General features: G+C 59.4%; 88 protein-coding genes and 29 pseudogenes (2 of these 117 running past the window's edge). 70 read left to right on the forward strand and 47 right to left on the reverse strand.

What is annotated here, in order from left to right; translation table 11 throughout:
• The 5 genes and pseudogenes from HAP41_RS04585 to HAP41_RS04600 form a co-directional block, all read right to left on the reverse strand.
• Positions 1–54: the beginning of an IS1380 family transposase gene (locus HAP41_RS04585; protein WP_166091063.1), read on the reverse strand. 1,290 nt of this gene lie to the left of the window's left edge; only the first 54 of its 1,344 coding nucleotides appear in the window; its start codon is at positions 52–54; the stop codon falls past the left edge of the window.
• A gap of 958 nt (positions 55–1,012) precedes the next feature.
• The gene (locus tag HAP41_RS04590; RefSeq protein ID WP_166104952.1) at positions 1,013–2,932 is read right to left on the reverse strand and encodes a pentapeptide repeat-containing protein; all 1,920 of its coding nucleotides are present in this window, start codon (positions 2,930–2,932) and stop codon (positions 1,013–1,015) included.
• Entirely contained in the window at positions 2,932–3,480 is a 549-nt protein-coding gene (locus HAP41_RS04595) for a hypothetical protein (protein WP_166104900.1), read from the reverse strand. The genes HAP41_RS04590 and HAP41_RS04595 overlap by 1 nt, the downstream gene beginning before the upstream one ends.
• 559 nt (positions 3,481–4,039) lie before the next feature.
• A pseudogene (locus tag HAP41_RS50605) lies at positions 4,040–4,246 on the reverse strand (effector-associated domain EAD1-containing protein); the annotation flags it as partial.
• Between the two features lie 71 nt (positions 4,247–4,317).
• Positions 4,318–5,325 (reverse strand): DNA/RNA non-specific endonuclease, encoded by a 1,008-nt coding sequence (locus HAP41_RS04600; RefSeq protein ID WP_166104897.1) that lies wholly within the window; start codon positions 5,323–5,325, stop codon positions 4,318–4,320.
• A gap of 111 nt (positions 5,326–5,436) precedes the next feature.
• Between HAP41_RS04600 and HAP41_RS04605 the strand changes: the two are divergent.
• Positions 5,437–6,272 (forward strand): annotated as a pseudogene (locus tag HAP41_RS04605) (IS5 family transposase).
• On the opposite strand, the gene HAP41_RS04610 reads toward HAP41_RS04605, so the two are convergent.
• The gene (locus tag HAP41_RS04610; RefSeq protein WP_166104895.1) at positions 6,241–7,185 is read right to left on the reverse strand and encodes a trypsin-like serine peptidase; all 945 of its coding nucleotides are present in this window, start codon (positions 7,183–7,185) and stop codon (positions 6,241–6,243) included. The pseudogene HAP41_RS04605 and the gene HAP41_RS04610 overlap by 32 nt on opposite strands.
• 114 nt (positions 7,186–7,299) lie before the next feature.
• Here HAP41_RS04610 and HAP41_RS04615 point away from each other — a divergent pair, with 114 nt between their 5' ends.
• The gene (locus HAP41_RS04615; RefSeq protein ID WP_166104893.1) at positions 7,300–8,424 is read left to right on the forward strand and encodes a trypsin-like serine peptidase; all 1,125 of its coding nucleotides are present in this window, start codon (positions 7,300–7,302) and stop codon (positions 8,422–8,424) included.
• A 434-nt stretch (positions 8,425–8,858) separates the two neighbouring features.
• On the opposite strand, the gene HAP41_RS04620 is transcribed toward HAP41_RS04615, so the two are convergent.
• A complete protein-coding gene (locus HAP41_RS04620) occupies positions 8,859–11,813 on the reverse strand; it encodes a phosphoribosyltransferase-like protein (protein WP_166104891.1) in 2,955 nt (984 codons plus the stop codon).
• Positions 11,814–11,919: 106 nt separating this feature from the next.
• Between HAP41_RS04620 and HAP41_RS04625 the strand changes: the two are divergent.
• The 14 genes and pseudogenes from HAP41_RS04625 (at position 11,920) to HAP41_RS50250 (ending at position 25,718) form a co-directional block, all read left to right on the forward strand.
• Positions 11,920–12,755: pseudogene (locus tag HAP41_RS04625) on the forward strand (IS5 family transposase).
• Between the two features lie 314 nt (positions 12,756–13,069).
• Positions 13,070–13,492, forward strand: coding sequence for an IS66-like element accessory protein TnpA (gene tnpA, locus HAP41_RS04630; RefSeq protein WP_166055731.1), 423 nt, complete (start codon positions 13,070–13,072; stop codon positions 13,490–13,492).
• The gene (gene tnpB / locus HAP41_RS04635; RefSeq protein ID WP_166065968.1) at positions 13,486–13,839 is read left to right on the forward strand and encodes an IS66 family insertion sequence element accessory protein TnpB; all 354 of its coding nucleotides are present in this window, start codon (positions 13,486–13,488) and stop codon (positions 13,837–13,839) included. Before tnpA (HAP41_RS04630) ends, tnpB (HAP41_RS04635) begins: the two co-directional genes overlap by 7 nt.
• A gap of 51 nt (positions 13,840–13,890) precedes the next feature.
• Complete coding sequence (gene tnpC / locus HAP41_RS04640; RefSeq protein ID WP_166055670.1) at positions 13,891–15,456, forward strand: IS66 family transposase; 1,566 nt, start codon at positions 13,891–13,893, stop codon at positions 15,454–15,456.
• Entirely contained in the window at positions 15,453–16,055 is a 603-nt protein-coding gene (locus tag HAP41_RS04645) for a plasmid pRiA4b ORF-3 family protein (protein ID WP_166055583.1), read from the forward strand. The genes tnpC (HAP41_RS04640) and HAP41_RS04645 overlap by 4 nt, the downstream gene beginning before the upstream one ends.
• A gap of 51 nt (positions 16,056–16,106) precedes the next feature.
• Positions 16,107–16,559: a hypothetical protein gene (locus HAP41_RS04650; protein WP_166104889.1), complete on the forward strand. Its 453-nt coding sequence runs from the start codon at positions 16,107–16,109 to the stop codon at positions 16,557–16,559.
• 15 nt (positions 16,560–16,574) lie between these two features.
• The gene (locus tag HAP41_RS04655) at positions 16,575–17,000 is read left to right on the forward strand and encodes a hypothetical protein (protein WP_166104887.1); all 426 of its coding nucleotides are present in this window, start codon (positions 16,575–16,577) and stop codon (positions 16,998–17,000) included.
• 542 nt (positions 17,001–17,542) lie between these two features.
• On the forward strand, positions 17,543–19,849 hold the full coding sequence (locus HAP41_RS04660; RefSeq protein ID WP_166104885.1) for a TM0106 family RecB-like putative nuclease: 2,307 nt from the start codon (positions 17,543–17,545) through the stop codon (positions 19,847–19,849).
• A gap of 68 nt (positions 19,850–19,917) precedes the next feature.
• On the forward strand, positions 19,918–21,192 hold the full coding sequence (locus HAP41_RS04665) for an IS256 family transposase (RefSeq protein ID WP_166064748.1): 1,275 nt from the start codon (positions 19,918–19,920) through the stop codon (positions 21,190–21,192).
• A gap of 256 nt (positions 21,193–21,448) precedes the next feature.
• Positions 21,449–21,709, forward strand: a complete 261-nt coding sequence (locus HAP41_RS50610; RefSeq protein ID WP_414643400.1) for an IS66 family transposase — start codon at positions 21,449–21,451, stop codon at positions 21,707–21,709.
• Positions 21,710–22,327: 618 nt separating this feature from the next.
• Positions 22,328–22,729, forward strand: coding sequence for a hypothetical protein (locus HAP41_RS04670; protein WP_166104883.1), 402 nt, complete (start codon positions 22,328–22,330; stop codon positions 22,727–22,729).
• A 156-nt stretch (positions 22,730–22,885) separates the two neighbouring features.
• A pseudogene (gene istA, locus HAP41_RS04675) lies at positions 22,886–24,396 on the forward strand (IS21 family transposase).
• 14 nt (positions 24,397–24,410) lie between these two features.
• The gene (gene istB / locus HAP41_RS04680; protein ID WP_166057122.1) at positions 24,411–25,163 is read left to right on the forward strand and encodes an IS21-like element helper ATPase IstB; all 753 of its coding nucleotides are present in this window, start codon (positions 24,411–24,413) and stop codon (positions 25,161–25,163) included.
• A gap of 102 nt (positions 25,164–25,265) precedes the next feature.
• The gene (locus tag HAP41_RS50250) at positions 25,266–25,718 is read left to right on the forward strand and encodes a hypothetical protein (RefSeq protein WP_166104881.1); all 453 of its coding nucleotides are present in this window, start codon (positions 25,266–25,268) and stop codon (positions 25,716–25,718) included.
• Here the strand turns inward: HAP41_RS50250 and HAP41_RS04690 are convergent.
• From HAP41_RS04690 to HAP41_RS50515, 3 genes and pseudogenes are all read right to left on the reverse strand, one after another.
• Positions 25,690–26,115, reverse strand: a pseudogene (locus tag HAP41_RS04690) (transposase); the annotation flags it as partial. The gene HAP41_RS50250 and the pseudogene HAP41_RS04690 overlap by 29 nt on opposite strands.
• Before the next feature lie 428 nt (positions 26,116–26,543).
• Positions 26,544–28,778: a T3SS effector XopP-like protein gene (locus tag HAP41_RS04695; RefSeq protein WP_166104878.1), complete on the reverse strand. Its 2,235-nt coding sequence runs from the start codon at positions 28,776–28,778 to the stop codon at positions 26,544–26,546.
• A 269-nt stretch (positions 28,779–29,047) separates the two neighbouring features.
• Positions 29,048–29,311 (reverse strand): hypothetical protein, encoded by a 264-nt coding sequence (locus HAP41_RS50515; protein ID WP_349770482.1) that lies wholly within the window; start codon positions 29,309–29,311, stop codon positions 29,048–29,050.
• Positions 29,312–29,486: 175 nt separating this feature from the next.
• Between HAP41_RS50515 and HAP41_RS50520 the strand changes: the two genes are divergently transcribed.
• On the forward strand, positions 29,487–29,735 hold the full coding sequence (locus HAP41_RS50520; protein WP_224581065.1) for a hypothetical protein: 249 nt from the start codon (positions 29,487–29,489) through the stop codon (positions 29,733–29,735).
• Positions 29,736–30,610: 875 nt separating this feature from the next.
• On the opposite strand, the gene HAP41_RS04705 is transcribed toward HAP41_RS50520, so the two are convergent.
• The 3 genes and pseudogenes from HAP41_RS04705 to HAP41_RS04715 all read right to left on the reverse strand — a co-directional run.
• The gene (locus HAP41_RS04705; protein ID WP_166104873.1) at positions 30,611–30,985 is read right to left on the reverse strand and encodes a NolY; all 375 of its coding nucleotides are present in this window, start codon (positions 30,983–30,985) and stop codon (positions 30,611–30,613) included.
• A gap of 1,417 nt (positions 30,986–32,402) precedes the next feature.
• Positions 32,403–32,931 (reverse strand): annotated as a pseudogene (locus tag HAP41_RS04710) (LLM class flavin-dependent oxidoreductase); the annotation flags it as partial.
• An 85-nt stretch (positions 32,932–33,016) separates the two neighbouring features.
• Positions 33,017–33,274: pseudogene (locus HAP41_RS04715) on the reverse strand (transposase); the annotation flags it as partial.
• 176 nt (positions 33,275–33,450) lie between these two features.
• Here HAP41_RS04715 and HAP41_RS04720 point away from each other — a divergent pair.
• On the forward strand, positions 33,451–33,663 hold the full coding sequence (locus HAP41_RS04720; protein WP_166104865.1) for a hypothetical protein: 213 nt from the start codon (positions 33,451–33,453) through the stop codon (positions 33,661–33,663).
• Positions 33,664–34,163: 500 nt separating this feature from the next.
• On the opposite strand, the gene HAP41_RS04725 is transcribed toward HAP41_RS04720, so the two are convergent.
• The 5 genes and pseudogenes from HAP41_RS04725 to HAP41_RS04745 form a co-directional block, all read right to left on the reverse strand.
• Complete coding sequence (locus tag HAP41_RS04725) at positions 34,164–34,328, reverse strand: hypothetical protein (RefSeq protein WP_166051984.1); 165 nt, start codon at positions 34,326–34,328, stop codon at positions 34,164–34,166.
• Positions 34,295–34,588: an ABC transporter substrate-binding protein gene (locus HAP41_RS04730; protein WP_224580965.1), complete on the reverse strand. Its 294-nt coding sequence runs from the start codon at positions 34,586–34,588 to the stop codon at positions 34,295–34,297. The genes HAP41_RS04725 and HAP41_RS04730 overlap by 34 nt, the downstream gene beginning before the upstream one ends.
• A 453-nt stretch (positions 34,589–35,041) precedes the next feature.
• A complete protein-coding gene (locus HAP41_RS04735; RefSeq protein WP_175618585.1) occupies positions 35,042–35,755 on the reverse strand; it encodes a MerR family transcriptional regulator in 714 nt (237 codons plus the stop codon).
• A 122-nt stretch (positions 35,756–35,877) separates the two neighbouring features.
• On the reverse strand, positions 35,878–36,087 hold the full coding sequence (locus HAP41_RS04740) for a hypothetical protein (protein WP_166104862.1): 210 nt from the start codon (positions 36,085–36,087) through the stop codon (positions 35,878–35,880).
• Between the two features lie 610 nt (positions 36,088–36,697).
• Positions 36,698–37,601 (reverse strand): annotated as a pseudogene (locus HAP41_RS04745) (LysR substrate-binding domain-containing protein); the annotation flags it as partial.
• 87 nt (positions 37,602–37,688) lie between these two features.
• Between HAP41_RS04745 and tnpA (HAP41_RS04750) the strand changes: the two are divergent.
• The 9 genes and pseudogenes from tnpA (HAP41_RS04750) to HAP41_RS04790 form a co-directional block, all read left to right on the forward strand.
• Positions 37,689–38,084, forward strand: a complete 396-nt coding sequence (gene tnpA / locus HAP41_RS04750; RefSeq protein WP_166104859.1) for an IS66-like element accessory protein TnpA — start codon at positions 37,689–37,691, stop codon at positions 38,082–38,084.
• The gene (gene tnpB / locus HAP41_RS04755; protein WP_166104854.1) at positions 38,081–38,299 is read left to right on the forward strand and encodes an IS66 family insertion sequence element accessory protein TnpB; all 219 of its coding nucleotides are present in this window, start codon (positions 38,081–38,083) and stop codon (positions 38,297–38,299) included. Before tnpA (HAP41_RS04750) ends, tnpB (HAP41_RS04755) begins: the two co-directional genes overlap by 4 nt.
• A 560-nt stretch (positions 38,300–38,859) precedes the next feature.
• Positions 38,860–40,086, forward strand: a pseudogene (gene ltrA, locus HAP41_RS04760) (group II intron reverse transcriptase/maturase).
• Positions 40,083–40,640 (forward strand): annotated as a pseudogene (locus HAP41_RS04765) (IS66 family transposase); the annotation flags it as partial. The pseudogenes ltrA and HAP41_RS04765, both read left to right, overlap by 4 nt.
• 71 nt (positions 40,641–40,711) lie before the next feature.
• On the forward strand, positions 40,712–41,134 hold the full coding sequence (gene tnpA, locus HAP41_RS04770) for an IS66-like element accessory protein TnpA (protein ID WP_166055731.1): 423 nt from the start codon (positions 40,712–40,714) through the stop codon (positions 41,132–41,134).
• Entirely contained in the window at positions 41,128–41,481 is a 354-nt protein-coding gene (tnpB, locus tag HAP41_RS04775) for an IS66 family insertion sequence element accessory protein TnpB (RefSeq protein ID WP_166065968.1), read from the forward strand. Before tnpA (HAP41_RS04770) ends, tnpB (HAP41_RS04775) begins: the two co-directional genes overlap by 7 nt.
• 51 nt (positions 41,482–41,532) lie before the next feature.
• A complete protein-coding gene (gene tnpC, locus HAP41_RS04780) occupies positions 41,533–43,098 on the forward strand; it encodes an IS66 family transposase (RefSeq protein WP_166055670.1) in 1,566 nt (521 codons plus the stop codon).
• On the forward strand, positions 43,095–43,697 hold the full coding sequence (locus tag HAP41_RS04785) for a plasmid pRiA4b ORF-3 family protein (RefSeq protein WP_166055583.1): 603 nt from the start codon (positions 43,095–43,097) through the stop codon (positions 43,695–43,697). The genes tnpC (HAP41_RS04780) and HAP41_RS04785 overlap by 4 nt, the downstream gene beginning before the upstream one ends.
• 30 nt (positions 43,698–43,727) lie before the next feature.
• A pseudogene (locus HAP41_RS04790) lies at positions 43,728–44,210 on the forward strand (IS66 family transposase); the annotation flags it as partial.
• Between the two features lie 52 nt (positions 44,211–44,262).
• Here the strand turns inward: HAP41_RS04790 and HAP41_RS04795 are convergent.
• Both HAP41_RS04795 and nodD1 read right to left on the reverse strand, forming a co-directional pair.
• Positions 44,263–44,358 (reverse strand): annotated as a pseudogene (locus HAP41_RS04795) (LysR family transcriptional regulator); the annotation flags it as partial.
• Between the two features lie 620 nt (positions 44,359–44,978).
• Positions 44,979–45,923, reverse strand: coding sequence for a transcriptional regulator NodD1 (nodD1, locus tag HAP41_RS04800; protein WP_166104848.1), 945 nt, complete (start codon positions 45,921–45,923; stop codon positions 44,979–44,981).
• Positions 45,924–46,760: 837 nt separating this feature from the next.
• On the opposite strand from nodD1, the gene HAP41_RS04805 reads away from it, so the two are divergent.
• The 13 genes and pseudogenes from HAP41_RS04805 to HAP41_RS51005 all read left to right on the forward strand — a co-directional run bounded on the left by HAP41_RS04805 (position 46,761) and on the right by HAP41_RS51005 (position 59,785).
• On the forward strand, positions 46,761–47,393 hold the full coding sequence (locus HAP41_RS04805; protein WP_166104846.1) for a NodA family N-acyltransferase: 633 nt from the start codon (positions 46,761–46,763) through the stop codon (positions 47,391–47,393).
• On the forward strand, positions 47,390–48,049 hold the full coding sequence (nodB, locus tag HAP41_RS04810; protein WP_166104841.1) for a chitooligosaccharide deacetylase NodB: 660 nt from the start codon (positions 47,390–47,392) through the stop codon (positions 48,047–48,049). Before HAP41_RS04805 ends, nodB begins: the two co-directional genes overlap by 4 nt.
• Before the next feature lie 15 nt (positions 48,050–48,064).
• Positions 48,065–49,420, forward strand: coding sequence for a chitooligosaccharide synthase NodC (nodC, locus tag HAP41_RS04815; protein WP_166104837.1), 1,356 nt, complete (start codon positions 48,065–48,067; stop codon positions 49,418–49,420).
• 30 nt (positions 49,421–49,450) lie between these two features.
• Positions 49,451–49,687 (forward strand): SAM-dependent methyltransferase, encoded by a 237-nt coding sequence (locus HAP41_RS50255; protein WP_321576394.1) that lies wholly within the window; start codon positions 49,451–49,453, stop codon positions 49,685–49,687.
• 39 nt (positions 49,688–49,726) lie between these two features.
• Entirely contained in the window at positions 49,727–49,978 is a 252-nt protein-coding gene (locus HAP41_RS50260; protein ID WP_321576691.1) for an SAM-dependent methyltransferase, read from the forward strand.
• Positions 49,954–51,663: a nodulation protein NodU gene (nodU, locus tag HAP41_RS04825; protein ID WP_166106212.1), complete on the forward strand. Its 1,710-nt coding sequence runs from the start codon at positions 49,954–49,956 to the stop codon at positions 51,661–51,663. Before HAP41_RS50260 ends, nodU begins: the two co-directional genes overlap by 25 nt.
• A 1-nt stretch (position 51,664) precedes the next feature.
• On the forward strand, positions 51,665–52,585 hold the full coding sequence (nodI, locus tag HAP41_RS04830) for a nodulation factor ABC transporter ATP-binding protein NodI (protein WP_224580964.1): 921 nt from the start codon (positions 51,665–51,667) through the stop codon (positions 52,583–52,585).
• 3 nt (positions 52,586–52,588) lie between these two features.
• Complete coding sequence (locus tag HAP41_RS04835) at positions 52,589–53,377, forward strand: ABC transporter permease (protein ID WP_166104829.1); 789 nt, start codon at positions 52,589–52,591, stop codon at positions 53,375–53,377.
• 314 nt (positions 53,378–53,691) lie between these two features.
• Complete coding sequence (locus HAP41_RS04840) at positions 53,692–55,770, forward strand: carbamoyltransferase family protein (protein WP_166104826.1); 2,079 nt, start codon at positions 53,692–53,694, stop codon at positions 55,768–55,770.
• Positions 55,771–55,876: 106 nt separating this feature from the next.
• Positions 55,877–56,989 carry a nodulation protein NodZ gene (locus HAP41_RS04845; RefSeq protein ID WP_166104821.1) on the forward strand — a complete coding sequence of 371 codons (1,113 nt, stop codon included), beginning with the start codon at positions 55,877–55,879 and terminating at the stop codon, positions 56,987–56,989.
• Between the two features lie 542 nt (positions 56,990–57,531).
• Positions 57,532–58,002, forward strand: a pseudogene (locus tag HAP41_RS04850) (transposase); the annotation flags it as partial.
• A gap of 526 nt (positions 58,003–58,528) precedes the next feature.
• A complete protein-coding gene (locus HAP41_RS51000) occupies positions 58,529–58,972 on the forward strand; it encodes an RNA-dependent RNA polymerase family protein (RefSeq protein WP_479686366.1) in 444 nt (147 codons plus the stop codon).
• Between the two features lie 93 nt (positions 58,973–59,065).
• Positions 59,066–59,785 (forward strand): reverse transcriptase domain-containing protein, encoded by a 720-nt coding sequence (locus tag HAP41_RS51005; RefSeq protein ID WP_224581062.1) that lies wholly within the window; start codon positions 59,066–59,068, stop codon positions 59,783–59,785.
• Here HAP41_RS51005 and tnpC (HAP41_RS04865) read toward each other — a convergent pair.
• From tnpC (HAP41_RS04865) to tnpA (HAP41_RS04875), 3 genes are read right to left on the reverse strand one after another with little or no spacing between them, the layout of a single operon-like run.
• The gene (gene tnpC / locus HAP41_RS04865; RefSeq protein WP_166103369.1) at positions 59,716–61,287 is read right to left on the reverse strand and encodes an IS66 family transposase; all 1,572 of its coding nucleotides are present in this window, start codon (positions 61,285–61,287) and stop codon (positions 59,716–59,718) included. The genes HAP41_RS51005 and tnpC (HAP41_RS04865) overlap by 70 nt on opposite strands.
• Positions 61,288–61,339: 52 nt before the next feature.
• Positions 61,340–61,693: an IS66 family insertion sequence element accessory protein TnpB gene (gene tnpB, locus HAP41_RS04870; protein ID WP_166073804.1), complete on the reverse strand. Its 354-nt coding sequence runs from the start codon at positions 61,691–61,693 to the stop codon at positions 61,340–61,342.
• Entirely contained in the window at positions 61,686–62,144 is a 459-nt protein-coding gene (gene tnpA, locus HAP41_RS04875) for an IS66-like element accessory protein TnpA (protein WP_166073826.1), read from the reverse strand. The genes tnpB (HAP41_RS04870) and tnpA (HAP41_RS04875) overlap by 8 nt, the downstream gene beginning before the upstream one ends.
• A gap of 107 nt (positions 62,145–62,251) precedes the next feature.
• Here tnpA (HAP41_RS04875) and HAP41_RS49955 point away from each other — a divergent pair, with 107 nt between their 5' ends.
• The 5 genes and pseudogenes from HAP41_RS49955 to HAP41_RS04895 all read left to right on the forward strand — a co-directional run bounded on the left by HAP41_RS49955 (position 62,252) and on the right by HAP41_RS04895 (position 66,736).
• Positions 62,252–62,377 (forward strand): hypothetical protein, encoded by a 126-nt coding sequence (locus tag HAP41_RS49955; protein ID WP_256478575.1) that lies wholly within the window; start codon positions 62,252–62,254, stop codon positions 62,375–62,377.
• A gap of 79 nt (positions 62,378–62,456) precedes the next feature.
• Positions 62,457–62,951: pseudogene (locus HAP41_RS04880) on the forward strand (IS630 family transposase); the annotation flags it as partial.
• Positions 62,952–63,136: 185 nt separating this feature from the next.
• A pseudogene (locus HAP41_RS04885) lies at positions 63,137–63,831 on the forward strand (IS5 family transposase).
• Between the two features lie 139 nt (positions 63,832–63,970).
• Positions 63,971–65,282: pseudogene (locus tag HAP41_RS04890) on the forward strand (IS1380 family transposase).
• 602 nt (positions 65,283–65,884) lie between these two features.
• A complete protein-coding gene (locus HAP41_RS04895; protein ID WP_166104817.1) occupies positions 65,885–66,736 on the forward strand; it encodes a nodulate formation efficiency C protein in 852 nt (283 codons plus the stop codon).
• 56 nt (positions 66,737–66,792) lie between these two features.
• Here HAP41_RS04895 and HAP41_RS50525 read toward each other — a convergent pair.
• The 3 pseudogenes from HAP41_RS50525 to HAP41_RS04910 form a co-directional block, all read right to left on the reverse strand.
• A pseudogene (locus HAP41_RS50525) lies at positions 66,793–66,909 on the reverse strand (IS66 family transposase); the annotation flags it as partial.
• A 38-nt stretch (positions 66,910–66,947) separates the two neighbouring features.
• Positions 66,948–68,230, reverse strand: a pseudogene (locus HAP41_RS04905) (IS256 family transposase).
• 104 nt (positions 68,231–68,334) lie between these two features.
• Positions 68,335–68,821: pseudogene (locus HAP41_RS04910) on the reverse strand (IS66 family transposase); the annotation flags it as partial.
• Positions 68,822–68,841: 20 nt separating this feature from the next.
• On the opposite strand from HAP41_RS04910, the gene HAP41_RS04915 reads away from it, so the two are divergent.
• From HAP41_RS04915 to tnpC (HAP41_RS04925), 3 genes and pseudogenes are all read left to right on the forward strand, one after another.
• Positions 68,842–69,030 (forward strand): transposase, encoded by a 189-nt coding sequence (locus tag HAP41_RS04915; RefSeq protein ID WP_224580963.1) that lies wholly within the window; start codon positions 68,842–68,844, stop codon positions 69,028–69,030.
• 225 nt (positions 69,031–69,255) lie between these two features.
• The gene (gene tnpB, locus HAP41_RS04920) at positions 69,256–69,555 is read left to right on the forward strand and encodes an IS66 family insertion sequence element accessory protein TnpB (RefSeq protein ID WP_166104814.1); all 300 of its coding nucleotides are present in this window, start codon (positions 69,256–69,258) and stop codon (positions 69,553–69,555) included.
• Positions 69,556–69,659: 104 nt separating this feature from the next.
• Positions 69,660–70,589, forward strand: a pseudogene (gene tnpC / locus HAP41_RS04925) (IS66 family transposase); the annotation flags it as partial.
• 19 nt (positions 70,590–70,608) lie between these two features.
• On the opposite strand, the pseudogene HAP41_RS04930 reads toward tnpC (HAP41_RS04925), so the two are convergent.
• Positions 70,609–71,444 (reverse strand): annotated as a pseudogene (locus HAP41_RS04930) (IS5 family transposase).
• Between the two features lie 81 nt (positions 71,445–71,525).
• Between HAP41_RS04930 and HAP41_RS04935 the strand changes: the two are divergent.
• Both HAP41_RS04935 and HAP41_RS04940 read left to right on the forward strand, forming a co-directional pair.
• Positions 71,526–72,164, forward strand: a pseudogene (locus HAP41_RS04935) (IS66 family transposase); the annotation flags it as partial.
• 59 nt (positions 72,165–72,223) lie between these two features.
• Positions 72,224–72,809: pseudogene (locus tag HAP41_RS04940) on the forward strand (plasmid pRiA4b ORF-3 family protein).
• Here the strand turns inward: HAP41_RS04940 and HAP41_RS50615 are convergent.
• Positions 72,801–73,106 (reverse strand): hypothetical protein, encoded by a 306-nt coding sequence (locus HAP41_RS50615; RefSeq protein ID WP_414643361.1) that lies wholly within the window; start codon positions 73,104–73,106, stop codon positions 72,801–72,803. The pseudogene HAP41_RS04940 and the gene HAP41_RS50615 sit on opposite strands and share 9 nt — an antisense overlap.
• 25 nt (positions 73,107–73,131) lie before the next feature.
• Entirely contained in the window at positions 73,132–73,452 is a 321-nt protein-coding gene (locus HAP41_RS50620) for an alcohol dehydrogenase catalytic domain-containing protein (RefSeq protein WP_414643362.1), read from the reverse strand.
• Positions 73,453–73,524: 72 nt separating this feature from the next.
• Here HAP41_RS50620 and HAP41_RS50625 point away from each other — a divergent pair, with 72 nt between their 5' ends.
• Positions 73,525–74,109, forward strand: coding sequence for a hypothetical protein (locus HAP41_RS50625; RefSeq protein ID WP_166104809.1), 585 nt, complete (start codon positions 73,525–73,527; stop codon positions 74,107–74,109).
• Positions 74,110–74,143: 34 nt separating this feature from the next.
• On the opposite strand, the gene HAP41_RS04955 is transcribed toward HAP41_RS50625, so the two are convergent.
• Entirely contained in the window at positions 74,144–74,644 is a 501-nt protein-coding gene (locus tag HAP41_RS04955) for a hypothetical protein (RefSeq protein WP_166104806.1), read from the reverse strand.
• A gap of 481 nt (positions 74,645–75,125) precedes the next feature.
• Positions 75,126–76,408: pseudogene (locus tag HAP41_RS04960) on the reverse strand (IS256 family transposase).
• Between the two features lie 694 nt (positions 76,409–77,102).
• Between HAP41_RS04960 and HAP41_RS04965 the strand changes: the two are divergent.
• The 7 genes from HAP41_RS04965 (at position 77,103) to HAP41_RS04995 (ending at position 85,189) form a co-directional block, all read left to right on the forward strand.
• Positions 77,103–77,963: a tyrosine-type recombinase/integrase gene (locus HAP41_RS04965; RefSeq protein ID WP_029085027.1), complete on the forward strand. Its 861-nt coding sequence runs from the start codon at positions 77,103–77,105 to the stop codon at positions 77,961–77,963.
• A 20-nt stretch (positions 77,964–77,983) separates the two neighbouring features.
• Positions 77,984–79,210, forward strand: a complete 1,227-nt coding sequence (locus tag HAP41_RS04970; protein ID WP_166061603.1) for an IS91 family transposase — start codon at positions 77,984–77,986, stop codon at positions 79,208–79,210.
• A 407-nt stretch (positions 79,211–79,617) separates the two neighbouring features.
• Positions 79,618–80,964, forward strand: coding sequence for an IS5 family transposase (locus tag HAP41_RS04975; protein WP_166053956.1), 1,347 nt, complete (start codon positions 79,618–79,620; stop codon positions 80,962–80,964).
• A gap of 1,515 nt (positions 80,965–82,479) precedes the next feature.
• The gene (locus tag HAP41_RS04980) at positions 82,480–82,695 is read left to right on the forward strand and encodes a cold-shock protein (RefSeq protein ID WP_166104801.1); all 216 of its coding nucleotides are present in this window, start codon (positions 82,480–82,482) and stop codon (positions 82,693–82,695) included.
• Positions 82,696–83,210: 515 nt separating this feature from the next.
• Positions 83,211–84,380, forward strand: coding sequence for a type IV secretory system conjugative DNA transfer family protein (locus HAP41_RS04985; RefSeq protein WP_166104798.1), 1,170 nt, complete (start codon positions 83,211–83,213; stop codon positions 84,378–84,380).
• Between the two features lie 207 nt (positions 84,381–84,587).
• Positions 84,588–84,830 carry a hypothetical protein gene (locus HAP41_RS04990; RefSeq protein ID WP_126262085.1) on the forward strand — a complete coding sequence of 81 codons (243 nt, stop codon included), beginning with the start codon at positions 84,588–84,590 and terminating at the stop codon, positions 84,828–84,830.
• A gap of 14 nt (positions 84,831–84,844) precedes the next feature.
• The gene (locus HAP41_RS04995) at positions 84,845–85,189 is read left to right on the forward strand and encodes a DUF3768 domain-containing protein (protein WP_175618170.1); all 345 of its coding nucleotides are present in this window, start codon (positions 84,845–84,847) and stop codon (positions 85,187–85,189) included.
• A 187-nt stretch (positions 85,190–85,376) separates the two neighbouring features.
• Here HAP41_RS04995 and HAP41_RS05000 read toward each other — a convergent pair whose 3' ends face one another.
• Positions 85,377–85,679 (reverse strand): hypothetical protein, encoded by a 303-nt coding sequence (locus tag HAP41_RS05000; protein ID WP_166104795.1) that lies wholly within the window; start codon positions 85,677–85,679, stop codon positions 85,377–85,379.
• Positions 85,680–85,795: 116 nt separating this feature from the next.
• Here HAP41_RS05000 and HAP41_RS05005 point away from each other — a divergent pair.
• From HAP41_RS05005 to istB (HAP41_RS05020), 4 genes and pseudogenes are all read left to right on the forward strand, one after another.
• Positions 85,796–86,221, forward strand: a pseudogene (locus HAP41_RS05005) (IS5 family transposase); the annotation flags it as partial.
• 82 nt (positions 86,222–86,303) lie between these two features.
• Positions 86,304–86,561: pseudogene (locus HAP41_RS05010) on the forward strand (transposase); the annotation flags it as partial.
• A gap of 273 nt (positions 86,562–86,834) precedes the next feature.
• Positions 86,835–88,376: an IS21 family transposase gene (gene istA, locus HAP41_RS05015; protein ID WP_166063394.1), complete on the forward strand. Its 1,542-nt coding sequence runs from the start codon at positions 86,835–86,837 to the stop codon at positions 88,374–88,376.
• A gap of 16 nt (positions 88,377–88,392) precedes the next feature.
• Positions 88,393–89,154, forward strand: a complete 762-nt coding sequence (istB, locus tag HAP41_RS05020; protein WP_166063422.1) for an IS21-like element helper ATPase IstB — start codon at positions 88,393–88,395, stop codon at positions 89,152–89,154.
• Between the two features lie 84 nt (positions 89,155–89,238).
• On the opposite strand, the gene HAP41_RS05025 is transcribed toward istB (HAP41_RS05020), so the two are convergent.
• Positions 89,239–90,546, reverse strand: a complete 1,308-nt coding sequence (locus tag HAP41_RS05025) for an IS110 family RNA-guided transposase (RefSeq protein WP_166104792.1) — start codon at positions 90,544–90,546, stop codon at positions 89,239–89,241.
• A gap of 222 nt (positions 90,547–90,768) precedes the next feature.
• Between HAP41_RS05025 and HAP41_RS05030 the strand changes: the two are divergent.
• Positions 90,769–91,613, forward strand: a pseudogene (locus HAP41_RS05030) (IS3 family transposase); the annotation flags it as partial.
• On the opposite strand, the gene HAP41_RS05035 reads toward HAP41_RS05030, so the two are convergent.
• Together HAP41_RS05035 and HAP41_RS05040 are read right to left on the reverse strand one after the other, a co-directional pair.
• On the reverse strand, positions 91,583–93,652 hold the full coding sequence (locus HAP41_RS05035; RefSeq protein ID WP_166065785.1) for a recombinase family protein: 2,070 nt from the start codon (positions 93,650–93,652) through the stop codon (positions 91,583–91,585). The pseudogene HAP41_RS05030 and the gene HAP41_RS05035 sit on opposite strands and share 31 nt — an antisense overlap.
• Entirely contained in the window at positions 93,642–93,812 is a 171-nt protein-coding gene (locus tag HAP41_RS05040) for a hypothetical protein (RefSeq protein WP_206706209.1), read from the reverse strand. Before HAP41_RS05040 ends, HAP41_RS05035 begins: the two co-directional genes overlap by 11 nt.
• Positions 93,813–94,537: 725 nt before the next feature.
• On the opposite strand from HAP41_RS05040, the gene HAP41_RS05050 reads away from it, so the two are divergent.
• From HAP41_RS05050 to HAP41_RS05070, 5 genes and pseudogenes are all read left to right on the forward strand, one after another.
• Positions 94,538–94,726 carry a hypothetical protein gene (locus HAP41_RS05050; protein WP_126262079.1) on the forward strand — a complete coding sequence of 63 codons (189 nt, stop codon included), beginning with the start codon at positions 94,538–94,540 and terminating at the stop codon, positions 94,724–94,726.
• A 1,008-nt stretch (positions 94,727–95,734) separates the two neighbouring features.
• Positions 95,735–96,157 carry an IS66-like element accessory protein TnpA gene (tnpA, locus tag HAP41_RS05055; protein WP_166055731.1) on the forward strand — a complete coding sequence of 141 codons (423 nt, stop codon included), beginning with the start codon at positions 95,735–95,737 and terminating at the stop codon, positions 96,155–96,157.
• Positions 96,151–96,504, forward strand: a complete 354-nt coding sequence (gene tnpB, locus HAP41_RS05060; protein ID WP_166065968.1) for an IS66 family insertion sequence element accessory protein TnpB — start codon at positions 96,151–96,153, stop codon at positions 96,502–96,504. Before tnpA (HAP41_RS05055) ends, tnpB (HAP41_RS05060) begins: the two co-directional genes overlap by 7 nt.
• Positions 96,505–96,555: 51 nt before the next feature.
• Entirely contained in the window at positions 96,556–98,121 is a 1,566-nt protein-coding gene (tnpC, locus tag HAP41_RS05065; protein ID WP_166055670.1) for an IS66 family transposase, read from the forward strand.
• Positions 98,118–98,721 (forward strand): annotated as a pseudogene (locus HAP41_RS05070) (plasmid pRiA4b ORF-3 family protein). Before tnpC (HAP41_RS05065) ends, HAP41_RS05070 begins: the two are co-directional and overlap by 4 nt.
• Positions 98,722–98,760: 39 nt before the next feature.
• Here HAP41_RS05070 and HAP41_RS05075 read toward each other — a convergent pair.
• From HAP41_RS05075 to HAP41_RS05085, 3 genes and pseudogenes are all read right to left on the reverse strand, one after another.
• A pseudogene (locus HAP41_RS05075) lies at positions 98,761–99,138 on the reverse strand (IS630 family transposase); the annotation flags it as partial.
• Positions 99,139–99,375: 237 nt separating this feature from the next.
• Complete coding sequence (locus HAP41_RS05080; protein ID WP_166106206.1) at positions 99,376–100,095, reverse strand: hypothetical protein; 720 nt, start codon at positions 100,093–100,095, stop codon at positions 99,376–99,378.
• 59 nt (positions 100,096–100,154) lie between these two features.
• Complete coding sequence (locus tag HAP41_RS05085; protein ID WP_166104787.1) at positions 100,155–100,904, reverse strand: P-loop NTPase family protein; 750 nt, start codon at positions 100,902–100,904, stop codon at positions 100,155–100,157.
• Positions 100,905–102,154: 1,250 nt separating this feature from the next.
• Here HAP41_RS05085 and HAP41_RS05090 point away from each other — a divergent pair.
• Complete coding sequence (locus HAP41_RS05090) at positions 102,155–102,586, forward strand: hypothetical protein (protein ID WP_166104784.1); 432 nt, start codon at positions 102,155–102,157, stop codon at positions 102,584–102,586.
• Positions 102,587–104,472: 1,886 nt separating this feature from the next.
• Here the strand turns inward: HAP41_RS05090 and HAP41_RS05095 are convergent.
• The 7 genes from HAP41_RS05095 to HAP41_RS05125 all read right to left on the reverse strand — a co-directional run bounded on the left by HAP41_RS05095 (position 104,473) and on the right by HAP41_RS05125 (position 109,755).
• Positions 104,473–104,877 (reverse strand): tetratricopeptide repeat protein, encoded by a 405-nt coding sequence (locus HAP41_RS05095; protein ID WP_224580962.1) that lies wholly within the window; start codon positions 104,875–104,877, stop codon positions 104,473–104,475.
• 208 nt (positions 104,878–105,085) lie between these two features.
• The gene (gene sctV, locus HAP41_RS05100; protein ID WP_166104774.1) at positions 105,086–107,203 is read right to left on the reverse strand and encodes a type III secretion system export apparatus subunit SctV; all 2,118 of its coding nucleotides are present in this window, start codon (positions 107,201–107,203) and stop codon (positions 105,086–105,088) included.
• A gap of 8 nt (positions 107,204–107,211) precedes the next feature.
• Complete coding sequence (sctY, locus tag HAP41_RS05105; protein ID WP_166106204.1) at positions 107,212–107,637, reverse strand: type III secretion apparatus assembly chaperone SctY; 426 nt, start codon at positions 107,635–107,637, stop codon at positions 107,212–107,214.
• Between the two features lie 2 nt (positions 107,638–107,639).
• On the reverse strand, positions 107,640–108,176 hold the full coding sequence (locus tag HAP41_RS05110; RefSeq protein ID WP_176396263.1) for a hypothetical protein: 537 nt from the start codon (positions 108,174–108,176) through the stop codon (positions 107,640–107,642).
• 33 nt (positions 108,177–108,209) lie between these two features.
• On the reverse strand, positions 108,210–109,103 hold the full coding sequence (locus HAP41_RS05115; RefSeq protein ID WP_166104769.1) for a SctD/MshK family protein: 894 nt from the start codon (positions 109,101–109,103) through the stop codon (positions 108,210–108,212).
• A 118-nt stretch (positions 109,104–109,221) separates the two neighbouring features.
• Positions 109,222–109,413: a hypothetical protein gene (locus HAP41_RS05120; protein ID WP_014498042.1), complete on the reverse strand. Its 192-nt coding sequence runs from the start codon at positions 109,411–109,413 to the stop codon at positions 109,222–109,224.
• A gap of 42 nt (positions 109,414–109,455) precedes the next feature.
• Positions 109,456–109,755 carry a hypothetical protein gene (locus HAP41_RS05125; RefSeq protein ID WP_166104766.1) on the reverse strand — a complete coding sequence of 100 codons (300 nt, stop codon included), beginning with the start codon at positions 109,753–109,755 and terminating at the stop codon, positions 109,456–109,458.
• 938 nt (positions 109,756–110,693) lie between these two features.
• Here HAP41_RS05125 and HAP41_RS05130 point away from each other — a divergent pair.
• A complete protein-coding gene (locus HAP41_RS05130; protein WP_166104763.1) occupies positions 110,694–112,190 on the forward strand; it encodes a DUF1521 domain-containing protein in 1,497 nt (498 codons plus the stop codon).
• Between the two features lie 1,344 nt (positions 112,191–113,534).
• Here the strand turns inward: HAP41_RS05130 and istB (HAP41_RS05135) are convergent.
• Both istB (HAP41_RS05135) and istA (HAP41_RS05140) read right to left on the reverse strand, forming a co-directional pair.
• Positions 113,535–114,287, reverse strand: a complete 753-nt coding sequence (gene istB, locus HAP41_RS05135) for an IS21-like element helper ATPase IstB (protein WP_166057122.1) — start codon at positions 114,285–114,287, stop codon at positions 113,535–113,537.
• Between the two features lie 14 nt (positions 114,288–114,301).
• Positions 114,302–115,343 carry the 3' portion of an IS21 family transposase gene (gene istA, locus HAP41_RS05140; protein ID WP_166105319.1) on the reverse strand. Its footprint extends 470 nt past the window's final position, so the window shows 1,042 of its 1,512 coding nt (coding positions 471–1,512); its start codon lies off the right edge, out of view; it ends in the stop codon at positions 114,302–114,304.

Genomic DNA, 115,343 nt, shown 5'->3' on the forward strand with positions numbered 1-115,343 from the left:
TTTCTTGGCGTGAACGGCTGGAAACGAGAAGGGTAGACTCGTATCATCGGTCATGGCGGGCGTGGCGTTCGCGGTGGAAGGTGATGGGGTTGGCTTCGCAACCGAATCCTACGCTTCATCAGCGCTTTACACCACGCTCGCCAGCCTCTCAGGCGCCCTCTGACGAATAAGACGGGCTAGATATAGGGAGTCGAGTGAGAATGAAAAAGATCGGATGCGCTAAAGCTAGTATCAGGTCCGTCTCGAGAGTTTGCTTAAAAGCGCCTTAAACACGCAATTGCAGCCGCCGAGGTCACTCAAGACCGTAAGCAGAAAAAGCGGAGAGTTCTGAAAAAAGAAGGCTGCGAAAGTTCTGAGTTCACGAAATCAAGCACGATGGCTTCCGGCTGATGGCGCACCCTGCCGCGCGTTCGATGGATGAAATCAGCGTGTCTCGCCGCGGCTGCCGATCGCCGGCGATATGGGCGAATTGACGGCCAGGGGGATTCTTCGCGCCAGATTTTCGGCCACCCGGCCAGCCTTCGGCTGAGTCCTTTCTCGTGAGAAGGACCTCAACGCCCTTAGCAATTAGATTCGCGATACTTGAGATTCTATCATCCGCATCAAGCCACCTCAAAGCTGCTCAGCACCCATTGCAGCCCGCCAAGAGCAATTGTGGGTTTTGAAGCAAGGAAACAGCTATTCCACCGCCTATTAGGGCGAGGGCAATGGCGGCCCCAAAAATGACTTTACGCATGGCACGCTCCTTAGTTGACTGGTTACTCTAGTGCGATTGTGCAACCAAGTTTGTTAGATAGATCACAAATCTGGATCCTAATATTGATCCAAAAGAGCAGTCGATAACTTTGCTAACCACTGCCCGACTGCGGACGTTGCGAAATGGCTGTCGGATGCCCCCCTGAATTCACACAAGAGTGTAATCCGGTGAGGAAGGGGACAACCCACCCAGAAACACGGAGCCTTTTGTCATTACTAGACCAACGCTTGCGGTCGCGACCTGCAAAACCTGTCTTTAATCATTGAGGACGAGCGGGGGCGGACATTCGCGCTTCTGAGGCGACTGTGGCGGACGAGGCCTGCGCGCCACCAGTTGAGCCTTCAGTTCGTCCTCGAATTTTCCGGAAATGTGATTCCGCAGTCGTGCCAGTTCATGATTGGGAACGAAATCAGTTCCGGTCATTGCCTTTTGCAACTGCGAGATACCATCGGCCTCTTGGCCGGATGCAAACTGTGCGACTGCGTAGCGAAAGAGATATTCTGGACTGCGATCGAGATCTACGGCAATCTTAAGTTGTTCAAGCGCCCCCGCCTTATCAGCTTTTTGGAGCAAGATATACCCAAGCGTATCTCTAACCTCTGCCTCCTGCGAGGAGCCCTTGGCCACCGTGGTCATAATTTTCAGAGCATCCCGTGCGGCACTCTCGGCCTGATCAAGCTGGAGACCGAAGATCGCCAAATACCAAGCCTTCAGATTAAGGGCGCGAGCACGGATGTGGGTGTCGGCGGGGCTCGTTTGCACAGTCCGTTCGGCCGCGGTCTTTATGTCTTGGAACGCGGAAGATTCTTCCAACTCACTCTGATCCTGCGTTCGCAGGATTTCCATTTGCTCCCAGCTCCATCCATTGGCGAGCCACCAGGCGGTATTTTTCACAACCGGCGCAGTGCCCTTTTCGAACTCGACATTCACAAACGTAGTTTCACGTAGGTCGGTATTCGAGAAATCAACTCCTCGACAAAGGAGCGCTGAATCGAAAGACGAGCCGTGGATGCTAGCGTTCACGAATGTCGTACGTGCTAGGTTGGCTTCATCGAACCTCCCAAAATCGATTCGCGCGTTGTCAAACTTGGTGCCAATTAGTACCGCTTGCCCAAATTTTGGGCGCTGTAGTGCTGCATTGCTTAAATCAACACCGGACAGGCGAATGCCGGAAAACTGTAGCGGCTGGTCATAACGGGCCAACCATCGGATATCCTCGGATTTGGTTTGAGCGCTGGATTGCTCGGATTTCACTTCTTTTGTGACAGAGTCGACCCGGAACGGAACCCACCATTCGCGATAGAGCCGGTCGGAAAGCCGAGGACCAGTTAAGAGTATCACGACTACGCCCGTTGCCACGGCCAGCAACACGCGATTGTTCTTTTTGCTTTCGTGAAGAAACTCTAGCTCGAGCTCATTCAAGTCACTGTATGCGTCGGCCTCTTTCGCTACACCGAAGCCCCGCAGTGCGCCTCTCTTTCGTCCGCGTCGGTCCCAGAACAGCGCCGCCTCACGAAATTTCTTCCGTTCCTCGATCCAACGAGAAAGACGGTCCCACTTACGTGTGAGCGCCTCGTACTGCAACTCGACGACCCCACCATAGTCAGAGGAAGTCTGCTTCAGCACCCCAACCTCGATTAATCGCCCGAGGATGGTGCTCGCAGCCGCCAGCTTGCCCTGAGCAAGCAAGACGTGGCGCTCCGTCGGCACGGCGACGCAAGCGCCAGTTCGCTCCGACAAGCGGAGAAGATGCATGAGCATTCGACGCGCAAGCTCGATATCCTTCGAACTGAGCCCTGCAAGTATTTGCTCGCCCTGCCGTACGGCGTCTTCTACTGAACGCGCATCGAAAGGAGCCAACCGCGTCAGGCGCGAGTAACGGTTCGGCGAGTGCATGTCGGCTTCAGCGGCTTGTGGGCGCGCCGAAGTGTAGTGACTTGCCGCCCAATAATCGATGAATCCCTGCGCCATCTTACGATCCGCGGGCGCATCCAGTATCGTCCCAGTCGCGGCGGCACGGCTGATAAAGTCGGCCATCATTTCTTCCCGAAATGTCGCGTCCGTGGGAGACGACCCCCCACTGGCTGCGGCCGTCTCCAGCAACTCTTCGTGCGCAGCCCGCAACGCATCGAGCGACTGAAATGGTGCAACGGTCGCATCCACTGCGTGGGTCATTATCGTTTGATCACTGACAAGAGACTGTTCAGCGGCATCGCCAACTCCGTGAGCCGACTGCATAGCGCGTTGAGTTCATCATCGACCTCGAAGAAACGCATTTCGCTAGCGCTATGGAATTCGTCGAACGCGCTTTCACTTGCTTCGACTTCATCACTCGTTGGGGGCGAGGAAAGTGTAGTTTGTTCCCACAGAAGCAGACGGTCTTTCAACTCTTTAGACCACCCATCCTGGGGATGCTTGTCACAAAGCTGGATGAACCTCGCCTTGAATTGCGGCCATTTTTTCTTTGGCATTTTTGCTGCGGGCCCCTGCTTATCATAAAAAAGATTTGCAGCGCCTGCTAGCTCTTTGTCGACCCACTGCCATTCGAAATGCTGGTCGACGAGGTCGACGAGTTGCGGCTGCAGCATGCTGAAAGCGGTCAGGTCTCCCGTAACTTGCTGAGACGTCACATCCGCGGGATCGGCATTGTCCTGGATGTACCTGGCCATATTGGACATTGCCCGGACGAGATTGTCGAAGGGCAGGCCGGACAACGTTGGCAAGGAGCGAGTTTATCCTAGGTCCTTCTGGGAGCAACTGATTAAGACCGCTGGCTAGGTCTTCCAAGTCACCCGTCGACATTGTCTGCTTCGACGCGCGATTCATGGTAGCAATGTGATCGTCGAACTCGTCGATCCATCCGATCTCGTTCTGCGCACCGGGAAGGCCCTGCGCCTGTTGCCGCGCCTTTTTCGCTAACGGTGCAAGCTCGATCGCATGCAGTGTAAGGCTGCGAGCGGCGCGCTGGTCGGTCTTCGCGGCCTCGATCACCTCCTCAATCGTCCGAATCTTTAGCTGCAGACGATGCAACCCGTCGTGCAAAGACTTGTACTTCTTGAGGATCTGGATCTGTTTGCTGGACGCTTCGAAGTCAGCACGAAACTGCCCCACCGTCTGCTGAACGATGGGTAGGTCCTTCAAGGCAACCAGTGCTTCGATCCCTCGGTTGACCCTGTCGACAAGCACACGGCTGTCGAGCCGTTGTATCTCGTCCTTGAAGACCTCGTCGCAAAACGTCCAAATGCCCGCGTCGTCCGGCCGAACCGTGACCATGCCCCGAAGCAATTTGACCAGTGCGGACCGGCCCTGTCTGTCAGCCCAGTTCACGAGATCGAACGCGATACGTTCAAAAGGCTGGTCTTCGTTGACGATAGCGTCGAGGCGTGTTCCGAGCGAAACCAGGACCACGGGTCTGATTCCGGGCTTGTCGAACCTCTTGACCAGTAGTCTGGCCAACTCCTCAATTTGGGCGCCGCTTAATACGGGCATTTCAATGTCCGCTTCGTTACAGGGCCTTCAGAGGCGAGGTGAACCGTGCCACCGCCTGCCGCGAATATGGGTCAAAGCACAAGGTCCCGCGGTCCTCGGATCACAAGCGCGCGGGGCCGTGGGATTTCCTCCGGCCGTTGCCGGACCAAGCTATCGTGATCGCGCAGCTTGCCGAAACTCAGGCCTGTCTCCTCCTCGATCCTGGAAATGAGAATCTGGTAAGTCCGGAACTCGCCGAAAACGAACGCCGCTTCGCTAATGTCTTTTAGCATCTCGCCTTGGCTCAGGACGTAGCCGGCAGAGCAAAGCTCGTTGTTGTCGGCGTTGACGAGCACCGCAATCTTCCAGAACTCCTGCGGCAACTTAACCAGGCCGCGATAATCCTGGTCGGTCTCACGCATGACCGGGCCTGTAAACACCGACACCTTCAGGTCCTTGGCCTTGGCGCTATCGAGAATATATTCCTCGAGATCTTTCCATTCCTTCTGATTGAGATCTTTGTGCTGCGGAGCCGCGTTGACGTAGTGGAAGGTGTCGTCATTGGCCTGGGCGGCGTGTTCCTTGCCTCCCCAAACCGGATCCAACCGCCGGACGATATGACCGCGATCAAGTTCGTTGCTGCGATAGATCTCGTTGCCGAGCTGCAGATCCTCTGAGATGCGCAGATCGATGAACCATTTGTCGTTTTTCCTGAACGCGCGGCGACTTTCCTTTCCGTCGATGTTGACGGCGGTGAAGATTGGTAGTTTGCGGCTGGCGCTGTGCGTCACCGAAAAATGGCGGTACTTAAGCTCATGTTGTTTCTTTTTGCCTTTGGCATTCACCGCGACGGCGTCCTTGGCCCAGCGGCCGAGCTTGGGAAGCGGAACATCGGGCCCTAGAAACCTGCTGACGTAACCGTCCCGGTCGGCGAAGAACTCCGGCTTGTGGCGGCCGTCTGCAAGCGCCTCTTCTTCTACAGGCTTTGGAACTTTGACTGCAATGCTGGGGGAGAGGTTGCGTAGTGCGTCCTTGATCGCCCTCGCCTTGACAGCAAAGTTGCCGGACAAGAACACGCCGGAGAAATGCAGGCCAACCACTTTCCCGCTCTCGAGATCAATGACCTTAGTGTCTGTTCCAAAACATGTTGAGTCGAATGAATCGGTTGTGATTCAAGGTGAGCGGCCTGATTCGATGGGGACGCGCCGCCAATGTGGACTACCGAGAACCGTGCACGCTACGACCGCAGCCGCCTGCGCTATCCGAGCGACTTGACCGACGAGGAGTGGGCGCTGATCGCGCCTCGCATCCCGCCGGCCAAGCGCGGCGGCAACAAGCGTACGGTGGACCTGCGCGAGATTGCCAACGGGCTGATGTACATCCTGAGCACAGGTTGCCAGTGGCGCGCGATCCCCAAGGACCTGCCGCCGCGCTCGACGCTGTATGGCTACTTCGATCTGTGGAGCTGGAACGGCACGCTCGATAAAATTCATCACGCCCTCTATGTCGAATGTCGCGAAAGGGCCGAGCGCGAGGCTTCTCCCACCGCCGCCATCATCGATAGCCAGAGCGTGAAAAGCGCTGAAAAAGGGGGCCTCATGATCTCCATGGCTACGACGCGGGCAAGAAGATCAAGGGCAAGAAGCGGCACATTCTCGTCGACACGCAAGGCCTCTTGATGCACGCCATCGTGCATGCGGCGGACATCCAGGATCGCGACGGCGGCGTGCTCCTGATGGCAACGTTGTTCGGCCTCTATCCCTTTCTTCTGAAGCTCTACGCCGACGGCGGATATCAAGGGCCACATTTCCAGAAGGGGCTGCGTAGCGCTCTGAAGCGCGTGAACCTCGAAATCGTCAAACGCTCCGATCAGGCTCACCGTTTCGTCGTCTTGCCCAAACGCTGGATCGTCGAGCGTACCTTTGCCTGGCTCGGGCGATGCCGAAGACTGTCCAAAGATTGGGAATGCTTCAATCACAGGGCGCTCGCCTTTCTCAAGCTGGCCTCCATCCGACTCATGCTGCGAAAGCTATGCAATCCAAGGTAATCTTTCCGGACAGACTCTTAGAGCCCGAGTTGCCGCCAAGCGTGGTACAATCGTGAACGAAGTAGTGTTCGTCCGGAGTGGGAAAACTTACCTTGCCGGGCGCGAAGCGCTTGACGTCGAAGATCTCGCCGAAATACCGGCGCATGGCGTCGAGGCCGTTGCGGCTGTCAAACGCGGGATAGCCGATGACGCCTATGGTTTGGCGTTGCTCCACCTCCTTGTCAGCAAGCGCAATCGGCGAGGGTAGCGCTTTGTCGGACGCAATCCGCAGGAGGGCAATGTCCGGTTCGTTCTTGCCGGCTACGTACAGGATCTTGTCAACGCTGACTTCGATCGCGAGGTCGATTTCGTACTCCTCACGGAAATCTACGCTGGCCTCAATTTCCTTGCCGATTAGGTTGGTTGCGAAGGCGAAACCGGCACCCCGGCCCACCGCAAACTCCTCGGCTACGTGGCGGTTGGTTACGACGATGTTTTCCGCGATCAACCAGCCGGTGCCGACCCACTGATAGGTCATGTGATTGTGCAACTCGACGCGGCCAACCCGGGCGATCGCTTGCTCAATATTGCCACGCGTCCGTTGCAGGACGGTCCGCCAAACCTTGCTGTCTGGAATGACGAACGTGCCGTTCTGCACGATGAGCGAAGGCCGGCCTTGCTCGAGCACGATCGCTTCCAGCGCAGCGCTACCCTCCGTGGATGGAGGGGGGGTCAGCGGCTGCGCCGCGCCTTCCAAACCACGCAATCGCGACCGCGCAACCCGCGGGCGCGTCAAGGCGCGCTCGATCCATTCGGGCGCCACCCCGAGCTTCTGTGCCAATGGGAGCTTGCCGGCGGCGGCACGCTCCCGGACTTCTTCGAGCAGATCCTCGTCTTCCAGAAACGACTGGAATTGCATGCCCGCGTGCTGCATCTTTCCCTCCCCCTGGGTGGGTCTCGCTACACGCGTTGCAGGCACATTATTGCTTAGTCTAGATTGCATCACCTTTCATGAACACGCAAGTAGCAGTGCGCGGGAGAGACAACGATGTTGGAGGTGGATCTTAAGCCGGCTCGCACCTTCAGCCCGGGAGAATTGGAGCAGGTTACCGAGGCGATCGTGGAGAGCTTTGACCTCGGCGAGCTAACTCGGGCGCTGCGATTCAAATGGGGAATGGTGCTGGCGAACTTCGTCAACACCCAGCAAGGCTTTTACGGAGCGGTTGGCGAGCTTGTCGCCTGGACCGAGCGCCGGAAGAAGACCGTCGAACTGGTGGCCTTGGCGTGTGCGGAGAGACCTGACCACGCCACGTTATGCCAACTCGCTCAAGCTTGCGGTCTGTCGGTGCCGGCGATCGAGCAAAAATACGACTTGAGCAAACCTCTGCCACCGAAGCCTGCGGGCCTCGAGGCGATGGTCGCGCGGCACTCGCGCCTTGTCGATTATGCCCGCTTTCTCAGCCGTTTCATGAGTTTCGGCGACCGGGTTTGTCGAATCGAAACGCCCTACATGCTGGGAACCGGTTTCCTGGTAGCCTCGGATCTCGTGTTGACCAATTTTCACGTGGTCGAAGAAGTGATCCATACGCCAAGTCAGGGTGAACAGGTTGTTTGCAGTTTCGACTATCGCTCAGGAAGCAACCTTGAAGAGAGCGCGCCTAAGAAAAAGTCGGGCAAGCACAAGAAAGCGCGCCCGACTGTCTGCCAGCTGGCGTCGCAATGGCTCGTCGCAAAAAGCTCGTACGCCAAGAGCGATATCGGTGAGCCGGGAGAAGCCGGCGCCGGGGAGCTCGATTACGCCCTTCTTCGATTGGCCGAACCCATCGGCAAGACGCCTGGCATGAATGCCGAGGAGCGCGGCTGGTTCAGTCTGGCACCTGAAGGCGCACTGCTCGCAGTACGCGACTTCGTCGTAGTCCCGCAGCATCCGGACGGAGAGACGCTCTCGGTGGCGTGGGGCAACGTGTTGGCCTTCAATTCCACGGCGACGCGGGTCAGGTATGATGCGATTACGGACAACGGCTCTTCCGGATCCCCGTGCTTCACCGCGGACCTGGACATTTTCGGTCTCCACCACGCGACCGATACTGCTAACAGGCCGACATTCAATCAAGCCGTACCTCTCAATCTGATCGCCGCGGACCTCAAGGCGAAGAATATCGCGATCCACTGAGGTCGCGAACGTCTGCGCCGAGATGTGTTGGCTTGCGGCGACTATGAGGCCGCGTCAAACATAAACGCTGGTTTACGTTTTAAGCGCATGCGCCGGTGCGTGAGCCCGTGAGCCGGTCGATCGCGCCAGCATAGTCGGTCCTCAAGGCCTTACGGAGCTCAACCTCCGCAGGATTAGCCTCCGATTCCATAAGCCACACATAAAGCATCAGGATTTGACCATGTATATTCGGAGGGGGCGCCGACGGGTATTCATATTCAGCTCGAGCGATCCGCCCAACACGCAATTGCTTCATTGCCTCTCAGCTAATCGAGGTTGCTGTCGTCTTCCGCGGCTTTCAGCCACCAAATCTCAAAGTTGCGCAATGCCGTGCAGGGCCCCAGAGCGGCACCGGCAGATGTATTCACAAACTCCGGATCGAACGTCTGGCCTTTTCAGGCCCGCGGAAATAGCGGCCTCCATGGCCGATCCGAGCGACCATTGCTCCAAAAAATAGGAAGTGTGTTATTCGGTACCGCATTGTGAAACGCAACGAGCGCACCGATATCGCCGAAGCCCAGCGGAGCGTCTGGATAAAGCTCACGGCCGATTTGAAGGAGCATATCGCGCGCAAAGCGGATATCAGACTCTTTCTCGAAGATTGATGCATCGGTTGAGAGCGCTCGCACGTCATCTCCCAAAGTGTTGGCAGCAACAACGTGTAGCGAGGGATACGCTGCTCGGACGCTCTCGATAGCCTCGGGAAAAGCGAACATGACGAAGATCGAAATCCTTCCATGTTCGATGAATGACCGCCACACCTGCGGGTCGACCGACTTGCGGAATGTCGCGATTCCTTTCGCCAGGCTCGAACCGCTCGCGGCGAAGTCATCGAGGATTACGACCATCGGGTCGTTGTCGGCATGACTTTGCATCCATTGAGATATCTCCTTCGCCGCCCCGCTCTTACCCGGGCGCATCATGTTTCTAAGTTCGCGTACGAGGGTGGCTCCGCTTTTCAAATCGGAATCCACAAAAGCCAGGCAAAGGTTATCAATGCGACCTCGTTCTACTTTCCAAGCTTTGTCGCCGACTTCAAGGCGCCTTGCTCGAATCATCTCTTCAAGTTTTGCGGTGGCCAACCCTCGTGCGCCTTCATTAAAAAATCCACGCTCCGCGAGGCGTTTCAGAAGAAGAAATGCGACCTCTATCCTGGTATCGTCATCGAACTGGCGCAGCCATGAGCGAATGTCCGCTACATCCTTTTGCCTACCGCAAAATACGAGTCTCTGCGAAACGGCTATTAAATCGTCTTCAGGTATCACGAATGGCGACAGCTCAAGCGGGATCTCTGAAACGGATGAGCTCGCCTGCACTCCGACTTCGCTCCGCTTTTGATCGGAGTGAGCGATCCATATCGGTAAAAGCTTCGAAACAGCGTTTTGCATCAGCCATTCGCGGAAGATCGGAAGCGATAAGACAAATCTGCCCTCGTCTTTAAGCGTTAGTATCCGACGAGACATTAGCCTGTTGCACGCTTCGCGAAGATCGTCACGGGTCGAGCGTTGTGCCGATGAAAGCTGCAGCGAGTCTTGAACGTCATATAACTCTTCCAAATCCTCGTAGGATCCGCCTAGGACGGCTATGCACGTCAAGGCGACGCAGTTCTGCGCTACTGCGTCTGTCCGATCCTTGGGATCGAGGAGAGGGTTGTCCTCCCAAAAGTGAGAGAAATTGGTCGGGCCCAACGCCCGCAGTAGCTGAGTTTGAGCCGCAATCGTATCGTTGTCGTCTACGAAAGTCCGGTGTTCCTGCAGGCAACGTTCGAAAACCTGATAGCAAAAATTGTTGATGTAGAAGGGATTTCCACCACAAAAGTCGATGATTAAATCAACGGCCTCACGGGAAAATTCGATCACGTCAATAACAGGGTTGACGATAAGAGACCTGCATTCGCTGCGGATGTCGATCCGATCGAGATGAACGTTCGTCCACTTGTTGAGGTCAGCCTGATGGTGTTGGTAGATGGCCTCCATTCTCTCGCTTCCGACGAAGAAAAAGGTAAGGCCGACCTCGGAGAGGGAGCGGAGTGCCTTTACGAACTGTTTGCCGCGCTCACCCGTGTAAAAGGAGGAATCAAGGTCATCGAATTCGTCGATGATCACAATGAACTTTTGGCGGGGATACCGAGCACCCAATTGCTCGATAAACGGCACCAGGCGCCCGATGCTTGCACCAAACTCCGCCTCGTTCGGAACTTTGAAATCGAGGCCGGATTGATTGATTAGACGACAGGCGATCAAGTAACCCATTTCGCCTTCATGAAGTGAAGTCAGCTCTCCCATTCGGAGAACAAGGCAGGTTGTATCCGATCGCTCAGTTAATTTAGCCGCGACGACCTGCAGCAGCGACGTTTTGCCGACTCTCTTTTGTCCCCAGACGAACTTCGAGGCGCCTGACATGGCCGCCAGGTTCAATGTTTGCAAGGCCGTATCTCTGCCGTAGAGACGGTCGGCGCGACGGATCGGATTGAGACTATAGGGCGGGTCGGAAACGAGAGCCTCCCAGTTTGGCTCTGTGACCTGCTGAGTAACTACTATTTCGTCCTCGAACGAGGCCTCGGTACCCATCGGCGTTTGGCAAATCCACCGAACAGGTATCTTCAGGATATCGGTGGGTTCGCCGACGAGAACCTGAAGCCGAATCAACTGCTCGCCCCCGGGCGGGATATCGAACGGCCCGACAGGCTCTGCTAGAGCAGTGAATTGAGCAACATCGTCCAAGGATCGAAGCGAAATATCGGTAGCATGCCCCATTCCTCGGTTCTGCAGTGAAAATGATAAGACGATGTCCCGGTTGATTTGACGAAGATTTGCTTTTGTCGCTGAGTTTCGCAGTTGGAGAAGAGGAGCAAGGACAACTGCTCCTCTTGACGTCGCATCTTCCAATAGCGCCAATAGGTGTGACGTAACGGGAGAGATGATTTCTTTCCATACGCTACTGGAGGTACGAACATCGCCCGGGGCCACCGAGTGGCGCTTTATATTGTCGAGCAATTCTGGGGCGCGCCTTAGCACTTCGGCGTGGTCGGCTCGTTCGTAAGCCTCACAGAACTTTCTGAACGCGGGCCCTATGAGGACCTCCAGGTCGCGCAAAAGTCCCCTCTCGAAGGAGATCAGCAAAGGCTGGATGTTGTGGGACAATTTCAATAGCTCAATGGAAGCCGCTTTTGCCGTCCCCGGCGTTGTCTTCAGAAAGCGATCAACCGCGGCGCTCGTCTCAAAGAGTTTTCCGTCCAGCTTCGCGATGGCAGAAATGCACGTGTCGTTCGGGGACCTCTTCTCTTCGATGCCGAAGGCCGAAGCGATGGCTTTCTGTAGCCTGAAAGTTAGATCGCTTGCTGTCTCCATGGCCCGGACTTCACTTCCTCTGAGTGTCTGTTCCAAAACATGTTGAGTCGAATGAATCGGTTGTGATTCAAGGTGAGCGGCCTGATTCGATGGGGACGCGCCGCCAATGTGGACTACCGAGAACCGTGCACGCTACGACCGCAGCCGCCTGCGCTATCCGAGCGACTTGACCGACGAGGAGTGGGCGCTGATCGCGCCTCGCATCCCGCCGGCCAAGCGCGGCGGCAACAAGCGTACGGTGGACCTGCGCGAGATTGCCAACGGGCTGATGTACATCCTGAGCACAGGTTGCCAGTGGCGCGCGATCCCCAAGGACCTGCCGCCGCGCTCGACGCTGTATGGCTACTTCGATCTGTGGAGCTGGAACGGCACGCTCGATAAAATTCATCACGCCCTCTATGTCGAATGTCGCGAAAGGGCCGAGCGCGAGGCTTCTCCCACCGCCGCCATCATCGATAGCCAGAGCGTGAAAAGCGCTGAAAAAGGGGGCCTCATGATCTCCATGGCTACGACGCGGGCAAGAAGATCAAGGGCAAGAAGCGGCACATTCTCGTCGACACGCAAGGCCTCTTGATGCACGCCATCGTGCATGCGGCGGACATCCAGGATCGCGACGGCGGCGTGCTCCTGATGGCAACGTTGTTCGGCCTCTATCCCTTTCTTCTGAAGCTCTACGCCGACGGCGGATATCAAGGGCCACATTTCCAGAAGGGGCTGCGTAGCGCTCTGAAGCGCGTGAACCTCGAAATCGTCAAACGCTCCGATCAGGCTCACCGTTTCGTCGTCTTGCCCAAACGCTGGATCGTCGAGCGTACCTTTGCCTGGCTCGGGCGATGCCGAAGACTGTCCAAAGATTGGGAATGCTTCAATCACAGGGCGCTCGCCTTTCTCAAGCTGGCCTCCATCCGACTCATGCTGCGAAAGCTATGCAATCCAAGGTAATCTTTCCGGACAGACTCTAAGAGGCGCAGCCGCCGCGCGTACAGTGATTTTTTGACCGATTGGGGTGTCGAGGTCGCGACGGACCTGACGGCTACCGAAAATTCAACGATAAACCCTACAGGGCTCTGGACGCCTGTGTCGCCATTGACAACGGTCTTCACGTTGGGAGGCGGCATCAGCGGCGGCGCCGTTTCGACAAATGAAAACAAGTATAACGTATTCTATCGTAAGCGTAGCGCCGAGGCCCGTCTGATTGTTTGTGCGGAGTCTTGAGAGCACCGTTAGAAGAGTCATCTTCTGGAAGGGTGCTCACAATGGACGACCATTCTGACGACATAAGACGACCGTTGTCACCGCGTATTGAAGTGTTCGCTGGCGCAGGTCGAAAGCGCTGGCCGGATGATTTGAAGGCGCAGATTGCGGCGGAAAGCCTCGAACCGGGGGCGGTTGTAACAGACGTCGCTCGTCGCCATGGCTGCCGGCCCCAGCAGGTGCATGATTGGCGGCGCCGGGCGCGTTTGGGCCAGTTGGTATTGCCGGCGTCGGCGGACACGCTGTCGTTCGTGCCGGTGGTGTCGGAATTAGCGTTGCCTGCGGCCGCAGAGCCCTCCGGTTCGCCGGAAGCAGCCATTGTTACGGTTGAGTTCCAGGGCGCGCGCGTGGAGGTGCGCGGGGCGCCTGGCCTTGCTGCGTTGAGCGATGTGTTCATTGCGCTGCGACGGACACGTTCATGCTGACGATGCCGGCGAGCCTCATGATCTACGTGGCGACGCAACCTGTGGACTTCAGGAAGGGTGCAGAGGGCTTGGCGCTGCTGGCGAAGGATACGCTGGGCCATGACCCGATGAAGGGCGTGGCGGTGGTGTTCCGTGCGAAGCGCGCCGATCGGGTGAAGATCGTCGTCTGGGATGGCAGCGGCCTTGTGATGTACTGGAAGCGGCTCGATGGCAGCGGCTTCAAATGGCCACCCATCGTGGCCGGTGTGATGCGGATGAATGGGGCCCAGCTGTCAGCACTGCTGGCCGGCATGGATTGGACGCGCATGCACGCGCCTCGGATCCCGCAGCCGAAAGCGCTTGCGTAAAAATGCAAATCATCGCTGCATCGTGACGCGAAGCATGGCAAGCTCGGGCCAATGAGTGATTTGCCTGATGAGCTACCGAGCGATCCAGCCGAGTTGCGTGCCTTTGCCGCGGCTCTGCTGGATCGCTGCGCCCGGCTCGAGCGGTTGCTCAAGCTTGCGAAAGATGCGCAGTTCGGTCGGTCCTCGGAAAAGCTGGACGCTGATCAGCTGCAGCTTGTTCTGGAGGATATCGATCAGGCCGTTGCGGCTCTCGAAGCCGCCGAGAATCGTGCCAATCCCAAAACAGGCGAGAAGAGAGCTGCCGCGCGCAGAGCCAACCGTGGTCAGCTGCCGGAGCATTTGCCGCGCGTCATCGAGACTATGATGCCGGCCGAGAGCTGCTGCCCGTCTTGTAAGGGCAACCTCTTCGAGATTGGTCAGGATGAGAGCCAGAGGCTCGACGTCGTTCCGGCGCAGTATCGCGTCATCATCACCCGCCGTCCCAAGCTGGCCTGCCGCGCCTGTCATGGCGTCGTCCTGCAGCACGCGGCTCCCGAGCGATTGATCAGGGGAGGATTGCCCACCGAGCGGCTGGTCGCGCATGTGATCGATGCCAAGTATCACTGGCATTTGCCGCTTTACCGCCAGGCGCAGATGCTGGCGACGCACGGAATAGCGCTGGATCGTTCCACGCTCGCCTTCTGGGTCGGCTATGCCGCCCAGGAATTGAAGCCCGTGTGGCATCGTCTGCGCCAGCTTCTGCTCGCCTCCTCGAAGCTCTGTGTCGATGAGACCCCGGCGCCGGTGCTGGATCCGGGGCGCGGCAGAACAAAAACCGGCTACTTCTGGGCGCTGTCACGCGATGACAGGCCTTGGGCCGGACCTGATCCGCCTGGGGTAGTCTATGCCTATGCACCGGGCCGCGGCGCCGTTCATGGCTTGCGGCTGCTGGAGGGCTATCGCGGCATCATCCACTGCGACGGCTATCAGGCTTACAAGACCATGACCCGAGAGACGCGTGCGGACGCCCTGTCCGGGACGCTCGCCTTCTGCTGGTCGCATCTGCGGCGCCAGTTTGTGAAGATCGAGCGGGAGGCTGCGCCTGCGCCAGCTCCGGTTGCCCGCGAGGCTCTTGAGCGCATCGCCCAGCTTTACGCGGTCGAGAAGGCCCTCCGCGGCCGATCTGCGGACGAGCGCCGTGCTGGCCGACAAGCGCATACCCGGCCTCTGGTTGCAGCCTTGAAGCAGTGGTTTGAGGCCAAGCTCGATCACCTTGCGCAGAAGAGCGACACGGCGAAGGCTTTGCGCTATGCACTACGTCATTGGGACGGCCTGACGCTCTATCTTGATGATGGGCGCATCGAAATGGACACGAATGCTGTCGAGCGTGCGATGCGACCGATCAAGCTCAACGCCAAGAACTCTCTTTTTGCCGGTTGCGACGAAGGCGCCGGGAATTGGGCATTGCTGGCTTCGCTCATTGAGACCTGTAAGCTCAATGGCGTCAGTGCCGAGCACTGGCTCGCTGACGTTCTCGCCAAGCTCGTCAATGGTTGGCCTGCAGCGCGACTGGACGAACTGCTTCCCTGGGCGTCGACCTATACGATGCATACACGCGATCCGAGGCTGGCGGCATGAGCCTGAACACGACCGCGGTCCGGATCAAGGTGACCCTCAAGGATGTGAAGCCGGAGGTGATGCGTCGCCTTGTCGTACCCGTCACCCTGCGCCTTGATCGGCTGCATCTGACGCTTCAGGAGGCATTCGGCTGGACGAACAGTCACCTCTTCGAGTTCTTTGCTGGTGAGGCACATTGGGGGATTCCCGACCCCGACAATGATTACGGTCACCAGCCCATGGATGCCCGCAAAGCGCGGCTGTGCGATATCGTTCGCGAGACCGGCGCCAAGACGATCCACTATCTCTATGACTTCGGCGACAGCTGGGACCATGTGATCAAGCTCGAAAAATGGTTCGAGAACACCACGACGGAGGGGCTTCCCTTCCTGCTCGAGGCCGCCGGTCGTTGTCCTCCGGAAGACGTCGGCGGTGCGCCAGGCTATGCCGAATACCTCGCCGCCATCAGCGACCCCGCCCATCCCGAGCACGGACACATGCGCCTCTGGGGCCCGGAGCGGTTCGATCCCAACGTCGTCGACCGGAAGGCACTCGAAGCCGCCGTCAACGCGTTGTCCGACACAAGGAAGCCGCGGCGACGCGCCACGCGAACAAAATAGGCGTCAAGCGCCATTCAAAAGGGCCGCAGAGCTACGCTTACATTCTATCCCTTGTGGGCACTTTACAAGCCAAACCTGTTTCCCGTGGACAGCGAGGTTCGGCCGTGCCGCGATCCTAGCGGTAACAAAGAAGGCTCACCGCTCGTCGACATCGATTTGAGGATCCTGCCGCTGCTCGAGTCGCGAATGCAGATCGTGGCACTGCATCTCGCGGATGAGCCGCAGAAGAAAGTAATCATTGAGGGCGAGCAGAACGTGCTGACGCAGACCGTCTCGATCAAGGAAACCCTGTCCGGCGATATCAATCCCACGTGGAAATTCACGACAGGTGCCATCAATCCGTCCGGGACATTCATACGCGCCGCCCGGGAACGTACTCATCAGGTCGTATTCACTTTCGGTCCGTTGGCTGCGGGCGGTCGGGGCCTGTCGTTCTTGGCCGAGCAAACGCATCTTAATGAGCAACTGCAGGCCGGACTGCGCAATTCTCGATTTGCACCATAAGAAAAGGGTTCGCTGATGGCATTACACAAGAAAGCTAAGACCACGAAATCCAAGGCTAGAAAGGCCAAGGCCACGAAGGCGAAGGTTGGCAAATCCAACGTCAAAAGGGCCAAGGCCAAAAAAGTGAAGCGAGCCGCCGGCCCTGCGGCGGCGCCGCCGGCCAAGCGCGATGCCAAAGTGCTGCTCGAGCATCTCGATCTGCTGCATTCGCTCAATGAGGGCGATATCAAAACCATACGCGACTGCTGTACAGCCACGCTGGAGTATCGGAATCTATTCCGGACGGAAAGCGTCGATGCCACCCTAACTCGGATAGCATCGGAGTATTGTTATACTAAGTCTGGCGCCAGCTCAAACGTGAGCATCTGGAAAGACAATATCAAAGTCGAGGTGACTACCCAGGCAGACGCGGAGGCACGGGGAATACGGCCATGCGGATGACTAAAAGGCGCCCGTCGAATCGCGGTCGAGCGTGCAAAGTAAGGGCGAAGTGAGCGTTACCCGGCTGTCTTTGAGGAATCAATGCGGGAGCTTCGCGGCACCTTTAGCAGAACGCGATCCCCTACCGCTCCCCGGTCGATCACTTTGTAATCAGAATGGCCATCACTGCTGAGAGCCGTTGATCGCGAGCTTAACCCTGCATAGGTTGAGCTCTTGGAGCAGAGATGCGGGCTTAACTGTCGTTTCAGGGTAAGTAAGCTGACGAAATCCCCCTTTTATCACCAGTCACGGCAATGCCCCTTAACGCCGACGCTTCTTTCCGGACGGCCACTCCTTCGCCGAGTGATTGCAGTTTTGCGTTCGCAGTGTCAATCCCGCTGTCGTAAGCGGACGCTGCTCACAAGCATAATCAGCTGCGCTCATGAAGCGAAAGCGTTCGCTGGGGACGTCGGTACACCCGCGCGTCGTAACTGGTCAGACGCATTGGTTGTGCTAAGATCAATGTTCCCGTAGCGGCGACCAGAAATGTTTCGGCTCGAATCATGGAATCGCGGCACGTAGTCACGGCAGCCACCTTTGCTGCCTACCTAAAATGCCCAACGAAGGCTCTTCTCTTAGCTCGAGGGGAGAAGCCGTTTGATGAGTTCTTCGCCGACATTGAACGAAAAATTTCGACGGCCCACTCGAAAACAATCAGAACTTTCTCGCCAGTCAAGTTTTGCTCCCTGACTCGTGGGCGTACTAAGACAACCAACGCCTTTGTCGACTCGGAAACTTCATATTACACCACATGCTCATCAGGGGTGATTGAGGGTATCGATCGGCCCAAGAAACCCGAGCCTGGGTACCGCTATGTACCGATCCTCCATTCGCCTTGGGACAAGGTGCGGCGTTCCGACTCGCTTATCGTCTCCTTCTGCGCCCTGGCAATCGAGCAGGCGACGGGAACAGAAGTACCACCGCTCGGTAAAATCATCTTTGGAGACCCGGAGCGCGCCAGAACTATAAAAATCACTGACTTACTTCCGAAAACGAGGCAGATCATTGCGGCTATCGAACAAGCCATTAACATCAATGAGCCCCCGCCGATCTTGTTGAATAAGCACTGCCCGGTCTGTGATTTCCAGTCGCGCTGTCGAGGGATCGCCATCGACCGGGACGACTTGAGCCTACTCGGAACCATGTCGGAAAAAGAGCGCACAAAATGCGCTGAGACAGGCATCACCACAATAACGCAGCTTTCGTATAGGTATCGGCCTCGGCGCCGAAAGCGCGTCAAGTCAACCCACTCACGAACCAATTCTTCCCTCAAGCACGACCACAGGCTCAAAGCTCTCGCTATAAAAAAATCCCAGATCCACGTCGTCGGTTCGCCAGCGTTATCAATAGAGGGCACGCCCGTATTCATTGATGTCGAAGGTGCGCCCGACCGCGATTTCTATTACCTGATCGGCCTCCGATATCAGATGGACAGTAAGGCCGTCGAACGATCTCTCTGGGCCGATGGACCGGAAGATGAATTTGGCATTTGGGACGAATTTTTGCACACTCTCAAGAAGATCGACAACCCGCGACTGATCCATTATGGCGCCTACGAAAGCCGCTTCCTGAAGCTTATGCAAGAGCGGTGGAAACCGCGGGACGAAGATTCCGAGTTCGTGGAACAGATCGTCGATAGATCAACGAATCTCATATCGAGCATCTATGGAAAGATCTATTTTCCGACTTACACTAATGGTCTGAAGGAAATCGCGCGTTGGCTTGGTTTTGACTGGACATGGCCGCAGGCAACGGGCGGCGGCGCCCTTCTCCTGAGGCGCTTGTGGGAGCTTTCTCGCGAGAGCCGACTGCAACGGCAATTAGTCGGTTACAACATCGAGGATTGCCGCGCCGTAGAAATAGTCGCCGATGCAATCGGACTTATCTGCGGTAACGACGACCAACACGACGCATCCAAATTGAAAGCCGTGAACGTCAGCGTCCTTGAAGTCGGGTTTCAACGGACCTTTGGAAAATTTTCGAGCGTCCTCCCAGAGTTCGAGAAGATCAATGCCGCAGCCTACTGGGATTATCAAAGATCCAAAGTTTATGTGAGAACCGATAAGCTTATTCCGCAAAGCATAAGAAAAGCGAGCAAACCAATAAACACGGTTGCCGTCGAAAAGGCCATTCTTGTCGACGACAGACCGGCGCTTTGTCCAAAATGCGGTTCATCCAAGGTTTGGATTGCCGTCGGTGCGTCTAACGTCATTTACGATCTAAAGTTTACGCGGCGAGGCATAAAGCGATGGGCCGTCAGATACCATTACAACAATTTTAAATGTGGAGCGTGCAAGGCGCAGATGACGCCCTATGCGGCAGGGTCGAAATACGGCGACAACTTGCGGGCCTATATCGCCTACCTCCTGATCGAGATGCGTTTGTCGCACGAGAAGATAAGTGATCACCTTGCCACGGTGTTCGACATTCCCATACTCGGCACAATGGTAAACACTGTCAAACAGCAGATAGCTCAGAAGTACGAGCCAGCCTACCGGGCTATCCTAGCGCAGATCGCAAGCGGTCCGGTGGTACATGCTGATGAGACCAAAGGTGTCGTCTATGGTGGCGGCCATTACGTTTGGATATTCGCCAGTTTTTCTTCGGTCGCCTACGTCTATTCTCCAACCCGCGATGCATCAACGTTGAATGGGGCACTGGCAGGATTTGACGGCGTTCTGGTGAGCGACTTCTATAGTGGATACGAGTCCGTACCTTGCCGGCAACAGAAATGTCTCATTCATTTGATGCGCGACATAAATGAGGATCTTCTCAAGCAGGGGATGTCCCGGGTTCTGTTGAATTTCTGAAGAGGTCGGCGTTGCCCACCTTGAGCCGGTAGGCTCGGGGTGCTGATTCCACAAAGGAGAGCAACGCCATGACGAGAGATATCACACCGGCTGGTTGGCCGGCGACCGGGGCTGTGGAGAAATCATTTGCGGAAGTGCGAGCGAGCTTCGATCGGTTCTGCCTTGCGGCAGGAATCGAGGCGCTCGGCACGATGATGGAGGCGGATGTGACAGCGGCCTGCGGGCCGCGCCACGGTCGTGATGCGGCGCGGCGGGCGCACCGTTGGGGCCGAACGCGGGGGCGGATCGGTTTCCACGGCGGCAAGATCGAGGTCGATCGCCCGCGGGTCCGGGGCATGGACGGCCGCGAGGTCACGATCCCGAGCTGGGAAACGGCGGCGCAGGAGGACTGGCTCGGTCGCTGGGCGATGAACCTGATGCTGATCAATGTGTCGACGCGCCGGTTCGGCCGCGCCGTCCGGCTGCCCGAGGGTGACGTGCCGGCACCGCCCGGATCGGGGATTTCGAAGTCGGCGGCCTCGCGGAGGTTCGTGGCTCTGTCGGCGGCGCGGCTGGCCGACTTCATGGCTGCCGATCTGTCCGCGCTCGACCTTCTGGTGGTCCAAATCGACGGGCTGCATCTCGACGACGATCTCGTGCTGGTGGCCGCGATCGGGGTTGACGGCGAAGGCAACAAGCATCCGCTGGCGCTGGTGGAAGGGGCGACCGAGAATGCAGCAACGGTTCAGGCCCTGCTGGACAACCTGGTCTCGCGCGGGCTCGACCCGACGGTGCCAAGACTGTTCATCGCCGACGGCGCGAAGGCGTTGTCGAAGGCGATCCGCCGCACCTTCGGTTCGGCCGCTGCGATCCAGCGCTGCCAGATCCACAAGGCGCGCAACATCATGGAACGCCTGCCGAAAGAGCATCATGCGGCCACCCGCCGGGTGCTGCGCCAGGCCTGGGAGCTCGATGACGCCGACAAGGCTGAAAAATTGATCCGCAATCTCGCGCGTCGACTCGACCAGCAATGGCCCGGCGTTGCGGCCAGTATCCTCGAAGGCCTCGACGAAATCCTGACTGTCGTCCGGTTGAAGTTGCCGAAGGAGCTTCGCCGATCGCTCGCCTGTACCAATATCGCCGAGAACATGATGGGCACCATTCGCCGCGTCACGCGCAACGTTAAACGCTGGCGGGATGCCGGTATGGCCTTGCGATGGGTCGCGGCCGGTATGATCGAGGCCAACAAGGGCTTCCGACGATTGAAGGCGCATAAGCAATTGTCGGTTCTGCGTGCGGCCCTTCAAGCTCACCACGATCGCATGACAATCAAGTCCGTTGCCCACGTCACGAGGGCTGCGTAATATTCATTCCGGCAACGTCGACCCGACGTAGTTCAACAGCGATCGGGACATCCCCCTCAAGCATCCATTCAACGATGAGCTGGCGTTTGTTGCCAAAAGGTTCGGCATACTACTGCGCGACATCGTCGCGACCGTCGATCAATACGGACTCAAGAAGTATTATCTTAGAAAACACAAACGGGCGGCTGAGCAGTTTCTGATTGATGTAAGCTCGTTTGAGTGCTCTTCGGAGGTCGGCTCTGCCCTAAAGAAAAGAATTGAAAGAAACAAGGACAAGCTTTTCGCGTTTTTGGATCACGATGGTGTTCCTTGGAATAACAATAATGCGGAACATGCTGTGAGGGCCTTCACCCGTCTCCGGAATGGGATGTCTACCAGCACGGCAAGGGGCACGACTGATTATTGCATACTCCTGAGTTTGCAACAGACATTGCATTACCGAGGATTTGGGTTTCTAGATTTTCTTCGGTCCGGTCAGTTGGAAATTAACAAATATTCGGGGAGGGTCAGTTCGTAGAGCATTGGCAAACGACTCTTTGCCGTACGAACCATTAAGCGGTGATGGTCATGTCAGCCCCGAGCCGGACATTCGCCAGTTCGAATTTCTCTGCGTGCCAGCATTGGAATGAGCGAAAGCGGGTCTGTGCGCGCCTGGTAGAATAACTCTTCTATAATCAGTTCGCCCGAAGCTGGCTCGCTTCCCCTGGGCTCCCCGGCTAAGCTGCAAAACGCGAGAGTCCTTTGGAGCAAGGGCAACTCTTGCCCAAGTTCTAACCTTGAGAGGAGTAGGGTCTCCGGTTTTCCGAAGCTTGTCTTCAACCCCACGAAACCGCAAGTCATCGAAGCGTCCTTATACAGTCAGGTCCTGCTTCTCACGCCGCAATTGGAGAGAGCTCCACCCGACAGTCCCAACACATTGCGAAGGCATGCGAATTGGTAATTCCGACGATCTCGATCGTTATCAATAGTGAGCTCATTATGGGGTAGTGCGTTCAATTTGTTTACACAACCGAAGCTGAAGGCTAATATTGGGACAACCAGACGTAATTGCCGATGTGTGAAGCCGTTCACTGTCAAACGCGCTTCAGTGGTGGTTTTCTACAGTAAATAATTCTGGCGCCTCGGGAGGGCAGTCGTGTCGGCTCCCTTTTTTGACCAGCGGCTCGAAGGCTTTGCCTCGAAATTGCTGTACCAGGAACTTGCGGAGGGCGAGGACGTCGAGGGATCTCGCTTTCGCGGCATCGACGGGATCGTGCTCTTCGTTGACATCGTCGACTCCACCTCCATGACCGATGCGGTTGCCGCGACTGGTCCTGATGGGGCCGAGCGGCTCGGGGGCGTGCTCAACGACTATTTCCGCGGTGTGATCGACGTTGTGTTGGCGCATGGCGGCGACGTAGTGGGCATCGACGGCGATGCCGCTATCGCGCTTTGGGCCACCGACGGATGGACGTCCGCCCCTGCGCTCGCAGCGTGCGGATTCCGATTTATTCCGGCCGGGTATTCCGACTTGAAGCCGGCCATCGTTCCGATTTGAAGCCGGCCACGATTCCGAAATGAAACCGGCCGGCATTCCGATTTGAAGCCGGCCGGGTTTTGGAAGTCGGCGTTTTCGTTTGGGTCAGTCCTTCAGGCATCAAGTCCCTCGTTGATCCACGAGGGGAAGCGGATGCCGGCCAAGAGAGAACTGACCATGCGACAGATACGACAGATGCTGCGGCTTGCCCGTGATGGGGTGAGCGCCCGGGAGATCGGGCGCACGCTCGGGGTGGCGCGCAGCACGATCCAGGACAATCTCAAGCGTGCCTCGACTGCCGGGCTGGCGTGGCCTTTGGCGGGCGATCTGACCGACGCCGTTCTTGAACAACGTCTGTTTGCCCATGCCGGCGTCAGGCGCGGCTTCCGCCGGCGCCGGGAGCCGGATTGGGCCTCGCTGGCCTGTGAGCTGAAGCGGCCTGGCGTCAATCTGATGGTGCTGTGGGAGGAGTACCGGGCGGTCCATCCGGAAGGTTATGGCTACAGCCGGTTCTGCGATTTATTCCGGGAATTCGAGCGGCGGCTGTCTCCGACGATGCGGCAGGACCATCCGGCCGGCGACAAGGTCTTTGTCGATTACTCCGGCAAGAAGATCATGATCGTTGATCGCGCAACCGGGGTTGTGCGCGACGCGGAGATCTTCGTCGCCGTGCTTGGCGCCTCGAATTACACCTACGCCGAGGCGACCTGGCGCAGACACTTCCGGACTGGATCGAGGCTCATGTCCGAATGTTCCGGTTCTTTGGCGGGGTGCCACGCCTCGTCGTCCCTGACAATCTGAAGTCCGGCGTGCACCGGGCGTCGTTCTACGACCCCGAAATCAATCGCAGCTACGGGATGATGGCGTCCCATTACGGCGTTGGCATCCTTCCGGCACGGCCAAGAAAGCCCCGGGATAAGGCAAAAGTGGAAGCCGGAGTGCGTTTTGCCCAGACCTATATCCTCGGGCGGCTTCGCCGGCAGACCTTCTTCTCGCTGGCTGAGGCGAATGCGGCAATCGCCGCCGCGCTGGAGCGCATCAACGCCCACGTCATGCGCCGGATCGGCGTCAGCCGCCGACAATTGTTCGAGACCGTCGAGATGCCTGTCCTGGCGCCGTTGCCGGATGCCGACTATCAGTTCGCGGAATGGCTCCTGGCCCGCGTCTCGCTCGATTATCACGTCGAGGTCGACGGCTTCTTCTACTCAGTTCCACACGGCCTGATCCGGGAGCAGGTCGACGTTCGCGCCACCACCCGGACCATCGAGTTGTTCCATCGGGGTTTGCGTGTTGCTGCTCACCAGCGCCGTTATGGCGGCCGCCGGCACGGCACTGATCCCGATCACATGCCCAGTGCGCATCGGCGTTACGCCGAGTGGACTCCCGATCGATTCCGGCGCTGGGGGCGGTCGATCGGGCCCAACACCGAGGGGCTCGTTCTCGCCATCCTGGCCAATCGGCCTCATCCCGAACAGGGATTCCGGACCTGTCTCGGCGTGCTTCGGCTGTTCAAGGATATTGATCCCGAACGCGCCGAGCTGATCGCGGCCCGCGCGGTCGCGGTCAGCGCACTGACCTACAAGAGCATCGCCTCCATCATCGCCAACAAGCTCGAACGCAGTTCTCGCGATACCGAGGACGCGATCATCGAACATCCCAATCTGCGCGGCCCCGGTTACTTCCATTGAAAGGATTATCCAGCATGCTCACCCATCCCACCCTCGACCTGCTGCATAGCCTTGGTCTCCACGGTATGGCCAAAGGCTTCAAGGACCTCGATGCCCAGTCCGAAGCGCGCAGCCTCGAACACGCCGAATGGCTGGCGTTGCTCCTGGAACACGAGAAAACGCTGCGCCAGCAAAAGCGGTTCGAAAGCAGAGCTCGAGCCGCCAAGCTGCGTCATGCCGCCTGCGTCGAGGATGTCGATTACCGCGCTATCCGCGGCCTCGACCGCACGCTCTTTCTAAAACTCGCCGCTGGCGACTGGATCCGGGCACGACATAATCTCCTTGTTACCGGGCCGTGCGGCGTCGGCAAGAGCTGGCTCGCTTGTGCCCTCGGCAACAAGGCTTGCCGAGACGACTTCTCAGTTGCCTACCATCGTGTGCCGCGTCTCTTCGCCGCTCTCGCACTCGGCCGCGCCGATGGCCGCTATACCAAGATGCTGCGGGCGATCGCACGACTTGATCTGCTGATCCTGGACGACTGGGGACCAGAACCTCTCGACGCCGACCAGCGCCGTGATTTGCTCGAAATCGTCGAGGATCGATACGAAGCCCGCTCGATTATCGTCACCAGCCAGCTGCCCGTCGATCGCTGGTACGAAATCATCGGCAACCCCACCATCGCCGACGCGATTCTCGATCGCCTCGTCCACAATGCCTACCGCATCGAACTCAAAGGAGAGAGCCTCAGGAAGCAGAAGCAACCCGCTCAAGATCAACCGGTCTCTTGACCTTCCCAGCCCTCGACGACATCATGAAATTGACCCATGCGAACGACGCCACGGGTGGCCGGCTTCAGATCGGAATACCCGGCCGGCTTCGAATTGGAATGCATGGCCGGCTTCGTCGGAATCCGCAGCATGGCGGAGCGCCGCTGCCCCATGACGTCGGAGAACGCGATGATTGAGCCATCTTTTGCCATCAATCATATTCTGGCGCCATCGCTGCGGCAGGATGCCTTTTTTGAGCTGTGCCGCAGAGTTGGCGCGTCCGGAGCTGAAATCCGCAACGACCTCGACGGGAACGCGATTCTGGACGGAACGCCGGCTGAGGAGGTGAAAGCTGCGGCCGAAGCAGCGGGTATCCGCATCCTCACCATCAATAGCTTGCAGCCCGGAGGTTCAGACGCTCGCCGATCCGGCAGGGCCGCTGTCTACCAGCATTGCATTTGTTCGATCCAGCCTTTAAATGAGAGCCATATGTCTGCCTTTCGCGGTGAGGTGGTTCGCCTCCCAGAAAATCCCATCAGTAGCGTTCCTAAGACCGGTGATGTAGTCGTCGGTTAAGAAGCCGATTTGAGTGGTGTGCGGTGGCTGAGAAGAAGGCAGCCAGGAAGAGGTACCAAAGAGCCCTTAGCCAAGCGAGGATGCGGCGGAAGTTGTAACCGACGGCGGAGAGGATGACGTTGGCGGTATCGTCGGCGCGGCCTTTGAGGTAGCAGCGGCCGAGGTGTCCTTCAGCCTTCAAATAGCCGATCACGGGCTCGATAGCGGAGCGGCGCCGCAGCTGGCGCTTGATAGTGCCGAAGACGCCGCGCTTCTGGCCGGAGATGAAGACGCGGCGCGGGTTCTGTGCGTCATGGCCGCGGTATCCCTTGTCGACAAAGGCGCGCTCGATCGCGCAGCCGGTGAGTGTCTCGGTTCGGTCGATGACGTCCCGCAGGGGGTGACCGTCGTATCCGCTTGATGGGCGCGGACCTGCATGAGCACGGGAGAGGACGGGACAGCGACCTCGCTCAGCTGCCGGTGAAAGGCCGCCGCCTCTGCCGACGAGTCGGCCGGAGAGGCATCTTGCGCGTCCACGCTATCCGTTTGTTGACGCACGCGATTCATTAAGACGAAGTTCATCTGTACTCACTTTCGAAGATGAAGGGCCAGGAGCGCTGATCGTATGCGTCTGGACTTGAGCGCCGGCATTTGACGGTTCAGCCGCCAAGCGAAAGGAAGTCCGTGGTCACGACGCTCCCGATCGAATTTCAATCGGACCCCGCTGTCGATCTGTTCGAGGAGTTCGTGCCGACTTCGAGCTCATCGAGGATTTCCTCTCGGTGATAACGGCCACTTGATCGTGTCACCACAGCGGCGCTCCGGCGCGAGACAAACCACCTGTAGCTACATCCCCAGGCGCGCCATCTGGGTCGACATGTGCTCCGTCTCGGGAAGGGGATGCCACGGATGGCCACCAACTGCGGTGCTCATCAAGGACCTACAGAACGCCGGCGTGAGCTTCCCGCGGTGGATCACGACGTTCTCGCGCCCCGTCGCAGCTCGAGCGCTCTGCCAGTCCTGATTGTAGCCGCGTTGGTCATTGGACTTCACGTGGCAAGCGGCGAACTCGGCATCGCTCAGCGTTGCCAACTGCCAGGCATGTACCGGCCGCTTGGTATGGATGTGCACCCACATCGGGCTTGGCATCGCGCCATTGCGCAGGGCCTTGGGCTGCAGCTTGATCTCGAACAGTGTCCCCGGATCATCCTTCAAGGCGCGCGGTGGATTCACAGACGCCAGCTCCCCGGCCGCCCGCAACTGTTCAAGATACTTCTGGGACGGAAACGCGTAGGTCTTCATGCAATCGATCGTGATCGCCACCTTTCGCGCCTTCAAAGAGCTCGCCTGTCCCTGCACCTCGGACAACATCGCCTTGAGCCGGGTTATTTTGTCATGCACTTCCGGCACTTGCGCAGGCGTGAGTAGGACACGTCGGCGAGGCTCCTCCAGCGCGACTACACTGGCCTCAATCTCGGAGGCCTGCGTCTGCAGTCGCTTAACGACGAGATCCACGACGTGATCGGCGTCCTCGGGCTTCATCTGGCGCGCTTGCGAGACGGTGCTTTGCTGAGCGGGCAGATCGAACTGCAAAAGTTCGTCCAATCGCTCGATTAATCCGGTCAGTGCTTTCCTGGAGGGCGGAGCCTGCAATATCTCCAGGTGCCCAGTCGCCGACGATGACACCCTCGCGTCTGCCTCCTCCGCGCTCGCGAGTTTCTTTGTACCCAAATCCGAGAGTACGATCACCTTGCCTGTTGGGGCCGTGGCAGCGTCGGGCGTGGCGAGCTGCGGCTCGCGCAGCCCGGCCGCCGAACTTCGCTCGCCTGCGGCCGGGGCGCGCTTGCCTTTCCCCTTCCTCCGCGCCGCGCCCCCTTCAACCACTACGGCAGTCCGGGCCAGCGGCTCAATCATGGCGGGCGTCTTTGGCTGCACGACCAAAAGACGCGTGACGTCGTCCGCGGTGACCCATGCACCTTCCGCGATCTGGCCCAACAGTTCCAACGGAAGGTCGGCATCCGTTCCGGCGCCCCTTAGTCGGGTAACGATGCCGTGCACCCCTGAGGCAAATTCCGAAAGCCTTTCCATGACTCCTTCCAGAACGGTGCAGTGGTCTGCGTCGAGCGCCGCTCCCTCCAGAACGGCGTGGGAAGTCGAGTTGAATGCCGGAAAAAAATCCGCGATAAAGGTCCCAAGCAGTCGCACCCGCCCATCCTCACCCATGAGGGCGTCGTTCACGGCTGGGCCGAACGTGGCCGCCTTCGACTCGATCAAGAGTCGCGCGAGAGCGATGCGCGATTCCAGGTACATGCACTTCGTATACAGTGCCCAGCCGGTATGCTGGCGTAGCGCGGCCTCTTCTTCCTCCCGCATCTTGGACGTGGTGCTGGGCAAGTTGGCGGTGTCCGTATAAACGGACCGCATCCGCTCCGAGCGCAACACCTTCTTTCCCCACCAATCCAAGCAGGCTTCGTAATGCTTCGCCACGCTGGATACCGCCCGGCCCAGCTGGTCGGACGGAGCGCCGGCATCTCGCATCCGCTCGAACACGGCTGCTGCTTTGCTCCTGTTCTTATCCAGCTTGTCGCCAATCTGGATGGCCACAGCGTTGCCGTTGTTCCCCGAGGCGAGAGTCTCGTCGCGGAGTTGACGAACCTGACTGTCGGAAAGAAGCCTGCGCGCCATGTCCGAGGGGAGGCTCGCGTAATACTCCAGAACTTCCGAGCCCGCCTTGACGCCTTGATCAATCAGGTCTTGCGTCTCCGATAGGCTCCGAGCTTGCATAACCGCAGCTTGGGCAGCAATAAAGTTCCCAAGCAGACTGCGCATTTTTTTCTGCGCTGATTTTCCGTCGCCACTTGAGGAACTCGGGATTGGCGCACCCGAAGCTGGTGGTAGGCCTGCGAGCGGCGCCGTTCCATCCTGAGGCCCGAGGCGCATCCCCACCACGACGGAGTCGAAAGCTTGCCTGCCTTCGCCGAGGGCGGCCCCGGGCTCCGGGCTCGAACTGCTCGATCCCCATGTGCTGCGGGCTTCCGCAGGCCCAATGTGCGAATTGCCAGTTCGGCCAATGCCCGTCATATCTCCCCCATCAAGTCGAGAATGCGCAGCCTGTCCGGTAGACCAGCTGGCTGACGAGTAGCTGACGCAGGGCGTTTTTCCGAGGTGCACGGTAACGCCCGGATCGCCGCGGGCATCAATTCCCGGAAGCTGGCGTGCTGCTGGAGGCAGCGGGTAACCTCCGCGACCTCTGCGCACGAGTCCACACTGGTCGTTATCGGCCACAGCCGGTGCGACGAGTCTACATCCCCAAAGCCGACGGCGGTAAGCGGCCTCTCGGTGTGCCGGCGCTAGAGGACAAGATTGTCCAAAGCGCGGTAGCCGAGGTGCTGAGCGCCGTCTACGAGGCCGACTTCCTCGGGTTCTCCTACGGCTTTCGGCCGGGGCGGAATCCTCATATGGCGCTTGACGCCTTGCACACGGCGATCATGAGCCAGCGGCGTCAACTGGGTGCTCGATGCCGACATACGCAGCTTCTTCGACTCGGTCGACCACGAGTGGCTGTTGCGGATGGTGGCGCACAGGATCACCGATCCTCGCATCTTACGGCTCATCGAGCTGTGGCTGCGAACTGGCGTTCTTGAGAGCGGCGAGAAGCAAGATACAGACAGGGGTACGCCGTAAGGCGGCGGGCATTAGCCCGCTCCTTGCCAACATCTTCCTGCACTACATCCTCGATCTCTGGTCCACCAATGGCGTCGTCGCCATGCACGCGGTCGCGTCGTGACTGTGCGTTATGCGGACGACTTCGTCATGGGCTTCGAGAACAAGGCAGATGCGCAGGAAATGCTCTTTGCCCTCAAGACGCGGCTGACCGGCTTCGGCCTAACGCTCCATGAGGACAAGACGCGGCTGATCGAGTTTGGCCGGTTCGCGGCCCTCTCGCGTCAGCGGCGCGGCGAGCGGCGGCCAGAAACCTTCGCCTCCTCGGCTTCACCCACTACTGCGGGCGGACCAGGGACGGCGGGTTTATCGTGAAGCACAAGACGGAAGGGAAACGCCTGACGCGCAAGCTGACGGCGTTGCGCCAGGAGGCCTGGCGGCTCATGCACGCGCCACTGCCTCGCAGCACGAGTGGTTCGCCGCTGTGCTGCGTGGACACTACGGCTACTACGGCAGGCCGCACAATTATCCAGCGCTCAACGGCTTCTACCGCGAAGTGCGTCGGACCTGGATGCGCTGTCTGAGACGGCGCAGCCAGAAAAGTCGGCGCATGGGCTGGTCCGAGTTCGAGACCCTGACGGCACGCTTCCGTCTGCCCGTTCCACGCATCACTCGCACTTGGGCACAGGCGCGGATATGACGCGGGTTACCCTCGGGAAGAGCCGGGTGCGGGAAAGCCGCCTGCCCGGATCTGTGAGGGCAAAGCCAAATGGCCGAGCTACTCGACCACGACCGTGCGCCGCCGCCCCCAGAAGGGTTCGAGTGAAGTTCGTCGTCAGCAAATAAGGGGATATTGCCGCAACAACGGCCTAACCACTATACACGAAACGAAGGTTAGGCCGAGTTGGCAGTCATTGTGAGTGTCTCGTACCCGGGCGGCCTGTGCCTTCTCGTTATCCGGCTTCCGCACGGCGGTAGCAGAGCCATGAGGTCCCGAAGCAAGAGCAAAAGTTGAACTAAGGGGCGAAATCAAACTGGGTTGTTGCAGTGCAAATGCGTGATTGTCCGACGTACCCGACCCGACCGCGATAGCTAACGAATCAGTCGCAGACGGCGTAATGGAGGCGGCGCCCGCATGCCAGGTTAGCTCGTTGGATGCTGCGCTTCGCTATGATACTCTGTTCGTACCATCGCAGCCGGCGTTGTTCGGCCAGGAAAAGCGCTCTCCACATCAAACCGTCAACGAAATCTCACTCCGCGGCACGCGAGAAAATGAGTTTCGCGATCTTCATCCGGTTGGCCGGAGTTCGTAGGTTTGCCGGCAAGGCATCGACGGCTTGATCGAACAGGCGTCCCAAAACGAGAAGGTCTTCCGGGTAATAAGCGCCGCCGTCCCCGGACATGTGCGTGGTGCGAACGCCGCCGTCATGATTGCTTGTTCTTGTCTCGCCGAGCTGGCCGAGCTCCAGCTCCGCCGTGATCATTTCATTTGTGAGTGCGTTGAGCAGTCGGATCGCGTCAAGCGCGTCACCATCCTCGCCTACGAGAGTGGCGAGGATGGTCAGTTGCAGGTCGATCCGATCCTTAAGATTCTGTACGCGGGAATTGGAGGGGGCAAGTTCCACGATGTGCTCCTGGTGGTGAAGTGAATGTAAAGTACCTGATGGTTTGTGTTGCGTTTCGCGGTCCGCGAGAGCCGGCAGGTGCGGCGCGACAAGGAATGTCTCCGTCCCAGCTGCGTGTTCATTGAGGCGATCGTCGCGCTCGCTCGACGCCGTACAATGGCAGGGCCTGCGGGCCATGACTGCGACTGACGACTGAAGCCGAGCAGCCCGCGGATGTGCGTGAGACGCCGCCCGGCATAGCCGCCGAGAGCCAATTGGGGCTCATCGGGGATTGCAGAGCGATCTTCCGCCACAATCGTCTGGGCTGCCACGCTCAGATCGTTAAATGCTCGGCACAGTGAGCGTGCGGCCAGGCGGGGAAAAGGAGCCCGCGAACAGATGGGAGCTCGGCAGCTCGCCCAGCTGCGCCAATTGCTTAGATGATGGTGTGATGCTTGCCGGAAACTCAAAGAGCGCTCGCCCCCGTCGAAAGTTGATCGACAACAGCGGATAAAGCCGGATGAGCATCGTGCAGGTTTGTAGAGCGTAGATCTGGCCTTCGCCGACCGAGCTGGGCTCAGCAAGCGAGCGCAGTGAGGATTTACGGTCACACGACGTTGCAGAGTGGACGGCAAGTTGGCGAAGTTGATCTGTCCATGTCGTCGCAGATCGGGTCCTCGTCCGGGCCGTCGGACACGTATCTTGCAATCGGGGCAGGTACAGACCTGCCAGCACGGCCTCGCTTGCAGCCGCCAGATTGACGGCGCTGCCGACCTGGTCAGGGCGAAAAGTCCAAGCTCCGGCGAGGAGGACGGTTCACCTGGCCGAATCCTAAACGACGTATGCATTTACCGAGGCCACTGGAAGTGCGCTAACGCCGATCGTCTGAAACGCCTTTGGGGGAATGGCCATGGTATCAGCGAGGACGCGGTTGATGACTACGCGCCGCACGCGGCGATCAGGGGACAGACTAAAAATGGTCCGCACGTGCGTCGATTTGGACGAATCGAACGTATCTTTGTGGATCCAGGTCGGGGTGGCTTGTACTGACCTGCGACTGTGCTGAATGCAAAAGGGATCCATGGCCACACGACATTCGTGAAAGGTGCTTTCCGGAAATCGCGATCGACTTATGGGGTATTTGGCTAAATCCGGTAAAATCGAAAGTTTTGATGGGATCCATCCAGTTCGCGGATAGCCCGGGCGAGGAGTCATTGACCTTTCTGGATGGCGCTGGATTCTCGCGCGGTCCACGAGCCGATGAGACGGGCCGCGGGGCTGACCCGGTGCTGCTCCAGGTGCTCGAGCATGCTCTATTGGTCCGGGGCAAGGCAGCGAGCGTGATGGCAGGCGGATATCGGCGTTGTCGGCAGGGCGGTCGATCATGGCACATAGCGTTGCGGCGCTGAACGCAGGTAGCAAAATCGGATCGAACGTTTCAGCCAAAGCCAGGCATGATCTCGGATTGGATTGTGGTTGCTGTGTACAGCGAAACCTCCAACGGAAGGTTCCCGAATGCAAGCTGGCATAGTAGATATTAGTTGGCGCCCGCCTCCTCGCTCTGGTTAAGGAGGAGCTGTCGGATGGAAGCTGGCGTTCCGACAACGCACAGTTCGCTTCAAGCGCTGCATCGAAGGTCAGCTGCAAGTCAGGCGGTGTCGGAGTGGCACTCAATTCGTGAGGGAATCTAAAGCTCCTTAGCCATCGTTGATAAGCGGCTTCCGCGGCCGCGCGGGCATCTTTGTCAGACTGCGCAACTACGACCATGCGCAGCAAGCCGAGAAATGGCATCCGATCGTCCGCGGCGGTCTTATGCGCCAGATGAGAGCGGAACGCATCTGTCATGTTTCGGACAGCAGAGGAGTGGCCTGCGCACGCCAGATTGGCGCGCCGTTTGCAGCAGCCCACGCCGCTGGCTCCGGGCGATTGCTCGCGATCCAGGTTTGATGTGGGCGCTGATGAGGCCTCTGTTCACAGTGTCCCTTTTTGATTTTGCCTCTCTGGCGCGCGAGGCGCCTGACACCAAGCGGCCGGGAGATGGTCGCTTCGCTACTTTGAAAGCAGTTCGCGAAGCTCCGCGACATCGAGCATGTGCTTGACCAGAAGCATCTTTAGCATCGCGTTCTCCTGCTCCAAGACCTTCAATCGCTTGGCCGCAGGAACGTCCATGCCGCCAAACCTGGCGTTCCAATTCTGGATGGCCGCTTCTGAGGTCCCGTGTTTGCGAGCCAGGTCAGTTGCCTTCGCCCCAGCCTGATGCTCCCTCAAGATCGCGACGATCTGCTCTTCCGTGAATCGTGGCCGCTTCATTTGACAGCCCCTGTTAGGGGGGAGCTTGCATTCCAGCCGGAGGAAGCGCGGAATGATTGGTCATCTGCCGAGCGCGGGTTGGAGGGGGCCGCAGACGATCCGACTGGGGCCAAATGGGCTTCATCGATCTGCCCTAGAGGCCCGTTAGGCGAACCCTTGTCGTCGATAGCTGAAGGATGCGTCAGGATCCCGTCGCCGACGTTGAAGGTATTCCGGATCTTGCCAAAGCACTCGATTGGCGCGTCAACATGCTCGGCTTGATGAGTGCGTGCCACATGGTGAAGTCTTGGTCTGTATGTGTGCCTTGCGATTTGAGCGCAGCGCTGGGTGAGTTGTGCGTTGCGGCGCTCGGCAGCGAGAAGGGGTTTCCATTGACGTCGAAGTTGTAATTCGCGCAGAAAACTGTCTGGCGGAAGGGCATAACGAGAAACTTGCGCAGCTCGAATTAGCGCGAGAGGACGTAAACGACGCAGCGTCTGGCGCCCTGGAAGCTGTGCAGGGCAGGGGCACTTGTCAGCACGGGAACTCCATAGGCTGGAATGTTGCCGAAAATCGATTTTCGCGGCTACGGCGGTTGAAAGGATAACGGCCAGCACCTCCCGACAGCGCCAATCAAATGCTGCAGGGTGAATGGAGGGCTCATATGGCCAACAAGCCCATCGATCAGGGTAGCCAACCATTAAGCGATCAGGCCGTTGCTTAAAAGACTCGCAAACAATGAGGGTTGGCACGGTACTACTTGTCTATCATCGGACGTAGCTCGTTATCGAGCGTGTCGACATCGGGGAGCTCTGCGAGCGCTGCAGCAAACGCAAGAAGTGCTCCGAGAGCCGCCAGTACAAGGGCGGACGCAACTATTGCAGCTGCCAGGTCTTGAGAACGTCTCATGTCATTCGCTGTTTAGGGAAACGATGCGTTCGCGCCGGTCAGTTCTGCTCGACGGCTTCAACACACCCGTCGCGTAGCGATAGACCAGAAGGGCGGGAGCCGCGTTGTTGCCATCGAACCGGAGCGGCCCGATCAGGTTATCGATCGCCCCTGAACGAAGTGCCACGACAACTCGCGAGGCGTTGAAGGAACCGGCCCGCCCCACCGCCTGTCCGCTTCGGCTTGGACTTCGGAGCCTGGGATCGACGAGAGGGAACAAAAGTGGCCGACGACTGAGTGGACTCGGTCCATTGTGAGCCTATTGGCAACTGCGGCCGCTTGCTTCGGATCGCTGGCGTCGTCTGCGACGCTCAACATCACTTTGGTATCTGGCATTGGGCCCGAGGCGTTCAATGCCTCGACGGAGGCCGCCGCACCATCGCGCATTTGCGCGCCAAAACGCAGCGCTGTTCCCGCTCATCGGGCCAGCCACGGCAATATTGACGTCGGAAGCGTGCGCAGTCGAGGCGATGGCGCAGAAGACGAGCGCTGCTCTTGCAGCCGAAGCGTAGCGCCCATTTAGCATTGTAGAACTCCCAATCTCAAATGAAGTGAACGGCCAGCGCCGCGGTCAGCCAGCTGCAGCCCGATGCGGTTGCTTCCGGCAAGCGAATCCATGCGCGGCAGTTCGCCAGACCTCAATCTCGCTAGAGCCTACAATTTGACGTTACGTGCGGTTCAAGCCCCATTCGGGGTTCATGCCGCCAGTTGCAGCAAGTGGCCGTGCGTTAGTGAGGCCGCAGAACGGCAGGCACGAATCAGAACCAGCAGATCAACCGGCGCTTCAACGCGCTTTGATGTTGACCGGGCCGTCCGACAATCCGCCCGTCGGCGCCGCAATCAGTACGGCTGATCTTCCAATCCAGCAAGGGCGAGATCGAGATACTGCATGAGGTGGGGATCCCAACCTGCCAGAGTGCGAGGTGCGCTTAACCGTGCAAGCACCTTCAGGATCGTCGAAACGCGCGAATCGGCGCCGGCTATTTCGCCGATCAGCGAGCGTGCTGCGATCGCGACGGCCTTTGCCCGCTCGCCGCAGGGATGCTCAGCCCTATCCATGCATTCGCGCAGCTCATCGCGGATCCGCCGCCACCGCTCCTCGTGATCTGCAGCCAGCTTGCAAGTGCATCGGGAGGGCTGGCTACGCGTCTCGACCCGCGACATGGCATCCAAGGTGGCGGGTAGCTCATCAACACTTACCTGGATTTCACTGTCCGTCGTCATGTTGCGTAAGCGATCTCGCAACAGGGTTGCACGAGCGACTTGAAGCTCTATCCGCTCCAAATGCTTGCGCATGAGGTCCGTAAGTGAAGTCGTACGCTCCATAGCCTTACCGATCTCGAAAAGGGAGAAACCAAGCTCACGCAGCGCTCGAATCTGATGAACCCGTTGAACGCTTTCGCGCTCGTACATCCTGTGGCCGCCGTCGGTGCGTTCGGAGGCAGCTAAGAGCCCCGTGTGTTCATAGTGATGCAGCGTGCGTACCGTCACTCCGGTCGCCTCTGCAAGTTCGCCAATGCGCCATCGACGCCTTCGTGGTGTAGCTTTGCTCATGTTGTTCAATTTCAAAGCCTACAACCTGACGTCACGTATGATTCAAGCTATTTCAAAGCTCTAGCTGGATCGTCTTCCATTCCAGCGCAAGAGATGGTGACTATCCTTAGAATGGCGGGCAATCAACCCTGAGGGGAAATGGTAACCAGTAAGTTCATCAGGTATGCCAGTCGAGCCTCGCTCGCTGCTGTCCGCTCCAAAATGAGTTTTGCGATCGCCGTTCGATTATCGGCAGTTCGCATCGATGGCGGCGACGCGGTGATTGCACTATCAAAAAGACTTCCCAAGCTGGAAAGTTCTTCCGGATCAAATACGCCGCTGTATTGCTCCACGCTCAGCTCCTGTTTGTCATCGTGCTAGGGTCGCGCACGTCGTCGAGACGTTTGGCCGCGGTAGGGCCAAAAGAAGTCGGACCGGCGGCGCGGAGCGACGAAGATGCGATGCGCTTGAAGGTGATGCGATACGGCAACAGGGCTGCGCGATACTGCGTCGAAATTGCGGGGATGTACCTCATCTGCACAATCGATCAGCACAGCGCTCACTGTGGGTGATGATGTGACGCCGGCTAATCCGAATCGAGCTCGCGCCTGGGAGCTACTGATTCTGAGAGTGGACGGCGCGTGGTCCGAAGCTGATTCCAAGTTGTGCATCGAGCCTGGTGCGCCAAAGAGAGAGGCCGGGTGCAGCGTAAGACCCCAGCTGGAGCGGCGGCGGGCGCGTCGTGCTTCGTCTTGGAGGGGTAAGTTGCAAACAACGCAATCGACCGCGTTGCGTCGCAGTTCGCGCGCCGGTCGGATGATAGAATGCGAGCGGCACAGCGGCTGAAGCCATCGGCCGAAACTGACCGAAGTTTATCTGCCAATAACCGGTGTCATTGGAACAAGCGTGAATTGGCCGCGTCGAGACATGCGTCCGGATAGAGGTTACGCACTGCGGACGTCCTTACGACAACGGCGAGCCAGACTCTGCGAAGTCTGCGCCAGTGTCCGCTTGGTCCGAAGCGTTGATGATGAAGCGCTCTTCACGTGTAGATGCCATGCGGGCCGCCTCCTGCAGCAGTATTTCTCGCATCCAGACGCTTTCCGGATCGCTGTTGTGACGGACAGTCCATTGGACCGCCTCGGTAAATGTGGGGAATGGCTGCGGGGATTCGGCAATCCGAAGGGGTATCATTCTTTGGAAATGCTTAACGAGCCTTGATGGCATGGTCCCTATGCGAGTCGTGCCTGCCAGCAGGGGCGGAATCATGCTGAAGCTCTGCACGAGAATGTCGATGCGCCGGTTGAGGCCAAGGTCGAGTAAAGCATTCCTCGGTGGGGGTCTTGCGCGCACCTCCGAGTTTCACCGAAACGTGCCCCATGGACATATATCGATCAAATGTTAGCCGTCGGAGCAACTGGCTGTTCGTGCCGCAGCCTACGCAAACGAGGCTCTCCTCAAACAGGCTCATCTTAGGATGCGCGCACGACATGAATAATTCCGGCAAGATGATGAAATCGGCCTCACCGCGCCGGAGAATCTCATCGTGATCATCAGCAAGCGCCGCCAGTTCGAAGCTGACGGCGGGAGCTTCTCGCGCAACGCGCTCTACGACGTTTCGGAGGAATACGACTGTTATGAAATCGGAAAGGCCGATCCTGAATCGGCGCTTTGATTGAGCGGGATCGAACACGTTCCGAGCGATAATGGAGAGCTGAATGTGCGTCAGCGCCTCGCGAACGGGAGCTGCCAGCGCTTCGGCGCGTGAGGTCGGGACAAGTTCCCGGCCTCTCATTGCAAACAGATCATCGTGGAAATAGGAGCGGCGCCGGGCAATGGCCGCGCTCATGGCTGGCTGACTAAGGTTGTACGCATCCGGCGGGCGCCGTCTTGTCTGACACGCTGTAATTCGCCAAGCGTGTGACCTTAAGTCCAGCTTTAAGGTCATCAGGCGATGCGGGTCGAGATTTTGGGCGGGCTGGAGCGTCGGCGGCGTTGGTCGCAGGATGACAAGGCACGGATTGTCGAGGAGACGTTGGCGCCGGGCGCAAAGGTGACAGCGGTTGCACGTCGCAACAGAGTAGCGGCCAGCCTTGTGTTCACCTGGCGTCGTCAAGCGCGGACATCCGAGCAGGTCGCACCGTCTTTTGCGCCGGTGCAGATCGCCGCCGCGGAGGCGGAGGAAACTCCGAAGCTCTTACCTGCGGGTGATAGCCGAGGGCGGTCTGTAGTGGCCGCGCGTATTGGATTGATCGAGATCGACCTCGGTAACCGGCGACGGATCCGAGTGGATTCGCACGTCGATCCAGAAGCGCTGGCGCGGGTCCTCAAGGTACTTGAGCGCCGATGATTGCCATATCAGGTAATGTGCAGGTGTGGCTTGCGACCGGCCACACCGATATGCGCCGCGGCTTCCCGAGCCTCGCGCGTCTGGTCCAGGAGAGTTTGAAGCGTGATCCGCATGCCGGTGATCTCTATGTTTTTAGAGGCCGCCGCGGCGACCTGATCAAGATCATCTGGCATGGTGTGCTGCGGAGCATGAAGGAGGTGAATAACCGAATTTAATGCGTACAGCTTTATGAGAGATGGAGGATGGCCCTCCTGCATCGGCGTTTCAGGCGCAGATGCAAAACCACGACACTGTGGCTTCGCTTAAAAGGCGCGGTCATGAGCAAGTGTTGCAAAAGTCCCGGGTTTACGGGGCAGGTAAGTATCCAGAAGGCGAGCGAAAGCGAATCTTCCGATGACGCGTCGAAATTATTTAGACGTCGCCAAAATCAGGGGCGCGTGCCATCCCTGAGATCAATCCGTGAGACGCCTGGATTACTGCGCGGATGGCGACCGGCGTTTAGGGGACGCGATCTGGATACAGGCTCTTGTAGAGAACTGCAGGAACCAGTCGTTGTGATGCCAAGGGAGAAGTTCAAGCGGCGCACACCGCGAGACGAGAGTACCGAAGCACAACACTGGGGCGGATCGGCTCGTAGTAGTGATGAAGGTGCTGTAGTGGAACTGGAGCGAAGGGGCCGAAACAAGTGGGTTGCGCCCATATGCAACTGTGATGAGCAGGAGGACATGTGAGTGTAACCGGACGCAAGCAGTACGATATCGACAAGCAGACAGTGATGAAGGCCTACAAACTGGTCAAAGCCAATGCGGGCGCGGCCGGCGTGGATAACGTGTCGCTCGAAGCGTTTGAGAAGGACTTGAAGGGCAACCTTTACAAGGTCTGGAATCGAATGTCTTCTGGCAGCTACTTTCCACCTGCCGTTCGGGCTGTCCTCATTCCCAAGAAGAACGGCGGACAACGCATTCTAGGTGTGCCGACAGTAGCAGATCGCGTGGCGCAGACGGTCGTCAAGCTGCAGATTGAACAAGCACTCGAGGAAATCTTCCTTCCCGATTCCTACGGCTACCGGCCCGGAAAATCCGCGCTGGACGCCGTCGGCGTCACCCGGCAACGGTGCTGGAAGATGAACTGGGTGCTGGAGTTCGACATCAAAGGCCTGTTCGACAATATCAGCCACAAGTTGCTTATGAAGGCCGTCAGGAAGCATGTGCAAGACGAATGGGCTCTGCTCTACATCGAACGCTGGCTAACAGCGCCGATGCAAGACAGAGACGGAGCGATCACCGCTCGCGACCGGGGCACACCCCATGGCGGCGTGATCAGTCCCGTCCTTGCCAATTAGTTCTTGCATTATGCGTTCGATACATGGATGGCGCGGAACTTCCCGCAGTCGCCGTGGTGTCGATACGCGGACGACGGGCTCGTTCATTGCCGAACCAAGGCTGAAGCGGAAGCCATCAAGGCGGCGCTGCAAGCAAGGTTTAAGGAATGCGAACTCGAAATGCATCCCGACAAGACCAAGATCGTCTACTGCAAAGACAGCAATCGCCCGGGTAGCCATGCCAGTCAGTCATTTGATTTTCTGGGATTTACCTTTCGACCGCGCAGGGCAAGAAACCATCAGAAGAAAGAAAACTTCTGTACGTTCTCGCCAGCGGTCAGCAGGGCGGCGATGAAGTCTATGCGTATGACGATCCGGCAGCTCCGGCTCAGGCTTCGCTCGCAGACGGAAGTCGACGCAATTGCCTTGGAACTGAATCCCGTCCTTCGTGGATGGATGCAGTACTACGGCAGATATGGGCGGTCAGAAATGCACAACCTGTATCGATACGTCGATGAATCTCTTAACCGCTGGGCGCGACGCAAATACAAAGGGCTGAAGAATGGAACAGTCAGAGCCTCCACATGGCTCAGATTGATCCGCTGCCGCAGGCCGAAGCTGTTCGCTCATTGGGCGATGTTGAGTTCTGCTTCGTTACTTGTTGAGAGCCGTATGACGTGATCAACAAGTTCCTGCTGCACCAGCCGTTGAACCGACAGAGCAAGACCTATGCCCGCGAAGGGATCGAGATCGACGTCTCGACCCTGGCGGATCGGATCGGCGCCTGCGTGGTGGCACTCGATCCCATCATTGAGGCGATCCGGATCCACGTCATGAGCGCGGAACGCATCCACGCCGACGATACGACGGTGCCGGTGCTGGCCAAGCTCAAGACGGTTACCGGCCGGATCTGGACCTACGTTCGCGATGACCGGCCGTTTGGCGGCACGGATCCGCCGGCGGCCCTGTTCTACTACTCACGCAACCGGGCTGGAGAACACCCGCAAAGCCATCTTGCCGGCTATGTCGGCCTCATGCAGGCCGATGCCTTCGATGGGTATAACCAGCTCTACAAGGCCCAAAGGAAGCCAGCTCCGATCCTTGAAGCGGCCTGTTGGAGCCACGGCCGCAGAAAGTTCTTCGACCTGGCGAAATCTGGAGAGGCGCCGATTGCCAGCGAGGCCGTGCGACGCATCGATATCCTGTTCGAGATCGAGCGTAAGCGTAGCGCCGAGGCCCGTCTGATTGTTTGTGCGGAGTCTTGAGAGCACCGTTAGAAGAGTCATCTTCTGGAAGGGTGCTCACAATGGACGACCATTCTGACGACATAAGACGACCGTTGTCACCGCGTATTGAAGTGTTCGCTGGCGCAGGTCGAAAGCGCTGGCCGGATGATTTGAAGGCGCAGATTGCGGCGGAAAGCCTCGAACCGGGGGCGGTTGTAACAGACGTCGCTCGTCGCCATGGCTGCCGGCCCCAGCAGGTGCATGATTGGCGGCGCCGGGCGCGTTTGGGCCAGTTGGTATTGCCGGCGTCGGCGGACACGCTGTCGTTCGTGCCGGTGGTGTCGGAATTAGCGTTGCCTGCGGCCGCAGAGCCCTCCGGTTCGCCGGAAGCAGCCATTGTTACGGTTGAGTTCCAGGGCGCGCGCGTGGAGGTGCGCGGGGCGCCTGGCCTTGCTGCGTTGAGCGATGTGTTCATTGCGCTGCGACGGACACGTTCATGCTGACGATGCCGGCGAGCCTCATGATCTACGTGGCGACGCAACCTGTGGACTTCAGGAAGGGTGCAGAGGGCTTGGCGCTGCTGGCGAAGGATACGCTGGGCCATGACCCGATGAAGGGCGTGGCGGTGGTGTTCCGTGCGAAGCGCGCCGATCGGGTGAAGATCGTCGTCTGGGATGGCAGCGGCCTTGTGATGTACTGGAAGCGGCTCGATGGCAGCGGCTTCAAATGGCCACCCATCGTGGCCGGTGTGATGCGGATGAATGGGGCCCAGCTGTCAGCACTGCTGGCCGGCATGGATTGGACGCGCATGCACGCGCCTCGGATCCCGCAGCCGAAAGCGCTTGCGTAAAAATGCAAATCATCGCTGCATCGTGACGCGAAGCATGGCAAGCTCGGGCCAATGAGTGATTTGCCTGATGAGCTACCGAGCGATCCAGCCGAGTTGCGTGCCTTTGCCGCGGCTCTGCTGGATCGCTGCGCCCGGCTCGAGCGGTTGCTCAAGCTTGCGAAAGATGCGCAGTTCGGTCGGTCCTCGGAAAAGCTGGACGCTGATCAGCTGCAGCTTGTTCTGGAGGATATCGATCAGGCCGTTGCGGCTCTCGAAGCCGCCGAGAATCGTGCCAATCCCAAAACAGGCGAGAAGAGAGCTGCCGCGCGCAGAGCCAACCGTGGTCAGCTGCCGGAGCATTTGCCGCGCGTCATCGAGACTATGATGCCGGCCGAGAGCTGCTGCCCGTCTTGTAAGGGCAACCTCTTCGAGATTGGTCAGGATGAGAGCCAGAGGCTCGACGTCGTTCCGGCGCAGTATCGCGTCATCATCACCCGCCGTCCCAAGCTGGCCTGCCGCGCCTGTCATGGCGTCGTCCTGCAGCACGCGGCTCCCGAGCGATTGATCAGGGGAGGATTGCCCACCGAGCGGCTGGTCGCGCATGTGATCGATGCCAAGTATCACTGGCATTTGCCGCTTTACCGCCAGGCGCAGATGCTGGCGACGCACGGAATAGCGCTGGATCGTTCCACGCTCGCCTTCTGGGTCGGCTATGCCGCCCAGGAATTGAAGCCCGTGTGGCATCGTCTGCGCCAGCTTCTGCTCGCCTCCTCGAAGCTCTGTGTCGATGAGACCCCGGCGCCGGTGCTGGATCCGGGGCGCGGCAGAACAAAAACCGGCTACTTCTGGGCGCTGTCACGCGATGACAGGCCTTGGGCCGGACCTGATCCGCCTGGGGTAGTCTATGCCTATGCACCGGGCCGCGGCGCCGTTCATGGCTTGCGGCTGCTGGAGGGCTATCGCGGCATCATCCACTGCGACGGCTATCAGGCTTACAAGACCATGACCCGAGAGACGCGTGCGGACGCCCTGTCCGGGACGCTCGCCTTCTGCTGGTCGCATCTGCGGCGCCAGTTTGTGAAGATCGAGCGGGAGGCTGCGCCTGCGCCAGCTCCGGTTGCCCGCGAGGCTCTTGAGCGCATCGCCCAGCTTTACGCGGTCGAGAAGGCCCTCCGCGGCCGATCTGCGGACGAGCGCCGTGCTGGCCGACAAGCGCATACCCGGCCTCTGGTTGCAGCCTTGAAGCAGTGGTTTGAGGCCAAGCTCGATCACCTTGCGCAGAAGAGCGACACGGCGAAGGCTTTGCGCTATGCACTACGTCATTGGGACGGCCTGACGCTCTATCTTGATGATGGGCGCATCGAAATGGACACGAATGCTGTCGAGCGTGCGATGCGACCGATCAAGCTCAACGCCAAGAACTCTCTTTTTGCCGGTTGCGACGAAGGCGCCGGGAATTGGGCATTGCTGGCTTCGCTCATTGAGACCTGTAAGCTCAATGGCGTCAGTGCCGAGCACTGGCTCGCTGACGTTCTCGCCAAGCTCGTCAATGGTTGGCCTGCAGCGCGACTGGACGAACTGCTTCCCTGGGCGTCGACCTATACGATGCATACACGCGATCCGAGGCTGGCGGCATGAGCCTGAACACGACCGCGGTCCGGATCAAGGTGACCCTCAAGGATGTGAAGCCGGAGGTGATGCGTCGCCTTGTCGTACCCGTCACCCTGCGCCTTGATCGGCTGCATCTGACGCTTCAGGAGGCATTCGGCTGGACGAACAGTCACCTCTTCGAGTTCTTTGCTGGTGAGGCACATTGGGGGATTCCCGACCCCGACAATGATTACGGTCACCAGCCCATGGATGCCCGCAAAGCGCGGCTGTGCGATATCGTTCGCGAGACCGGCGCCAAGACGATCCACTATCTCTATGACTTCGGCGACAGCTGGGACCATGTGATCAAGCTCGAAAAATGGTTCGAGAACACCACGACGGAGGGGCTTCCCTTCCTGCTCGAGGCCGCCGGTCGTTGTCCTCCGGAAGACGTCGGCGGTGCGCCAGGCTATGCCGAATACCTCGCCGCCATCAGCGACCCCGCCCATCCCGAGCACGGACACATGCGCCTCTGGGGCCCGGAGCGGTTCGATCCCAACGTCGTCGACCGGAAGGCACTCGAAGCCGCCGTCAACGCGTTGTCCGACACAAGGAAGCCGCGGCGACGCGCCACGCGAACAAAATAGGCGTCAAGCGCCATTCAAAAGGGCCGCAGAGCTACGCTTACGATCGAGCGCACCATCAACGGCAAAACGCCGGAACAGCGGCTTGCGGTACGTCGTGATAAGTCGAGGCCGATCGTCGCCGATCTCGAAATCTGGATGCGTCAGCAGCGAACCTTGCTCTCATCAGGCAACGATACTGCAAAGGCGATCAACTACCTGCTCAACCGTTGGGCGGCGTTCACCCGCTTCCTGGACGATGGTCGCGTCTGCCTCTCGAACAACGCTGCCGAATGAGCCTTACGCGGTGTGGCTGTCGGAAGACGAAATTGGACCTTCGCCGGTTCAGATGCCGGCGGCCATCGCGCCGCCGCCGTCTATACCCTGATCGAAACCTGCAAGATGAACGACGTTGATCCGCAAGCTTGGCTCGCGGATGTGTTGGCCAGGTTTAGAGATCACCCCGTCAACAAAGTCGCCGACCTGCTCCCGTGGAATTGGAAGGCGACCCAACAGTCCAGAGCGGCTGCCGCCTGAGCGCCACGGCTGACCGTCGCGCCTGCCCGGGGGGCTGACCGGATGCGTACCTAAGGTTGATCCTGCGTGCTGCTGCCGTGAGGTTGCGCTCAGTCATCAGAGCGTCAAGCGCGACGAGAAGATTTAGATCCAAGCCCTTGAAGCGCATATCGTCTTATCCTGCGCGAGTGTCGTTGCGGTACATTAGAGTAGCGAAAGCGGCTCTGAAGCGCTCTCATCGGATCGCCTGAAACGAATCCGTTCCCATCCTGCGATCGCGAAAGAAGCTCGCGGAAGCCATCGTAAGGAGGGCGCGGAGGGCGGTCGGCGAACGACCGGCGACTGGAGTGTATCGGGAGCCGCGGAGCTGATCGATTTCGACACTCCGGCAACCCCGCAACACGACCTGGTCAATTTACGGCTGGCGCTGGCCCTGGTGCTATGGCCAGAGCCGTAAGTTCGCCGATGCCCCTGTCGATGGCCGCGCAACGCGTCCCAGCAGCGTGCCTACAACCTGACGCGGCGTGGGGTTCAAGACATTGATTGGACGAATCAAACATTATTGAGAAGTTGCCGCGATGGTGAGCGCTGTGCTTTCACGCAAGCTCACCGAGTCACATTTTGCGGCATCTACGGTCAGCGCCTGCCAGGCGTTTGCGACTGACCGACGGCTTGAGTGGCCTCTTAAGGAGGGCGCCGCCCGACACGGCGAAATGAGAAAGCGGCCGAATACGACCAAAGGCCGAACACGGTATTTGCAGCGTGCGGAGAGCGGCTCGTGGCCCCGACCTAGCAGCGCCTGCGAGCTGGGCTCTTCTGATTCGCAGACGTCATGTGGGATCCCTCCTCCAACAGTATCCGCCGCATCCAAATGCTTGCCGGGTCCGTGTTGTGGAAGGCTGGCCACTGAACGGCCTCGGTGAACTGGGGCAGCGGCAGCGGTGGCTCGACGATCCGCAGAGGCGTCCGCTTTTCGAAGTGTCTGGCGAGCCGTAAGGGCATTGTCCCTATGCGGCTCGTGTCGAACAGTATAGGCGGAATGAGGCTGAAGCCCTGCACAACGACCTCAATGCGTCTCTTAAGGCCGTGCTCAAGCAAAAACCATTCCTCGAGGTTGGGCCTTAGCGCCCGCCCGAACTTGGCCGCAACATGTCCCATCGAATTGTATTTATCAAACGTAAGCTGCCCTGACAGCTGCGTGTTCGAGCGGCATCCCACGCATACGAGAGTCTCTTCAAATAACGTCGCCTTCGGATGCGCGCTCGACATGAACAATTCCGGCAGAATGAGAAAATCGACCTCGCCGCGGCGGAGTAGCTCATCGGGCTCATCGGAATATGGTAGCAATTCGAAGCGTACTGCCGGAGCTTCCTGTGCGATGCGATCCACAATCCGCCGAAAAAAGACGATTGTCATGAAGTCGGAGAGAATGATCCTGAACCGTCGGTTCGACTGACTTGGGTCAAACGCGTCCCTTGAGATGATCGAGAGTTGAATATGCAGCAGGGCCTCGCGGACAGGGCTCGCAAGCGCCTCCGCGCCGGGCGTTGGGACGAGCTCGCGACCTCTCATCGTGAACAATTCATCGCGAAAATAGATGCGCAGCCGCGCGATCGCAGCACTCATCGCGGGCTGGCTCAGATTGATTTTCCGTGCCGCCGCAGTGAGGTTTCGCTCGGTCATCAGAGCATCGAGCGCAACCAGAAGGTTTAGATCAAGTCCCTTGAACCGCATGTTGTGAGTCTATCCATCGTGTGGATGAGTTCTATCGAAACAACGGAATGTTGGATAGCAAACATCAGTTTGGAAACTGATTAGGCGTACCACGATGGCTGCTTGCCATTACGCGAGTTCCGAAACGGACTGCTGGGGTGTGCGAGCACCTGCCGAATCCGTTTAGGGGCGGGTGTCGGCGCGCTATCCGAGCAACGTCTGTTCTTCTCGGTGCGACGAGCGGCCTGACACGGCGCTCGCTCGTACTGCCGATAAACGTTCGTATGTGTCTTCCATCCCTTTCCATATTTGTGGTGTACCCGCGTACACTAGAGATGGCTTACGCCTCACCCTAGTGTCGGAACCGAGAGGCAGGCGCACATTGCGGATGCCAAACGTCACCCGCGACCGGCCAAATAGTTGCTTGTCCATCACATTCAGAGTGTGTCGAAGATGCATATGACCCAAGTTGATCTGGGGCCGATCGGGAGCGCTTGCGGTGAGATCTCGTTCATCGATGGGGCGCCATCAGACCGCACAGCATCGATAGCAATCCTGGACCGGACCGAACCTCTTGATAATGCGGGTAGGTGCCGGACAATCCAAGCGCCACGTCGGCATGTCTGGCAGATCTCGGACATGACATTGACTGGGATGACCAGCGCCGACTGCACGATCGCCTCTTCTCTGGCCAAGGCGCCACTCCAAGGGGGCCGTTCTGCCGCGCCGCTGGCGAACTGAGCCGGGCGCCGGCGCCCCACGTCAGTGCATTCGAGTATTGATCAGCGATTCAGCCGATAGTGAGTTGTTCACGTGACCACCTCCGCTCTTAACGTCACTGGTGCAGGGAAGCCCGTCATGAATATTCCCGGATCTCGGTCGGCGGAAAGTCGTTCCGCGCGCCCTCAAGTGCAGTGGAGCCTGCATTGGGAAAGCGAGCTGCGGCTGGGCGACCATACCGAGCTCGCTGAGTTTTTCCGCGAAAGCTATGGGCCGACCGGTGCTTTTAATGCGCAGCCATTTGAGGGGAGTCGAAGTTGGGCCGGTGCAAGGCCGGAGGTCCGCGTAATTGGTTACGACGCGCACGGCGTAGCTGCTCACATCGGCGCCCTACGCCGCTTCATCAAGATTGACGGGGGCGATCTACTCGTGGCCGAACTGGGACTATATGCGGTGCGTCCGGATCTCGAGGGGCTTGGAATCAGCCACTCAATGCGCGTGATGTATCCTGCGCTGCAGGAGCTCGGGGTTCCGTTCGGCTTTGGTACGGTTCGGCCCGCGCTTGAGAGGCACCTTACCAGACTGATTGGAAGGCAGGGGCTGGCAACCCTCATGTCCGGCATTCGCGTCCGGTCCACCCACGCAGATGTGTATCCCAATTTGCTGCCGGTCCGGATCGAGGACGTTCTCGTGGTGGTGTTCCCGCTCGGACGCCCGATCAGCGAGTGGCCGGCCGGGACGATCATCGACCGGAACGGGCCTGAGCTGTGAAAGGGCTCGTCCCCCTGTCTGCGGTGCGTCGCGACTACGCCGACGTCAGCGCAAGTCGCTGTGTCTATTTGACCTTTGATGATGGGCCAAATCCATTTTGCACGCCCGACGTGCTCGATGTGCTGACGCAACATCGGGTGCCGGCGACGTTCTTCGTTATCGGCACGTACGTGACCGATCAGCCTGAACTCATTCGACGAATGATTGCGCAAGGACACGAGGTTGCAAACCACACGATGACGCATCCGGATCTCTCCAGATGTGAACCAGCGGTGGTTCACGATGAAGTGCTAACGACGAGCAAGGCGATCCGTTCGGCATGCCCGCAGGCTTCGCCCAGGCACATGCGAGCACCCTACGGCTTATGGACCCAAGCGGTCCTCGCTACGACAGCGAGCGCTGGCCTCACAGCTCTGCACTGGTCGGTCGATCCGAGAGATTGGTCGCGCCCAGGCGTCGATAGGATTGTGAATTCAGTGCTGGCGGCCGTTCGTCCAGGCGCAATTGTACTTCTGCACGACGGGTATCCTCCTGGTGAGGAAAGACTCTGCAGCGATGCCACTCTGCGTGATCAGACGGTGATGGCGCTGTCACATCTGATACCGGTTCTGCAACAGCGCGGGTTTGCAATCCGTCCGCTTCCTCAACTTCACTAAACAAAACTGGCCCCAATGGACCTGCTCGCTACAACCAGCGCTGTCGCCGTTTCGTCTTATGCGCTGCTCTCAACTGTCTACAAGAGCGCGCAAGCGCTCTATGCTCAGCCGGCGAATACCTCGTCGCTGCAGACCGATCTGGGCCAATCCGAGGTAGCTCTGCCCAGCGTGGACGTCATCGTGCCTTGCTTCAACGAGGACCCGAACACGCTCTCCAAATGTCTCGAGTCGATTGCAGGTCAAGACTACGGTGGAAGACTGCAGGTCTATGTGGTCGACGACGGATCTGCAAATCGCGATGTCGTGGGGCCTGTACACGACCTCTATGCGAACGATCCGAGATTCAGCATCATCCTGCTGGCCAAGAACGTTGGAAAGCGCAAGGCGCAGATCGCCGCTATACGTAGCTCGTCCGGGAACCTGGTGCTCAACGTCGACTCGGATACGATACTAGCCGCTGACGTGGTCAAGAAGCTTGCATTGAAGATGCAGGAGCCGGAAGTCGGCGCCGCCATGGGCCAGTTGATAGCGAGCAACCGCAGCCAAACCTGGCTAACCAAGCTAATCGATATGGAATACTGGCTAGCGTGCAACGAAGAGCGCGCGGCACAGGCTCGCTTCGGTGCAGTCATGTGCTGCTGCGGCCCCTGCGCGATGTATCGTCGCTCCGTCCTCGCTTTGCTGCTTGATCAATACGAAACGCAATTCTTTCGCGGAAAGCCGAGCGATTTTGGCGAGGATCGCCACCTAACTATCCTCATGCTCAAAGCGGGATTTCGAACCGAGTATGTCCCGGATGCCATCGCGGCAACAGTCGTACCCGACAGCCTTGGGCCGTATTTGCGTCAGCAACTCCGTTGGGCACGGAGTACCTTTAGGGACACGTTTCTTGCATTGCGCCTGCTGCCCGAACTCGATGGCTATCTCACGCTAGACGTTGTCGGACAAAATCTCGGCCCTTTACTCCTCGTATTGTCATCACTGGCTGCGCTTGCACAGCTCGCAATCGGCGGTTCGGTGCCCTGGTGGACGGGATTGACAATTGCTGCAATGACAATAATCCGGTGCAGTGTCGCGGCGTTTCGTGCCCGCGAATTGCGCTTTATCGGCTTCTCGCTCCATACGCCTATCAATATATTTATCCTACTTCCTTTGAAGGCTTATGCGCTTTGTACATTGAGCAATAGCGATTGGCTGTCGCGCAAGCTCGTCAATGTGCCGAGCGCAGGGGACAAGAAGGCCACTATCCCGGCTACTAACACTGGATCGAGCGCTGCAGCTACTGCAGAAATTGTTGAAGCAATTCGCAAGCGGAGGTCGCGCGGTTCCTCGGGCGAGCCGGCGACTGACAATATGTGCGGTGGCGATTGATCGAGCCAATAACAACAGGTTAATCAACCCATGAGACTGGACAAGAACTATCATCTGTTCGAGCGTGATCTTGCTGTTGGTGATCAGTGGCGCCTCGACAGTAACCCGTTGGAACAGGAGCGTTACGCGCAAATGTTTCGGATGTCGCGTTCCAATGGGGATGTTACGCGTGCCCTTGAGGTCGGAGGTGCAGCCTTCGCATTCACGGAAATGCTGGGACCCCACTGCCAGCGAATTACCGTGCAGGATGTCATGCCGCAGGATTAAGCGCGCACGGCAAAGAACGGAGAGGCGGTCATGGTGAGCATGCTTGCGCCAAATGGCGCTCTGGTCTTCGGATTCGCGCGTGATGCTTGTCGACGCTGGGGCCATGCTGCTGAGACGGCGATTGCTCTCTTGAATGAGAGTTTATCCGAATCGAGCGTCAGCACTGCCAGACTGGTTCGGTCGACCAAGATTGCCTGCTCATTCTGTTCCGGAAGTCGAATAGCTCGTCGAAACAATCAAATTGCGGTCGTTGGGCCGAGGGGCGTATGCGCATCTGCGGCATCAAGTTGACACATGACGGGGCAATTGCTGTCGTCGAGGATGGGCGGCTTGTCTTTTGCACCGAGCAAGAGAAGCGCGGCAATAATCCTCGCTATCAATCCATCGATAATCTCGATGCAGTTGTACTTGCATTGGCGGAGCATGGCCTGGATCCGCGTGATATTGATCAGTTCGTCATCGACGGCGGGGATGGCGAGCGCGAGTCGCAATTCCTGGTCCTCAGTGGGGCCGTGCCGATCGCGCTGAAAGGGGCGCCATATGTCGAGCGCCGTGCTGAGGGCCTTCTTGATTGTGTCGACGGTTTTGGCTTGATCCTTGCCAGCAAGGTGTTTCCCTACAAGAGTTACCCGCACGTCACCGGCCACGTTGCCTCAGCATATAGCACCAGCCCCTTTGCCGTCTCGGGTAGACCCGCGTTCTGTCTGGTATGGGACGGCTGGATCTCTCCACGTCTTTACTATGTTGAACCACAGGGGGGGCGGCTCGTTGGATGCCTGTTTCCGATGATTGGCCACGCCTATGCTGTCGCCGGCCTTCACTTCGGGCCTTACAGTCGGCCGAATCGCACCAATTCGGACTTGGGCATCGCCGGCAAATTGATGGCCTACGTCGCGCTTGGTTCTGCCAACGAAAGCATTGTGGCGGTGTTTCAGGAGCTCTACGACAGGCGCTTCGCGGCGGACACGCAGCAGGCTCGTCGCTATCGCGCGGACATCAACAATGCCGAAGCGTCACTCGCAGCTATGCACGACTTTTTCGAGGCGAGCAGACTGCGCCTCATGGCCGAGCGAGCGGAGGACGTCCTTGCGTCGTTTCATGTGTTCCTGGAACGTCTCCTTATCCGGGAAATCGCAATGGTGTTGCTGCGGCATTCGTCGCTTCCGGGAGCGCGGAATCTATGTATAGCCGGCGGCTGCGGTCTTAACATCAAGTGGAATAGTGCGCTTCGCGCGACGGGACTGTTCGATGACGTCTGGGTGCCGCCATTTCCGAATGACAGCGGCTCGGCAATCGGTGCAGCTTGCAGTGCGCTGGCGGCGCAAGATGGGTTCGTGCCACTGGAATGGTCAGTCTACAGTGGTCCTGCCCTGCAAGCCAGCGAGGTTCCGCCAGAATGGGAGGCCGCGCCGTGCAGTTTGCGCGATCTTGCGGCCATTCTCGCCGACAACGAGCCGGTGATCTTCCTTTCCGGGTGCGCGGAGCTTGGGCCGCGGGCGTTGGGCGGCAGAAGCATTCTTGCGGCCGCGACCTCGCCGGCAATGAAGGATCGTCTCAACGACATCAAGCGCCGCGAATACTTCCGACCGGTGGCGCCGATTTGCCTAGAGGATCGGGCGCCAGAGATATTCAACCCAGGTACGCCGGATCCGTACATGCTGTTCGATCACCAGACTAGGACGGAATGGCGCGACAAGGTCGCCGCCGTCGTCCATTTGGACGGCTCTGCGCGACTGCAGACAATCTCCCGCAACTCTTCACACAAGATTGCCGAGCTCCTCGTCGAATTTGAGAAGCTCACCGGCATTCCGCTGCTCTGCAATACGAGCGCCAATGTTCACGGCCGTGGCGTCTTCCCGGATGTTGCCGCGGCTTGCCAATGGGGACGCGTTGAACATGTGTGGTGTGACGGCCTGCTCTGGACCAAGACGGTCGTAGGGACGCCATCGTCGGCTCAACGGCTTCTGCCAACCTAAGGTGAACATGTCCACCGTAGCCATCGACATTGCCGGCGTAAAAAAGTCCTTTGGCGGCAAGATCATCGTCAATGAACTGTCGTTCTCGGTTGCACGCGGAGAGTGCTTTGGCCTGCTCGGGCCTAATGGAGCTGGCAAGAGCACCATTGCGCGTATGCTTCTCGGCATGATTGCGCCGGATGAAGGCAAGGTTACCGTCCTTGATGAGCCCGTGCCTGCACGCGCTCGAGTGGCACGTGTGCGCATCGGCGTGGTGCCGCAGTTCGACAACCTTGAACTCGGGTTTACCGTACGAGAAAACCTGGTGGTATTTGGCAGATACTTCGGCATGAGCGCTCGAAAGATCGAGGCGCTCCTGCCATCGTTGCTAGAGTTTGCGCGGCTCGAAAGCAAGGTGGATGTGCGCGTCGCCGAGCTGTCAGGTGGCATGAAGCGGCGGCTGACGCTGGCGCGTGCATTGATCAATGACCCGCATCTGCTGGTAATGGACGAGCCGACGACGGGTCTGGATCCGCACGCGCGCCACCTGATCTGGGAACGTCTGCGAGTTTTGTTGGCCCGTGGCAAGACGATCCTACTGACCACTCACTTCATGGAAGAGGCCGAACGTCTATGCGATCGGCTGTGTGTGCTGGAGGATGGACGCAAGATCGCCGAAGGCAAACCGCAAGCGTTGATCGACGAAAAGGTCGGATGCAACGTGATTGAGATCTATGGCGGTCATCCGCAAGAGCTGCGTGAGATACTGAAGCCCTATGTACGTCACCTGGAAGTGAGCGGAGAGACGCTGTTTTGCTATGCGCAATATCCCGAGCAGGTGCGCATCCAGCTGCGCGGGCGAGCGGGCCTGCGCATTCTGCAGCGTCCGGCAAATCTCGAGGACGTGTTCATGCGCCTGACCGGACGCGAGATGGAGAAATGAGTGATGAGTGAAGGTTATGCGGGGGTCCTGCCCGCCAACGCCTACAACTGGGTCGCGGTATGGCGTCGAAATTGCCTGGCATGGAGGAAAGTTGCGCTTGCGTCGGTTCTCGGCAACCTCGCAGATCCTATAACCCATCTTTTTGGCCTTGGCTTCGGCCTTGGTCTCATCGTGGGGCCCGTTGAGGGAACTTCCTACATCGCATTTTTGGCTGCGGGCATGGTTGCGACCAGCGCCATGACTGCCGCAACGTTTGAAACCATGTATGCAACCTTTGCTCGCATGGATGCCAATCGTACCTGGGAAGCAATCCTGTCCACACAGCTTACGCTTGGCGATATCGTTTTAGGCGAATTGGTTTGGGCGGCCAGCAAATCCGTTCTTGCCGGGACGGCAATCGGGCTTGTCGCTGCCACGCTTGGCTATGCGTCTTGGCTTTCCATTTTCTATGCGATGCCGACCGTCGCGCTTACTGGGCTTGTATTCGCCAGCCTGGCAATGGTCGTCATATCTCTTGCGCCAAGTTACGACTACTTCGTGTTTTACCAGACGCTTGTCCTTACCCCTATGGTGTTTCTGTGTGGCGCGGTGTTTCCGATGAGCCAACTGCCTGGCTCATTTCAGCACTTCGCCGACTTGTTGCCGCTAGCGCATTCGGTCGACCTCATTCGCCCCGCGATGCTAGAGCGCGAGGCTGGCGGCGCTTTGTTTCATGTAGGTGCGCTTTGCATATACGCGGTGTTGCCCTTCTTCGTATCGACCGCACTGTTGCGGCGCCGGCTGCTGCGTTGAGGGAAAGAACTAAGATAACCGGGAGAATCCAGCTGATGCAGTCGCACCGTGCTCTCTGGTGAGTCGGACAAGGCCCGACCTGCGATGGCAGCAGTTGCAATGCCTGTAAGAGGACGCGATCAAGCCAGGTCCACATCAGCCTGTTCAGTTGATCGATGCGGGGCTCCGGCACTTCAACGGGCTGAGCGCCGTGTCTGGGCGGCGCTGGGAGAGCCTTGGGTTGTGCTACGGCCCCGCGCGGCCGACGGAGCGCGATAATACGAAGCAGCTGGAACGGCCATTGGTCGTCCCGTCATGATCAAATGGAGAACGAGATGTTGTGTCTGGGAATATGTGGCGGTCTGGACAGAATTCATGAAAGCTCGCCCGAGCTGCCGAATACCTTCTTGCACGATGGCGCTGCGGTTCTTGTACAGGATGGCCGCGTGATCGCTGCCGTCGAAGAGGAGCGCCTCAATCGAGTTAAGCACTCCAACAAGTTCCCAAGCAACGCGATGCGATACTGTCTTTCGGCTGCGGGAGTCGAGCTTCACCAGATCGATCGCATTGCGTTCTACGCGACTGAAGCGTACTGCAACACTATGCTCGAGCGCCTAGCTGTTTCTCAGCCGCTTCCGCTGGACGCCAAACTGTTGCTGCGACAGCTACTGGCACGGGAGTTCGGTACCGAGGTCGATGCGTCGCGGGTTTCATTCGTAAATCACCATGAAGCGCATGCGGTCAGCGCGTTTGCCATGTCTGGATTCGAGCAAAGCCTCATTTTTTCGGTTGACGGCGGTGGCGATTTTCTCTCGGGCCTATTGGCGGTAGGGTCGGGCACCGGAATGACGCAACTTGCACGTTTCCCAGAAAGCAACTCTCTGGGATTGTTCTATCTCGAAACGATCCGTTACCTCGGCTACGGGTTGTTCGACGAGTACAAGGTGATGGGGCTTGCTCCTTACGGGGACCCCACTCCTTATCGCGAGCTGTTCGGACAGCTCTACGAGTTGTTGGACAATGGAGACTATCGCGTCCACCTTGACCGCATCGGTCCGGCGCTGCTCCGAAACATCCAGGTCCGACGAAAGGGAATGCCGTTTACCCAGCAGCATCGGGATGTCAGCGCATCGCTGCAGGAAGCTCTGGAGCGGATCGTGTTTCACGTCCTGCTACACTATCGCGAAACGACAGGCATCACGCGTTTGTGCCTAGCTGGAGGGGTAGCCCATAACTGCACCGTCAACGGTAAGCTACTCTATTCCGGCCTTTTCGAAGACATCTTCGTCCAACCCGCGGCCCACGACGCCGGATGCGCGCTTGGCGCCGCATTGATGATGTCGAGCGAGCTGGGCAGGCCAACGCCGCGCGAGCGGCTGTCAGACGTATATTGGGGGCCCGGCCTCGGAAACGAGCAAGCCGTAGAACAGGAGCTCAATGCATGGTCCGGTCATCTCGACATTCAACGATGTGACGACATAGCAGCAAGTGCGGCCGACTGGATGGCAGATGGCGCCGTGATCGGCTGGGTTCAGGGCCGCTCTGAGTTCGGGCCGCGTGCGCTCGGCAACCGGAGCATTCTTGCGGACCCGCGGCCGCCGGAAAACAAGGACCGGATCAACGCAATGGTCAAAAAACGCGAGGGCTATCGTCCGTTTGCGCCATCTGTGCTGGAGGAGAATGCGAACGAGTTCTTCGAGCTCCCTGACGGCAAGCAGGCCTTTCCCTTCATGAATTTCGTGGTCCGGGTGCGCGAAGCCCAGCGTAAGGTGCTCGGCGCAATCACGCACGTCGATGGTACCGCTCGGCTGCAAACAGTATCGCGCAAGACAAACCCCGCCTATTGGGATGTTATCAATGCGTTTAAAAAGCGTACTGGCATCCCAGTGCTTCTGAATACGTCATTCAACAACAATGCCGAGCCGATCGTGGATTCGGTTGCAGACGCTATCACGACATTTTTGACGACCGACCTAGACGGACTTGTTGCGGGGCCGTTCCTCGTCAAGAAGCGAGCGGCAAGGCTGCAGGATTGGGGTGCGCTAAGCGTTTCATTGCCGCCTTATGCGTCCCTTCATCGCGTTCGCTCCTACACCGCGGCAGATCGCCAGGAAACGGTCTGCGAGATCCGTACGGGACCTTCGGGCCGCGACAGCATACGCATTTCACATGAGTTATTCGAGCTGCTGATGCGGATCGAGGGCGAGGCGCCGCTTGGCTGGCTTCTAGACACGACCATGGCCGATCACGACAAGCGTGAAGATATCGTGAAGGAACTGCGGCTCGCGTGGGAGCAGCGCTGTGTTCGGCTGCGTCCACCGCGTGCGGCCTGCGACTGCAATAAAAGGAAAAGTGAAGCGCAGGCTGAGCGCACGAATGACCCTGGCAATGCATGCGTGGCGGGACCGGGATAGGGCGAAACGGTATCGGACCGAAATCGGGTACGTCGGCGCAGCGTCTCTGAATGGAAGTGCAATCGGAAAGCATTCAGAGAACATCTTCCATCAGAGGCACGCCGCCATGAAATTCTACCGACGCAGCTCGCCGGCATCACGAGTGCCGCCGATGACAACGGATGCGATCACACGAGATGCATCTATAATGACGTCTTATGTCCACCCAGGAGCCCGGAACGAGACAATGCGTATGGTTAGCGGTTTAAAGAGCGGTCGGTTCGTTGTTTCCAGGCGAAGGACCGGGTTCGGCGACTGCCTGTGGTCGCTGGCGGCAGCTTGGCGCTTTGCACAGCGGACCGATCGGACGCTGGCAATCGATTGGCGCGGATCCTGTTATCTCGATCAGCCATTCACCAATGCCTTCCCAGTCTTTTTCGAACCAGTTCAGGATATTGCTGGGGTACCGATCATCTGCGACGACCAGATCAACCACCGCTCATTCCCGGGGCCGTTCTTCCCGGGATGGTGGAACAAGCCATCCATCGACTGCGTCTATCGGCCGGATCAGCAAATTTTCCGCGAGCGCGACGAGCTCGATCAACTGTTCCAAAATGAGGAAGATAGTGACGCTAACACGGTTGTGTGTGACGCCTGTCTGATGTGGCGCTGCGATCAGGAGGCCGAACGAGAGATCTTTCGCAACATTAAACCGCGATCTGAAATTCTGGCACGGATTGAGGCCATTTACCGCAAGCAGTTTGAGCCGTACAGCATCATCGGCGTTCATGTTCGACACGGCAACGGCGAGGATATTATGGGGCATGCTCCCTATTGGGCCGATCCAGAGCGCGCCCTGCGGCAGGTCTGTCGTGCCATCGAAAGGGCCAGGGGGTTGCCGTACGCCAAGCCTGCGAGGGTGTTCCTGTGTACGGACAGTGCGCTCGTTCTTGAGAAGGTTTCGGCCTTATTTCCTGATGTTTTCACGATTCCAAAACGTTTCCAGGCCCTTCAGGCTGGGCCTCTGCACAGCGCCGCGCTCGGAGCCGAGGGCGGGTTTTCAGCCCTTATCGAGATGTATCTCCTTGCGCGCTGCGACACTGTAATTCGCTTTCCCCCGACGAGCGCCTTCACGCGCTATGCACGTCTCTTTGTGCCACGTGTGATAGAGTTCGACCTGAACGATCCGGGCCGATTGATCTTAACCGATGAAACCTCGCAAGAGCTCGTGGGTTTGTGAAAATCATAGCCCGTCTCATCGACCAGATGGCCGCGTTTTGCATCCGGCAGTACTGGCACTATTTCTCCAGACGGCAATTCATAGCCCAACCTGAGGATCCGACGCGACTTTTCATTGAAGAGGAGAAGAAAAGCGCTGGCTCGCCACCATCCGGTGAAGCGCAACTTGGATGAGAGAGCGCTTGTAGTGCTGCCACCGTGCCTACAGGTGGAACACGCCGGTGTCTTCGTCTCGCACCCGTAGAGTGGAAGCTGTCGCTGCTGCCCGATCGCAGGTCAAGCTGTCTGTCGAGCGGCGCGTTCGCCGCGGCGGTCGTCCTCTCGCTCGAGCGCGCTGGCGCACTCAGAGTCGATTATGTGGAACGTCTCGCTAGGCGTTCAGTCCCCGGCTCGCGGTCCCGACGTCAATTGACGCGCTGCTGCTGTACAGGATGGTGATCAAATCAGCGCTAGAGCGTTTCATTGCTTAACTGAATCGGAGGGGATTCCGGTTTTTGGCGGTTTATGATTCAAGATGCTGACTGGATTGGAGGCCAGCATCGCATGACCCGACCTCTTTCCCTGGATCTTCGCGAGCGTGTGGTGGCGTCGGTTTTAGCGGGCGAGAGCTGCCGATCTGTGGCGGAACGGTTTGGTGTTGCGGTCTCGTCGGTTGTGAAGTGGTCACAGCGGCAGCGGGCGACCGGCTCGGTTGCGCCTGGCAAGATGGGCGGTCACCGCAAGCCCGTGCTTGATCCGCATCGTGCCTTCATTGTCGAGCGGATCACTCAGACGCCGCACCTGACGCTGCATGGTCTGAAGGCGGAACTGGCAGCTCGGGGGGGGGGGCAAGGTCTCACACAACGCGGTCTGGCTGTTCCTGCGCCGGGGAAGGACTGCGGTTCAAAAAAAACATTGTTCGCCCTCGAACAAGCGCGCGCCGACGTCTCTCGTAGGCGCCAGCGTTGGCAATCCTGGCAGGCCGGACTTGATCCGGGCCGGCTGGTGTTTATCGATGAGAGTGTGCTGCAGACAGCGGAAGGAGTTCAACATGAACTAAAACCGATTGTGAAGCTGCGGGAAAGATGGGGGCTGGCCCTCCGAGATCGGCTTTCAGGAGCGGGTCTCAAACCAGTCCGAGCTGCTGCGGTAAATAGCCGTGGTGGCGAGTGTCGGATCAAAGTTCGGATCAAACCGAGCAGGTGAGTGTCCGAAAGACGAATGAAAGTGAACCCTTCGAGGACGCGTCGTTATGAATCCAAGCGTCGTCAAAACCAGGATCGTTTCGTCATCCTGGACAAGTCCGCCAGATGCTTGATGACCGGGCGGACGGCGACCGGCGTAGAGGGGGCGTGAGTCGGACACAGGCTTTCGCGCGGAACTGCAGGAACCAGGCTCTTGATGCCAAGGGAGAAGCGCAAGCGGAGCCAACCGTGAGGCGAGAGTACCGATGCAAGAGACTGGGGCGGACCGACCCGTAGGAGCGTTGAGGGCCCTGTAATGGGGCCGGAGCAAAGGGATCGGGTCAGGTAGTCGTACTCTTGAACCAGCTGGAAACAGGATGACTTCGAACGGTGCGATAAATAAGCCGTTCTCGATCGAGAAGCGGCGAGTGTACGAAGCGTACAAGGCGGTCAAATCCAATCGCGGTGCGGCCGGAGTGGACGGACAGACCTTGGAGATGTTCGAGACAGATCTGGCAGGGAATCTCTACAAGATCTGGAATCGGATGTCGTCAGGGACCTACTTTCCACCTCCAGTGCGCGCCGTCTCCATTCCAAAGAAGACGGGCGGCGAAAGGATTTTAGGTGTGCCCACTATCATCGATCGGATCGCGCAGATGGTGGTCAAACAGATGATTGAGCCGGAACTGGAATCCATCTTCCTGCAGGACTCTTACGGATACAGGCCGGGAAAATCGGCTCTGGACGCCGTGGGCGTCACGCGTCAGCGGTGCTGGAAGTATGATTGGGGTCCTGGAGTTCGACATCAAAGGATTGTTTGACAATCTTCCGCATGATCTTCTGCTGAAGGCGGTCCGGAGACACGTGCAATGCAAATGGGCGCTGCTCTAATCGAAAGATGGCTGACGGCGTCGATGGAAAAGGACGGGAAGCTTGTTGAGCGGAGCCGCGGAACCCCGCAAGGGGGCGTGATCAGCCCAATACTGGCCAATCTGTTCCTGCATTATACGTTCGATCTATGGATGGCGCGGACACATCCCGACCTCCCTTGGTGTCGGTATGCCGACGACGGACTGGTGCACTGCCGGACCGAGCAAGAAGCAGAGGCCATTAGGGCGGAGCTTAAGGCGAGGTTGGAGGTGTGCGGACTTCAGATGCACCCGACAAAGACGCAGATCGTCTATTGCATGGACAACAGGCGTCGGCGAACGTATCAGAGGGTCAAGTTTGACTTTCTCGGATATCAGTTCAGGCCGCGGCAGGTGGCAACGTCACAGCGGAAGGAATTCTTTTGTGGATACACCCCGGCGGTCAGTCCGACAGCTTTGAAGGCCATGCGAGCAACGATCCGAAGCTTGCACATTCCCCGGCAAACGCCGGGGACGCTGGCTGAGATTGCCCAACAGATCAATCCGCTCCTCCGGGGGTGGATAGGTTATTATGGTCGGTTCAGCCGTTCAGCGCTGTTCTCTCTGGTCGACTACGTCAATCAGAGTAAGCGCGATTTTCTTCGCACGCCGGCGGTTTTGATGGATTGCCCTGGTATCGGGCGATACCGAGCCGTTCAGGCAGTGGCGGCTTTGTGGAAGTTGAAGGGCAGCAGGTCTGTAATATCGGCGTCGCCGGCGCGCTGAGGCAATTCGGTGAGGACGTGGCGCAACCACGCTAACGGCTCGACACGTGAGGCGCGGCAGGTCAGCATCAGGCTATAGACGACGGCACTGGCCTTGGCTCCGTCCACGGTATCGCTGAACAACCAACTCTTCCTGCCAGTTGCAAAAACCCTGATGTCGCGCTCCAGAAGATTGTTGTCAATCGGCATGCTGCCGTCCCCGGTGTAGCGCGTCAGATATTCCCATTGGTTTCGGGTGTAGGATACGGCGTCGCCGAGCTTGCTGTCAGGCAAGACCTTCGGGGCCATGTCATCGAGCCATACTTTGAGAGCATTGAGGATGGGGACACTATGTTGCTGGCGGAAGCGGCGAATGCAGTAGGCCTGTGTTTCACCCTTCTTCGGTATTCCGTCCCACGCCCGCCTTTCAACCCGGTAGAGCTGTTCAAAGAACCGCAGCGCTTGCTCGGGCGGACCGCCGCCCTTCTTCCTGGCTTTGAGGGCATCGACAAAGCGCCGCCGGGAGTGGGCCATGCATCCAATGTGGGTGGCCCCTTCCAGCGTGCGCCATGCGGTATAGCCGTCACTCATTACAATGCCACGGTAATCGCCGAGGAAGGCTTGCGGGTGGATTTGGCCGCGGCCCGGCTGATAATCCAGAAGAACGATCGGCTCGTGGCTGCCCTTGCCGCTGCGATAAGCCCACATGTACGATGTGCTGGTGGCCCGTTTGTCCTTCTCCTTGAGGACCTGAACCGTTGTCTCGTCGCCATGGATGAGAGGTTGTGATCTGAGCCGCAGCTTCAGGGCGTCGTAGATGCGATGCAGATGCTTCTCGCTCGAGCCAATCACCCAGTGGCCCAAAGCGCCGCGGCTGACAGGAACACCTGCACGTTCGAAGGCCTGCGCCAGGCGGTAGAGCGGCGTGCCATCGACATATTTGTGAACCAGCGCGAACGCCAGCGTCGAGGGCGTGGCAACGCTGCCCGGCAATGGTTGCGGCGGCATCGGCGCGGTCACGACAGGGGCGTGGATCCCGGTGCGATCGCAATGGCGGCACGCATATTTGAAGCGCACATTCTGTAAAACCTTCGCCTTCACCTCGATATGAAGTTGCTCGGTGACAGCCTCGCCCATGCGATGCATCTGGCCACGGCAGCAAGGACACGCCTTCTGATCGTCGGACAGGTCATACTCGACGCGCTCACGAGGTAGGTTCCCCGGCAGCGGCTTGCGGCCGCGCTTCTTTCCCATTGTGTTTTCGACGGGTGGCAAGCCCGTGTCCGGAAGTTCGGCGATATTGTTCGTTTCACTGCCGGCGTCCTCCTCATCGGAGGCCTGCTCGGCTTCATTGAAGAGACGATCAACATGCTTTTCGCTGCGCGGCGCAAAACGATGCAGGCGTGCCAGCGCCAGTTCTTCCTCGAGCTTGGCGACGCGGTCGGCGAGTTGATGGTTCTCCGCCTGCAGCGCAGCAATGCGTGCCAACAGCACTTCAACACTCGGATCGCCGGTTCGATTCATCGAATTCTTGAATCTGAACCGTACCGACGCGTCAACCGCTCAACTCGAGAGCTCAGCCGGCAACCTGATATTGCCGCACCGGATGGCGGACCATCGCATCGATATCGATGCCGTCAAGGATCCAGTGCAATTGCTCCGTCGTCAGCGTGACGATCGCCTCCTGGCGGCGCGGCCATCGGAACCTGTCTTCGGTCAGCCGCTTCAGGACCAGTACAAAGCCGGACCGATCGAAGAACAGAAGCTTCATCCGGTCGCAACGGCGATTGCAGAACGCAAAAACCGCCGGAGTGAATGGATCGAGCGCCATCGTCTCCTGGACCAGGACCGCAAGGCTGTTGATGCCAGCCCGGAAGTCGATCGGCTCACGGTGCAGATAGACCTGCAGGTCATCGCCCAGTCTAAACATCGCCCAGCGCTCCGATGATCGCCGTCAATGCATCCACATCGCCGCATTCCAGCGCGAGCTTCACGCCATTCGGCAGCGACACGCTCACTTTGGCCGGAGAACAAAAAGCTGGAGTCCCTTTGGGTTCCGAACCACGCACTTCATCGTAAGCCGGCAAATCAACCGTCGCCACGCTGTCTTTTCGCGACAGGTCCCGCTCGGACTTCCCCTCAAGCTGAACCGGGATGAACGCCGGGCGTGAGGACGGCGGCAGCGACCTGGTCGCGCTGTGCTTCTTGATCCACTTCCGAAGGAGGTTCGCGTTGACCCCATGTTCGAGTGCAAGCCTCGATACCGAAACCCCAGGCTCAAGGCAGGCCGCGACAAGACGCTCTTTCGATGCCGCCTCGTAGCGCCGGCGACCGTTCCGGCCGACAAGCCTGACCCGCAGTTTCTGATCATCGTCGCTCATCACAAGGTGTCCACCTATTTTGGTGGACACCTCATGCATCAGGACTCTCAAAAGCAAAAGGTGCGGAGAAATTCGCGCTTACCAATCAGAAGCTGAAGGCGTGGATCATGCGAAAGTACAAGCGCTTCCGGCTCCACAAAACCGGTGCTTCGCTGTTCTTGCGAAAGCTGGCTCGGAATAACGCGGAGCTGTTCGTGCACTGGCAGTTCTTCGGAACGACCACGTTCACCTGACGGGAGCGGTGTGAACCGAGAGGTTCACGCACCGTTCTGCGAGAGGCCGGGGGTGAAAATCCCCCGGCCTACTCACCCTTGGATCAAGACCAACATGGCCCCTTTGCGGGGCTGGCGCCCCAAGGGCGCACGCCTGCGCGGCTTCGCCCCGCACGGTCACTGGCGTACCCTCACATTCCTCGACGCGCTCCGCCATGACCAACTCACGGCACCCTGCGTCTTCGGCGGCCCGGTCAACGGCGAATGCTTCTGCGCTTATGTGAAGCACCTTCTCCTGCCAACCCTGCGCGAAGGCGACATCGTCATTCTCGACAACCTCGGAAGCCACAAGTCGAAAGCTGTCAGGCAGATGATCCAGGCTGCTGGCGCCAGGCCCTGGTACCTGCCGCGATACTCGCCCGACCTCAACCCGATCGAACAGGCCTTCTCCAAGATCAAACACTGGATGCGGCAGGCTCAGAGGCGCACCGTCGAAGACACTTGGCGCCAAATCGGTCACCTCGTTCAGGACATCCAGCCTCGCGAATGCGCAAACTACTTCGCAAACGCCGGTTATGCTTCAGTCAAAATGTGAAACGCTCTAGCACTTCAGGACTGTCGCATAGTCGCGAAGGAGCGCCAATCGCGTGTGGATGGAGCCACGACGTTCAAAACTGAACGACGGGTTCGATGGTAGACAATCTGCTCTAGGTGGTTTGGACTCTAGGGATTTCCTTTTAGGCGCAAATCAGATTCAAGGCTGCTTTTGGGGAGGCAGTCTTGGGTGTGATGGACCGCTTGGTATTGAGCGACGCGGCTTGGGAGCGAATGGCGCCGCTGATTATAGGTCGCCCCGACCAGAAGGGCTCCACTTGGCGCGACAATCGGATGTTCGTGGAAGGTGTACTTTGGATTGTTCGCACGGGCTCTCCCTGGCGTGATCTCCCGGAGGCGTTCGGGGATTGGAACAGCGTGTTCCGGCGCTTCAGTCGATGGAGCATCAAGGGCTGATCGTCGATTCAACCATCGTCCGGGCGCATCAGCACGCCGCCGGGGCCAAAAAAGGGGGTCTGAAGATCAGGCGATCGGCCGCTCGCGCGGGGGGGCTGAGCACCAAGATACATATGGCCGTTCGTGGCTTGGGATGTCCCGTACGGTTCGCGCTGACCGCAGGCCAGAAGGGCGATGCACCGCAAGCTGCCGCATTGATCGAGGGACTACCTGCCGAGGTCGTCATGGCCGACACGGCCTATGACGCCGATCATTTGCGCCAAGCCATCGCCGCCAAGGGCGCGCTCGCCGTCATCCCCAACAACCCGTCACGCGCACTCAAATACCCGCTGGACAAGCACCTCTTCGAATGCTGCTTCTCAAAGCTCAAGCAGTTCCGCCGCGTCGCAACCCGCTTCGAAAAGACCGCCCGAAATTACCTAGCCGTCGTCACTCTCGCAGCCATCGTTCTTTGGATGCGGTAAGTGTCCACACGACCTAACCCGTCTTATTCGTCAGAGGGCGCCCGAGAGGCTGGCGAGCGTGGTGTAAAGCGCTGAAGCGGCGTAGGATTCGGTTGCAAAGCCAACCCCATCACCTTCAGCCGCGAACAGCACGGCCGCCATGACCGATGATACGATTCTGCCCTTCTCGTTTCCAGCCGTTCACGCCAAGAAAGTCACAGCTGCCTTCGATGGCGGTCGGCTGACCTCGAACGGGGGCGTGATGCTTCTGGCGATGGCCGAGCGGCGCCTCGGCTTGGCCGACAATTTGGCCCGCGTGTTCCCGGATCGGCGCGATCCGACGCGGGTCGTGCACAGCCTTGTCGATATGTTCCGCGCGCGCATGTTCGCGATCTGCTGCGGCTACGAGGACGCCGACGACCTCGATCATCTGCGGTCCGATCCCGCATTCAAGCTGGCCTGCGGACGGCTGCCGGACACGGGTCGCGATCTGTGTTCCCAACCGACGCTGTCGCGGCTGGAGAATGCTCCGCGCCTTCGACGCATGGATGGATAGCTACCCGCGCGAGCCGGCATCCGTCACGCTCGACATCGATGATACCTGCGATGTCGTCCACGGCCATCAGCAGCTCTCGCTGTTCAACGCTCATTATGACGAACGCTGCTTCCTGCCGATCTACGTCTACGACACGGAGAAGAGCCGGCCCGTGGCGGTCGTGCTGCGGCCCGGCAAGACGCCGGGCGGCGTCGAGGTGCGTGCCCATCTGCGCCGCCTGATACGGCATATCCGGACGCGGTGGCACAACACGCGAATTACGTTCCGTGGCGACGGGCGCTATGCCCGGCCGGAGGCAATGGCGTGGTGCGAGACCAACGGCATCGACTACATCTTCGGTCTGTCCGGCACCAAGCCGCTCGCCAGAAAAGTCGACGAGGCCGCCGACGGCATCCGCACGCGACGCGCCATCGAGAACCTGCCGGTTCTGCGTGGCTATACCGAGACGCGCCACAAGGCAAAGTCCTGGGATCGCGAACGACGTACCGTCGCCCGTATTGAGGCGACGATGCTCGGCCTCGACATCCGTTTCGTCGTCACCAGCCTCGATGTCGGCTCGGCCGAGTGGATCTACGACAGCCTGTATTGCGCGCGCGGCCAAGCCGAGAATCTGATCAAGCTGCATAAGACGCAGCTCGCCTCCGATCGCACCAGCTGCCGTTCGGCGCTCGCCAATCAAGTCCGCCTCGTTCTCGACACCGCCGCTTATTGGCTGATGCTGACCGTGCGCGACGCGATTCCCAAAGCCCGGGAATTGGCCACAGCCGAGTTCGCGACGCTGCGTCTTCGTCTCTTGAAACTCGCTGCCCGTGTCGTCGAGACCACGAGCCGCATTCGCCTTGCGTTTGCCGCGGCATGTCCCGAAGCCGACCTGATCCGCGGCTTGCCAGGCGCGCTGCTGCCGCTCGGTCCTTGACCGGCGAGGCGTCCGCCCCCGTTCGCCCAACCTACACCTCAAGCGCGTTGCAAAGTGCCGGTCGTCAGGCGGTGAAAGGCCGAAGGCAATCCCGCGCGCCTCGTCAGAGCAGATGTGCGGCCACATCAATCGGACCAAAAAAACGCACTCTCACGAATAGGACGGGCTAGACTGTCGTCAGATACCTCGCCGCAAGTCGATCACCTGCGCCATCGGAGATTAAGCGCGTGATCAAGCGCGTGCCATGAATTCTGCAGGTCGAGGCGGACTGAAGGGACGCATTGCAACGTACGCGGGTCGGAAAGTCGACAAAGGCGACACAATTATAGTGCAAACGGCCGCCTATTAGCTGGCACGAAGAATGCAGGCACTCGGTAGCCCAGGCTTCTCCTCCTGGGTAGGTTCAGCATTGCAAGTTGAGGCTGTGGCTAGCCACCGAAGTTAGCGGCGCGTGACACAAAGGGGACTACGCCTGCTCGCGCGGGACACCAGCGGGCGCCCCCGTCACGTCGCCGCTAACTTCATGCGATCGCACATAGCGCGTTGAAGTTACCCGCCTCGGAATTGATGTGTGTGGATGAAAGCCAGACGAGCCGACAACTATGAAGCGTAAAACGGTTGGAAGACATGTGCTTTGGTTCTGGCTCATTCGATCGCTGATCTGCCACGCCGAGCTGGCCACGACGAGCAACAGTGTTCGCGCCAACGACAACGCCCTTGTCGAACGGGTCAGGTCAACATGGCGAGCGCAGGACGGCGAGACCATAGAACAAATTACCTCCAAAGTCTCGAAGGTGGCGCAGTTCGTCACTCAAACGTGGGGGGTCGCTGAAGGAGTTGACCGAACTGAATACGTGTATCTGTCGTGGACAAGGCACCACGAGCGTGCATCAGACGAAGTGTACGTTATCACCTGGAAGGTCGCATCTGACGGAGGCATTGAAGTGGCGTCGACATATGCAAAGCCCATTGAACTGGGCTGGCACGCCTTTGCGCTCTCGCTGATCGCGGGTGAAATCGCAGATGGCGAAAGGACCGCTAATCTTCACTTTCTGCATGATCCGGCCAACTTCAACTTCGTGACGACGGCGCAAGGCAAGCTGGGCAATCTTCTGCGGCGCGGCCGCTGCAGCATCATAGAACCCGTTGTAGTGGATTACGTGCCGAAGCCGAATGAGAATGCGACCGATAAGGGTGACATGTGGCGTGTCCTGCTTTTGGTGAACTGTAACATTCCAGGGCCGCGCTATTTTACCCGCAACGGGGGCATCACCTTCGAGAAGCGGGCGCGACGAGATTGGGAGCCGCAATCCTTCTTTGCCAAGCGCATCGCGGCATTCCCTCCGGGCTCTTGGTTCGATCGCATAGAGCCAGATGAACATGACGCATTGGAGAAGGCGCGAAAGGCCTCGGCAAATGGCCCCACAAATCATGATCCCAGCATAACTCCTTGATACTGAGCGTCACGGAGCAGCCATGCGGTCTGCACTTAGCGCATTCTGTTACTCACGCGGACGTAGATGGCCTCCTGCCGGTAGAGCGGTTGGCCATCGGCATATTTGGCGACGGCGATCTGGGCTAAAAGCGCTTCGGTCGGAATGCCTCCTTCAATGATATGGACCGGGGCCGGGAGCTATCGCCAAATTTTGGTGACGGCGCGGCCGGTCAGGCGGCGGCGGTTATGGGCTGACGGTCAGTCGGTTTGGCGATGAGCTCGATCCCGTCGTTGAATGTCACACCGAGAACGAGTTTTGGCAACTGGTTGTGGCCATCGAGACGACGCCGGCTTTTCTGCGCGGCCTCAAGCAGTTTGAAGACCATCGCGAGCGCCGTTCTGTTGGACAGGCAGCCCTTTGATCGGATCGTGCGGTGGCGCACGGTAGCGAAGGTGCTTTCAATGGGATTGGTGGTCCGCAGGTATTTCCAGTGTTCGGCCGGGAAGTCGTAGAACGCCAGTAGCGTGTCCCGATCCTTGCTCAGGCAGTCGGCCGCCTTCTCGTATTTGGGCGTATAGCTCTCGATGAAGGCGTCGAACGCCAGCTCGGCGGCGGCCTTGGTTTCGGCCATCCAGCTCTCCTGCAACGCGCGTTTGGCTTTAGGCTGCTGGCTCTTCGGCAACTTGGCGATCACGTTGGCGGTCTTGTGTACCCAGCAGCGCTGCTCGCGCGTTTTCGGCCAGACCTCGCCGGCGGCCTTCCAGAACCCGAGCGCGCCGTCGGCGATGGTGAGCCGCGGCGGCACGCCGAGCCCGCGCCGCTTCAGGTCGAGCAGCAGATCGCGCCAGTCCTGCGCGCTCTCGCGGGCGCCATCGGTGAAGCCGACCAGTTCCTTGCGGCCTTCCGGCGTCGCGCCGATCAGCACCAGGATGCACTGCTTTTCGTCTTCGAGGCGTGCTTGGAGATGGATGCCATCGGCCCAGATGTAGACGTAGCGCTTCGCCGACAGATCGCGCCTCTGCCACGCGGTGTGTTCGTCAAGCCAACCGTCCTTCAGACGGCCGATGGCGGATGCCGACAACCCGGCAGCATCCTTGCCGAGCAGCGCCGCCAGAGCCTCGGAGAAGTCGCCGGTGGAGATACCCTTCAGGTAAAGGATCGGCAGCAGCGTCTCGATCGATTTCGAGCGGCGCATGTAGGGCGGCAGGATCGACGGAGAGAACCGGATGCGGTCGGGATCGGTAGCCTCCGCCTCGCGATCCCGTACACGCGGCTGGCGGACGCCGACCGGACCGATACCGGTCATCACCTCGCGTTCCGGCAGGTGACCGTGGCGCACGAGCGCTGGTGGCCGTCCGTAGTCTTCAAATCGGCATGCTTGCCGAGAAAGTCCGCGACCTCGGCCTCGATCGCCTGGGCCAACAGAGCACGCGCCCCATTGCGCAAGATTTCGGTGAGTTGATCGTCGACGTTTCCTGGCTGAATCAACTTGATGATGTTATCTTTGGACACGGCATATCGCTCCTTCGGTGGAGAAGTGGAGGCGTCAAGCACCCCCACGATATGCCGCCTTCCCGATTCCCGCCGTCACCAACTTTCAGCGATAGCTCGGGCCGGGCCTGGATCACGCCGTCCTCCTTCTTGAAGGCACGTAGCGATCACACGGAACTTCACCGGCACCACATCCAGACGCTCTGACACGTTCTCGCCGATCAGCACCTTCTGCTTGACGGCATGCTCAGCCAGCTCTTCCGGCTCAATGACCGTTTCGATCCGTTCCAGATAGGGCGCAAAGCCCTGGCGCCGACGCGGTACGCTTGTCATCCGCTTGCTCACGGCCCTCGTTGACCTGGGCCTTGATCGCACCGATGCCGGTCTCGATTTCCTCGAAGACAAAGGTCTGCTGTTCATCGTCACCGTTCGCAGAGCCGAGCTTTTCCGGTTCGTCGGCCGAACCGGGCGCGGTCGAGGGACCTTCAGGATCTGCGTCAGCCGCTCGATACGCGCATCGGCATAGGCGTTGCGCGCCCTGATCGTAAACGGGGCTGCGAGGCCCATCAGATTGTTTGTGCGTAGACCTGTGAGCGCCGTTAGAAGAGTCATCTTCTGCAAGGGTGCTCACAATGGACGACCATTCGGACGACATAAGACGACCGTTGTCACCGCGCATGGAAGTGTACGCCGGCGGCGGCCGGAAACAGTGGCCAGATGATTTGAAGGCGCAGATTGTCGCGGACAGTCTCGAGCCGGGCGCGATCGTAACAGATGTCGCACGTCGCCATGGCTGCCGGCCCCAGCAGGTGCATGACTGACGGCGCCGGGCGCGTTCAGGTCAGTCTGGTGCTGCCAGTGGCGGGTGCACTGTCGTTTGTGCCGTTGGTGTCGGAATCGTCGCCATCGGCGGCTGCAGCTCCCTCCGGGTCGCCGGAAGCAGCCGTTGTGACGGTTGAGCTCCATGGGGTACGAGTTGAGGTGCGAGGGACGCCTGGCCTTGCCGTGTTGAGTGATGTGTTTGTTGCGTTGCGCCGGACACGTTCATGCTGACGGCTCCCGCTGGCCTCATGATTTACGTTGCGACCCGACCTGTAGACTTCAGGAAGGGCGCGGATGGCCTGGCGCTGTTGGCGAAGGAGACGCTGGGCCACGATCCGATGAAGGGCGTGGCGGTGGTCTTCCGTGCGAAGCGCGCTGATCGGGTGAAGATTGTCGTCTGGGATGGCAGCGGCCTTGTGATGTACCGGAAACGGCTCGATGGCGGCCGCTTCATGTCCTCCCATCGTGGCCGGCGTCATGCGGGTGAATGCCGCGCAGCTGTCCGCGCTTCTGGCCGGCATTGAGTGGACACGCATGCATGCGCCTCGAATCCCGCAGCCGAAAGCGCTTTGCGTAGGACATAAAATCTTCGCTGCATCGTGGCGCGAAGCATGGCAGACTCGGGCCAATGAGTGATTTACCTGATGTGCTGCCGAGCGATCCAGGCGACTTGCGTGTCTTTGCCGCGGCTCTGCTGGATCGCTGCGCCAGGCTCGAGCGGTTGCTCAAGCTTGCAAAAGATGCGCAGTTCGGTCGATCGTCGGAAAAGCTGGACGCTGATCAGCTACAGCTTGTTTTGGAGGACATCGAAGAGGCCGTCGCGGCTCTCGAAGCAGCCGAGAATCACGCCAATCCAAGAACCTGCGAGAAGAGAACTTCCAAGCGCGGGGCCAATCGTGGCAAGCTGCCGGAGCATTTGCCACGCATCGTCGAGACCCTGATGCCCGCTGCAACCTGCTGCCCGTGCTGCGCAGGCGACCTTTTTGAGATCGGTCACGATGAGAGCCAGATGCTGGACGTCGTACCGGCGCAGTATCGCGTCATCGTCACCCGCAGCCCCAAACTGGCCTGCCGCGTCTGTCACGGCGTCGTCCTCCAGCATGCTGCTCCCGAGCGATTGATCAGGGGAGGACTGCCGACCGAGCGGCTGGTCGCGCATGTGATCGACGCCAAGTATCATTGGCATTTGCCGCTCTACCGCCAGGCGCAGATGCTGACGACGCACGGTATCGCCATCGACCGTTCTGCGCTCGCCTTCTGGGTCGGCTATGCCGCCCAGGAATTGAAGCCCTTGTGGCATCGTCTGCGCCAGCTTCTGCTCGGCTCTTCGAAGCTCTGTGTCGACGAGACCCCCGCACCGGTGTTGGATCCGGGGCGCGGCAGGACCAAAACCGGCTACTTCTGGGCGCTGTCACGCGATGACAGGCTCCGGGCCGGACCTGACCCACCTGGCGTGGTTTACGCCTATGCACCGGGCCGTGGGGCCGTTCATGGCTTGCAGCTGCCTGAGGGCTTTCGCGGCATCATCCACTGCGACGGCTATCAGGCTTACAAGACTTAGAGTCTGTCCGGAAAGATTACCTTGGATTGCATAGCTTTCGCAGCATGAGTCGGATGGAGGCCAGCTTGAGAAAGGCGAGCGCCCTGTGATTGAAGCATTCCCAATCTTTGGACAGTCTTCGGCATCGCCCGAGCCAGGCAAAGGTACGCTCGACGATCCAGCGTTTGGGCAAGACGACGAAACGGTGAGCCTGATCGGAGCGTTTGACGATTTCGAGGTTCACGCGCTTCAGAGCGCTACGCAGCCCCTTCTGGAAATGTGGCCCTTGATATCCGCCGTCGGCGTAGAGCTTCAGAAGAAAGGGATAGAGGCCGAACAACGTTGCCATCAGGAGCACGCCGCCGTCGCGATCCTGGATGTCCGCCGCATGCACGATGGCGTGCATCAAGAGGCCTTGCGTGTCGACGAGAATGTGCCGCTTCTTGCCCTTGATCTTCTTGCCCGCGTCGTAGCCATGGAGATCATGAGGCCCCCTTTTTCAGCGCTTTTCACGCTCTGGCTATCGATGATGGCGGCGGTGGGAGAAGCCTCGCGCTCGGCCCTTTCGCGACATTCGACATAGAGGGCGTGATGAATTTTATCGAGCGTGCCGTTCCAGCTCCACAGATCGAAGTAGCCATACAGCGTCGAGCGCGGCGGCAGGTCCTTGGGGATCGCGCGCCACTGGCAACCTGTGCTCAGGATGTACATCAGCCCGTTGGCAATCTCGCGCAGGTCCACCGTACGCTTGTTGCCGCCGCGCTTGGCCGGCGGGATGCGAGGCGCGATCAGCGCCCACTCCTCGTCGGTCAAGTCGCTCGGATAGCGCAGGCGGCTGCGGTCGTAGCGTGCACGGTTCTCGGTAGTCCACATTGGCGGCGCGTCCCCATCGAATCAGGCCGCTCACCTTGAATCACAACCGATTCATTCGACTCAACATGTTTTGGAACAGACACTAAGACCCGAGAGACGCGTGCGGACGCCTTGTCCGGGACGCTTGCCTTCCGCTGGTCGCATGTGAGGCGCCAGTTTGTGAAGATCGAGCGCGAGGCCGCTCCGGCGCCAGCTCCGGTTGCCCGCGAGGCTCTTGAGTGCATCGCCCAACTTTACGCAGTCGAAAAAGCGCTCCGCGGCCGATCAGATGTCGAGCGCCGTGCTGGCAGGCAGGCGCATGCCTGACCTCTGGCGACAGCCTTGAAGCAGTGGTTTGAGGCCAAGCTTGATCACCTTGCACAGAAGAGCGACACGGCGAAGGCCCTGCGTTACGCGCTGCGTCATTGGGACGGCTTGACGCTCCATCTTTATGACGGGTGCATCGAGATGGACACGAATGCTGTCGAGCGTGCGATGCGGCCGATCAAGCTCAACGCCAAGAACTCCCTTTTTGCCGGTTGCGACGAGGGCGCCGAGAATTGGGCAGTTCTCGCTTCGTTAATCGAGACCTGTAAGCTCAATGGCGTCAGTGCCGAGCACTGGCTCGCTGACGTTCTCGCGAAGCTCGTCAATGGCTGGCCAGCGGCGCGACTGGACGAGCTGCTTCCCTGGGCGTCGACATATACGATGCATGCACACGATCCGAGGCTGGCGGCATGAGCCTGAACACGACCGCGGTCCGGATCAAGGTTACTCTCAAGGATGTGAAGCCGGAGGTGATGCGTCGCCTTGTCGTACCCGTTACCCTGCGCCTTGATCGGTTGCATCTGACGCTTCAGGAGGCATTCGGCTGGACGAACAGTCACCTCTTCGAGTTCTTCGCTGGTGAGGCACATTGGGGGATTCCCGACCCCGACAATGATTACGGCCACCAGCCCATTGATGCCCGTAAAGCGCGGCTTTGCGATATCGTTCGAGAGACCGGCGCCAAGACGATCCACTATCTCTATGACTTCGGCGACAGCTGGGATCACGTGATCAAGCTCGAAAAGTGGTTCGACAACACCGACGGAGGGCATGCCCTTCCTGCTCGAGGCCGCCGGTCGTTGTCCTCCGGAAGACGTCGGCGGTGCGCCAGGCTATGCCGAATACCTCGATGCCATCGGTGACCCCACCCATCCGGAGCACGAACATATGCGCCGCTGGGGCCCCGGAGCGGTTCAATCCCAACGAGATCGACCGGAAGGCCCTCGAGGCCGCCGTCAACGCATTGTCCGGAATTTGGAAGCCACGTCGGCAAAAGCTACGATCAAAATAGGGCGTCAAGAGCCAATCAAAAGGGCCGCAGAGCTACGCTTACCATAGACCATCGCGCTCACGACCAGGAGCGGCCGGATCCGGGACGAGCTCGGCCCATGTCCGCGCGTTGCCTTTCGGGTAGAGGCCGGATTCCAGCCAATCTCGAGCGCCGTCATCTCGCCGCCCGGTGACCTTGTCATCGACATCGATCATGATGATCTCGGCAGGCGAGTAGAATTGTGCGGTCAGCAGCGTAGCCAAGCCGACGGGGCCGGCACCGACGATGGCGACGGCGGAGCCGGGCGAGATCTTGCCGTTGAGCACGCCGCACTCGAATCCGGTGGGAAGGATGTCGCTGAGCATGACGAGAGCTGCCTCATCGACCCCATCAGGCAAATGGTGGAGGCTGGTGTCGGCAGCGGCGTCCGGACATATTCGGCCTGCGTGCCGTCGATCTTGTTGCCGAGGATCCACCCGCCGGTGCGATAGTGCGAATACATAACTCTCCGGCAGAAGTCGCATTTGCCGCAGGACGAATGCAGGAGATGAGGACGCGGTCACCCGCCTTGAAGGCGGTCACGCCACCGCCAACCTGGTCAACGACGCCCACGTCCTCATGGACTAGAATTCGGCCGGGCTGACAGGTCGTTACATCACCCTTGAGGATGTGGAGATCAGTGCCGCAGATCGTGGTTTTCACGATCCGCACGATGGCGCTCCGGGTTCCAGGATGGCCGGTTTCGGTCGCTGCGCGAGAGACTTTTTACCGGGCCCCTCAAAGATGAGCGCTTTCATTTCGCATCCCTCCTTGCGTATTCAGTCCGCCGGTTTTGCCTCGGGCAATTGCCATCGTCGCCCGGTAGAGCCGAACCGTGTAGTTCCAGACTTTGGTGATCGGCAGGCTGTTTTGGATCTTGCCGTCGTAGCCTCCAAACTGGCACCGCAACTGAGCCGTCCGAGCCAGCCGCGCACTGAGCTTGCGAACGCATCGGTGGTCATGCCGGCATACGGCACCGCCATTAATCTGCACCAGGCCCTTCTCGCCGCTGGCGGCAAGCGCCCTGCTGTCCTTCTCCAGAATCGCTTTGAACGGCTGCCGCGGAAGAGCGCGCGCTCGACCACGCTGATCTCGGCGTCGAGTACAGGATCGTGGGCAGCGAGCCGCAATGCCTCGATCGCATGCGTGGCGCGACCGGTTCGAACTGTTGCAGCCAGTCGCGCGCGAGCACGTCGCGCAATACGCCTCACGACCGGCGTGCGCCGGACGTACCAACCGGCGATGCGCCGCTCGCTGACGGGTTTGCCTCGATATGCAGGTCACCGCATCGAAATGCGTCACGTCGATTCTTTGCGCGCCGACGTCTGAAGCGACGATTGAGGGGGGTAGAGCATGAGCCCGTCTAGGACAGCAAATTTCGCCGGCGACAACAGCATCGTAGGCATGCCCTCGGTCCTATAGTGACGGTTCGCGTCACGGCATTCCCGGTCTCGAGCCGATCCGACGAGCGATTGATGGTCAGCGCGATCGACAGACTGCCTGCAGCGAGGAAGGGCAGATCGGATGCCACATGCGGGATGAAGGTCTGAAATGCGATCCGGGGGAGCGTGAGCGTTGCCTCGCGTGTGGCCGGCGGATCGACCGCGTATTTGGCGACGATCGTCAGACCAGAGATCGCATAACTGCCCGGCTCCTGCGGATGGATCGCGAATTCGAACCAGACACCGCCAGTGAGGCCGTCGCGCTCTTCGCTCTCATAGGGGCTGCGCAGCTGCCGCGTCAGGACATTGCACGGTTGGAACTCTGGCAGCTTGGGCGGCGCCGTCTTGTAGTTCGGCGCCAGCACCTCGATCCGCTGCGTGGCGGCCTGTCTCACCACGACGCAGGGCGGATCGAGCGTCACCCGCAGGATCGGCTCGGCGTGTTTTCCTGAGCGCGGGCCGCGCATGGCGCCAGCGAGCCAGGCATCGGGGCTGCGTTAGACAGCGGATACCTCATTGCTTCGCTCCCGCCGGCTGCGCCGCATCCTGGTGGGCATATTTCAGCTTGAGGACATCAGCAGGCGTGGCCTGGACCTGTCCAGGCTTCAGCGGCGCGGGACGTGGTCAGGTCTGCCGGTGTAACCTGATCTTCTGGCCGCCCTTCTGGACTGGGTCGATCCGACGGCCTGCCAAATAGTCAAGCCCCTCATCGACGACAATTGCCGCAAGCGATCAACTACCAATGCTCGCAATAGACCTGCTGATGGGGGCATGACCACCCTAGTTAATGATCGTCACTGAAAACTGTGCCGATCCGGCTGCATCACATGCGTTGAGGCATAAAGTCATCATCGGCCGATGAGCACGAGAGCTATCGCCAAATTTTGGTGACGGCGCGGCCGGTCAGGCGGCGGCGGTTATGGGCTGACGGTCAGTCGGTTTGGCGATGAGCTCGATCCCGTCGTTGAATGTCACACCGAGAACGAGTTTTGGCAACTGGTTGTGGCCATCGAGACGACGCCGGCTTTTCTGCGCGGCCTCAAGCAGTTTGAAGACCATCGCGAGCGCCGTTCTGTTGGACAGGCAGCCCTTTGATCGGATCGTGCGGTGGCGCACGGTAGCGAAGGTGCTTTCAATGGGATTGGTGGTCCGCAGGTGTTTCCAGTGTTCGGCCGGGAAGTCGTAGAACGCCAGTAGCGTGTCCCGATCCTTGCTCAGGCAGTCGGCCGCCTTCTCGTATTTGGGCGTATAGCTCTCGATGAAGGCGTCGAACGCCAGCTCGGCGGCGGCCTTGGTTTCGGCCATCCAACTCTCCTGCAACGCGCGTTTGGCTTTAGGCTGCTGGCTCTTCGGCAACTTGGCGATCACGTTGGCGGTCTTGTGTACCCAGCAGCGCTGCTCGCGCGTTTTCGGCCAGACCTCGCCGGCGGCCTTCCAGAACCCGAGCGCGCCGTCGGCGATGGTGAGCCGCGGCGGCACGCCGAGCCCGCGCCGCTTCAGGTCGAGCAGCAGATCGCGCCAGTCCTGCGCGCTCTCGCGGGCGCCATCGGTGAAGCCGACCAGTTCCTTGCGGCCTTCCGGCGTCGCGCCGATCAGCACCAGGATGCACTGCTTTTCGTCTTCGAGGCGTGCTTGGAGATGGATGCCATCGGCCCAGATGTAGACGTAGCGCTTCGCGGACAGATCGCGCCTCTGCCACGCGGTGTGTTCGTCAAGCCAACCGTCCTTCAGACGGCCGATGGCGGATGCCGACAACCCGGCAGCATCCTTGCCGAGCAGCGCCGCCAGAGCCTCGGAGAAGTCGCCGGTGGAGATACCCTTCAGGTAAAGGATCGGCAGCAGCGTCTCGATCGATTTCGAGCGGCGCATGTAGGGCGGCAGGATCGACGGAGAGAACCGGATGCGGTCGGGATCGGTAGCCTCCGCCTCGCGATCGCGTACACGCGGCTGGCGGACGCCGACCGGACCGATACCATCCATCACCTCGCGTTCCGGCAGGTGACCGTGGCGCACGAGCGCTGGTGGCCGTCCGCAGTCCTCAAATCGGCATGCTTGCCGAGAAAGTCCGCGACCTCGGCCTCGACCGCCTGGGCCAACAGAGCACGCGCCCCATTGCGCAAGATTTCGGTGAGTTGATCGTCGACGTTTCCTGGCTGAATCAACTTGATGATGTTATCTTTGGACACGGCATATCGCTCCTTCGGTGGAGAAGTGGAGGCGTCAAGCACCCCCACGATATGCCGCCTTCCCGATTCCCGCCGTCACCAACTTTCAGCGATAGCTCTGAGCACGAAAAGGATATGACTACAACACACTTGGTATGTTTCCTTCAACCAGTCGAAGGGGCCAAATCGATACCCCATTCGAGAAACCAGAACCTTTCCAAGTGAGGCTGACGCGAAGAGATTCGCGGACGAACTGCTGAACAGTCCACCCGCGAGTTCGACTACCATACTGGCTGGCACGATAAACCCACATTATCCAAGGCGCGTAGTCGGATCGAGCGACATAGTACGTTGGATACGTGGTCGCAACTGACATATTCGACATTCATTCGATCCCCATCAGAAAATAGTCTCGAGCGTTTCAGATTTCTGTGGGACGCCGATCGTGAGACTACGATCCACTACCATCTCTGATCGGTAATGTAAGAGGTCGTCCGTGAACAAGGCTCTAAGCGATTGAGCGAGAGTCTGTTTTTCGGATTTGAGACGGTTTGAGATTGCAGGGATTGGGAGGTAAAGACCGCCAAAGCCTGCAAATTCGATTGTGGATTGAACGAAGCCGCTGCCGCGGCGTAGGGGGCAAGGTGGCATAGATCGCCTCCTGGCTGAGAGGATGTGGGTGTTGGAGCCCACCCCCTCAGACAGGAGTATCGAGATGGCCGATTTGAGCCCTCTTCGCCGCCGCATGATCGAAGACATGACCGTCCGCAATCTGTCGCCGGCGACGCAAAGATCCTACATCAGCGCGGTTTCGAAGTTCAGCCGCTATTTTGGCCGATCGCCTGACCGGTTAGAGCTGGAAGACGTCCGCGCCTTCCAGGTGCATTTGGTCTCGACCGGCATCTCATGGCCGGCGCTGAACCAGATCGTCTGTGCGCTACGGTTTTTCTACGGCGTCACGCTCGGCGAGGCGCTCATCCCAGAGCGCATTCCCTATGCGCGAGAACCGCGCAAGCTGCCGGTCGTTCTCAGCGCCGACGAAGTGGTTCAGTTTCTTGAAGCGGTATCGAGCCTGAAGAGCCGCGCCGCGCTCACCACCGCCTATGCGGCCGGGCTCAGGGCCTCGGAGGTTGCGGGACTGCGGATCGAAGACATCGACAGCGCCCGCGGCGTCATCCAGGTGCGCCACGGCAAGGGCGCGAAGGATCGCAACGTGATGCTGTCGCCCCAGCTGCTGGGCATCCTGCGCACCTACTGGCGGCTCGCCCGGCCGCGGCTTTATCTGTTCCCTGGTCGTGACGAAGATCATCCGATCGATCAGACCGTGCTGCATGCCGCCTGCCGGTCGGCGGTGAAGGCTGCGGGCCTGACCAAGCGCGTCACGCTGCACACGCTGCGCCACAGCTTCGCGACACATCTTCTCGAGAACGGAACCGATATCCGGATCATCCAGGTCTTGCTCGGGCACAATAATTTGTCGTCGACAGCGCGCTACACGCAGGTCGCCACCGATACGATCCGAGCGACGCAGAGCCCGCTCGATCGCCTGTCGCTGGAGGTGACGCCACCTGGATGACCCGCAGCGGGATGCGGGTCATGACCCGCTCCGACATCCGCTCCAACAGGCCCGCCATCGAGATTGCCGATATTCTGCGCCGGCATGGCGACGCCTATCGCCGTGTACATGCCGGTCATCTGGGGCGGGTCGAGCGGCGCGTGATGAGCGCGATCGTTGCGTGCCGGACCGAGGCGCTCGGCGGCCACATGCAGGCTTGCGACGACTGCGGCACGACACGCGTTGCCTATAATTCCTGCCGCAATCGGCACTGTCCGAAGTGTCAGGGGAGAGCCCGAGCCGCGTGGCTCGCCGCGCGTCAAGCCGACCTGCTTCCGGTTCCCTATTTCCACGTCGTCTTTACACTTCCCGCACCGATCGCCGCGATCGCTTTCCAGAACAAGGCCGTCGTCTATGCCATCCTGTTCAAGGCTGCCGCCGAGGCGATGACGACGCTCGCCGCCAATCCACGCCGGCTCGGCGGTGCGATCGGCGGCGTCGCCGTCCTCCACACCTGGGGACAGACGCTGATGCATCATCCCCACGTCCATTGCGTCGTTCCGGGTGGCGGCCTCTCGCCCGATGGCGCGCGCTGGACCGCTTGCCGACCGAACTTCTTCCTGGCCGTCAAACCGTTGTCCAGACTATTTCGCACACTTTTTCTCAAACGTCTGTCGGCAGCCTTCAACTCCGGTGCCTTGCGTTTCTTCGGCGATCTCGGAGCTCTGGCCGAGCCGGCTGCCTTTGCGGCCCACCTCGACGCCATGCGACGCATCAACTGGGTTGCTTACGCCAAGCGGCCCTTCGGCGGACCCGCACAGGTCCTGGCCTATCTCGGCCGCTACACCCATCGCGTCGCGATCGCCAACAGCCGGCTCGTCGCACTCGACGACGATCATGTCGCCTTCTCATGGAAGGACTATCGCCAAAACAGCGCGACAAAGATCATGAATCTCAAGCCCGATGAGTTCATTCGCCGTTTCCTGCTTCATACGCCGCCTGACGGCTTCCACCGCATCCGCCACTTCGGCTTCATGGCCAACCGCCATCGCGCTGCCAAGCTCGCCCTTTGCCGCGAACTTCTCGATCATGAGCGAACAGCCCCAAACGATGGCCAGCCGTCGCCTGTGGATTCGGAGGCTCAAACCTGGGCCGAGGTTCCTGCCTGTCCCGATTGTGGTGGCGTCATGCGCATCATTGAGCGCTTTCGACATAGCTTCAGACGCCCCAGCCCTCGAACATCACCGTTCCGATGCGACACATCGTGAGCCAAGTCATGTCGTGCACGACGATCATCATTCGTCATTTCGCTCCCAGCGTCTCGATCATCGCGGACGATGTCGAATCCGTGCTGTCACACTGCGCGACAACAACCGTCCGATGCAGCAAAAGGCCTATCGCGATCTCAGGCGAAGCGCGTCTGATCTCAACTCTTCCAGGATGCGCACTCCTGTGTCTCTGCCTCACGCGCCGAGCCAGCAGATCGGGCATGGCGATCTCGAACAATCCCCATAGCTGCAAAACCGCGAATAGCCTCCCGCGCCTTCGTTCAATCCGGCTTCAATGAGGTCGCGTCATAAGCGCCTGCCGCGCCCTCGCGTGAGCGCGACCTCACAGAACCCTCCAGATTCCCTTTCGCAGCGGACCATGATTCTGTGTTGCATCGGAGGGGACGATGCGACCGAAGAAGCACAAGACGACGGGATCGAACGACCTGTTCCGGGCGCGGCTGGACCAGATCATCAATCTGAAGCACGAGCTGGTTCTGTTGGCCGGCAAGATCGATTGGGACTGGATCGACGGCGAGATCGCGCCGCTCTACAGCGAGAACGGCCGGCCGGGGATCGAGACCCGCTTCATGATCGGGCTGCTGTTGCTCAAGCAGATTTACGGGCTGTCCGATGAGGGGATTTGCGAGCGCTGGGTCCACGACCCGTATTTCCAGTACTTCACCGGCGAAGAGTTCTTCCAGCACGCCTTCCCGCACGAGCGATCGGACCTGAGCCATTGGCGCAAGCGGCTCGGCGACAAGCTGGAACTGCTGCTGGCCGAGAGCCTGCGGGTGGCGCACGAGGCCGGCGCGTTACGCGGCCAGGACCTCAAGCGGGTCACGGTCGATACCACGGTGCAGCCAAAGGCCATCACCTTTCCGACCGACGCCAAGCTGCTGCATGCGGCCATCAAGGGGCTCAATCGCCTGGCGAGAAGGCACGGCGTCAGGCTGCGGCAGTCCTATTCTCGGATCGCCAAGGCCGCCGCGATGATGGCGGGCCGCTACGCCCATGCCAAACAATTCAGGCGGCATCAGCGGCAGTTGCGTATCCTGCGCTCAAGGCTCGGCCGGATCATCCGCGATATCCGCCGCAAGATCGACGGCCAGCCAGCCCTGGAGGAGGCGTTCGCCCTTCCGCTTGGCCGGGCCAGCCAGATCCGCTCGCAGCAGCAGCGCCAACGCGGCTGGAAGCTTTATTCTTTCCATGCCCCGGAGGTGGAGTGCATCGGCAAGGGCAAGGCCTCCGCGCCGTACGAGTTCGGCGTCAAGGCTTCCATCGTCACCAACAACCGCCGAGCTCCCGGCGGTCTGTTCGTGCTACACGTCAGGGCGCTGCCCGATAATCCGTATGACGGTCACACCCTGCGCGACGTCATCGACCGCACCGAGGCACTCACCGGCTGTCCGATCGAGCGGGCCTATGTCGACAAGGGGTATCGCGGCCACGACGCTCAAAATCCACGTCGCGTCTTCATCTCCGGCCAGAAGCGCGGCGTCTTCGGGATCATCAAGCGCGAGTTGCGCCGCCGATCCGCCATCGAGCCCATCATCGGACACCTGAAGGCCGAAGGTCACCTCGGGCGCTGCTACCTCAAAGGCCGCGCAGGAGACGCCGCCAACGTCGTCCTCTCCGCCGTAGGCCACAACTTCCGCCGCATCCTCGCCTGGCTGAGAGATTTCTTGGACCTGTTCCTGATCCGGATATGGCGCACGTTCACATGTCCCATCCCGCTCAATTCGGATTCTTAACGGACGACTCATTAAGCTACTACGTCGTCACGCAACGTCGCGCGATCGCGCGCTAATTCCGGCTCTTGAACCGGCACGGATAAACTACCGGCGTCGTGATCACATCTCCCGGTCATCCGGTTGGGTGCTGATCCGGTCGGTGCTAGAGCTAGCGAACGGGCCTCTCAACTGTTTGCGCTGCAAACTAGAGCGATTTGAGAACGCCGGGCACTAAGTTCAAGTTTGAGCGTGCAGATTTTTTGCGTTGACACCATACGAATCGATTTGTCTGACTCAGTACACTCGCCATGCATGCGAGCCGACCTCGCGCTTGTTGGACTCTGATCGGGGTAACGGCGCGAGCGAGTTTCGGCAAAGCCGCGAGCCTCGTGCGTGAGAGCGGCCGAAGATACGCTTCATTTACAGTATGGATGGAGAACAAATTTCGTGCTTCGCACGCGTCGCTCTTCGGAATGACCGCCAGGTGCTCGGTACCAAATTCGGAATGGAGTTTCGGCGCGAAACTCGATTCGAAAGCAAGGCGAGAAGACCGCACGTTCAACCGCGCTCCAAAACAGGTGCAGCCCAACTCTTTTTTGTTTTCAGGCCGCGGAAAGAACCGGTGAAAGGCGGATTTGCGCTAAGCACACCAATCGCAGAGGTCTTCTTCGGCGACAGCAGGACCGGAGCGCATCTGAGCAACGCATGATAACATTGACCGGATCGCAGGTTCGATCGAACGTGAGCGCTCAAGTCTCCGCGAGTGTCGCGCCCATCGGTTCCTTTCTCCGTAGCCGCCCGGATTGTCAATTTTTTGAACACGGTGTTCTACTGGAGGAACACCGGCGGAGGGATTTCATACTTAAACGGTTTTTTCGTTAGATTCCGGTGGCGAGGCCGCGGGACTGTATCGTCTCGCGGCCTCATTCATTTTCGCAGTTGAACGCGGACAAGTCCCTCCGGACCGAAGTCGACCTCGCTCCCCAACAATTATCAGCGCTTCCACCGAGGCTTCGCATTCAGGCGCGTCAGACTCGGCGCTTTGGTTGGGCCATTTCTGCGCGTTGGGCTAGCCCAGTTGTCGCAGCCCATCCGGACGAACGGGGATAGTGGATCCGACAAGCGACTGTGATCCCGCCATTGGTCGGTAGTCAGCCAGCGCAGGACAATGTTGGCGTCGATCGTCAGCTTTCAGACCAATGTCGACAACTTGATCATACAGCCCCGCTACGAAGTGCCTACAGAACCTCCGAGTCTCGATTCGGCACGGCCCTTGCTCCGTCCGGGGCAGCATCACCAATTACTCCAGATGCGGTGATGTTAGGGGCGGGCTCGGCGCCGCGTCGCCGCTAGCGTCTGGTCCGTCCCGCTGGTGCTGTGAGGCGGTATGAAACAGGATCTTCGACCGGCGACCGGATTCGGTCACGCTTGCTGCCGCCGCAGCTCCGAAGCAGCCGCGCAGGCACAGCTCGCGACTCGATATCGTCGCGTAAACGTCAATGTACGATCTTCCAATCTCGACAAGCTAGGGCAAAGATGCTGACTGGAACGGTAGTTTCGTACTGTGTTGAAAAGGGCTGGGGCTTCATAAGGCCTGATGATCGCAGCGGCGACGATTTGTTCGTGCACATGTCCGAACTACGCAACTGCATAGGTGCCGATCTGGTGCCGGGCACGCGCGTGACGTTCGATCTTCGCTTCAACAAGCGGCGCTCAAAGTACAGAGCTGCCGAGGTCAGGTTGATCGATTGAAGTGCCTAAGCAGGTGTTCAAGATTGTTCAAACAGAGCAAAGACCGCGAGTTCGGCCCTGGCAAGCGTTTATGCCGGGTGATGTAAACGCAGCAGACGTTTTCCGTTCGCAGCACTCGAGTATAAATCTGTCTACTCGGTGGAGCACAGATTTCACTCGGCTACTCACTGGAATGCATCAGAAATTCTTTTACGTTGGCTTCTGCAGGGAGATATGAGGGCCGCCGCCAAACGAACAACCTTCGTCACGTTGTGCCGGCCGCATGTCATTCCTCCCGGGCCACACTCTCTGCAATGATAGAAGTTTTCGAACCTGGATGATCGCCCTCCAATAATACTTCCTTACGGGACACAATTGTAAGACCAAACATCACCAAAATTCACAGGTTCGAGTGATATGCCAGGTCCTCAGTTGACAATGGCGCTTCGCAACATTCAGACAAAATCCATTACCGCTATTGGCGAATCCGTCGGCCTTGCCCAGGAGAACAAGAAACGAAACCATGCGTATCCAATATGGATGCCGATCGCACCACTCGCTTTGCGCGAGTCGATTTCCGCAATGACGATCGTGTCTTTGGCATTAAAGACGAAGATCGACTATTGCATATGTACGTGATTGGGAAGACCGGCACTGGCAAATCCACGCTGATCGAAACGATGGCCCTCCAGGATCTGGCGCGCGGAAACGGCTTTGCGCTCATTGATCCGCATGGCGATCTTGTTGCCCGCATCGCTTCGCGCATTTCGGCAGCGCATGCCGATAGGGTGGTGTACCTCGACGCAACCAACCCAAATCAGCCATACGGTTATAACCCTCTTCGTCACGTCAGCGGAGATCGTATTGCTCTCGCGGCTTCCGGCATGATGGATGTCTTTAAGAAGATGTGGCCGGACGCATGGGGCGTGCGTATGGAGCACATCTTACGGAATGTTCTGATGGCTCTCTTGGAGCAGCCTGACGCTACGCTCCATGACGTGCTGCGCATATTCTCCGACAATGAGTTTCGTAAAAGAACCGCCAAATCCCTCCGGAATGAGACCGTTCGGACGTTTCTACTCAATGAGTTCGAGCGATTCTCATTTGGCTACCGCGCGGACGGCACCGCGCCGATCCAGAACAAGGTCGGAGCGTTTCTGGCTGACCCGCGGCTCGATCGGATACTAACGGCCCCCGAAGAAGATTTGCACATCCGCCGGATCATGGACGAAGGCAAGGTTCTCTTGGTCAATCTGGCGAAGGGGCACCTTGGGGAAGATAGCTCGTCGCTCCTTGGCGGATTGCTTGTCACAACGATTGGCCTGGCCGCCTTTAGCCGGGCCGACACTCCACAAGACAAACGCCGAGACTTCTTCGTCTACGTCGATGAATTTCAGAGCTTTACCACAGTCGCGCTGGCGAACATGTTTTCCGAGCTTCGCAAATACCGCGTCGGCTTCACAGTGGCGCATCAGTATCTAAACCAGCTTGCCCCTGAGGTACGCCATGCAGTTCTCGGCAACGTCGGCTCTATCATCTCATTCCGTGTCGGCGTCGAAGATGCTCCATATCTCGTTCGAGAATTCCAGAGCCGGTTTTCGGAAATCGACCTCTTGAGGCTGCCAAACTACCGCATCTATCTCAAGCTTATGATCGATGGAACGCCATCGATACCTTTCAGCGCCGCTACGCTTGAGCCAATATAGAGACATTTGCCAAACTGGCATAATCCCGCGCCTACCCTCGCTTTTCTCCTGAAGTACGATCGCGCTCGGACATTGTTCTTTCCGGCGCCAATTCGGATGTCGGTAGCGAGACGGAGGATCGATCTGTTGCTGTTTTGAGGACGGTGCAGCTCCGCCTTGCTATCCGGCACCCGAATGGTTCGGGCTGACGGTAGTGAGGAGAAGAACATGTCCGCCATTGCTCTTTCGCGCAAGGCCGTAAAGCTCATGAAGCTCTGCGATCTCGAAGGCTTCCAAAGTCTCGACGATCTTCTGCAAACAGCTGCAGCTGACAGCGTGTGCCCAGCGATCTGCATGACAGAAGGATGCGACTACACAGCGGCGATGGAGCCCGACCAAGATCAGGGTTTTTGCGAGGCCTGCGGCGGCAACACCATCGCATCGGTTCTCGTTCTCGTCGGCCTGATTTAAGTCGGAGGGCGACGATGAGTGATATCGCCAACGCTCCTATGCGGCGTCGCATTCGAGTGCTCAACGACTTCTTTCGTGCGACCTTCATGGGCGGCAAAATTGTGATCACTGCGGGGGTTTCAGGTCTGCCGCTCGACGTGAAAGCTCGCGCGCTCATCGAGGTTCAGCGGTTCACAGACTTCAACGCAGGCAATGATCCGCACGACGAGCATGACTTCGGCAGCTTCGATCTGGCGGGAGAGACGTTCTTTTGGAAAATCGACTACTACGACGCGCTTTGTCAGTTTGGGTCGGAAGACCCAGCCGACCCGGAGAAGACCACGCGTGTTCTCACACTCATGCTTGCCCAGGAGTGTTGAGCAAAAGGATTTTCTTTGTTGCCCCGCAATTTGCGGGGCTTTTTTGCTCTAGAGGGCCGCCGCAGCTAACTTGGCCTTCCTGTCTTGCTTAGCGCCTTTTATGAGCGCATCGACGCGCGGGATCATCTCAGCTCGGTCCCTGATTTCGGGCGGCGCGCCCATAGCCCCGTCCGTATGCGAATGCCCCTCAATTTACGCCGACCGCCATTCCACGAAGAAACAGGGCGGCGAGGATCGCAGCGATGAGTCCCGCAAATACCGTGCGACACGCGCCATTCTCGTCGCAGATCGTGCTGGCGCGATGGCGACTAACGATCGTAACGATCGACTCGATGCCGATTACCGTCAAGATCATCTTCGGCCCAAAGCCGAGGCGGAGAACATCGGGGGGGCCGAACGTTCCCAATGGCAGCCCAAGGTCGAAAAACCCGAAGAAGGTCAGAATGATGAACTTGAACAGCGGGACCACGGACATGACACGGTTCAGCATCCGGGCGCTTGGAGTGTCCTACCGAAGGCTTCCTTAGTGTCCGACCGAAAAATAAGTTGAGTGATATCAGCGAGTTCTGATTCCATTGGTGTTGCGAAGCATCAAAGGGATCGAGAATGTGGACTGATATCACCCGGGCACAGTTTGCCCGAGAGGAGCTGCGTTTGCCAAGCGACTTGACGGATGCGGAATGGGGCGTGCTGGAGAGGTTGCTTCCTGTGCGGGCCAAGCGCGGGCGGCGCCCGAAATGGAGCTATCGCGACATCGTCGAGGCAGTGCTCTATCTGCTGCGCGGCGGGTTGCCGTGGCGCATGCTGCCGCCCACTCTGTTTCCACCAATGACCACGGTGCAGTACTATTTCTACCAATGGCGCGACAGCGGATTGTGGCAATCGATCAACCACGCACTCCTGATGCTCGCGCGCGAGGCGATCGGCCGGGAGGCTTCGCCGACGGCTGGCGTGATCGACAGCCAATCGGTCAAGACCACGGAAGGTGGCGGCCCTCGCGGCTACGACGCGGGAAAGAAGATCAAGGGTCAGAGCTGGCTCCGCAAATTTGAACAGGGCGATAAGTGGAATTTCTGCCTGACAACGGCGATAGTCGCCGTGAACAGGAGCCCCCATGAGCAGACGACCCCGCCGGAACCACTCACCGGCCTTCAAGGCGAAGGTTGCACTGGCCGCCGTCAAGGGCGATCGGACGATAGCCCAACTGGCCGAACATTTCGATGTTCACCCCAATCAGATCACGGCCTGGAAATCGCAGCTTGAGGGCAGCGCTTCCGAGGTTTTCGGATCTGGAAGTGTGACGCCCGCCGCGCCGGCCGTCGACGTGAAGTCGCTGCACGCCAAGATCGGCGAACTGACGCTGGAGAACGATTCCTGAGAAACGGCAGCACCGACTTTCGGCTCCAACGGCTGGAGAACAAAGCCGAATGCCTTGGCACGCCGATGCAAATTGTTGACTACTCGCGTTCGGTTGCATGTTTCGCGGGATCGTGAGCACGGATTTCAGGGGATCGTGAGCAGAGATTTCAGACGATCGTGAGCACGGATTTCGCGGGATCGTGAGCAGCTTTTCAGCAACTCAGCCCGCTTCGGCCGACAACTCAACCGGCTTAGGAACTGCCTCGTCAGTGAACGAGGAAGGCCGATGCCCACCCAGAGATTGTCGATGCGCCGGATCAAAGAGGTTCTCCGCTTAAAACATGTTCAAGGCTTGCCGGAGCGAGCCATCGCGCGCACCTTGGGCATCAGCAACGGCGCCGTGCACAGCTATCTACGCCGAGCCGGGGCTGCCGGGCTGAAGTGGCCGTTGCCGGCCGGAATGAGCGACGAGGACCTGGAGCTGCTGCTTTTCCCGGCGCCGAGGCCTGCGTCGCAGAGCCCCCAGCGGGCCGTTCCCGACTGGGGCTATGTCGACAAGGAGCTGCGCCGACGCAACGTGACCCGTCGGCTGCTGTGGGACGAGTATCGCGCCACCCATCCCGATGGCTTCGGCTACACCTGGTTCTGCACGACGTACGAGGCCTGGAAGGGGCGAGCCCGGCCTTCGATGCGGCAGACGCATCTGGGCGGCGAGAAGGTTTTCGTGGATTTCGCCGGCGACACCATCGACGTCATCGATCCCTCAAACGGGGAAGTGCAGTCGATGAAGCTGTTCGTCGCGGCGATGGGCGCCTCCAACTATACCTATGCCGAGGCCTGTCCAAGCGAGGGGCTCGCCGACTGGATCCGGGTCCACATCAATCTTTTCGCCTTCCTCGGCGGCGTGCCGACATTCGTAGTCTGCGACAATCTCAAGGCCGCCGTCACCAATCCCGACCGCCACGATCCCGGCCTCAACCGAACCTATGCCGAGATGGCGAGCCATTACGGCACGGCCATTCTCGCAGCCCGGCCGCGGCGCCCAAAAGATAAGGCAAAGGTCGAAGTTGCGGTGCAAGTCGCCCAGCGATGGATTCTGGCGCGGCTGCGCAACCAACGCTTCTTTTCGTTGGCGGAGCTGAACGCAGCCATCAAAACACTCGTCGTCGAACTCAATGCAAGGCAGATGCGCGACTTTGGCGCCAGTCGCGCCGAACTGTTCGCCGAGCTCGACAAGCCCAAGCTTACAAAGCTGCCGGACCAGGCTTACGCTTTCGCACGCTGGAAGCGATGCCGGATCGGCCCCGACTATCATATCGAGATCGATGGACACTGGTATTCCGCGCCGTATCGGCTCATCCGTGAGCTTGTCGACGCACGCATCGATGACAGAACGGTCGAGATCTTCCACAACGGCCGCAGGATCGCCAGCCACGCCCGCGCGCCCAACCGGCGGGGCCACACCACCATCGCCGACCATATGCCCAGCGCCCATCGGCGCTACGGTCAATGGACGCCCGCCGGAGTGATCGTCGCCGGCGAGCGGATCGGTCCGTCGACCGCCGCCTTCTTCCAGGCCGTGATCGCGGCCCGGCCGCATCCCGAGCAAGGCTTTCGCACCTGCCTCGGCATTCTGTCACTGGTCAAAAGCTACAGCGCGGAGCGCGTCGAAGCGGCCTGCCGGCGCGGCATTCTGATCAAGGCGCGATCCGTCGCCTCGATCCGCTCCATCCTCCAGAACGGTCTGGATCGTACCTTTCTCGACGAGCCCTCCGAACACCAACCCCTGCGCCACGGCAACATCCGCGGCCGCGATTATTTTCACTGAAGCCAAGGAGACCTGTATGCTCAACCATCCCACCCACGAACGCCTGATCGAGCTCGGCTTGAGCGGCATGGCCAAGGCCTTCGAGGAGCAGCGACGATCGCCTGATCTCGAAGCCTTGCCGTTCGAAGATCGCATCGGCCTGCTGGTCGACCGGGAAGCGGCGGAACGCGACACCAGGCGGCTCACCACGCGCCTCAAGCTGGCCTCGCTCCGCCAGAATGCCTGCGTGGAGGACGTCGATTTGCGCACGCCGCGGGGTATCGACCGGGCCGTCTTCGCCAAGCTCGCCAGCGGCGACTGGATCGATCGCCACGAGAATTTGCTCATAACCGGGGCGACCGGATTGGGCAAAAGTTGGTTAGCCTGTGCCCTCGGCCACAAGGCCTGCCGAGATAATCGCTCGGTCCTCTATCACCGCGTCCCAAGATTGTTCGAAGCGTTGGGGCTCGCGCGGGGCGATGGACGTTATGCCCGCTTGCTCAAAACCCTTGGCCGCGCCCAGGTTCTGATTTTGGATGATTGGGGATTGTCGGTGCTCACCGCTGCCGAGCGGCGCGATCTACTGGAAATCCTTGACGATCGCCATGGCCGCTCCTCCACCATCGTAACCAGCCAACTCCCTGTGGACACATGGCACGAAGTTATCGGAGATCCCACGCTAGGCGACGCGATTCTGGATCGCCTCGTCCACAACGCTCACCGCCTCCAGCTTGCTGGCGAAAGCATGCGAAAACGCAACGCCAAAACCATCACCCTTGACGAGCAGCCAGAACGCTGACCCTATCACCGCCTCGGCCGGAGCGAGGCTGCTCACGATCGTCTGAATTCGGCGCTCATGATCGCGCGAAATCGCTGCTCACGATCACTGAAATATGCACGTTCGGTAACGCGTCTCGTAGGACGAGGCCCCCGGATCGACATAGTCCATTCCGTATCGCACAGCATTGTAGAACAGAACTGCGATCTTGCGGGCCGTGCCGGTCACGGCCTTGGCCTTGCCGATGCGCGCTGAGAGCCGTCTATAAAAGGCGCCGAGCGCGGTGTCCGTACGACCCACGGTCACGGCAGCAAGGCGCAGAAGTGCCGCCGCCCGGCCGCCGGATCGGCGCGTTCGGGACGAGAGCATTTTGCCGCCGGAGACCTTGTTACTCGGCGCCAGTCCCAGCCAGGAGGTAAAATGCTTTGCACTTGGCCACGAGGAGAGGTCGTCGCCGCATTCAGCGATCAGCTTCAGCGAGAGGTAAGGACCGAGGCCGTCGATCGTGGTGATGTCCTTTCCGAGCAACGCGAACAGCGCCTCGCGGACGTCGAAAGCTGGAGCGTTCGCCTGATCGGTTCGGTTCCGACGCCGCGAGGCCCGCGGCGCTGATCCATGGCCATGACCGCGATGGATGCTCAGTTCCTTCAACACGGCTTCGATCCGGGCGTCGCAGGCAAATGCCTTCTCGTGGTAGGCGTCGTAAAGCGCAAGTGCTTGCTCGAGCGCAAACAGATGCTCGGCGCGATAGCTTCCGGTGAGCGCCTTCGCGATCGTCTCGGCGCTGGAGTGGCAACTGTAATGGCGCAAGCACGCCAGCGCCTCCGGATCGCGCTCGCCTGCAAGGATCGCGCGTATGATACGCAGGCCGGTCGCGCCGGTGATGTCGGCGACAACGTGGTGCAGCTGAAGATTCATCTCCGTCAAGGCCTTCTGCATATGCTGGATGTGTGAGGCCGCGTACTCCAGCAGACGCTCGCGCTGACGCACGTAGGCTCGCAGCTCGGCAATCTTCCCTTTGGGCCGAAAGCTGGCCCGCAGCAACCCGAATGAATGGAGCCGCTGCAGCCATTGCGCATCGCTGACATCGGTCTTGCGCCCCGGCACCTGCTTGGCATCGCGCGCGTTGACAAGAAACACGGTAAATCCCCGGGCATCGAGAAGCTCGAAAATCGGAATCCAGTAGACGCTGGTCGATTCCATGACGACGGTCTCGACGCCGCATTCAGTAAACCAGTCGACCAGCCGATGCAGATCGGCCGTGAAGGTACCGAAGCTGCGGACTGGCTCCGGTGCGCGATCTGCCCTCACAGCAGCCATGTGCATAGTCGCTCCGACGTCGATGGCACCCGCGTTCGGGTGCACCATCGGCATCTTACCACCGTTCCTCGACTTCGATCTTTTGGGGTTCATATCCAATCCTCCTGCTGACGCCGGCGGAAGGGCTGGGCTGCGCTATTGGTCAGATTCCTAAACGGGATCGCCGGATGGCGTCACCACTCTCAAGTGCGCAACAACCCATGGACCAGGTTTTTTAACGGGGTCACGTGCCACCAAAATCGTATCGGCCGCTCCCTTCCGGTCGGCAATCTAGCCCGTTTCTATCCCACAGGGGGAGCGCAGCGCCGCGCATAGTTTTTTAGAAGGCGCGCTCACCAAGGCGGGATTGCTGAGCGCAAAGCGATGATCGACCGCGAGCACGATTTGTCGATCACCAGGCAAGCGGAAGTCTTGCAGATCAGCCGTGGCAGCGTCTATTACCTGCCGCGCCCGGTGTCGGATGCCGATCTCGCGATCATGCGGCGTCTCGATCGGCTGCATCTGGAGTATCCTTTCGCCGGTTCGCGGATGTTGAGAGGCCTGCTGGCTGCCGATGGGTGCAAGGTCGGCCGCCGGCATGTCAAAACGCTGATGCGGCGGATGGGGATAGAAGCGCTCTATCGCCGTCCCCGGACCACGAAGACGGAGCCCGGCCACAAGATCTATCCGTACCTGCTGCGCGGCATGGAGATCACGCGTCCGAACCAGGTCTGGGCGATGGACATCACTTACATCCCGATGCGCGCGGCTTCGTGTACCTCGCTGTCGTGCTCGATTGGGCTACCCGACGAGTATTGTCGTGGCGGTTGTCGATCACGATGGAAGCGGCCTTCTGCGTCGAGACCCTGGAGGATGCCTTGGCGCGGCACGGCCGGCCTGACGTCTTCAATACCGACCAGGGTTCGCAGTTCACCGGTGCGGCCTTCACCGCCGTGCTCGCCGGCCACGGCATCGCCATCAGCATGGACGGCAAAGGGGCTTGGCGGGACAACGTGTTCGTCGAGCGGCTGTGGCGCAGCGTCAAGTACGAGGAGGTGTATCTGCGGGCGTACGAGACCGTCAGCGAGGCGCGCGACTCGATTGGCCGATATCTCGACTTCTACAACCGCGCATCAGAACACCCATCTGTCTATGTTGTTGAAGAGAAGAGACTTTGCTGATTGGGATGCGATCCCGTGGGGTATCTTGGGTTCTGTCGCGCTCGTTCGGCGATAGATTGAGCGGCAGTTGTTATCAGCGAGGCGCGGGCGAAGATCCACGGGCCGTCCGACAGCGGATGGAAGGCTTCGATTTCGCCGGCTTCAGCGGCCAGCCGGAGCGTCTTGGGCGCGATCTTCAGGAGCTTTGCGGCGTTGCTAAGGTTGAGCCAGGGTTCGATCCCGTCATCGGCGGGCTTGAATACCGGGAGGTGGTAGCTCGAGCGCATTGATGTGACGCGCTCGCGGGTCCAGCGATTGCCGTTGCCCGTCTTGAGGCCGTTGCGGTTGAGGAGGCCGGCAATCAGATCGTCGCTGGCGATCAGCACCAGTTGACGCACGGCTTGGATAATATCGGCGGAAGTGCTGTTGCGCTGTCCGCGCCGGCGCTTGGGCAAGCGCAACTCGCTGTGAGCGCCACCCACCCAGTGGACGATGAGAACGATCTCGGACGCCGCGTCGTCTATATCGGCCACGACCTCATGGACGAGGGTGCGTACAATGCGCTTCTTGAGACGAGCATCCGTCGTCGGCGCATCCCAGACCGTTTTGAGGTTCGAGGCCAGTACGCCGAGCGAAGCTGGATCAGCAATGGGTGCGGGCGTCGCCGCATCATGCATGGCGATCTTGCCCTCGACCTCCGCCGCGTGAGCGAGTGCCCTGTTCCAGCGCGCTTCCAGCTCACTCGCCACCAACCGGTTCGCGGGGTCAGCGGCATCGTATTGCCGGAAAGCCCGGTCGGCGGCATAGCGCGCCGCTTCCAGATCGCGACTGAGCGCATCGCGCACCTGATCCCGCCGTTCCCTGGCTCCTTCGGCGGCAGCGGTTGCAGCGGCGATAGCGCCCGGACCGACGACGCCAAGCAGTGCGTCCTCGATTGCATCATCGACACGCAATCCGCCGAAGGCGATGCAGTGGGCCCCGCCATTGTCCATCCAGGCGCGGCTGCAGCTGTAGCGCGGGATATGGTTTTCCATGCCGGAGTACCGGAGTGTGAGCTTGCGGCCGCAGCGCTTGCACCGGATCAGACCGGCCAGCAGCGCGTCCCCATGCTTGGGTGCGCCGTGATGCCGACCGGTGGGAACGTTGCTGCTGACCATGGTGCGGATCGCCTCGAACCTCTCCCAGCTCACATACCCGTCGTGGGTGTTGGGCATCAGCGCCAGCCATTCGTTCCGCGTCTTGCGGCGGATCTTCACGCTCACGCCCCCGGCGCTGTATCCCGCCGCCACAGCCGTCTTACCATAGGCATAGGCGCCGCCGTAGACCGGGTTCTCAATGATCCGGTGGATGGCGGAGTAACTCGGTCGCCGCCAGGCTGTGTCGCCGTTGGACTGCTTCACTGGTAGATCGAGATTGTACTCGTGGAGCCAGCAGAGCGCCTGTCGCGCGCTGCCCAGTTCCTCGACCTTGTCGAACACCAGCTTGATCGCTTCCTGGACACGCCGATCCGGATCTTTCTCATAACGGTCGCCGGCCTTCACGAAACCGACGGGCGCCGCCACAACCAACTCGCCCCGGCGCGCCTTCTCGTAGCGGGCCGAGAGCGAGCGTTGGCGCAACAAATCCAGTTCGTACTCGTTGAGGCTGCCCTTGAGCCCGAGTAGCAGGCGATCGTTGCCGTGCCTCGGTGCATAGATCGTCTCCTGATCGACCAGAACGGTATCGACCACGCGGCACATCTCGATGAGTTGCTGCCAATCCCGGCTGTTGCGGGCGAAGCGCGAGACCTCGCGGGCGCAAACCGCACCAACCTTACCGAGGCAAACCTCCGCTACCATTCGCTCGAAACCGGCGCGTTGCACGCCGCCGGCGGCTGAACGACCGAGATCATCATCGATCACTTCGATCTCTGACCACCCGAGTGCCGTCAGCCGGTCCCGCATGGCGTATTGCAATGCGCTGCTCTCGCGATTGTGCAACACCTGATGTGCTGAGGATTGGCGCACGTAAAGAATCGCCTTACGCTCCAGATGATGAGGCCTGACCTTGTCAGAGATCATGATCGACCCCCTTCGCGGGCGGCGTCGCTGTCATCGCAGCATGGTCGAGGATCAACTGCGTCATCAGGCTTGTGAGGGCCGCCCGGGCTTCCGCCGGCAACTCCGGCCATGCTGGCGCGCGGATGGCGCCGTTCGGCAGGCCGCTCCCGAACAGATCCATCTGTTGCTGCGGCCGCGGTTGTCGATTGTGTCGGTATCCGCTCCCTGGCATTGCCGTCTGCCGTGACATGGGTCTCTCCCCGATTCTGGTCGTGAGAGGCTCTGGATGCGCTAGAAAGCAGGGCAGCTGATGGCGTTCGATCCATCAACACCAGATCGAGAAGCGCAGAAAGCGCTGCAAGTGCGGTTATGCTGACAAATGGCCGAGCTGCCAAAAGCTCCGCCTCAGGGCATGCCGTCCGGTCGAACATCCATGCTGGAACCTCCAGCCAACGATCTGCTTGCGATCCATCCAGTGTGCAGCGGAAGGCGACATCGCCAGCCTTGTCGACGGCCCCATGAACGCAAACTCGGCAACCAAACCAAGGATGATATCGATAAAGAACCACGCGAAGAGCGGTCCTGTGGGCGTTCTCAAACCTCGTTGTACAATGAAGATCGCCCGCATGGGGCAATCGGCAACAGACCGCCGATTTTACTGCACAACCGCGATGGCGCCACCAGCCCGCCATCGTGAAAGAAGCGCAAAACTCTAGTTCTGGGTGGTCCAAACTTCGGTCTCGCTGCATATCAACCCCGAGACTCTAACCGCGCTGTATGAAATTTCGGCGGCAGGTCAAGCGCAATTAAAGAAGAATGCGGCCTCTAAGAGGCCGCATTCTCTGTGGTAAGCACTTGGGAGCGTGAGCGTACGGCGGCGCAAGCTGAGGCGAGAGGAGGATTTCGATGTTCGAGGCTAAAAACTACCGCGTGTGTTGCCACCACTTCGTCACCCCGACCGACCGCGCTGTCTACCCGGCGCAGGAGCCCTTACTGACCTACTCTGAAGCCCTCCGGCACGTGCAGGCTGAGCGGGCCAAGGGCTACATGGTGGCCTGGGTCATTGATCGCGCCGGAGCAGGCGCCACCAAATGAGGTTGGTGGTTTAAGGCATCGGTCCGACATTGATTGACCGCTAGACACTGTACGGCGCTTGCCGACATCAATGTTTCGATGCGTCCTCGGCCGTCGATCTTCTCGATGACCGCGAGCGGATTGAAATGAAGGAGATCGCCAATGATAAATGCAGGGCAGATTACAATGTTTGTGTGCAGCGAACTTGCCAGAGATAGTCAATCGGAGGGGTGGCCATCCGCACAGCAGAATCAAAAACTCAATGCTGTGGCATCTGGCGTTGCTTCATCCCGAAGCTCGATGAAATCCACATACCGGAAGGTTGGCTCCGCGACTTAAGCGCTAACCGATGCCTACTACTCCACTCTGCTTGAGCTGACCCGCTGGATCGCCCCGCCTCACCACTGCGACCGCGGAGACAAACGCGGAGCCTTGCTCGCCATCGAGATGGCCTTCTCGGCTCTTACGCTATAGCTACCGCTCGCCAAAAACTCGTCCAGCAGGTGATGTTTGATCGTTGCGGCCTCCCGCTATCCCTGTGAAGCAAGCCAGAGAATGCGCTCCGCGATCTCCAGTGCAGAGAGCTGCTTCTGCCCAATGAACGTGGGGCTAGCAAGTACTTCATCAAGGACGTTGCGGAGCATCTGCACCGTAGCGATGTGTAGGCCATCTGCGAATATCCATCTCGACAAATCACTAAACAAACGCGCTGTTGCTCAATCCGAGCAGCAGCAATTTGTCGGACCGAACTTTATCGCATGCATTGATTGCAGATTTATGACGACAAAAGCGATGGCTGCATCAAATATGACCGCCGGTGGTCTTGCTCAACACCGCAGCATCCAGCGCGCCCGCCCCCTCCTTCGGCAGTTCCCGCCAACTCGATTTGGCAGCCTGGCCGGAGCGACGCGACTTGTAATGGTAGGTCGTCCGGTCGAACTGTAAGCGTAGCGCCGAGGCCCGTCTGATTGTTTGTGCGGAGTCTTGAGAGCACCGTTAGAAGAGTCATCTTCTGGAAGGGTGCTCACAATGGACGACCATTCTGACGACATAAGACGACCGTTGTCACCGCGTATTGAAGTGTTCGCTGGCGCAGGTCGAAAGCGCTGGCCGGATGATTTGAAGGCGCAGATTGCGGCGGAAAGCCTCGAACCGGGGGCGGTTGTAACAGACGTCGCTCGTCGCCATGGCTGCCGGCCCCAGCAGGTGCATGATTGGCGGCGCCGGGCGCGTTTGGGCCAGTTGGTATTGCCGGCGTCGGCGGACACGCTGTCGTTCGTGCCGGTGGTGTCGGAATTAGCGTTGCCTGCGGCCGCAGAGCCCTCCGGTTCGCCGGAAGCAGCCATTGTTACGGTTGAGTTCCAGGGCGCGCGCGTGGAGGTGCGCGGGGCGCCTGGCCTTGCTGCGTTGAGCGATGTGTTCATTGCGCTGCGACGGACACGTTCATGCTGACGATGCCGGCGAGCCTCATGATCTACGTGGCGACGCAACCTGTGGACTTCAGGAAGGGTGCAGAGGGCTTGGCGCTGCTGGCGAAGGATACGCTGGGCCATGACCCGATGAAGGGCGTGGCGGTGGTGTTCCGTGCGAAGCGCGCCGATCGGGTGAAGATCGTCGTCTGGGATGGCAGCGGCCTTGTGATGTACTGGAAGCGGCTCGATGGCAGCGGCTTCAAATGGCCACCCATCGTGGCCGGTGTGATGCGGATGAATGGGGCCCAGCTGTCAGCACTGCTGGCCGGCATGGATTGGACGCGCATGCACGCGCCTCGGATCCCGCAGCCGAAAGCGCTTGCGTAAAAATGCAAATCATCGCTGCATCGTGACGCGAAGCATGGCAAGCTCGGGCCAATGAGTGATTTGCCTGATGAGCTACCGAGCGATCCAGCCGAGTTGCGTGCCTTTGCCGCGGCTCTGCTGGATCGCTGCGCCCGGCTCGAGCGGTTGCTCAAGCTTGCGAAAGATGCGCAGTTCGGTCGGTCCTCGGAAAAGCTGGACGCTGATCAGCTGCAGCTTGTTCTGGAGGATATCGATCAGGCCGTTGCGGCTCTCGAAGCCGCCGAGAATCGTGCCAATCCCAAAACAGGCGAGAAGAGAGCTGCCGCGCGCAGAGCCAACCGTGGTCAGCTGCCGGAGCATTTGCCGCGCGTCATCGAGACTATGATGCCGGCCGAGAGCTGCTGCCCGTCTTGTAAGGGCAACCTCTTCGAGATTGGTCAGGATGAGAGCCAGAGGCTCGACGTCGTTCCGGCGCAGTATCGCGTCATCATCACCCGCCGTCCCAAGCTGGCCTGCCGCGCCTGTCATGGCGTCGTCCTGCAGCACGCGGCTCCCGAGCGATTGATCAGGGGAGGATTGCCCACCGAGCGGCTGGTCGCGCATGTGATCGATGCCAAGTATCACTGGCATTTGCCGCTTTACCGCCAGGCGCAGATGCTGGCGACGCACGGAATAGCGCTGGATCGTTCCACGCTCGCCTTCTGGGTCGGCTATGCCGCCCAGGAATTGAAGCCCGTGTGGCATCGTCTGCGCCAGCTTCTGCTCGCCTCCTCGAAGCTCTGTGTCGATGAGACCCCGGCGCCGGTGCTGGATCCGGGGCGCGGCAGAACAAAAACCGGCTACTTCTGGGCGCTGTCACGCGATGACAGGCCTTGGGCCGGACCTGATCCGCCTGGGGTAGTCTATGCCTATGCACCGGGCCGCGGCGCCGTTCATGGCTTGCGGCTGCTGGAGGGCTATCGCGGCATCATCCACTGCGACGGCTATCAGGCTTACAAGACCATGACCCGAGAGACGCGTGCGGACGCCCTGTCCGGGACGCTCGCCTTCTGCTGGTCGCATCTGCGGCGCCAGTTTGTGAAGATCGAGCGGGAGGCTGCGCCTGCGCCAGCTCCGGTTGCCCGCGAGGCTCTTGAGCGCATCGCCCAGCTTTACGCGGTCGAGAAGGCCCTCCGCGGCCGATCTGCGGACGAGCGCCGTGCTGGCCGACAAGCGCATACCCGGCCTCTGGTTGCAGCCTTGAAGCAGTGGTTTGAGGCCAAGCTCGATCACCTTGCGCAGAAGAGCGACACGGCGAAGGCTTTGCGCTATGCACTACGTCATTGGGACGGCCTGACGCTCTATCTTGATGATGGGCGCATCGAAATGGACACGAATGCTGTCGAGCGTGCGATGCGACCGATCAAGCTCAACGCCAAGAACTCTCTTTTTGCCGGTTGCGACGAAGGCGCCGGGAATTGGGCATTGCTGGCTTCGCTCATTGAGACCTGTAAGCTCAATGGCGTCAGTGCCGAGCACTGGCTCGCTGACGTTCTCGCCAAGCTCGTCAATGGTTGGCCTGCAGCGCGACTGGACGAACTGCTTCCCTGGGCGTCGACCTATACGATGCATACACGCGATCCGAGGCTGGCGGCATGAGCCTGAACACGACCGCGGTCCGGATCAAGGTGACCCTCAAGGATGTGAAGCCGGAGGTGATGCGTCGCCTTGTCGTACCCGTCACCCTGCGCCTTGATCGGCTGCATCTGACGCTTCAGGAGGCATTCGGCTGGACGAACAGTCACCTCTTCGAGTTCTTTGCTGGTGAGGCACATTGGGGGATTCCCGACCCCGACAATGATTACGGTCACCAGCCCATGGATGCCCGCAAAGCGCGGCTGTGCGATATCGTTCGCGAGACCGGCGCCAAGACGATCCACTATCTCTATGACTTCGGCGACAGCTGGGACCATGTGATCAAGCTCGAAAAATGGTTCGAGAACACCACGACGGAGGGGCTTCCCTTCCTGCTCGAGGCCGCCGGTCGTTGTCCTCCGGAAGACGTCGGCGGTGCGCCAGGCTATGCCGAATACCTCGCCGCCATCAGCGACCCCCGCCCATCCCGAGCACGGACACATGCGCCTCTGGGGCCCGGAGCGGTTCGATCCCAACGTCGTCGACCGGAAGGCACTCGAAGCCGCCGTCAACGCGTTGTCCGACACAAGGAAGCCGCGGCGACGCGCCACGCGAACAAAATAGGCGTCAAGCGCCATTCAAAAGGGCCGCAGAGCTACGCTTACGTTCGATCGGGTTGAGGTCGGGCGAGTATGGCGGCAGGTACCAGAGCCTGGCGCCAGCAGCCTGGATCATCTGCCTGACAGCTTTCGACTTGTGGCTTCCGAGCTTGTCGAGAATGACGATGTCCCCTTCGCGCAGGGTTGGCAGGAGAAGGTGCTTCACATAAGCGCAGAAGCATTCGCCGTTGACCGGGCCGTCGAAGACGCAGGGTGCCGTGAGTTGGTCATGGCGGAGCGCGCCGAGGAATGTGAGGGTACGCCAGTGACCGTGCGGGGCGAAGCCGCGCAGGCGTGCGCCCTTGGGGCCCTAGCCCCGCAAAGGGGCCATGTTGGTCTTGATCCAAGTCTCATCGATGAAGACGAGCCGGCCCGGATCAAGTCCGGCCTAGCTGTGAAGCACCACTTGATGGAAGAGCCGTCGATACGTCTGGCTCCTCGCAACGTCAGCTGGTCACTGATCTTTCCGAGAGCCGGCGTGTCCGGATCGGCCGTTCGGCGTAAGCGCTGCCGCGGACGATCACGATAAAACGGAGTGCTCTCGACTCGGCGATCCCGGCAATGAATCTGGTAGTTGCATACGTTCATCTCTAATCGAAATGGACGGCGAGACAGAACCTCACGTGGCCCTTGTGCTCCTTAGGCTCGCGATGTTCGTCGCCCGAGATCGATAGGGGCCCCGCAGGATCATACTGGATTCCAGATCGCGAAACATAGTGTAATTTCCGCGGATCCACTGATGTAGTTCGGTAGACCAGTCCTTCTCGTTGCGCAGATACCCGGTGAATGAGAAGCTAAGTCGGTCGATATATCTCTTGAGAAACGGCGGCAGCGCGGCAATCCGAAGTACCCGCTCGCCATCCATCGCTCCAGGTAATTCTCCGCGGAGCACAAATTCATTGTGCACAGTGACTAGCGCCGGCGTCGGAATCCTTTGCCGCAGCATTTCATAACTTCGCATGGAGATGCGGTCAGTGCCAGCGACGAACAAGATGATAGGGGCGACATAGCAGCGCGCCGTCTCTTTGATGAAGCCAATCTCCTCGCACATCTTGAAGAACTCGTCGAAGGCATGAAAGCCGAGGTCGATCACCTTGGCTACCCGATCGTGGATGATCAGTGGGTCCATCAGCTGCATCTTGCCGTAAGTATCAATCACATCTGCGGTCTCCGTGATGTTGGGAAGGTAATCGAGCAATGACGGCTCCTTCAGATTGACATCAAACGACAACGCGGTGCCATGTTTCAGCAGCAAGAACTCGCTTACGAGGCGAGCGATGAGGGTTTTGCCGACCTGCGGGCTAGGAGAGCAGATGATGTAGAGTGGGGTCGCTAACATAGCCAGCAGATCAATGTTGTTTGGTACGTGGCTCAACCCGGAGCGCGCCGAGAATCGGATTACTTCTCGCCAGCCTGGGTGGCTGACCTGGCGCCGGCCAGCTCCGTCAAGTTGATACGGTCAAATTCCCTCCAGACATTTGCCAGCCAGTGCCGGACATAACCGCGCAGCACGAAGGAGTTGTTCGCTGGCTCATCGTTCCGCCCCTTGTTTGCGACGAAGTCCACGAATGGGACGGAAGCGACTTCGACCTGCTCATAGGCCATCTCGTTGAGTTTCGGTATGGTCAACTCGGTCGCATGCTTGATGCGGTGAAAATAGGAGTTGTAGGTCGATTGGTCCCACTGAAAGAACTGAGTGTCGTTGATGAAGTTCTTGACCAGATAGTACTTTGCGCCGCTCATGAAGGTCGCGGTCTCAGCGATCTCGTCCAGAGAAGCGATGGATGATCCCAAGATATGGAATACGGCAAAGGTGATCTGGCCGGACCGCGCCGAATCCAAAAAGCCGATGTCGCGCAAGGAGGCCAGTGCTGAGGACAATAAGCCGGCGCGAGCATCGATGACGGTGACGGATAGCCCTGCATTTAGGGTATCGAAAATCTTCATCTGGTCCGCGGTGGTCGTCATATCGACGATCTCGGTGATCTCGGGATAGAAGCGCTTCAGCGTTCCCCGCGGCGACTCCGTGTCGAATGCGCGTGTTTGCACCTTATTGACGCTGAAGTAGTCCAGAAGCGTTCGTGATACGGTCGTCTTTCCGACTCCTCCCTTGTCCGCACCCACCACAATCACAACTGGCTTCACCATGAAAATCTCCTGAGACACTCGCTGTTGCCGCGCGCGAAGTACTCGCTCGGCGAGCCTCTGCTTTGGACGCGAACATGGCAGAAAGAAGGGGCAATGGCATCTTTGATGCGGGAGCCGCGCAACTGATGAATATTCTGCAACAGCGAGCGGCAGAGGCCACTTGATTGCAGTGAGAATGTAGGTCGAGAACAGCAACTAATCACTCGTGATCGTACTCCACGAGAGGTTTGCGAGTAGCTGAAGGGAAGTTCTCGAGGAAACAACTGTGCGCGGGTGGTGATCATCGCGATTACCATTAGCTACTTGATGCTGCCGATTCTCGATCAGCATGAAATGACGGGAATCGCACGTGGCGTCAGATTCAAGCGTTGATCGAACTGATCGAGGCGGTGCTATGAGGTGGGCTTGCGTCGAGGCTGCGGAGCAGGACCGAACGCTGCCCAGAAAACTTTGATGAAAGTCGTCCTCTGACTGCAGCTCGGCAGATTGGCAGTCGTTGCAAGGTGTGCCGTTCCGCAATTCGCAGGACTTCCCTAAGACGCGCCTTGTGGTTTTTCCTCATCCACCAAGTTGACAGGAACATGTCGCGATGCAGAGTAGGGCTAGGTCAGACGCATCCGCCGAACAGGCCGGCGCCGCCGCCTGCCGCAGCTTCAGCGATGACTGTTTCGGCGGATGTTATCCGGTCGGTGCCAGCCTTTCTTCGCGGGCCTGGACAGGAGGGCATCGGCCGAGCCACCTCAGCCGGGCTGGTCCGCAAGCCGCTGCTTGGGGGCTCGGCCCATTCCCCTGTGGGCTTCTCGGCCCAGTTGCCGTTCGTTAGCAGAGCTGGCGTCGCCGGCACGATGTGCGCAGCTCGACCCAGATGAATATTTGTCAGTGAGAGGCTTCATGGAGCTCAGCATCAAGCTGACTTTGGATTGTATGGTGTGCAGAGCCGCTCAGGCGGTGCGCGCCATCGAGTGGAGGGCACCAGGAGCGGCGCCTCGCACCTCGGTCGCCACGGAGCTCCATACTCAATGGCGATCGCCTTTCGTTACATCGGGGCCAAGTTCCGTCGCGGCCAAGGAAGCCGACACAGCGGGAGCCGCACACCGTTCGCAAGCAGCCGAGCAAAGCTGGACCGATTGCTCGACGGCTCTCGATGGGCGCACTGCGTGGTCAAGTGACTGCAAAACAAAACGCGGAGTTTACCTTCTTGGCAGCGCGCTCAACCGTGAGAACGTCACGAACACGACATTGCAGGTGAAATGGACGTGAACTCGGCAGCAACTGAGCAAGCATGGCGACTTGCGGCGCACGGCGGATCGCAGGGCAATGAGAGCGACGGTTTAGCTTTTCAGGCTCGCTGTGAGATTGATTTGGATGCGGATCTGTGCAAAGAGCCTATGAGGCTGCGCCGTCCAATAAAGCTGTCCGGCTCAGGCCGTCGTGCACGGCTGCTCGATTGCTGCGCGGTGCCATGGGTCGTGGCCGATGGCTCCATCCACCTCTCTCTACACCGCGATTGGCTTGGCAACGTTTCTCATCACAGCGAGACGGGAGCTGGCAAACATCTCTCTATCGTACACTCCGCCGAAATAATCCAGGACGAAGGTTCTAGAATGATTCAGATTGTCGGTAACGCGCCTGATGAGGTTGTCGAGAATTGCGGCGACTTCGCCAATGCGGTCGCTGTATGAGCGCGAATAACGTCAACGGCGTTCATTGAGTGAACCGCCTCGTCGGCAATCACTTTCTCTGAGCCAATAATGGAACGTGTCGTTTCCAAGTCCATCATAGAACGACTTTTCGGCAGCATAGGCGGGGCAAGTGCACATCTCATCAAATGCGATCATAACCATCAAGGAGAATTCGTCATTCAGGTGTGCACCGATCGGATCAAAATCATGCGATCGAGTGTCTCGATAGCGCGCGTAGCGCGTTTTCGGATCCGTTAGCGACAAGTTCAATGATGCGGATGAATCCATCGGTGTGACGTTCTTCGTCGGCGCCCAGCTTGAAAAAACGCCTCAGCGTCATCGGTAATGTCCAGATTTCGGACCTGTAATTCTTGCCTCTGATGCGTGGCGTCATATTCTGTGTACAGATCAGGCCACAATTTGTTCCAACGTGCGCGTACAACCGATGGTTCGGCGGTGAGCATTGTAGACCATGGAACAATTCGTCTGGATTCCAGTTTCGGCGAACCGGCATGATCATCCGAGTGCTCCTGTCGTGGGCGGTGCGAGCGTCCCGGCGTACGCATGGTCTATAGTCCGAAAACCCGCAAAGCCTACTTACTACACGCAGAATGCGGGCGTCGCCTCCTTGTTCTGGCGGGGTGCAACGTCAGGCTGCGGATCTTCGCAACTTGAGCAGTGTGGAGGTGCCTTCAGTGAAGCGTCAGGCCGCGGCGTCAAATGGCATGCCGTTCCTGGTGTGGTTTGAACTCCATGCCGCCACCGGGTCCATTCCCGCGCGGGATGCTTGGTGTCAGTGATCAAAGAGTACCTCGAATTGTATCAGAGTCGAGTCGGACCAGTGCGAGAATCCATCTTGCTGACCACCTGAGTTGTCTCATCGTGAGCGGTGCGATCTACATGAAGTCGTATCTATCATCGTACGGCTCCTGCGCGGGAGTCGCTGAGTTCTGGGGCCGCCCAGCATCACTGCCGGCTCTGTCTTCAGTTGCGGCAAGATACAAGGGTGGTCTGCCCTCTCGCTGCCATTGTCCATCTTCGCTCTTCTTACACCTGTCCGCGCGCTTGGTAGGTTCAAGCACCATCATCGAATCGCTTACCTCAACGAAGCCCAATGCTCAGGCGCGAGCTTTCGCTTCCGGGTTGATCGAGTGAGACAGGACGGGCGGTTCGTCGCCATCGAGCCGAAGCTGATGTTCCAGCAGAATATCGCCTGCGTTATCGACGAACTCGGAAATCTATCCTTGACGTGATTTCATCTCGTCTAGGGAACTTCTCCCGCCACGCGTTGTCGCCTTTGAAGAGCTCGCTCATGAGGCCTCCGGGCTCGGTTCGAAGAAGTCCAACGCTTTTGTTGCCCAGCTGATAGCTGAAATATCGCGCCTGTTCCGATCCGGCTTTCCTGCCGAAGCGAAACGCGATATCCGCCGTGCGTTGGGCTTTTTGGGAGATTGGATCTGAGTACCGCTGCGGATGCGTAGCGATATGCCCGATATCGTCGCCATAAAACTCCTCTAACTAGCTCGTTCTCGAAGGTGGACTTTGAGATCTCAACCACCGGGGCTCGGAACCGAGAAAGTACGGCCGGCTTCCCGTCGAAGATGAGCCAGCGTGCTGACCAGACGAGCCTAGCCGCATTTCCGAAAACATGTCTGCGAAGCTTCGGCTATCCTCAGTGCGGTTTCCCAGTTCATCTGCCTCGGAAATGCTTGCGGGGTAGGCGATGGAAGAGTCACTAATGCGATTATACATGGCGAGTTGCATTCCTCTCGGCGACGTTGCTTGGCGGAGCTTGTCTCTTCAGTCTCCGCGCGACTCATAGGCAACATTTGCTGTCGGCAAGCTGACCGGCAGGCAGCATCGGCGCTTCGCTGCTGTTCGCCAACTCATCTCGAGCGGGCCAACGCCTGCCGGCCGTCCGTTAGCGGCCGTGGGTCTGTGTTCCCGCTCTCCGTCTTGCTTTCAAGTGCGAGCGAGAGTTTGAGGTTGTTACGCAACATCGCATTTGCGGGAGCTGTTTCAAGAGCTTGGCGGTATAGCGCTTGTGCCTCGCGATGGCGGCCCTCGTGGTCGAGCACAACACCCTTGGCATTCAGCGCGCGCAGGTCGCCAGGTACGACCAGTAAGAGCGCGTCGAGCACCTCAAGCGCATCATCTGGGGATCTGCGTCCCAGCAGGGCCCGAGCAAGAGGAATCGCCGCATCGACGTTGTCCGGTTGTTGCCTCAACGTGTCGCGTAAAGTCTGCTCGTCAGCATTCCGATCGATGGCGCGAACAATGCGCTCACGCATGGCAGGATCAATCTCCACGGCGCCTGCTGGATCTGATGTGGATGTCTGCTGCGGGGAGAGCGCCGACCGCTCCGAGCCGGCACAAGCTGATAGCAGCAATATGGCGAGAAGAGCTGGGCACGAGCCCGGACCAAAGGAGCACAAGCGCCGCCCGACGCTGATCGCATATGGAGTCATGGGCCATCTCGGGATAAGCGGCTGCGTTCTGTTAAGTCGGCGCGGTAAGAAGCCCGCCACGCTCCGAGGAAGCGGCCTTATCCTTGGCAGCCGGAAGCTTGACGGACCCAATCGGCTGGACGGTGAAATCCGAAGCGAGGTCCTGATAGGACAGAACGGGCAAATCGATTCCGTTGCGGGTGAGAAAGCCTCGTACAAAACGACGGATATCCATCGAACCGAGAATAATGGGTTGGCTCTGACTTCGAGCGATGGTCGAATGGATCTGACGGAATTGTGCAAGCAGCTTCTCGCTCTGCCAATCGTCCAAAACGAGGTATGGACCGACAGCGGTTTCGCGCACCGCGCCGCGGACAATATCCTCGGTCTCGCGCTCGATGATAAAGGCGGCCACAACCCGATGGGCATTGGCATAGCGAAAACAGATCTGCCGTTTCAAGGTGGCACGAACATATTCGGTGAGCAGGACCGCATTTTGCTCGCGTTCACTCCATTCTGCCAGGGCTTCCAGCAGTAGGCGGGTGTTGCGAATTGGAATGCCCTCATCGAGTAGGCGGCGCAGGACCTCGGCGATCCGAGGAACGGTGGTCGTACGCAGCACTTCCTTGACCAGATCAGCGTATTCCTGCTCCATTCGGCCAAGCAATTGGCGGGTTTCTTGAATGCCTACCAAGCGCTGTGCATAGCGTGTCAATGTGAAGTGGAGACGCAAGGCAAGAATTTCGCTCGGACGATGATATCCGATTCCCGCGGCTTTGAGGGCGGCCGCATGACCTTCTTCGATCCAGACCCGATTCGTCTCCGGCTCTTGTCGAAAGGGGATGCCGCTCAATTCGATGTTCGCCACATCGTCGTTGAGCGCGAGTTGCGTCGGATCGATTACATCCCGTTCCACCGGCACGCTGTCGACATCTACCCTGAACTGCGACTTGGACAGATGCTGATCGACCTGAGCCGGGATACGCGGGACCGTTATGCCAAGATCCGCCGATACCAGCGTCGAAACGCGCGCGATGCACTGTTCCAGCTCGTTCTTGTCGATTAAATACGTCAGGTCCGGCGCGAGGAATAGCGCGATCGGAAGTGCCTCCGCATGAACAGCTTGTTCCTGGGTCTGTGCTAGAGCCCGAGCGGAAGCGGCGGCATCTGCACTTGTCTTACCTGCCGTCTTGTCGCTTTTCGCCCCAACCCTGACATAGCTCGCTGCAGCGAAGAGCCCAGCTAGAATGACGAACGGCGGCAAAGGGAAGCCGGGAACGAGTCCCATCAAGAGCAAGACGCAAGCGGCTAAGCGAAGGGCTTGTGTGCTTGCCGTGAGTTGGTTGACAATATCGGCACCAAGTCTGAGCTTGGAAGGCCCGTTCACACGCGTGACGATGGTTGCGGCCGTGATCGACAGCAGCAGCGCCGGGATCTGCGAGATGAGCGCATCCCCTATTGTCAGCAGCGTATATTGGTGCAGCGCCTCATCGAGCGACATACCCTTGGACAGCAGGCCGATACTGATCCCACCCAGCATGTTGATGCAGATGACGATCAGGCCAGCGATCGCGTCGCCCTTGACAAACTTCATGGCACCATCCATGGCGCCATGAAGTTGGCTCTCTTGCTCCAGTGCCGCGCGCCGGCGACGCGCTTCGTGTTGATCGATATGGTTATTGCGCAGCTCCGCGTCTATCGCCATCTGTTTGCCCGGCAGCGCGTCGAGCGTGAAGCGCGCAGAAACCTCTGCGACGCGCTCGGCGCCTTTCGCAAGAACCATGAACTGCACCATGGTCACGATCAGGAATATGACGACTCCGACAGCGATATTCCCTGATATTACGAAGTCGCCAAAGGTGTGGATAATGCTGCCTGCGTCACCCTCCGCAAGAATAAGCCGCGTGGTTGCGATGGTCAGCGAGAGACGAAATACCGTCGAGATAAGGATGACGCCCGGCAACGAGGAAAAATCAAGCGCTGTGCTGAGATAGAGGGCAACCATCAGCAGCAATATGGCAAAGCCAAGATTGAAGCCGATCAGCATGTCAATCACGATGATCGGGATCGGCATGATCATCATGCCGATCGCCAGAAGCAGCATCAACGCGACCATAAAATCCGGATGAGCCGGCGCGCGCAGGATGAATTTACGCAAGGCGTTGGCCATGAAGGTCCCTATTTCTGTTTGATGAGAGCGGTGCTGCCGCGCAATGACACATAGCGTCGGAAGACATCGCGGGCCTCGGTCATGCGGCCTGCCTCCCGCAGCGCTTGACTGCGCAGGAGCGTCAAAGGCACGCGTGAAGACGGGTGAGCATCAACGGCGTCCAGCTGATCGAGCACCTCAAGTGCTTCGTCACCAAGGCCCTCCGAGATGAGGGTGTAGGCCAGAATTCGGAGCAGATCGACATCCTGGGAATGTTCGCGGGCTGCGATTCGTAGCAGGGCCAGACTTTGTGCGCTCTGCCCGCACGCGAGGTGGACATAGGAGAGGGCGCAGAGCAGGTCACGCTCCGGCCCGGAGATCAGCAGGATATCGCCGGACTTGGAAACGTCCGGGGCCGAGGTGCGCACATCCTGCACTCGATCCGATTCGATCATGGCTAGCCCTTGATCAAGCTGTTCTGATTTTGCCGGAGCAGAAGGAACCGCCGCAGTTCTTGCTGCAGGATCGCCAAGCATTCGCCGGCCGTCTTGTCGTCTGGCGTTGATTCCAGCGTTTGCGTTAAGCGCTCCAGAAGAGCACCATGCCTGTCTGCGCGCAGCACGTCCGGATGACGCAGGCGTGGAATGACGAAGGAGAGCAGGCCTTGTGACAGATTGTGGCCATAAAGTGACGCAAGTACAGCGCGGGGGTCGATTTCATTTGCGCCAGCAGCCCTCTCGAAGAGAGTGACGCGCGAGATTGCATCGATCGGGCCGACCTCGAGCGCGGCTTCGCTCGCAGGATCAATTGTCAGATCCTGAGCGGATGCGTCTCGCCACGACGCCTGTTTCGTGGCGCCATCTGCATGAGCGCCCTCGACTTCGATGTGGTCGGCTTTCGGGGGGGGCGGGCCGTTGACCGATGCATGCTCCCCCGCGTCATACCCCTGCGACAAGGGGCCGGACCCTACAGGGTGCTGGGGCAGTCGGGCCATAGGCTTCTCCTTTCTTCCTGCAGGGCGAAAACATTAATAGGGAAGTGCAGCGAAGCGGCCGTTCCGACTGAGCAGCACTCGTCCATCCTCGATTCGATCGACGGTCCATCCATTGCTCAGCAGCGCTCCCACGAAATACTTCTGGCCGCCGATAAGAAGATAACGTTCGCTTCCGCGCCAAACCGCTTGGACCGAGATTGAGGGCGGCGCCTTTTCGTCCTTGACGGTGACCGCGTTCACAAGGGCAGGAGTTCCGTTGGTTTGATGATCAAACCATTGCTGGATTTCCTGCCATTTTGCGCCAAGGGCTGGGGTCACGGTTCCTTCCGCGGTCACGACGCCGTGCCCCGAACCGACCTTGATATTAAGAAGGCCCCCTCGTTCAACCTCCTGCCGCAGCAATTCGGCAGTTGCATCAGCGGCCTTCGCATCCAGACGATTGATGGCTGGTTTGGCGGCAATGTCGGCCACAGGCGATGCGTCTGTGCTCGGCGGCACTGCGTTATCGTCAGGGGCGAATATGGGCGAGACGGCGCCGATCGCCATGGAGCTGAGCAAGACGAGGCTGAGCACCACGATCCAGATAAAAGAGCGGCTGCTTGAGCCACCTTGCGGCAAATCTTGCGTCGACCAGCGAATGGACATGGCGCCGACATGAACGACGGCAGGAAGAGGAACACTAACGCGCTCGCCTGGGGGCATATTCTCGCGGCCGTCCAGTCTGATATTGGCTGCAAGGGCCTCGATCTCGATCGAATTGGTATGCGGGGTGATGCGAAGGTGGCGCGGTTCGAGCCCTTGTTCAAAGAAGATCAGATCGGCATCGAGGCCGCTGCCGATGAGGCTGGCCCCAATAGCGGTTTTGCCCCTAAGCCCGGCATAGAGTCCCGATAAGACCTCAAACTCGAGAGAAATCGATTCGCTCACGGATCATCTCCTGAATAACGAGACAAGCCGTACGGCAGTTCGCCGTACGGCTCTTGCAGAGTTCGTCATTCACTGCGCGGACACGGTAGCGACTCGGTGAGCCAACCGCCTTGCAGATTTACTGGACGCGTTCGTCGGCGACCTTCTTCTCGGAAGAGAGCTCGGTCGTAATTCTGCGCATCGCCACGGCCTGGGCCTGAACTTTTTGGCTAACACGCTCGAACTCAGCCATCTGGTTCTGGAAACCGGCATCCTGGGTCTGCTGAGTAGCAGGAGCGGCACCGTTACCGCCAACACTATTAACCGCCATGTCTATTCACCTTTCTTTGTCGTGTGTCGTAGTTGTGGCCTGCTACGTCGGGCGGGCCGACGACACGATGGCAGGAATAGAAAGAAAGACGTGCTCGCCCCCCAGACTGCTCAGGCCCAGCTCTGCGTTCTTGCCGAGACCATCGGTCTTGGGCTGTACGTTGCTCGTTTCAGCGTTCTTGTTGTCGGCAGCTTTGTCGGGGTGACTATCTTCGGACCCCAGCTTGTGGATCACCTTTCCAAAGGCGCGATCAAGGGCCCCGCCCACGGCGGAACCAATCGCAGCTCCGGAAGGTCCGCCCAACCGTCCGCCGGCAGCGCTTCCGATCATTTCTCCAATCATCGACTTCTCCTATGCTCGTCTTGTTACGCTCAATAGGCGACTCCTCGCCTACAGTTCAGCGGCCTCATGCTAGGAGTGCTACCTTTCGAGAAGCTGACGAGTCTCGCGTTCCAGAACATTGGGGCGGCACTTTGCAGAAGCTCATCACCTGCTGACAGCTTGCAAGCTTCATTTGCCTCCCTGGCCGCGCGTATGATCAGCCTGACGCCGATCCGATATCGGCGCGGCGAACGTGCCTGCGCGTCAGGCGCAATTCGTTGGTCTGGTGAAGCTTGCAGCGAAGCTCTGACGGGTGTGCGTGGTCCGGCGATCAGGCCCGGTCGCTGGGCCTACGGCCGGGTTGTTGCGTTTGTCGGTGAGCGTTGCTGCGGAGACCGATGGTGTGATCGCCGGCACTTAGAGATTGCATCGATAGCGCCCAACGGGGGGTGGGGGGGGGGCTTTCCTGGTCCGACGGGCGACTGGCGGCTTCGCGGTGAGACCTCGTCGCTTATTGAGGCCTCGCAAGGAGCAGGGCCTACTCAGTGTAGCTGACATCGGACAGTCGATCGTCGGGTGCGAGACTGCATGTTACCGGTGATCGGCGAGCGTGGATATTCCCTAAAGGTGGTCTGTCGTGGAAGGCGGCTGCGAGCAATCATGCGATCCCCAGCCCGTGTCTGCTGACGAGGGCTGTGATGTTCAGTCGATGGTTTGTTGTCGTCAGCTTTTCGACAGGTACTGCTGGTACAGTCTTGGAACTTGGATGCGTGCGACATGCTCGTGCCAAACCGACGAGAGGAGGGGGGGCTCATCAGGGTTGCCGGCGCCGGCGCCGGCAGCGAGAAGCATCCATTCGCTCCCCATCGGGCAGGGGTGCGTTCTAAAATGGTTCCTAGTTGATTGAGCGCAACGCTCGCAATTTTACCGCTTTCTTCGATGCAACAGGAGTGAACTAAATGGCGTATCTTCCCGTGGCCGGTCTCCCCGTGGTCGGCGCACTCGATTCGACGGTGAATGGAGTGGGGTCTGACGGGGTGGTTGCCAGCCCCGCTTTCGGTGCGCTGTTGGGGCAGTATGCCCCAACAGGTGCCTACCAGTACCTGCCGGCAGGTGCTGCCGTCGTTGTCGCTCCGGTGGTCGTCACTCCAGTTGTGGCTGCTCCCATGTACATGATGGCGCCGCCGCCTCCTCCTTCCATGCTGTTGAGCCAGCAAAGTTCGGGTTTAGAGCCTTCCGTCGATCCGGTGTGGACGCATGAGGTCAAGGATGGTAAGGCCACGATCAACCTCGGCGACAAATATACGATCACGGCCGATGAGAAGGATGGCACCTGGACCGTTCGCAACAACCAGACCGGCCATGTCACGAAGATCCATGGAGATCCCCATGTTGACGCGGACGGGGATGGCAAGGATGACTTCGACTTCAAGAAAGATATGACCTTCCAGCTCGACGATGGGACCAAGATTACCGTCAATAATGTCGACTACGGTAATGGTGAGGCCATCTCCTCAAAGTTGACCATTACGAATGGTCACAACGCGATGGTTGTGGAGGGGCTCGGCGACGACAAGGATGGCAAAAACAATCTGAGGGTGACCCAGTCCAATGCTGGCATGACTCTTGATGAGCTGACACCCGATGGTGCCCAGGCGATCCATGAGAGCGGCCAAGGCTGGGTCGATGGCGCCGGCGGCGTGGTGAATCAGGCGAGTATCGATGCCGGCGAACAGGGCCGCGCGCCGGGCAGCTACCAGTCTGCAAGCGCAACGCCTGCCACTGCAACACCCGTGTTCTTCGTTCCTCCTCCACCGCCACCTCTTGCGATGGTTCCGCTTGCCGTCGCTCAGGCGCCAGCGCCGTCATCTCAGCCAGCGCCAGTGTGGTCGCACGAGGTCAAGGACGGCAAGGCGACGATCAACCTTGGTGATAAGTATACGATCACAGCCGATGAGAAGGACGGCACCTGGACCGTTAGAAACAACCAGACCGGCCATGTCTCGAGGATCCACGGCGATCCTCACGTCGATGCTAATGGCGACGGCAAGGACGATTTCGACTTCAAGAAAGGTATGACCTTCCAGCTCGACGACGGCACGAAGATCACGGTGGACACGGTCGATTATGGCAAAGGAAAAACCATCTCCTCGAAGCTCACCATCACCAACGGCGACAATGCCATGGTTGTGGAGGGGCTCGGTGACGACAAGGATGGGAAGAACAATCTGAAGGTCACGCAGTCTAATGCTGGGCGGACGCTTGATCAGCTGACGTCCGATGGCGCTCAGACAATCCATGAGACAACTCAGGGGTGGGTTGACAACTCCGGACGCAAGGTGACGCAGGCGGTGATCAACCACAATGAGAACCCGGATGCGCCACCGGATTTCAAGACGATGATGCACGAGAGCATGTTCCAGCGCATTTTCCATCGCCATGCACAGCCGGCATGAGGCCCGATCCCGGGGCGTGTCGGAAACTCGTGGAAGCGGGCGCTAGCGCCCGCCTTTCATTTTCGCCAAACGGCCGCGAGAAGGGCAGCTTGGCGATCTATCGATTCAGGATCGACGGTAACAGTCAGATTGTCTCGGCAATCGCAGCCTTCGCCCCGACAAACGGGCGGAGGGCCTCCAGGCCCTGCTACCCGGCCAGAATTGCTGTGGCGCGTTCCCGCCCGTTGTCGGCGATGGAGGCGCTGCACAGGAACGGTGCTCTCAGGTTTGTCTGCATGTCAAAGTCATGCCGACGCAAGCGTCGCAGTGAAAATCCCGTCAAGATCGCAAATTGGATTGAGGGCTGCCTCGACGGCGCGATCTACCGTCGGCTCAAAAGCACAAGCCCTGCCTCGCGTTGAGCTCTGCCTGTCTTTAGCCTCCGAAGCCGGGCGTGAACCCTTGCGCCCCCCGAACATCCATCAGCTTCTCAGGAAGCCGGAGGCGCTATGGGCTTTGAGCATCGCCATTCCCGTCAAAGTAAGCTGCTAGGGACGTTAAAAGGAAATCGCAGCAGCCCGCCGCCAAAAAGATCCCGGTGCATTCGGATTCGCGGGACCCGCTCGCAGCTCGGATCTGAGATCATTGAATGCGCATCTAACTGGTGGCACGTGCCAAGTTTCACTTGGCACGTCTTCGATTCGATCACTACGCGTGATCTGCTGCCGGTTTGATGGACACCCGGTTAAGCTAATCCCACCTTGCGCTCGAACTCAACCGGGCTGAGATAGCCGATGGTCGAGTGCCTGCGGGTCGTGTTGTACAACGAGGTTTGAGAACGCCCACAGGACCGCTCTTCGCGTGGTTCTTTATCGATATCATCCTTGGTTTGGTTGCCGAGTTTGCGTTCATGGGGCCGTCGACAAGGCTGGCGATGTCGCCTTCCGCTGCACACTGGATGGATCGCAAGCAGATCGTTGGCTGGAGGTTCCAGCATGGATGTTCGACCGGACGGCATGCCCTGAGGCGGAGCTTTTGGCAGCTCGGCCATTTGTCAGCATAACCGCACTTGCAGCGCTTTCTGCGCTTCTCGATCTGGTGTTGATGGATCGAACGCCATCAGCTGCCCTGCTTTCTAGCGCATCCAGAGCCTCTCACGACCAGAATCGGGGAGAGACCCATGTCACGGCAGACGGCAATGCCAGGGAGCGGATACCGACACAATCGACAACCGCGGCTGCGGATTCCGACGAAGCCGGCCATGCATTCCAATTCGAAGCCGGCCGGGTATTCCGATCTGAAGCCGGCCACCCGTGGCGTCGTTCGCATGGGTCAATTTCATGATGTCGTCGAGGGCTGGGAAGGTCAAGAGACCGGTTGATCTTGAGCGGGTTGCTTCTGCTTCCTGAGGCTCTCTCCTTTGAGTTCGATGCGGTAGGCATTGTGGACGAGGCGATCGAGAATCGCGTCGGCGATGGTGGGGTTGCCGATGATTTCGTACCAGCGATCGACGGGCAGCTGGCTGGTGACGATAATCGAGCGGGCTTCGTATCGATCCTCGACGATTTCGAGCAAATCACGGCGCTGGTCGGCGTCGAGAGGTTCTGGTCCCCAGTCGTCCAGGATCAGCAGATCAAGTCGTGCGATCGCCCGCAGCATCTTGGTATAGCGGCCATCGGCGCGGCCGAGTGCGAGAGCGGCGAAGAGACGCGGCACACGATGGTAGGCAACTGAGAAGTCGTCTCGGCAAGCCTTGTTGCCGAGGGCACAAGCGAGCCAGCTCTTGCCGACGCCGCACGGCCCGGTAACAAGGAGATTATGTCGTGCCCGGATCCAGTCGCCAGCGGCGAGTTTTAGAAAGAGCGTGCGGTCGAGGCCGCGGATAGCGCGGTAATCGACATCCTCGACGCAGGCGGCATGACGCAGCTTGGCGGCTCGAGCTCTGCTTTCGAACCGCTTTTGCTGGCGCAGCGTTTTCTCGTGTTCCAGGAGCAACGCCAGCCATTCGGCGTGTTCGAGGCTGCGCGCTTCGGACTGGGCATCGAGGTCCTTGAAGCCTTTGGCCATACCGTGGAGACCAAGGCTATGCAGCAGGTCGAGGGTGGGATGGGTGAGCATGCTGGATAATCCTTTCAATGGAAGTAACCGGGGCCGCGCAGATTGGGATGTTCGATGATCGCGTCCTCGGTATCGCGAGAACTGCGTTCGAGCTTGTTGGCGATGATGGAGGCGATGCTCTTGTAGGTCAGTGCGCTGACCGCGACCGCGCGGGCCGCGATCAGCTCGGCGCGTTCGGGATCAATATCCTTGAACAGCCGAAGCACGCCGAGACAGGTCCGGAATCCCTGTTCGGGATGAGGCCGATTGGCCAGGATGGCGAGAACGAGCCCCTCGGTGTTGGGCCCGATCGACCGCCCCCAGCGCCGGAATCGATCGGGAGTCCACTCGGCGTAACGCCGATGCGCACTGGGCATGTGATCGGGATCAGTGCCGTGCCGGCGGCCGCCATAACGGCGCTGGTGAGCAGCAACACGCAAACCCCGATGGAACAACTCGATGGTCCGGGTGGTGGCGCGAACGTCGACCTGCTCCCGGATCAGGCCGTGTGGAACTGAGTAGAAGAAGCCGTCGACCTCGACGTGATAATCGAGCGAGACGCGGGCCAGGAGCCATTCCGCGAACTGATAGTCGGCATCCGGCAACGGCGCCAGGACAGGCATCTCGACGGTCTCGAACAATTGTCGGCGGCTGACGCCGATCCGGCGCATGACGTGGGCGTTGATGCGCTCCAGCGCGGCGGCGATTGCCGCATTCGCCTCAGCCAGCGAGAAGAAGGTCTGCCGGCGAAGCCGCCCGAGGATATAGGTCTGGGCAAAACGCACTCCGGCTTCCACTTTTGCCTTATCCCGGGGCTTTCTTGGCCGTGCCGGAAGGATGCCAACGCCGTAATGGGACGCCATCATCCCGTAGCTGCGATTGATTTCGGGGTCGTAGAACGACGCCCGGTGCACGCCGGACTTCAGATTGTCAGGGACGACGAGGCGTGGCACCCCGCCAAAGAACCGGAACATTCGGACATGAGCCTCGATCCAGTCCGGAAGTGTCTGCGTCCAGGTCGCCTCGGCGTAGGTGTAATTCGAGGCGCCAAGCACGGCGACGAAGATCTCCGCGTCG

It is taken from the genome of Bradyrhizobium barranii subsp. apii (assembly GCF_011516635.5).
GTDB lineage: Bacteria > Pseudomonadota > Alphaproteobacteria > Rhizobiales > Xanthobacteraceae > Bradyrhizobium > Bradyrhizobium barranii.

Coding starts and splice junctions, on each gene's coding strand:
- HAP41_RS04590 (WP_166104952.1), bottom strand. CDS start 2,932: ATGACCCACGCAGTGGATGCGACCGTTGCACCATTTCAGTCGCTCGAT.
- HAP41_RS04610 (WP_166104895.1), bottom strand. CDS start 7,185: ATGCAGCACGCGGGCATGCAATTCCAGTCGTTTCTGGAAGACGAGGAT.
- HAP41_RS04615 (WP_166104893.1), top strand. CDS start 7,300: ATGTTGGAGGTGGATCTTAAGCCGGCTCGCACCTTCAGCCCGGGAGAA.
- HAP41_RS04620 (WP_166104891.1), bottom strand. CDS start 11,813: ATGGAGACAGCAAGCGATCTAACTTTCAGGCTACAGAAAGCCATCGCT.
- tnpA (WP_166055731.1), top strand. CDS start 13,070: ATGGACGACCATTCTGACGACATAAGACGACCGTTGTCACCGCGTATT.
- tnpB (WP_166065968.1), top strand. CDS start 13,486: ATGCTGACGATGCCGGCGAGCCTCATGATCTACGTGGCGACGCAACCT.
- tnpC (WP_166055670.1), top strand. CDS start 13,891: ATGAGTGATTTGCCTGATGAGCTACCGAGCGATCCAGCCGAGTTGCGT.
- HAP41_RS04645 (WP_166055583.1), top strand. CDS start 15,453: ATGAGCCTGAACACGACCGCGGTCCGGATCAAGGTGACCCTCAAGGAT.
- HAP41_RS04655 (WP_166104887.1), top strand. CDS start 16,575: ATGGCATTACACAAGAAAGCTAAGACCACGAAATCCAAGGCTAGAAAG.
- HAP41_RS04660 (WP_166104885.1), top strand. CDS start 17,543: ATGGAATCGCGGCACGTAGTCACGGCAGCCACCTTTGCTGCCTACCTA.
- HAP41_RS04665 (WP_166064748.1), top strand. CDS start 19,918: ATGACGAGAGATATCACACCGGCTGGTTGGCCGGCGACCGGGGCTGTG.
- istB (WP_166057122.1), top strand. CDS start 24,411: ATGCTCACCCATCCCACCCTCGACCTGCTGCATAGCCTTGGTCTCCAC.
- HAP41_RS50250 (WP_166104881.1), top strand. CDS start 25,266: ATGGCCGGCTTCGTCGGAATCCGCAGCATGGCGGAGCGCCGCTGCCCC.
- HAP41_RS04695 (WP_166104878.1), bottom strand. CDS start 28,778: ATGACGGGCATTGGCCGAACTGGCAATTCGCACATTGGGCCTGCGGAA.
- HAP41_RS50515 (WP_349770482.1), bottom strand. CDS start 29,311: ATGAGCCGTAAGATGCGAGGATCGGTGATCCTGTGCGCCACCATCCGC.
- HAP41_RS04720 (WP_166104865.1), top strand. CDS start 33,451: ATGCGTCAGGATCCCGTCGCCGACGTTGAAGGTATTCCGGATCTTGCC.
- HAP41_RS04730 (WP_224580965.1), bottom strand. CDS start 34,588: ATGCGCGATGGTGCGGCGGCCTCCGTCGAGGCATTGAACGCCTCGGGC.
- HAP41_RS04735 (WP_175618585.1), bottom strand. CDS start 35,755: ATGAGCAAAGCTACACCACGAAGGCGTCGATGGCGCATTGGCGAACTT.
- tnpA (WP_166104859.1), top strand. CDS start 37,689: ATGCGGGTCGAGATTTTGGGCGGGCTGGAGCGTCGGCGGCGTTGGTCG.
- tnpB (WP_166104854.1), top strand. CDS start 38,081: ATGATTGCCATATCAGGTAATGTGCAGGTGTGGCTTGCGACCGGCCAC.
- tnpA (WP_166055731.1), top strand. CDS start 40,712: ATGGACGACCATTCTGACGACATAAGACGACCGTTGTCACCGCGTATT.
- tnpB (WP_166065968.1), top strand. CDS start 41,128: ATGCTGACGATGCCGGCGAGCCTCATGATCTACGTGGCGACGCAACCT.
- tnpC (WP_166055670.1), top strand. CDS start 41,533: ATGAGTGATTTGCCTGATGAGCTACCGAGCGATCCAGCCGAGTTGCGT.
- HAP41_RS04785 (WP_166055583.1), top strand. CDS start 43,095: ATGAGCCTGAACACGACCGCGGTCCGGATCAAGGTGACCCTCAAGGAT.
- nodD1 (WP_166104848.1), bottom strand. CDS start 45,923: ATGCGGTTCAAGGGACTTGATCTAAACCTTCTGGTTGCGCTCGATGCT.
- HAP41_RS04805 (WP_166104846.1), top strand. CDS start 46,761: ATGAATATTCCCGGATCTCGGTCGGCGGAAAGTCGTTCCGCGCGCCCT.
- nodC (WP_166104837.1), top strand. CDS start 48,065: ATGGACCTGCTCGCTACAACCAGCGCTGTCGCCGTTTCGTCTTATGCG.
- HAP41_RS50255 (WP_321576394.1), top strand. CDS start 49,451: ATGAGACTGGACAAGAACTATCATCTGTTCGAGCGTGATCTTGCTGTT.
- HAP41_RS50260 (WP_321576691.1), top strand. CDS start 49,727: ATGCTTGCGCCAAATGGCGCTCTGGTCTTCGGATTCGCGCGTGATGCT.
- nodU (WP_166106212.1), top strand. CDS start 49,954: ATGCGCATCTGCGGCATCAAGTTGACACATGACGGGGCAATTGCTGTC.
- HAP41_RS04835 (WP_166104829.1), top strand. CDS start 52,589: ATGAGTGAAGGTTATGCGGGGGTCCTGCCCGCCAACGCCTACAACTGG.
- HAP41_RS04840 (WP_166104826.1), top strand. CDS start 53,692: ATGTTGTGTCTGGGAATATGTGGCGGTCTGGACAGAATTCATGAAAGC.
- HAP41_RS04845 (WP_166104821.1), top strand. CDS start 55,877: ATGAAATTCTACCGACGCAGCTCGCCGGCATCACGAGTGCCGCCGATG.
- HAP41_RS51000 (WP_479686366.1), top strand. CDS start 58,529: ATGACTTCGAACGGTGCGATAAATAAGCCGTTCTCGATCGAGAAGCGG.
- HAP41_RS51005 (WP_224581062.1), top strand. CDS start 59,066: ATGGAAAAGGACGGGAAGCTTGTTGAGCGGAGCCGCGGAACCCCGCAA.
- tnpC (WP_166103369.1), bottom strand. CDS start 61,287: ATGAATCGAACCGGCGATCCGAGTGTTGAAGTGCTGTTGGCACGCATT.
- tnpB (WP_166073804.1), bottom strand. CDS start 61,693: ATGTTTAGACTGGGCGATGACCTGCAGGTCTATCTGCACCGTGAGCCG.
- tnpA (WP_166073826.1), bottom strand. CDS start 62,144: ATGAGCGACGATGATCAGAAACTGCGGGTCAGGCTTGTCGGCCGGAAC.
- HAP41_RS49955 (WP_256478575.1), top strand. CDS start 62,252: ATGCGAAAGTACAAGCGCTTCCGGCTCCACAAAACCGGTGCTTCGCTG.
- HAP41_RS04895 (WP_166104817.1), top strand. CDS start 65,885: ATGAAGCGTAAAACGGTTGGAAGACATGTGCTTTGGTTCTGGCTCATT.
- HAP41_RS04915 (WP_224580963.1), top strand. CDS start 68,842: ATGGACGACCATTCGGACGACATAAGACGACCGTTGTCACCGCGCATG.
- tnpB (WP_166104814.1), top strand. CDS start 69,256: ATGCTGACGGCTCCCGCTGGCCTCATGATTTACGTTGCGACCCGACCT.
- HAP41_RS50615 (WP_414643361.1), bottom strand. CDS start 73,106: ATGCTCAGCGACATCCTTCCCACCGGATTCGAGTGCGGCGTGCTCAAC.
- HAP41_RS50625 (WP_166104809.1), top strand. CDS start 73,525: ATGAGCGCTTTCATTTCGCATCCCTCCTTGCGTATTCAGTCCGCCGGT.
- HAP41_RS04965 (WP_029085027.1), top strand. CDS start 77,103: ATGGCCGATTTGAGCCCTCTTCGCCGCCGCATGATCGAAGACATGACC.
- HAP41_RS04970 (WP_166061603.1), top strand. CDS start 77,984: ATGACCCGCTCCGACATCCGCTCCAACAGGCCCGCCATCGAGATTGCC.
- HAP41_RS04975 (WP_166053956.1), top strand. CDS start 79,618: ATGCGACCGAAGAAGCACAAGACGACGGGATCGAACGACCTGTTCCGG.
- HAP41_RS04980 (WP_166104801.1), top strand. CDS start 82,480: ATGCTGACTGGAACGGTAGTTTCGTACTGTGTTGAAAAGGGCTGGGGC.
- HAP41_RS04985 (WP_166104798.1), top strand. CDS start 83,211: ATGGATGCCGATCGCACCACTCGCTTTGCGCGAGTCGATTTCCGCAAT.
- HAP41_RS04990 (WP_126262085.1), top strand. CDS start 84,588: ATGTCCGCCATTGCTCTTTCGCGCAAGGCCGTAAAGCTCATGAAGCTC.
- HAP41_RS04995 (WP_175618170.1), top strand. CDS start 84,845: ATGAGTGATATCGCCAACGCTCCTATGCGGCGTCGCATTCGAGTGCTC.
- HAP41_RS05000 (WP_166104795.1), bottom strand. CDS start 85,679: ATGCTGAACCGTGTCATGTCCGTGGTCCCGCTGTTCAAGTTCATCATT.
- istA (WP_166063394.1), top strand. CDS start 86,835: ATGCCCACCCAGAGATTGTCGATGCGCCGGATCAAAGAGGTTCTCCGC.
- istB (WP_166063422.1), top strand. CDS start 88,393: ATGCTCAACCATCCCACCCACGAACGCCTGATCGAGCTCGGCTTGAGC.
- HAP41_RS05025 (WP_166104792.1), bottom strand. CDS start 90,546: ATGAACCCCAAAAGATCGAAGTCGAGGAACGGTGGTAAGATGCCGATG.
- HAP41_RS05035 (WP_166065785.1), bottom strand. CDS start 93,652: ATGATCTCTGACAAGGTCAGGCCTCATCATCTGGAGCGTAAGGCGATT.
- HAP41_RS05040 (WP_206706209.1), bottom strand. CDS start 93,812: ATGGATCTGTTCGGGAGCGGCCTGCCGAACGGCGCCATCCGCGCGCCA.
- HAP41_RS05050 (WP_126262079.1), top strand. CDS start 94,538: ATGTTCGAGGCTAAAAACTACCGCGTGTGTTGCCACCACTTCGTCACC.
- tnpA (WP_166055731.1), top strand. CDS start 95,735: ATGGACGACCATTCTGACGACATAAGACGACCGTTGTCACCGCGTATT.
- tnpB (WP_166065968.1), top strand. CDS start 96,151: ATGCTGACGATGCCGGCGAGCCTCATGATCTACGTGGCGACGCAACCT.
- tnpC (WP_166055670.1), top strand. CDS start 96,556: ATGAGTGATTTGCCTGATGAGCTACCGAGCGATCCAGCCGAGTTGCGT.
- HAP41_RS05080 (WP_166106206.1), bottom strand. CDS start 100,095: ATGTTAGCGACCCCACTCTACATCATCTGCTCTCCTAGCCCGCAGGTC.
- HAP41_RS05085 (WP_166104787.1), bottom strand. CDS start 100,904: ATGGTGAAGCCAGTTGTGATTGTGGTGGGTGCGGACAAGGGAGGAGTC.
- HAP41_RS05090 (WP_166104784.1), top strand. CDS start 102,155: ATGGACGTGAACTCGGCAGCAACTGAGCAAGCATGGCGACTTGCGGCG.
- HAP41_RS05095 (WP_224580962.1), bottom strand. CDS start 104,877: ATGCGTGAGCGCATTGTTCGCGCCATCGATCGGAATGCTGACGAGCAG.
- sctV (WP_166104774.1), bottom strand. CDS start 107,203: ATGGCCAACGCCTTGCGTAAATTCATCCTGCGCGCGCCGGCTCATCCG.
- sctY (WP_166106204.1), bottom strand. CDS start 107,637: ATGATCGAATCGGATCGAGTGCAGGATGTGCGCACCTCGGCCCCGGAC.
- HAP41_RS05110 (WP_176396263.1), bottom strand. CDS start 108,176: ATGGCCCGACTGCCCCAGCACCCTGTAGGGTCCGGCCCCTTGTCGCAG.
- HAP41_RS05120 (WP_014498042.1), bottom strand. CDS start 109,413: ATGGCGGTTAATAGTGTTGGCGGTAACGGTGCCGCTCCTGCTACTCAG.
- HAP41_RS05125 (WP_166104766.1), bottom strand. CDS start 109,755: ATGATTGGAGAAATGATCGGAAGCGCTGCCGGCGGACGGTTGGGCGGA.
- HAP41_RS05130 (WP_166104763.1), top strand. CDS start 110,694: ATGGCGTATCTTCCCGTGGCCGGTCTCCCCGTGGTCGGCGCACTCGAT.
- istB (WP_166057122.1), bottom strand. CDS start 114,287: ATGCTCACCCATCCCACCCTCGACCTGCTGCATAGCCTTGGTCTCCAC.